Raw genomic sequence first — 114098 nt, 5'->3', positions numbered from 1 at the left:
TCGACACCCGGCTCGCCGCCAGGTGGCCATCTACCCCTTTCAATCCCCGTCCGTCTGCCCTGGCCACCGGGGCGCCGACCGTTTCGGCGGTGCTCGTTGCCGCCAGCCCGCTCACATCTGGATCTCCACCGTGCCGCCGTCCTTGACGATGCCGGAGATGATCTGGCCGTTGGCGGTCTTCACGCGCACCTGCTGGCCCGGCGACGCGTTGTTCATCGCGCTGCCCTCGGACGAGATCGAGAAACCGTCGCCGGCCGCGATGACCCGCACGGTCTGGCCGAACACCACCGCCGACGCGCTCTTGAGCATGTCGCGGCGCAGCGGCATGCCGCCCGCGATCCGCACGAGCGAGACCGAGCCGACCGCCTGCGACGGGTCGGTGACGATCGCCTGCGGCAGGCCGGTCAGGTCGCCTTCGCGCGCGACGAGGTCGGCGGCCGTGAGCACTTCGCCCGGCGCCATCGCGCGGGCGGCGAGGTAGTAGGTCGCATGCAGCGAGATGCGCGCCTGCAGATAGATGGTCCACGGCCGCTCGCCCGCGCAGCGCACGCCGACCGTCAGCCGGCCCCACAGGCGCGCGCCGGTCGGCATGAACGGTTCGAGCGACGTGCACGCGGCGAGGCCGCGCGGAAACGCGGACGCGACAGTGATGTCGGCCTTGCCGGGCAGGCCGACGGCCTGCTGTTGCAGGAACGCGAGCGCGCTCGCGTGAATCGCTTCCGGGTCCTGCTGGCCTGGCAGCGGCGCGGCTTGCGCAGCCGTCGCGGCGGTAGCGGTCTGCGGCGTTCTCTGTGCAATGACGGCCGCCGCTTGGCGCGAGCCAGGCGACGTCGCGGGTGTTCTCGCGATCCCGGGATGCGCCGGCTGCGCCGCAGCGGCCGCGATCGGCTTGCCATTCGCGCCGAACTCGGGCGGCTCGCCGCGCGCGGCGAGACTGTCGAAACCGTCGCCTTGCGGCGCACTGGCCGCGACCACGCGCTGATTCGCGACGCTGGCGGCCGGGCCCGCTTCGACATTGACGCGCGCGACGCCCGACGCCTCAGTGCTGGCCGCCGGCGGAATCGTCACGACGCCGTTGGCGTCCGGTTTGAAGTTGGTGCGGATGATGGCCGGCGCGGCGGCAGCGGGCTCGCCCGCGCCCGGAATGACGATCGCGCCGCTTGCGCTCGCGGCACGCCCGAACGTATCGGTGTCGCGCGACCCGCTCGCGCGGCCGAGCGACTGTGCGGTCGCCGCCGCGAGCGACGCCGCCGACGCGCTGCGCTGCGCCGGCGTCTGAATCCGTTGCGCGAGATCGTTCAGCGCGGCGGGATTTTTCTCGGCGGGCCCGGCAATCACGATCGGGCCGCCCGCATCCTGCGCCTGGGTCGTGGCCGGCAGCAACACGATGCCGCCCGCAACCCATACCGCGGCCCGCGTCAGGCAATGCGCAAGGCAACGCGAGAAAGAGCGCGGCACCGGCTGGGCGAGCGCGCCCTCCGAACCATCGCCCCGTTCATCGACCCGGCCACCCCCCACGCGACGCATCGTCGTGCCGCTCGCCGGCTGCGGCAAGGTGTTGGTGGGCTGGTCCATCGCGGGTCTCCATCGAATGCATCGGTACGCCTTGCATTCTAGTGAGCGCCGCTTTCGCGCAAACGTTGAATAGAAGCCCCCTTTCCCGGTTATTCGTCCGATTGCCGCTTGCGCGCGGCCCATAAGATGCATCACATGCAAAAAGGCCTTCGCGCCCGCCGCGTGTCTCACGATGCGCACACGGGACGGCCTTGGAAACGTTCTCGGGAGATTCCGATGCTGGACAAGCTCGATGCCGAATTCGCATTCGGCCGGCAGGCGATGGATGTGCGCGCATACCGGCAGGAACTGCTGTCGTCGAATATCGCGAACGCCGACACGCCCGGCTACAAGGCGCGCGATATCGACTTCGCGTCGTCGCTCGCCGGCGCACTGAAGAAGACGGGCGGCAGCACCGCGGCCCAAGGCGCATCGAACAGCTCGACGCTCGCGATGACGCAACCCGCGGGCGTGACGAGCGGCATGTCGATGAACACGACCGAGGCCGGCCACATGAGCGGCAAGGCCACGCTGACGGCGACGGGCGGCAGCCCCGACGATTACGGCAACCTGCAATACCGGATTCCGCTGCAGCCGGCGCTCGACGGCAACACGGTCGACGTCGACACCGAGCGCGTGCAGTTCGCCGACAACACGGTGCACTTCGAGTCGGGTATGACGGTCGTGTCGAACCAGATCAAGACGATGCTGTCGGCGATCACGTCGGGCTCGTCGTAAGCCGGGCACGAGCACGGCACCCAGGCAGGGCGCATAGCTGCTGAACACAGGCAGCATGCGCGCACGAACAGAAACGCTACGGGACTTAACGTAAAGCCGGTGCGAACCGGCAGGAGAGGTCAGGAAACATGCCATCCCTGATGAACATTTTTGGTGTCGCGGGTTCCGCGATGTCGGCGCAGTCGGAGCGGCTCAACGTGACGGCGTCGAACCTGGCCAACGCGGACAGCACGACGGGCCCCGACGGTCAGCCGTACAAGGCCAAGCAGGTCGTGTTCGCGGTGAGCCCGCTCGGCGGCGCGCGCACGCGCTCCGGCCAGCAGGTCGGCGGCGTGCAGGTGACGGGCGTGGTCGACGATCCGTCGCCGATGAAGACCGCGTACGAGCCCGGCAATCCGGCCGCCGACGCGAACGGCTACGTGACGCTGCCCAACGTCGACCCGGTGCAGGAGATGGTCAACATGATCTCGGCCTCGCGCTCGTACCAGGCCAACGTCGAAACACTGAACACCGCCAAAACCCTGATGCTGAAAACGCTCACGATCGGAACCTGAGGAGAGAGCCTTGACCACCAACACCACGATCGGCGGCAGCGGCACGACCGTTTCGCAGACGCTGCTCGACACGATGAACGGCACGAGCAGCAGCTCGAGCGCGACCAGCTCGACGAGCAGCACGTCGAGCAGCACGTCGAGCAGCACGTCGGGCACGTCGGCGGCGGACCTGCAGAACACCTTTCTGCAGCTGCTCGTCGCGCAAATGCAGAACCAGGACCCGACCAATCCGATGGACAGCTCGCAGATGACCTCGCAGCTCGCCGAGATCAGCACGGTGCAGGGCATCAGCCAGCTCAATACGTCGCTCTCCTCGCTGTCGACGCAGCTGTCGGCGGGCCAGCAATCGCAGGCCGCGTTGCTGATCGGTTCGACCGTGCTCGCACCGGGCAACTCGATCACCGTGGCGAGCGGCCAGACGAACGAGTTCGGCGTCACGCTCGCGAACTCCGTCAGCGACCTGCAGATCGTCGTGAAGAACTCGGCCGGCACGATCGTCAACACGCTCGATCTCGGCAAGCAGTCGGCCGGCACGATTCCGGTTGGCTGGACGCCGACCGATTCGGCGGGCAACACGCTCGCCGACGGCACCTACACGATCACCGCGACAGGCACGATCAACGGCCAGCAGGCGACGGCTACCACGCTCACCGGCGCGACGGTGGAAAGCGTCGTCCAGCAGAGCAGCGGCACGCCGGGCCTCGTGCTGTCGAACGGCTCGACGGTCGACCTGACCGGCGTCGCAGCGATCCTGTAGTCCGGATCCATTCAGTTACGACTTTACAGATACGGAGTACGTCATGAGTTACCAAACAGGTTTGAGCGGTCTGTCGGCGTCGTCGAGCGATCTCGACGTGATCGGCAACAACATCGCCAACGCCAACACCGTCGGCTTCAAGAGCGGCACCGCGGAATTCGCCGACATGTACGCCAATTCGGTCGCGACCGCGACGAGCCAGCAGATCGGTATCGGTACGCAACTCTCCGAAGTGCAGCAGCAATTCTCGCAAGGCACGCTCACGACGACGAACCAGGCGCTGAACGTCGCGATCAACGGCAACGGCTTCTTCCAGATGTCGAACAACGGCACGCTGACCTATTCGCGCAACGGCGTGTTTCAGCTCGACAAGAACGGCTTCATCACGAACGCGCAGGGCCTCGATCTGATGGGCTATGCGGCCAATAGCGCGGGCATCGTCAACACCGCGCAGACCGTGCCGCTGACGGTGCCGACCGCGAACATCGCGCCGCAGGCGACCACCTCGATCACCGCGGGCCTGAACCTGAACGCGCAGGACAACATCATGCTCGGCGCGCCGACCGCGACGCCGGGCGGCACCAACGCCGGCACGCTGAACACGACCGGCGCGACGATCACCAACGCGGCAGCGGGCACCAACACCGACCAGTACACGATCAACTTCACGAGCCCGACCACCTACACGGTCACGGACAACACGCTCGGCACGACCACGGCGTCGCAGCCCTACACGGCCGGCACCGCGATCACGCTCGGCAACGGCGAGAGCATCACGTTCAGCGGCACGCCGGTGGCCAACGACAGCTACACGATCACGCAGAACCCGACCACGTTCAACCAGAACAGCTCGTCGACCTACAACTACTCGACGAGCACGACCGTCTACGACACGCTCGGCGGCTCGCAGACCGTCAATATGTACTTCGCGAAGACGGGCTCGGGCACGTGGAACGTGTACGCGGGCCCGTCGACCGGCACCGCTTCCCTGATCGGCACGGCGAACTTCAACTCGTCGGGCACGCTGGTCAGCACGACCGACGCGACGACCGGCCTCGCGACCGCGACGCTCGGCGCGTTCACGATGTCGATCCCGACCACCGACGGTTCGGGCACGCCGCAGAACGTCACGCTGAACATGGCCGGCACCACGCAGTACGGCGGCAAGGACGGCGTGAACAGCCTGTCGACCGACGGCTACGCGGCGGGCCAGCTGACGAGCTTCACGGTCGGCTCCGACGGCACGCTGACGGGCAACTACTCGAACGGGCAGACCGCGGCGCTCGGCCAGATCGTGCTCGCGAACTTCTCGAACCAGAACGGCCTCGTCGACCTCGGCAACAACGAGTACGGCCAGACGGCTGCCTCGGGCGTCGCGCAGATCTCGACGCCGGGCTCGACCAATCACGGCGTGCTGCAAGGCGGCGCGGTCGAGAACTCGAACGTCGATCTGACGAGCGAGCTGGTCAACCTGATCACCGCGCAACGCAACTATCAGGCGAACGCGCAGACGATCAAGACCCAGCAGGCCGTCGACCAGACCCTGATCAACCTGTAAGCGAACAGGAGTTCTTCATGGATCGGCTGATCTACACCGCGATGTCGGGCAGCGCGCAGGCGCTCGAACAGCAGGCGATCGTCGCGAACAACCTCGCGAACGCGTCGACCACGGGCTTTCGCGCGCAGCTCGAAACCTACCGCGCCGTGCCGATGTCGTTCGGCGACGGCAGCGCGATCAACGACGACACGACCCGTACCTTCGTGCTGTCGTCGACACCGGGCGCCGACTACACGCCGGGGCCGATCCAGCAGACGGGCAATCCGCTCGACGTCGCGATTCAGGGGCCGGGCTGGCTGTCGGTGCAGACCGCCGACGGCAACGAGGCCTACACGCGCGCGGGCAATCTGCACATCGACGAAAACGGCCAGCTCGTGAACGCGACCAATCAGGTCGTGCTCGGCAACGGCGGGCCGGTATCGGTGCCGCCGGGCGCGCAGATCACGATCGGCAAGGACGGCACGGTGTCGGCATTGACGCCGGGCGATCCGCCCACCGCTGTGGTCACCGTCGATCAGCTGAAGCTGGTCAATCCCGATCCGCAGTCGCTCACGCGCGGCGATGACGGTCTGTTTCGCACCGCCGACGGCAATCCCGCCGACGCCGATCCGACCGTGACGGTCGCGCCGGCGTCGCTCGAAGGCAGCAACGTGAATCCGGTCAGCGCGATGGTCTCGATGATCACCAACGCGCGCCAGTTCCAGATGCAGACGCAGTTGCTGGAAAACGCCGACAAGAACGATCAGTCCGCCAACCAGCTGCTCAGCTTCAGCTAACGGATTGCCGCGGGGCGCCCTTCGAGGCGCGCTCCGAGACCGCTTTGCATGGGGCCGGAGTAAGCGCTAAAGCGCCAACTCCGCCCGACATTGGAGAACCATAAGTGAACCGCTCACTGTATATCGCCGCCACCGGCATGAATGCGCAACAGGCGCAGATGGACGTGATCTCGAACAACCTCGCGAACGTCAGCACCAACGGCTTCAAGGGCTCGCGCGCGGTGTTCGAGGATCTGCTGTACCAGACCATCCGCCAGCCGGGCGCGAACTCGACGCAGCAAACCGAACTGCCGTCCGGCATCCAGCTCGGCACCGGCGTGCAACAGGTCGCGACCGAGCGTCTGTACACGCAGGGCAACCTGCAGCAGACCGGCAACTCGAAGGACGTCGCGATCAACGGCGGAGGCTTCTTTCAGGTGCAGATGCCCGACGGCACGACCGCCTACACGCGCGACGGCTCGTTCCAGACCAACGCGCAGGGTCAGCTCGTCACGTCGAGCGGCTACCAGGTGATTCCGGCGATCACGATCCCGACCAATGCCACCTCGCTGACGATCGGCAGCGACGGCGCGGTGTCGATCACCGTGGCCAACTCGAGCAATACGCAGCAGCTCGGCACGATGCAGCTCGCGACCTTCATCAACCCGGCCGGCCTCGACGCCAAGGGCGAGAACCTGTTCTCGGAGACGGCGTCGTCGGGTGCGCCGAACGTGTCGCAGCCGGGTCTGAACGGCGCGGGCACGCTCAACCAGGGTTACGTGGAAGCGTCGAACGTGAACGTCGTGCAGGAACTGGTGAACATGATCCAGACGCAGCGCGCGTACGAAATCAACAGCAAGGCCGTGACGACCTCCGACCAGATGCTGCAGACCTTGAGCCAGATGCAGGTTTGAGGACTGGAAATTTAAGGCGGTAAACGATGATGTCGCATTCCACTCGCACTCCGGTTCATTCGCGCACGGCCGAAGCGCTCGTGCAGCTCACGCTGCTCGCCGCGCTCGGCGGCTGCGCCCAACTGCCGAGGGAACCGATCACCCAGCAGCCGATGAACGCGGTGCCGCCGCTGCCGCCGCAGGCGCAGGCGCCGGGCTCGATCTACAACCCGGGCTACGCGGGTCGGCCGCTGTTCGAAGACCAGCGGCCACGCAACGTAGGCGACATCATCACGATCGTGATCGCCGAGAACATCAACGCGACGAAGAACTCGGGCGCGAATGCGAGCCGCAACGGCAGCACGAACTTCAGCGTGCCGACCGCGGGCTTTCTCGGCGGCCTGTTCGCCAAGACCAACCTGAACGCGACCGGCGCCAACGGCTTTGCCGGCACCGGCGGCGCGAACGCGTCGAATACGTTCAACGGCACGATCACCGTGACCGTGACCGGCGTGCAGGCGAACGGCAACCTGATCGTGAGCGGTGAGAAACAGATGCTGATCAATCAGGGCAATGAATTCGTGCGCTTTTCCGGTGTCGTGAATCCCAACACGATTTCGAGTCTGAACGCCGTGTACTCAACCCAGGTCGCCGACGCGAAAATCGAATACTCCGCGAAGGGTTACATCAACGAAGCGGAGACCATGGGCTGGCTGCAGCGGTTCTTCCTCAACGTGGCGCCGTGGTGATCATGGGTACCGTCTTCAACACGCTGTCGCGCGCGGGCCGCGCACTGATGTTCGTCGCGCTCGCCTGCGCGGCGCTGCCGGCCGCGACGCCGGCGCACGCGGAGCGCCTGAAGGACCTCGTGCAGATCCAGGGCGTGCGCGACAACCCGCTGATCGGCTACGGCCTCGTGGTCGGCCTCGACGGCACCGGCGACCAGACCACGCAGACGCCGTTCACGACGCAGACGCTCGCGAACATGCTCGCGAACCTCGGCATCTCGATCAACAACCAGGCGGCGGGCTCCAGCAACTCGCAGTCGTCGCTGTCGAACATCCAGCTGAAGAACGTCGCCGCGGTGATGGTGACCGCGGTGCTGCCGCCGTTCGCGCGGCCGGGCGAAGCGATCGACATCACGGTGTCGTCGCTCGGCAATGCGAAAAGCCTGCGCGGCGGCACGCTGCTGCTCACGCCGCTGAAGGGCGCCGACGGCCAGGTGTATGCGCTCGGCCAGGGCAACGTCGCCGTGGGCGGCGCGGGCGCGAGCGCGAACGGCAGCAGGGTGCAGGTCAACCAGCTCGCCGCGGGGCGCATCACCAGCGGCGCGATCGTCGAGCGCTCGGTGCCGACGGCGGTGTCGCAGGCGGGCACCATGCAGCTCGACCTGAACGACATGGACTACGACACCACGCAGCGCGTCGTCGCGGCGATCGACAACGCGTTCGGCAGCGGCACCGCGACCGCGCTCGACGGCCGCACGATCCAGCTGCGCGCGCCGGCCGATCCGCAGCAGCAGGTCTCGTTCATGGCGCAATTGCAGAACCTCGAAGTGCGGCCCGGGCAGGCCGCCGCGAAGGTCATCCTGAACGCCCGCACCGGCTCGATCGTGATGAACCAGATGGTCACGCTGCAGAACTGCGCGGTCGCGCACGGCAATCTGTCGGTCGTGATCAATACGCAGCCGGTGGTGAGTCAGCCGGGCGCGTTCTCGAACGGCCGCACGGTGGTCGCGCAGCAGTCGCAGATCCAGATGAAGCAGGATAACGGCTCGCTGAAACTCGTGAACGCCGGTGCGAACCTCGCCGAAGTGGTGAAGGCGCTCAACGCGCTCGGCGCGACGCCCGCGGATCTGATGTCGATTCTGCAGGCCATGAAAGCAGCCGGCGCATTGCGCGCCGACCTTGAAATCATCTAAGGAGCACGCGAGATGAATTCCGATACGACCAATAGCGTCAACTCCGCCAACGATCTGACCAGCCGGTTCGCGCTCGACGTGCAGGGCTTCGGCGCACTCAGCGCGCAGGCGAAGGCCTCGCCGCAAGCCGGCATGAAGATGGCCGCGCAGCAGTTCGACGCCGTGTTCACGCAGATGATGTTGAAGAGCATGCGCGATGCAACGCCGCAGGACGGTCCGTTCGATTCGCACGACACGGCGACGTTCACGTCGATGATGGATCAGCAGATGGCGCAGCAGCTGTCGAAGAAGGGCATCGGCGTGGCCGACGCGATGCTCAAGCAACTGATGCGCAACCAGGGCATGCAGGTGGGTGGCGCGAACGGCGCGGGCGCGGCGGGTGGTCTCGCCGGCATGGCCAACGCGCTCGGCGGCGGTAGCGGCGGCGACGAAGGCCAGAGCGCGGCGCTCAACGCGCTCGCGCGTGCCTACGGCAACGCCCAGGCCAACGGTCAGCTCGGGCTCGGCCGCGCCTACTCGGCCAATAGCGCGCTGACGCCACCGGTGCGCGGCGACGGCAGCTCGTCGAAGGTCGACGCCTTCGTCGACAAGCTCGCCACGCCGGCGCAGGCCGCGAGCGCGGCGACCGGCATTCCGGCGCGCTTCATCATCGGTCAGGCCGCGCTCGAATCGGGCTGGGGCAAGAGCGAGATCAAGAAGGCCGACGGCTCGACGAGCCACAACGTGTTCGGCATCAAGGCGGGCAACGACTGGACCGGCAAGACCGTGTCGACGGTCACGACCGAGTACGTGAACGGCAAGCCGCAGCGCACGGTCGAGAAATTCCGCGCGTACGACTCGTACCAGGAAGCGATGACCGATTACGCGAGCATGTTGAAGAGCAATCCGCGTTACGCGCAGGTGATCAATTCGTCGCGCGACGTGAACGGTTTTGCGAACGGCATGCAGCGCGCCGGTTATGCAACCGATCCGCATTACGCGAAAAAGCTGCTGTCGATCATGCAGAAAATGGGCTGATTAAAAATAACGCACGCGACGGGCATTAAAGCGGTTTTAAAGGTGTCGGTAAAAGCGGCGATAAAAGCAGCAGAAAAACCGGCATCGGTAAAAAGCTCCGCAGGGTCCGGGGCGAGCAAGGTCGCGGAAAATAGGGCAGATACGCTTTTAACGTTTGCGCGAAATTTTCCGGCGAATATTTAAATTGAGCCCCTAAATTTTGGCTCGATGCTGCCGCTAACGAGTTAGACCCGATACCGGAATAGCGCTGTAAGGTCCGGTCGAACGCGTGTGTTGCGGCTTTGCATGAAGACCCTCAGAGTCCATGGCTAGGCCCTGGCACGTGCCCGCAAGAACATGCTTACCGGCAAGCCCATGGATATGAACCAGTCGAACGGCCTGACTGACACGAACGGTCAGCCGCACGTCCCGCAAAACGAGAGCGCTTCCGATTTCGGCCGCCGCAATCCGCTGGAAATCGGCGTGCAGCTGCGCAATATCGTCAATCGCGGCGATTTCCTCACCGTCGAATATGCGGGCGGGCAGATCGTCACGCGCCTGCTCGACGTCGACGTGCGCGAGCGCACCTTCACCTTCGATTGGGGCGCGCTCGCCGATCAGAACAAGGGGCTGCTCAACGCGCCGCGCTGCCAGTTCCACGCGTCGCCCGACGGCGTGCGCGTCGAGTTCACGACCCCGACGCCACGCGAGACGCGCTTCGAGGGAATGCCGGCGTTCGAGGCCGACTTCCCCGAGGTGCTGTTCTACGTGCAGCGCCGCGAGTACTTCCGCGTCGCCGCGCCGATTCTCGACCCGTTCATGTGTACGGGCCGCCTGCCCGAGGGCGACACTTTCCGCTTCGAGGTGCACGACCTGTCGCTCGGCGGCGTCGGGATGCGCACGACCGACCTGCGCGTCGCCGCGCTGCCGATGGGCGCGCGCCTGATGGACTGCGAGCTCACGCTCGGCGCGCTCGGCCGTCTGTCGCTCGATCTGCAGCTCGTGTCGCATCGCTCGCTCGCGCTGCCGAACGGCACGCAGCGCTATCAGCTCGGCTTCCGTTTCCTGTCGCTGCCGGGCAGCGCGGAAAACACGCTGCAGCGGCTGATCACGCAGCTCGAAATGAAGCGCCGCTCGCTGGCGCGCTGAGCGGCGAGCCAACGCGCGGTGCCGTGCGCGCGACGCCCGGCACCGCGCGAACGCTTTGGCCGAGGAAGCAAACGTTGCACTCGCGTCGGAGGCAACAGCGCGGCAACGTCGCGCAAACATCGACATCGCGGCGAGCGCAAACGAAGTGGAATGGCCCTCAATTTTTCGCACGTCGGGCCGTTAAAGAGGATGTTCCACTAACGCGGTGGCATGTCTGCGATGCCGCCCTTCAGGATGACGCATGTCCAGCAATCTGTTGAATATCGGCCTTAGCGGACTCAACGCGGCCCAATGGGGTTTGACGACGACTGGTGAGAACATCAGCAACGCGTCGACACCCGGCTATACGATGGAAACCCCGGTGTATTCGGAGACGGGCGGCACGTATACCGGCTCCGGCTACCTGCCGATGGGCGTCTCCACCGACACCGTGACGCGCGCGTACAGCCAGTACCTGACGACCCAGCTGAACAACGCGCAGTCGTCGAGCAGCGCGCTCACCGCGTACAACACGATGATCACCCAGCTCAACAACCTCGTCGGCAGTCCGACCGCCGGGATTGCGAGCGCGATCAGCGGTTACTTCACCGGGCTGCAGAACGTCGCCAACAACGCGTCGAGCGTGTCGACGCGGCAGACCGCGGTCAGCGACGCGCAGACGCTCGCGAACCAGATCAACGCGGCGGGCCAGCAGTACGACCAGTTGCGCTCGAGCGTCAACACGCAGCTGAGCAACTCTGTTACGCAGATCAACACCTACACCGCGCAGATCGCGTCGCTGAATACGCAGATCACGCAGGCGAGCAACCAGGGCCAGCCGCCGAACCAGTTGCTCGACGAACGCGACCAGGCGGTGTCGAACCTGTCCCAGCTGATCGGCGTGTCGGTCGTGCAGGACAACGGCAGCTATAGCCTGTTCATGTCGAGCGGACAGCCGCTCGTGCTGGCCGGCAACAGCTTCAATCTCGGCACGGCGACTTCGTCGGGTGATCCGAGCGAGCTGTCGGTCCAGTATCTCGGCCAGGCCGGGGCAAAGCCGACACCGACGCCGCAGACGCTGTCCGACACGAGCGTGTCCGGCGGCACGCTGGGCGGACTGCTGCAATTCCGCTCGCAAACGCTCGATCCGGCCGAGGCGCAACTCGGCGCGATCGCGACCAGCTTCGCCGCGCAGGTCAATGCGCAGAACGAACTCGGCCTGACGCTGAACGGCACCGCGGGCGGCGCGCTGTTCACGGTCGGCTCGCCGACCGTGTACGCGAACTCGCAGAACACCGGCAACGCTACGCTCGGTGTCTCGTTCGCCGACGCGACCCAGCCGACCACGGGCGACTACACGCTGTCGTACGACGGCAGCACCTACACGCTGACCGACAACCAGACCGGCAGCATCGTCGGTTCGGCGGCGAACCTGACCAACCCGATCGGCGGCCTGCAGTTCTCGGTCGCGAGCGGCACGATGAAGGCCGGCGACTCGTTCTCGGTCGAACCGACCCGCGGCGCGCTCGACGGCTTCGCGCTGACCACCACGTCGGCGTCGGCAATCGCGGCCGCGGCGCCGGTGCTCGCGTCGGCGTCGACGTCGAACACCGGCACCGGGACGATTACGCAAGGCACGGTATCTGCCGGCTACAGCGCGCCGACCAGCACCTCGACGATCACTTACACCGCGGGCACCGGCCTGACCGGCTTCCCGGTCGGCACGGTGGTGACAGTCGCCGGCTCGCCGTCCACGCAGTACACGATCAGCTCGGCGACGACCGCGGTGCCATACTCGCCGAGCTCGGGCGCGACGCTGACGATCACCAACCCGAGCAATTCGGCGAGCGCGGGCGTGATGAACAACGTGACGGTCACGATCAGCGGCACGCCCGCCAACGGCGACTCGTTCACGATCGGACCGAACACCGGCGCGACCAACGACGGCCGCAACGCGCAACTGCTGTCGAACCTGACTTCGGCGCAGGCGCTCGACGGCGGCACCTCGACGCTGACGGGCGCGTACGCGAGCTACGTCAACAACATCGGCAACCAGACCACGCAGATCCAGACCTCGGCGACCGCGCAAAGCACGCTCGTCACGCAGATCACGTCGGCGCAGCAGTCGGTGTCGGGCGTCAATATCAATGAGGAAGCGGCCAACCTGCTTCAGTACCAGCAGCTCTATCAGGCCAACAGCAAGGTCATCCAGACGGCGCAGACGCTGTTCCAGACTTTGCTTGGCATCTTCTCGTAAGGCGGAACCATGCGAATTTCGACCCAGCAGTACTTCAGCATGAACGTCGCGAACATGAGCAATCAGCAGGCTCAGTTGTCGCAGATCTATCAGGAAATCTCGAGCGGCGAGAGCCTGACCACGCCCGCCGACAATCCGCTCGGCGCCGCGCAGGCCGTGCAGCTCAGCTCGACGGCGTCCGCGCTGTCGCAGTACACGACGAACCAGAACGCGGCGCTCACGTCGTTGCAGGCCGAGGACTCGACGCTCTCCAGCGTCATCACGACGTTGCAAAGCGCGAACACGTTAGGCCTGCGCGCCGGCGACGGCAGTTTGAACGACGCCGACCGCACGGCGATCGCCGCGCAGCTGACCGCCCTGCGCGACCAGCTCGTCACCTCCGCGAATGCGAGCGACAGCTCGGGCAATGCGCTGTTCGCCGGTTTCCAGAATTCGACCCAGGCCTTCACGACCGATGCGGCCGGCAACGTCACCTATACGGGCGACACGGGCACGCGCACCGTGCAGGTCACCGATAGCAACGCGGTCTCGACCGGTGACAATGGGCTGTCGGTGTTCATGAGCGTCGGCGCGACCAACGCGCAGCCGATCGCCTCGGGCGACCCGGCCAATACCGGCAGCGGCGTGATCGGCGCGGTGTCGGTCAAGGATCCGACCAACGCGGGGAACGCGGACTCGTACCAGATCCAGTTCAGCGGCAGCGGCAGCTCGCTCACCTACACGGTCACTGACACGACGACCAACGTCGCGGGTACGGTGCAGCCGTATACGGCGGGCTCGGACATCACGATCGCGGGCCAGACCGTCGAAATCACAGGCACGCCGGCGGCCAACGACAAATTCACGGTGCAGCCGGCCAACCAGGCGGGCACCAACGTGTTCGCGAACCTGAACGCGATGATCGCCGCGCTCCAGCAGCCGGTGAGCGGCAACCCCGCGGCCTCGGCGAACCTGCAGAACGCGTTGAATACGGGCCTGTCGCAGCTTGGCAACACGCTGAACAACGTCACCGCGGTGCAGGCATCGGTCGGCGGCCGCGAGCAGGAAGTCAAGGCGCTGCAAACGGTGACGGAGACCAACTCACTGCAAACGCAAAGCGATCTCGCGGACCTGACCCAGACCGACATGGTCTCGACGATCAGCAAGTACTCGATGGAGCAGGCGGCCTTGCAGGCTTCGCAGCAAGCGTTCGTGCAGATCCAGAACATGTCGCTGTTCCAGTACATCAACAGCTGATGCCGCTCCCGGCGGCGCAATAAAGAAACCGGCGCGAGCCGGTTTTTTTATGTCCGCGATTTTCGGCGTATGGGGTGTCCATTTGACCGGAGTTAAGCGTAGACTGGGGCAATGGAACGCGCCCACGCCAGCATCCACTACCCTAAGTCCCTTGGGGAGTTTCAGGCCTGGTTCCCGACTGATGCAGACTGCCTGGACTACCTCGAATGGCTGCGATGGCCTTGCGGCTTCGTCTGCCCGTCCTGTGGGCATCACGGAGGATGGCGGCTTGGGGACAACCGGTTCATGTGTACTGGATGCGGTAGCCGCACATCGGTGATGGCTGGCACCATCTTTGACCGGACACGTACTCCGCTCACGGTTTGGTTTTCGGTCTGTTGGCATTTTGCTACCGCTAAAGATGGGATCTCCGCGCTGAGTTTGAAGCGGACCTTGGAGATCGGCTCCTACCAGACGGTGTGGGCTATTCTTCATCGCCTGCGGTCTGTTCTGATTCGCCCCGATCGGGAGCGCCTTTGCGGGAAGGTGGAGGTGGACGAAACCTACATCGGAGGCAAAGAATCCGGACTTTCGGGAGGCCGTGCCAAAGGGAAGAAGATCCTGACGTGTATCGCGATCGAGATCGTGGAGCCGAAGGGATTCGGGCGCTGTCGAATGGCGCCCGTGGCGGATGCCTCCTCGGAATCGCTTCGCTCCTTCGTGTTGGATAACGTCGAGCCCGGGGCGACGGTCATCACCGATGCCTGGCAGGGTTACCGGTGGCTGGAGAAGAATGGTTACATCCATGACCGCCGTAGCCAGCGGGCCGCGTCGGCGCGGGGCGAGGACCCCGAAGAACTTCTGCCAGGTGTGCATCGAATAGCGTCCCTTGCAAAACGTTGGCTCCTGGGCACCCACCAGGGAGCGGTGGATTCTGCACACTTGCCCAGTTACCTGGACGAGTTCGTGTTCCGTTTCAACCGCCGCCGCTCACGTAGCCGAGGGATGCTGTTCTATCGGGTCATGGAGCTTGCTGTCGCCCATGGACCGGTTCGTTACCAAGACCTTGTTATGACCCAGCGCCCAAAGGCTGTTCCTCCAAAGCCGCCGGGGCAACGCGGACATCCGCCCAGCTTGGAGCGACCTTCGCCGAGCCGCCCGTGGAGGCAAAACGCTAACTCCGGTTAAATGGACACCCCATTTCGGCGTTATCCCAGCGCCGCCGCGACCCGTCCCATCTCATCGATGCCGTTATCGAACAAGCGCACGAAGAACGGGATCATGTTCGGCAGCATCAGCTGCACGAGCAGCAGGCCGACCAGCATCGTCAGCGGAAAGCCGATCTGGAACACGCCGATCTGCGGCGCCGCGCGATTGAGAATGCCGAGCGCGAGGTTCGCGATCAGCAGTGCGACGACGACCGGCAACGCGAGCAGCAGCCCCGCCGAGAAGATCGAGCCGCCCCAGTTCGCGAGCGTTTGCCAACCGTGCGGGGCGAGCAGGTTAGCCGACACCGGCACCGACTGGAACGTCGTCACGAGCGCGGCGATCATCTGCAGATGACCGTCGACGGCGAGAAACACCAGCGTCGCGATCGTCGTCATGTAGCGTGAGATCACGACGCCCGAGCCGGTCGCCTGCTGGTCGAAGAAGGTCGCGAAGCCAAGGCCCATGCCGAGGCCGATGAAGTAGCCGGTCGCGTCGATCGCCTGGAACACGACCTGCATCGTCACGCCGAGCGCGATGCCGATCAGGAACTGGTTGACGAGAATCCACACGCCGGCCGCGGAAAACACGGTGACCTGCGGCAGCGCGCCGATCGTCGGGGCGACGATGATCGTCGCGAACGCGGCGAGACCGATTTTCACGCGCGAGGGCAGCGACATGTTGCCGAGCACCGGCGCGGTCGCGATCAGCGCGGCGATGCGCGCGAACGGCCACAGGAACGCGGTCAGCCAGACGTTCAGTTGCGCGTAGGTGACCGTGAACATGGAGTGGGGAGGGCAGGCGTGCCAGCGGCGCTCAGTTGACGAGCGTCGGAATGCTGGTGATCGTGTGGCGCAGATAGTCGAGCATCGTGGTCAGCATCCATGGTCCGGCGATCACCAGCGTGAGCGCGATCGCGAGCAGCTTCGGGATGAACGACAGCGTGCTTTCGTTGATCTGCGTGGCCGCCTGGAACAGGCTCACGACCAGACCGACGACGAGCGCGACGAGCAGCAGCGGGGCGGCCAGCACGAGGCCGACGTACATGGCCTGGTGGGCCAGCGTCATGACTGCTTCGGGTGTCATCGTGAGTGCCTGAGGAACAAGGAGTCGAAAAAATATCAGACGAAGCTCTGCGCGAGCGAGCCGAGCAGCAACTGCCAGCCGTCGACGAGCACGAACAGCATCAGCTTGAACGGCAGCGAAATCGTCGCCGGCGACACCATCATCATGCCCATCGACATCAGCACGCTCGCGACCACCATGTCGATGATCAGGAACGGAATGAAGATCGTGAAGCCGATCGTGAAGCCGGTCTTCAACTCGCTCGTCACGAACGACGGCACCAGCAGCGACAGCGGCACGTCTTCGGGCCCCTGCATCGGCGCCGCGTGCGAGATGCGCGCGAACAGCGCAAGGTCGCTTTCGCGGGTCTGACGCAGCATGAAGGTCTTGAACGGCGCGACGCCGCGCGCCACCGCCTGATCCATCGACATCGTGCCTTCGGAGAACGGCTTGTAACCTTCGTTATAGGCTTTATCGAGCACCGGCGACATCACGAACAGCGTCAGAAACAGCGCGAGACCGACGACCACCTGGTTCGGCGGCGTCGTGGTCGTGCCGAGCGCCTGGCGCAGCAGCGACAACACGATCACGATGCGCGTGAAGCTCGTCATCATCAGCACCATCGCGGGCAGGAACGACAGCATCGTGAGCAGCAGCATCGTCTGCACGCTCAGCGAGTAGGTCGTGCCGCCGTTGGGGCCGGGGCTCGTCGTGAACGCCGGCAGGCCGGCGGTTTGCGCGAAAGACAGCGTCGGCAGCGCGAACAGCAGTGCCGGCAGCGCGAGTTGAAGCGCTGCGGGGAGCGCCCGCCCCGCACGGCGCGTAAGCGCGAAGAACCAGGCTGACTGCCTGAAACTGACCTGCATTACCGATCCCCGCCGCGGTGCGCGTTGAAACGTTTGCCCACTTCGCCTTTCAGGGCGTCGCGAAAGCGTTGACCAAAAGTGCCGGAAAGCGGTGCTGGCGAAGCGGCAACCGTATCGGCCGCGACGGCACCCGCCGGCATCGTATGCAGCAGCCGCACGTTGCCGGGCGCGGCGCCGAGCACGAGCCACGTATCGCCGATCTCGACGACCGCGACGCGTTCCTTGCCACCGAGCGAAGCGCCGCCGACCGTCTTCACAAGACCGCCGCGCTGGCCCGGTTGCAGGCCGAAGCGTCGGGCGAGCCACGCGCAGCCGAACACGAGGCCGATCACAACCGCCAGCCCGACGAAGGTTTGCAGGACCGCGCCGACGCCGAGCGCCGGCACCGCGCTGCCCGCGCCGACACCGGAGGCGATCTTCGCGGCGTTGTTGACCGCGTTCATGTCGGCGGCGTGCGCGACGGTGGACGCGAAAAGCGACGCGAGCAGCACGCCGCGACCTGCCAAACGTTTCATCGATTGAGTTTCCGGATGCGTTCGGACGGCGTGATGATGTCGGTCAGCCGGATACCGAACTTGTCGTTGACGACCACCACCTCGCCTTGCGCGATCAGGCAGCCGTTGACGAGCACGTCCATCGGCTCGCCGGCCATGCCGTCGAGTTCGACGACCGAGCCCTGCGCGAGCTGCAGCAGATTACGGATCGCGATCTTGGTGCGGCCGAGTTCGACCGTCATCTGGACGGGAATGTCCAGGATCATGTCGATGTCGTTGTGCGTCGAGGTCGGCGCGGCCTTCGACAGCGGCTGGAACACGGCGCCCGCGGCCGGGTTGATTTCGTCGTTGCCGTTCTGCTCGGCGAGCGCGCTTGCCCAGTCGGCCATCGCCGCGTCGTCTTCCACGGCGGACAGCTCGCCGGCGGCGAGTTGCTCGGCTGCCGCGAGATCGGTCTCGGGCTTTGCGTTCAGGTCACTCATATCCACCTTCCTTCATCGTGTCGGCTGCGCTGATCATCTTCTGGACCCGCAACGCGTACTGACCATTGAAAATTCCGTAGCCGCATTCCATCACCGGCACGCCGTCCACTTTCGCGGTGATGTGCTCGGGGATGTTGATCGGCAGAACATCGCCTTTGCGCATGTTCAGGATCTGTTCGAACGTGACCGGCACCTGCGCGAGATCGGCGCTCAGCTGCACTTCGGCGGCCTGCACCTGCTGCGACAGCACGCGCACCCAGCGTCGGTCGACGTCCATCGCCTCGCCCTGGATCGGCGACGAGAGAATGTCGCGGATCGGCTCGATCATCGAGTAGGGCATGCAGATGTGCAGCGTGCCGCCCGTCGAGCCGAACTCGATCGAGAACTGCGTGACGATGACGATTTCGTTCGGCGTCGCGACGTTGGCGAACTGCGTGTGCATTTCCGAGCGCACGTATTCGAACTGCAGCGGACGCACGCTCTTCCACGACGCCGCGTAGTGCTCGAACGTCAGATTGAGCAGCTTCGTGATGATGCGCTGCTCGGTCTGCGTGAAATCGCGTCCTTCGACGCGCGTATGGAAACGGCCGTCGCCGCCGAACAGGTTGTCGACCACGAAGAACACGAGGTTCGGATCGAACACGAACAGCGACGTGCCGCGCAGCGGCTTCACGTGGACGAGGTTCAGGTTGGTCGGGATCGGCAGGTTGCGCGTGAACTCGCTGTACTTCTGCACCTTCACCGGGCCGACGGAAATTTCCGCCGAGCGCCGCATGAAGTTGAAAATGCCGACGCGCAGCAGGCGCGCGAAGCGGTCGTTGATGATTTCGAGGCCCGGCATCCGGCCACGGACGATACGTTCCTGCGTGGCGATGTTGTACGGCCGCACGCCCGTGCGGTCGTTTTGCTCGGATTCCGTGTCGGATTCGCCGGTGACGCCCTTCAGAAGGGCATCGACCTCCTCCTGGGACATGAACTCTTCGTGGCCCATTGCTTATTCCTCGTGCGTCCCTTGGCGATTGATGATGGCAGCGCTTGACAACGTCACGTCACTGCACGACGAATTCGGTGAACAGCACGTCCTGCACGCGGATCGGTGCGGCGCCCTTGTCAATCGGCTCGGTGATCAGCGTCTTCAGCTCTTCGGCGAGCGCGCGCTTGCCTTCGAGCGGCGCGAGTTCTTCGGGGTGCTTGTTCGACAGCGCGAGCAGGATGCGGCTGCGCACTTCCGGCATGTGATCGGTGAGCGCCTGCTGGGTGGCGGCATCGCCGAGCTTGAGCGTGAGGCCGATGCGCAGGAAGTGTTGCTGGCCGTCGTCCGATTGCAGGTTGACGGTCATCGATTCGAGCGGGAAGAACAGCGGCACGGCGGATTGCGCCGGCGCGGCTTCGGCCGATACCGCGACGGGTGCGCGCTTCGACATGAAGAACCACACGCCGGCACCGGCAGCGCCCGCGGCGATCAGCGCAATGAGGACGATCAGGATGATGCGCTTCATGGGGCCCGGCGAGGCGGGCGCGGCTTGTTGCGGGGCGGTCGTGGTTGCCATTTGGGTTGCCAGCTTGTTGCTGGCCTAGTAAGGGTTAGGGTGATTGTTGTTGATTTGCCTGCGGCGCTATGGGTCGAAAAGAAGGGCTATTTCTGGCTATTTCTGGCCGTTTCTGGTTTTTGGGGTTTTTTTTGTCGTTGTTCTGGCTTTTTTGGCCTTTCCTTGCTTTGTTATCGGTCTATTAGCGTTGCCCCTGTGCGGGGCGGCACCTACTTTCTTTGCTGCTGCAAAGAAAGTAGGCAAAGAAGACAGCTCAAACCGCCAACTCTTAAGCGGATCCCTCGGTCTGCATGAGGTAGTGGTGCATCTGGAATCCGTGCTCCCGCACATTCCGCTCCAGTGACAAGGCAGTCATTCTTCCGGCGGCGCTACGCGCGCCGAAACCCCGTTCAAAACCCACTGGTGGTTTCGGCGCACCGCCGAGGCGCAGCCGAGGGCCCCCGCTGCGCGGGCAAAACCATTGGTTTCCCTGGCAGACCCGTCCGCGACGCACGTAGTGCGGAGTGGGAGGGATGACGGCTTTGTCACGAACGGGGAATGTGCGGGGGCCCGGATTCCAGATGCACCACTACCCCTTCCAAGCCAGGGGACCCGCTTATGAGCTTGCGGTTTGAGCTGTCTTCTTTGCCTACTTTCTTTGCAGCAGCAAAGAAAGTAGGTGCCGCCCCGCACAGGGGCAACGCTAATAGACCGATAACAAAGCAAGGAAAGGCCAAAAAAGCCAGAACAACGACAAAAAAGCGCCCCGCCTCGCTTCAGGCAAACGTATCGACCAATCCAACCTGCTGCCGCACGGCAACATTCCCGATGGCATCGCTGGAACTGTCGCCTGCAAGGGCGCCCCCACCACCACTACCCCTCTTCCCATTCCCCCCACCCGCGCCAGCGCTCTGCTGCTGTTGCCCGTTCTGCCGCGCAAACCCATCACTCACACTCGCACTGCCAAGCCCAATCCCATTCGACTCCATCGCCTCGCGAAGCTTCGGCAACGCCGCCTCGACCGCCTCCCGCACTGACTGGTGCTGCGAAACGAACAGCGCATGCGCATGGTTATCCGCCACCTGCAACACGACCTGCAACGGCCCCAGATCCTTCGGATTGAGCGTCAGCTCAGCACTCTGCGAATGCGCATTCGACAAAAACACCACCTTCTGGCTCAGCGCGTCTTCCCAGTCGCTCGTGCCGACCTGCGGCGTCAACGCATTCGCGGCGGCGGCCGCGCTCGCATTGCCCGTACTCTGCGCTGCCGCCGTCGTGCTCGCGGCGTTCGCTGCCGCCTGCGTCGCGGCCAGCGCGGCGTTCGCCGCCTCGGACGCGCTGCGCACCGATGCGAGGTTGTCCGCCTGGCCGCTCGTCGCGGCCGCGGCGCTCAACGCGTCGGCGGCCGACTTCGCTGCCGACGGATCGGCCAGCGCGGTCGCGGCAGCCGTCGCCGTCGACGTCGTGTGGGTCGTCGAGGCCCCCTTGCCGTTGCCGAACAGGCCGCTCGCAAGCGTCTTGTCGTCCGACGTGCCGTTCAGGCCGTTTTTCGTGTTGCCCAAGCCGCCCGCCGCGCTCGACACGCTCGTGGCTTTTGCGGCCGCGCCGGCAGCAAGCGCGGCCGCGGGCACCGCGCCCTGGCCGCTCGACAGCGCGGACAGCGCACGCTGCAACGCATCCTGCAGCGACTTCGGATCGACCGCGCCTTTCCTGCTTGCCGCGGTGGCCGCGAGCGCGCTCGTGGCCGTGCCGGCCAGCGCGCTCACCGCATCGGCGGCGGAGCTTGCGGCATCGGTCGTGGTGGTGGCGTTCGAGTCGGCGTTGTTGGCGACGACCTGTGCGTGCGCTTGCGCCTGAGCCTGGGCGGCAGCCGCAGCCGCAGCGGCGGCGAGCGCGCCAGCGTCGGTTTGCGCCTTGGTGTCTTTCTGCCGGGCTTGCGTCGCGGTCGTCTGGCTGTTCGATGCCTGCTGCGTTGGTGTCGTCGACGGCGTGGACGACGACGATGACGCGCTGCTGCTCGCCGCGTTGCTCGCTGTGCCGTTGCCGTTCTGGCTGCCGCTCGCGCTCTGCTGCGAGGAAGCGGGAGCGGACGTGGAAGCGGAAGCGGGCGGCGGCGCACTGGGCGCGCTCGGCGCCGAGGCTTGCGACGCCGTCGCTGAACTGGTGTGCTGTTGATTCGCGCTGTTCTGCTGGTCGATGCTTTGCTGCAAGGTCTGCGCGAACGGGCTCGAGACCGCGGCGTTCGCGGACGCGCTGCTCGACCCATTGCCGCTCGTGTCGAGCAGCGTGCTCAGTTGGGAGCCGATCTGTGAAAGAAGCGACATAAAGAATCCTGTGAATCGGTCGAACGGGTGTGCCGTCAGGCTTTGGCCGCGAGGCAAGGCCTCACGCGCCGTCGGCTCGCATGCGCAGACTCCGCGCCGCAAATTCGTCGGCGTCGCGCTGTTCGCGCCGCGCCGCAACCTTCGCCTCGGCCGCCTCGCCGCGCGCCTGCAGCACTTCGTACGAGCCGAGCTTCTGCTTGTGGCGCTGCCAGTCGGGCTTCGCCGCCTCGAGGCGCGCGCTCGCCGCCGCGAGCAGGCTGCGCTGCTGCTCGATCGCGGCATCGAGCGTATCGATGAACGCCTGGAAGTTGCGCATGTTGCCGGCCGGCATGCCCGACTGCGCGCTCTCCATGAAGCGTGCGTAGTATTCGTCGCGGTACTGCACGAGCGCATCGAGTTGCGCCTGAACGTCGTTGCGCTCGCGCTGCGCGCGGCCGAGCCGCTGCGCGGCGGCATCCACGTCGTCCTGCGCGAGACCGATCAGCGTCTTGATCGGGAAATGTTTCGACATCGTCAGCCTCCTCGGCCCTAAGCAAACAGCGCGCTGAGCATGTCGATGCTCGGCTGGAAGTTCGCGCACTCGCGAAAGCCTTGCTGCAGGAACGCTTCCATCCGCGGATACAGCGCGATCGCGCGATCGAGCACCGCGTCGCGCCCGCTCGAATACGCGCCGACGTTGATCAGATCGCGGTTACGCTGATAGCGCGACAGCATCTGCTTGAACATACGCGTTTTATTCAGATGGTTATCGTCGATCAGCGCGGTCATTGCCCGGCTAATCGACGCTTCGATATCGATCGCAGGGTAGTGGCCGGCTTCGGCGAGCGAGCGCGACAGCACGATGTGGCCGTCGAGAATCGCGCGCGCCGAGTCGGCGATCGGGTCCTGCTGGTCGTCGCCTTCGGTGAGCACCGTGTAGAACGCGGTGATCGAGCCGCCGCCCGCCGGTCCGTTGCCAGTGCGCTCGACGAGCGCCGGCAGCTTCGCGAACACCGACGGCGGATACCCCTTGGTCGCGGGCGGCTCGCCGATCGCGAGCGCGATCTCGCGCTGCGCCATCGCGTAACGGGTCAGCGAATCCATTAGCAGCAGCACGTGCTTGCCCTGGTCGCGGAAGTATTCGGCGAGCGAGGTCGAGTACGCGGCGGCCTGCATCCGTAACAGCGGCGACACGTCGGCCGGCGCGGCGACCACGACCGAGCGCGCCAACCCTTCCTCGCCGAGAATCTGTTCGATGAACTCCTTCACTTCGCGGCCACGTTCGCCGATCAGGCCGATCACGATCACCTCGGCGCTGGTGTAGCGCGCCATCGTGCCGAGCAGCACAGATTTACCGACGCCCGAACCCGCGAACAGCCCCATCCGTTGACCACGACCGACGGTCAACAGCGAGTTGATCGCGCGCACGCCGACGTCGAGCACCTTGTGAATCGGCTCGCGATTGAGCGGATTGATGACCGGCGCGGACAGCGGCGCGTCCCTTTGCGTGCCGAGCGGGCCGAGCCCGTCGAGCGGACGGCCGGATGCGTCGAGCACGCGGCCGAGCAATTCCCAGCCGACCGGCAGACGCTTCGCGCCCGCGAGCGGGTCGGCGATCGGCGCGCTTTCGAGCGGAAAGACCCGCGCGCCGGGCAACAGGCCGATCACTTCGGTGGTCGGCATCAGGAACAGCTTGTCGCCGGAGAAGCCGACCACTTCGGCTTCGGCCATCGGCAGCGAACTGCCGGGCGGCAACTCGATCATCACTTCGGCGCCGACCGACAGACGCAGGCCGACCGCTTCGAGCACGAGACCGGCCGCGCGTGTGAGACGCCCGCACGCGCGCAGCGGCTTCGCGATCGCGTTGCGCGCGCGCAGCGCGTCGAGCTGGCCGCGCCATGCCTGCATGTGGGGATTGATGTCGAGCGCGGGATCGTAGGACGGCGCGTGCGCAGCGTGAGCGGCGCAAGCACTGCGCGCAGCGTGGTCCGTCGCGGCGGACTCGCGGCTCGCCGCCGCGCCTGTCGCTGGATGTGCGCTCGCAGGAGCGTGCCATGCCGCATCCGGGGGCTGCGGAATACCGGCCGACTCGACATCGGCCAGCGCCTCGGCGCCGAACGACGCCAAGGCGAGCTCGCGTTCGAGCGGCGTCAGATCGCTCGCGCGGATCTCGTCGAGCGTCGGCTTCACCACGTGCTCACCTTGCCGAGCGCGGCGGCGACGCGCTGCCAGCGCGTGTCGATGCCCGCGTCGACCTCACCGGTGCCGGCCTGCGCGCGGCAACCGCCACGCTCCACCGATGCATCGGTGCGCACGGTCCAGCCGCGCGTTTGCAATTCATCGAGCAGATACGCCTCGACGACCGGCAGATCGGCGGGACTCACGATCAGCGCCGGTGCGCCGGCAAGCGCGGGCTCGGCCGCGAGTACCTCGCGCGCGGCCGCGATCAGTGCGGTCGGGTCGTGCTGCACGTGCTGGCGCACGACCTGCTGCGCGATGTCGAGCGCGAGTGCGATCAGCGTTTCGGAGATCGCGTGCTGCGCGCCATCGAGCGCGCTCTTGAAGGTTTCGGCGAGCGCGGCGAGCCGCATCGCTTCCTCGCGCGCCTCGGTCTGGCCTTGCGCGAAACCCTGCGCGTGCCCCTGGTCATAGCCCGCCTGATAGCCGAGCGCCTGGCCGGCCACATGACCGGACGCGACGCCCTGTGCATGCGCGGCTTCGCGGCGGTGCTCGAGTTCGGCTTCGAACGCGCGCTCGTCGAACTCGGGTTCGGCCGGCGGCGGCGCCAGCGGAGCCGGGTCGAACGACGCCATCTCCCAGCGCTGGTAGGCCGAGAGGCTTTCCTTTGCCGGGGCGTTCGGATCAGACATAGGCGTCTTCCGCCTTGCCGCCTAGAACGATCTGCCCGCTCTCGGCCAGGTTGCGCACGATCTGCAGGATGCGGCGCTGCTGCGTCTCGACTTCGGACACGCGTACCGGGCCGCGCGCGTCGAGGTCTTCGGCGAGCAACTCGGCCGCGCGCTGCGACATGTTCGACAGGAACTTCTGACGCAGCGCGGGCGCCGCGCCCTTCAGCGAGATGATCAGCGCTTCGGATTCGACTTCCTTCAGCAGCAGCTGGATCGCGCGGTCTTCGAGGTCGAGCAGGTTCTCGAACACGAACATCTGGTCGATGATCTTCTGCGCGAGCTCGGCGTCGTACTGGCGCACGTTTTCGATGACGCCTTCCTCGTGGTTGCTCGACATGAAGTTCAGAATCTCGGCCGCCGTGCGGATACCGCCCATCGGGCTGCGCTTCAGGTTGTCGCTGCCGGACAAGAGGCCGGTCAGCACGTCGTCGAGCTCGCGCAGCGCGGCCGGCTGGATGCCGTCGAGCGTCGCGATCCGCAGCAGCACGTCGTTGCGCAGCCGGTCCGTGAAACAGCCGACGATCTCCGAAGCCTGATCGCGGTCCAGATGCACGAGGATCGTCGCGATGATCTGCGGATGCTCGTTCTTGATCAGTTCCGCGACCGCCGCCGAGTCCATCCACTTCAGGCCTTCGATGCCGCTCGTGTCGCTGCCCTGCAGGATCCGGTCGATGATCGCGCCGGCCTTGTCGTCGCCGAGCGCCTTGGTCAGCACGGAGCGGATGTAATCGCTCGAATCGAGCGACATGCCGGTGTGCTGCTCGGCCTCGCGCACGAACTCCTGCAGCACCTCGTCGACCTGTTCGCGGGTGACGTTCTTCAGCGCGGCCATCGCGACGCCGATTTTCTGAACCTCACGGGGGCCCAGAAACTTGAACACCTGCGCCGCCTCTTCCTCGCCGATCGACATCAGCAGCAGCGCGCTCTTCACTACGCCTTCAGCGCTCATCGGACACCCAGTTCTTGACGACGGTTGCTACGACCTTCGGATCCTGACGCGCGATGCTGCGCGCGAACTCCAGGTTCCGCTCGTATTTGTGCTTCGCGTTTTCGAGCGCGAGATGCTCGCTATCCGCTTCGATTTCGACCACCGCGCCATCGCGCTCCTCGGCCGGGATGCCGTCGAGCAGCACCGGTTCGTCGGGCGCCATCAGCGCGGCAACCGGCTCGGGCGGCGGCGGGAAGGCGCGGCGCAGCGCCGGCTTCACCATCACGAAGTAGAGGAACAGGGCCACCGCGCCGATGCCGAGGTACGTCGCGATCTGCTTGTACAGCGCGAGCATGTCGGGCGTGCGCCACCACGGCAGGTCGGCGTTCGGGTCGAGCTCGGTGGTAAACGCGCTGTTGACCACGTTGACCGAGTCGCCGCGCGACGCGTCGAAGCCCATCGCGTCCTTCACGAGCTGGGTGATCTGCGCGAGCTTGTCGGCGCTGACCGGCTGCATCGTCACGTGACCCTTCGGATCGACGACCCGCAGATAATTGACCACCACCGCGACCGACAGCCGGCGGATGCCGCCCATCGGCTGGTCGACGTGGCGCACGGTCTTGTCGAGTTCGTAGTTGGTGGTCGAATCCTTGCGGTCGCTGACCGGCGTCGTGGTGACCGAGCTCGCGCCGTTGCCCGCCACGATCGGCGCGGAGGCCGGCTGCGGCGGCTGGTTCGACAGCGCGCCCGGCACCCCCGAGGCGCCGCCTTGCGACATTTCGGTGGCGCTGCTCGACTGCTGGCTGCGGATCGCGGCCTGCTGCGGATTGCCGTTCGGGCCGTAGTTCTCGGAGGTCTGCTCGCTGTGCGAGAAGTCGATGTCGGCGCTGACCTGCGAGCGCGCGTTGCCGGCGCCGAACAGCGGCGCGAGGATCGTGTCGATGCGCTGCTGGGTGTTGCGCTCGATCTGCTGGCGGAACTTCAGCTGGGTCGCATCGAGTCCGCTGCCATTGGTTGGCTGCGTGAGCAGGTTGCCGTCCTGGTCGAGGATCGTCACGCCGCGCACCGGCATTTCCGGCACCGCCGACGCCACCATGTGCGTAATCGCGACGACCTGCCCTTCGTCGAGCACGCGGCCCGGGTACAGGTTCACGAGCACCGCCGCCGACGGCGCTTCCTTGTCGCGCACGAACACGCTCGGCTTCGGAATCGCGAGATGCACGCGCGCCGATTTGACGCTCGAGATCGCTTCGATCGTGCGTTCGAGTTCGCCTTCGAGCGCGCGCTGATAGTTGATCTGCTCGTCGAACTGGCTGATGCCGAATTTCTGGTTGTCCATCAGCTCGAAGCCGACCGAGCCACTCTTCGGCAGCCCCTGCGATGCGAGGCGCAGGCGCATCTCGTGGACCTGCTCGGCCGGCACGAGGATCGCGCTGCCGCTTTCGGACAGCTTGTACGGAATATTGGCCTGCTGCAGCGCGGTGATGATCGAGCCGCCGTCGCGGTCGGACAGATTGCTGTAGAGCACCTTGTAGCTGGGCGCGCGCGACCACAGGAACAGGCCGGCGACGACCGCCACCAGCAGCGCGACCGCGAACACGAGCGGCGCGCGCGGGTTGCCGCGCATCTGCGCGAGTCCGGACAGACGCTGGCCGAAATTGCCGCCGATACCTCCCAGGCCGCCGAGGCCACCGAGGTCGGCCATGCCGCCGGCCTGGCCGCTACCGGCCTGACCGGCAGCGGGCTGCGCGCCGGCGAGCCCCATACGGGCGTCGGGGTTGATCAACGAGTTGGCAGACGAATCCATGCGTCGGGTTTCTCCGGGGAATGCCTTGGCGTTCTGTCGTGATGCCGCGCCGGGGCTGGGCGGACGGACAGAGACTTTCACCTTTGAAATTATCCGCAGCGCCGCTGAACCCGATTGCTTGAATAGAGCGGGGTTTTCCCTCTAGTTTCGGGACTTTCCGCGAGGAGCCGCTGCTATGCTTTCGTCCAGATCGGTACACCGTCCGGCGGTCCGATCGCACATCCAACGGAGAAAACATGACCATGCCCGTGAACGCGCTATCGTCGGCGCTGCAACAGATGCAGGCGATGGCGGCGCAGGCGGCCGGCGACGCGACCCCGGCGGCGGAGCAATCCGGCGCGGCGACGCCCACCAACTTCGCGGCGGCGCTGAAGGCTTCGCTCGACAAGATCAGCGGCGACCAGCAGAAGGCGGTCGGCGAGTCGCAGGCGTTCGAGCTCGGTGCGTCGAACGTCTCGCTGAACGACGTGATGGTCGACATGCAGAAGGCCAACATCGGCTTCCAGTTCGGCCTGCAGGTGCGTAACAAGCTGGTCGCCGCGTACAACGACATCGCGCAGATGTCGATCTGAGCGGGATCGCGCGTGTCCGCCTGAAGGGCTGCCTGAAGGACTGCCTGAAGGTCCACACCCGTCCCGTCCGACGATCCGGCACGCCGCTGCCGGCGCTTGCGCCGGCGGCTTCGTGCCGTGTTTCCCGGGCCCGCCCAGCGGCGCTTTCGATCCTCCTTACACCGGACTAAAGCTTTGTCGTCGCGCATCCGATAACCAAATTACAGGTCAGCGACCGGCGCGTCGACGCGCCGCGCGGCCACGCCACGACTTAACCGCAGCCAGTATAAGAGGAGGAGCGCCGATGTTTTCCCAAGGGCACGCTGGAGCCAACGCGTATGCGCGTGTCGGTATCGAGACATCCGTGATGGGCGCAAGTCCGCATCGTCTGATCGTGTTGCTGTACCAGGGCGCACGCCAGGCGATCGCGCAAAGCCGCATGCATTTGCAGCAGGGCAACGTGGCCGAGCGTGGCATGGCGATCAGCAAGGCGATCCGGATCATCGAAAGCGGGCTGCAGCAGTCGCTCAACCTCGAGGTGGGCGGCGAAATCGCCGAACGGCTCAACGCTTTGTACGACTATATGGCGCGTCGACTGTTGCAAGCCAATATCAATCAGAGCGAGGCGATGCTCGTGGAAGTGGACCGTCTGCTCGCGACGCTCGAAGAGGCATGGATCGGGATAGCCCCGGAGATCGCGCGGATGGCAGCACAGCCAGCCGCGGAAAGCCTGAGATGACATCGAACGCAGAATATTTTGCCCGCTACGAGGCGATCGCGGCGCTGTCCTGCCGCATGCTGATGGCGGCCCGTCGTGCACTGTGGAACGACCTGGTGCACTTGCAGGAAGAGTATCGGCAGCTGGTCGAAGCGCTGCGCGAAGCCGACGTGGGCGTCAAGCTCGACGAGGCCGAACGCCTGCGCAAGTACGCGCTGATCCGCCAGATCCTCGCCGACGACGCCGCGATCCGCGACCTCGCGAATCCGCGCATGGCGCATCTGTCGGCGCTGTTCGCCGGCCGGTCGACGCGCGTGCTGAAGGAGTTGTACGGGGCGCGCTGAGCGCGAGCGGGCGCGCGCGTGAGCTGGCGCTACGCCGCACGCGTCTGAAGGATCGGAGCAATCAGAGCATCGCGCGCGTTGCCGCCGATGCGACCAAGGAACCGGCATGAACGGAATCGATTCGGCCCTCGCTTCGGTGCTGTCGAGCCGGATCGACAGCCTGCTCAGCATCGCGCCGGGAACCGCGACCACCTCGCAGACCGGCGCGGCCGGCGTCGATACCGCGGTTCCCGCGGCGCCTGCGAACGTGACGCCTGCGCCCCAGCCGTCCGCGCAAACCGCGCTGTCGGCCGTCGCGCTGACGCTGAATGCGATTGCGCACTCAGGCGGCGAGGCCACACCGGCGGTGCTCGGCCGCGCGCCGATCTGGGCGGCCGCGCCGGCGCTCGACGTCGCCATCGAAAGCTTGCCGCTGACCGATGCGGCGGGCGCCGCGACAGTCAATTTCGCTGCCGGCGATTCCGCCGCTGCTGCCAGCACCAACACCAATCCCAACGCTGCCGCCAGCGCAACCGCGGCCGCCACCGCGAGCGTGGCGGCGACCGAAGTGCCGGTCGCGGCGCTCGCGGCCGCGCTGCAACAGACGGTCGCCGACAGCGGCCTGTTCTACGAGGCGCATCTCGCGGCGTGGCTGGTCGGCCAGCGTTCGCCGGCCCAACTGGCGAACGAGGCGCAGAACCAGCTCGTCGCAGATTCTCAATTGCCTCCCGACTGGAGCGCCGACGCTGGCGACGCGGGCGCGCGGTCCGCTGCGGCGAACGGAGCCCCCGAGGCAACGCCACGCGGCACGCCGAACGTTGCCGAGAACAACCCTGCCATGCACGCGATGCCGTCGATCCTGACCGCGCAGGCCGCGCGACTCGTCGCGGGCGAGCTGCTGGCCAGCTCGGTGTCCGACCTGAATGGCCAGTCCACACACGCGGGGCTGCACAGCGCGGTGTCTCAGGCGGCCGATGCCGGCTCGTCGCAGAGCGCGCAGGCGATGGCGGCGGCGGTGCATCCGGCGACGGTGCCGCTCGTGCGCCAGCAGCTCGATCTGCTTGCGACCGGACAGTTCCGCTGGACCGGCGAGGCGTGGCCCGGCGCGCGTCTGGACTGGACGATCGAGCAGGATGGCGACGAATGGGACCGCAGCGGCGGCGGCCTCGCGAGCGAGGACGGCCAGCCGTGGCGCACGCGCCTGACGCTGTCGCTGCCGACGCTCGGCACCGTCGATGCCGAACTGACGCTGACCGGCACGCGGCTGGCCGCGCGCGTGCAGGCGAGCCCGCGGGGCGCCGCGCGGCTCGCGATGCAGGGGGACGATTTCCGTCAGCGGCTCGCGGCGGCGGGGCTCGAGCTGCAGGGATTGACGATTCGCGAGATCGGCGGCGGTGTGCCTGGTACTACCGCGGCGGGCACCTCGGCGGCGGGTGCGCAGGCCGCGGGCGCGTATGCACGGTCGGCGTCGGCGGCTGTGGCCACGTCGACGGCGTCGGCGTCGGGCGCCGCATCGCGCGACGACCTCGATTGGGATATCTGATGAGCCGCACCCAACGTCGCAGCGCGGCCGCGCTTGTTTATGACGCTCATGGCGGCGAGCCCGCCCCGCGTCTGGTCGCCAAGGGGTATGGGCTGCTCGCTGAGATGATCGTGCAGCGCGCGAAGGAGGCTGGGCTGTATGTGCATGAGGCGCCCGAGATGGTGTCGCTGCTGATGCAAGTCGATCTGGATGCGCGGATTCCACCGCAGCTTTATCAGGCTGTCGCCGAGTTGCTGGCCTGGTTGCATCGGCTCGAGAGTGGGGCTGATGCTGAGACGGGCAATGGCGCTGGCGCGCCGGATGTGGTTGATGTTGTTGCTACTGATGTGCCTGGCGGTGCTAGTACTGTGGATCACTGAAGGTGTGTGTTTGCCCTTTGGCAGGGCGGGCGCTTTTTTGTCGTTGTTCTTTGCAGTGTTGGCCTTTCCTTGTTGTCTTATCGGTCTATTAGCGTTGCCCCTGTGCGGGGCGGCACCTACTTTCTTTGCTGCTGCAAAGAAAGTAGGCAAAGAAGACAGCTCAAACCGCAAGCTTATAAGCGGGTCCCCTGGCTTGGAAGGGGTAGTGGTGCATCTGGAATCCGGGCCCCCGCACATTCCCCGTTCGTGACAAAGCCATCATCCCTCCCACTCCGCACTACGTGCGTCGCGGACGGGTCTGCCAGGGAAACCAATGGTTTGGCCCGCGCAGCGGGGGCCGTCGGCTGCGCCTCGGCGATGCGCCGAAACAACCGGTGGGTTTTGAACGGGGTTTCGGCGCGCGTAGCGCCGCCGGAAGAATGACCGCCTTGTCACTGGCGCGGAATGTGCGGGAGCACGGATTCCAGATGCACCACTACCTCATGCAGACCGAGGGACCCGCTTAAGAGTTGGCGGTTTTAGCTGTCTTCTTTGCCTACTTTCTTTGCAGCAGCAAAGAAAGTAGGTGCCGCCCCGCACAGGGGCAACGCTAATAGATCGATAAGACAACAAGGAAAGGCCAACACCGCAAAGAACAAAGACAAAAAAAGGCCTCACCCCGCCCAGGGGCTAAATCAGAATCTCATCATCAACTTCAACACCGCGTTCACGCGTCTCCCGTACGGTGGCGAAATCAACCCGCGCGCATTCAAGCGCGCCTGCACGAGCACGGGCTTCATCTTGGAAAAAGTAACGAACCCCTCGTACCCGTGGTACGCCCCCATCCCACTCGCCCCGACCCCGCCGAACGGCAAACTCTCACATGCCAGATGCATCAGCGTCTCGTTAACCGCCATGCCGCCGGCGATCGTTTCATGCGTGACACGCTCAACCGTCCGCGCATCGTCGGCATAGAGATAAAGCGCCAGCGGCCGCGGCCGCGCATTGATCCACGCGATCGCGTCGTCGAGCGTGTCGTACGGCACGAGCGGCAACAGCGGCCCAAAAATCTCCTCCTGCATCAGCGCGCATTCGTCCGGCGCGCCAGTCACGGCGATCAGCGGAAAGCGCCGGCTCCCGGCATCGGGCGTCGCGTTGGTCAGCGCATGCAATTGCGCGCCCGCAGCCCGCGCTTCGTCGGCGAGACGTTCGAGCCGCTCGAAGTGCCGCGAAGAAATGATCGACGTGTAATCCGGGTTCTGCGCGAAGTCCGGATACATCCTCGCCATCCGCACGCGCGCCCGTTCGATGAACGCCTGCTCCTTGCCGCGCGGCACCAGCACGTAGTCGGGCGCCACACAGGTCTGCCCCGCGTTCAGCGTCTTGCCGGCGATCAGATTGTCGACCGCGTTGTCGAAACGCGCATGCGCGCCGATCAGCGCCGGCGACTTGCCGCCGAGTTCGAGCGTGACCGGCGTCAGATGCTCGGCCGCCGCGCGCATTACTTCGTGACCGACCTTCGTCGAGCCGGTGAACAGCAGATGATCGAACGGCAGCGCGCTGAACGCGGCCGCGAGCGCCGCATCGCCGTTGACGACCGCGACGTGAGTGCGCGCGAACGTCTGACCGATCAGCAGCTCGAATAGCGCCGAGGTGCGCGGCGTCAGTTCGGACATCTTGATGATCGCGCGATTGCCGGCCGTCAGCGCGCTGATCAACGGGCCGACCGCGAGCAGCACCGGATAATTCCACGGCACGATGATGCCGACCACGCCGAGCGGCTGCGGCACCACCTTCGCGCGCGCCGGCAGCAGCCACTTGTTGGTGCGGCGGCGCTGCGCTTTCATCCAGCGCTTGCCGTGACGCAGCGCGGCGTCGATCTCTTCCTTCACGAGCAGGAATTCGGCGAGCAGCACTTCTTCCTTCGCACGATTGCCGAAGTCCGCGTGCATCGCGTCGGCGAGCGCGTCGCGATTGTCGAGCATCAGCTTGCGCAGCGCGCGCAGATGCGTCGCGCGCGTGTCCCACGACGGATAGGGCGCGCGCAGATACGCATGACGTTGATCGCGCAACAGTGCTTGGAGCGCGGCGACCTCCGGCACATCGTTCTTCATGTGAGTCCACTCCCAGATGGATGACCGTGCGCGTCGAGCGCGCTTATCTTGGTTTGAGGTTGAGTCGGAGTTGCGAGCGGTGCGCTCGGGGTTTGCGCGCCCGCCGCGTTTACGCGGGAAAGGCGCGCTTGACGATCGCCGCGTGATCGAACGTGGCCGGCAGCGTGCCGTACACGCGGCCGCTTTCGCCGCAGCCGTCGGCGAGACGCGTCGCGATGAACGCGTCGGCGACCCCGGCGGGCGCGTGCTGCGCGAGCAGCGTCGCCTGCGCGATCAGCACGATCTGCTGCGCGATACGTCGCGCCGACGCCTCGCGCTGTTCGGCCGGTCCGTTCAGCGTCGCGGCGAGGCGCGCGAGTGCCGCGCCCAACGCCGGATGCGCGCGCGCGACGTCCTGCCAGGCGGCGAACAGCGCTTGCGCGGCCCGCGGCTCGCGCTCCATCGCGCGCAGCACGTCGAGGCACATCACGTTGCCCGAGCCTTCCCAGATCGAGTTGACCGGCGCCTCGCGATAGAAGCGCGCCATCGGCCCGGTTTCGACGTAGCCGTTGCCGCCCCAGACTTCCATCGCCTCGCCGGTGAATTCGAGCGCGCGCTTGCAGACCCAGTACTTCGCGGCAGGCGTAACGATGCGCCGCCAGGCGCGTTCGGCCGATGAAGCCGACGACGCGTCGGCGGATTCCTCGAACGCGCGCGCGAGACGCATGAACAGCACCGTAGCCGCTTCGGATTCGAGCGCGAGATCGGCGAGCACGTTGCGCATCAGCGGCTGCTCGGCAAGGTGCCGGCCGAACGCGCTGCGATGCCGCGCATGATGGACCGCCTGCACGAGCGCGGCACGCATCAGCGCGGCGCTGCCGATCACGCAGTCGAGCCGCGTGTAGCTCGCCATTTCGATGATGGTCGGCACGCCGCGTCCTTCGTCGCCGATCATCACACCGTACGCGTCGAGAAATTCGACTTCGCTGCTTGCGTTGGAGCGATTGCCGAGCTTGTCCTTCAGACGCTGGATCTGCACCGCGTTCTTGCTGCCGTCCGGCGCGAAGCGCGGCACGAAAAAGCACGACAGCCCCTCGTGCGTGTCGGTGCGCGCGAGCACCAGATGGGCGTCGCACTGCGGCGCCGAGAAGAACCATTTATGACCGACGAGCCGGTAAGCGCCGCCGCGTCCGCCGGCACCGTCGAACGCATGGGCGCGCGTCCGGTTGCTGCGCACGTCGGAGCCGCCCTGTTTCTCGGTCATGCCCATGCCGATCATCGCCGAGCGCTTTTGCGTGAGCGGCACGTCGTGCGGATCGTGCTCGCGTGTGTACAACTGGTCGCGCAGCGTATCGAACAACGTGGATTCGCGCCGCAACACCGGAATGCTCGCGAATGTCATCGTCAGTGGGCACAGCGAGCCGGATTCGATCTGCGCATGCATGAAGTAGCCGGCGCAGCGCGCGGCCATCGCGCCGCTTCGCGGCTCGGCGAACGGCAGCGCGTGTAACCCTTCGCGGCGCAGCAGCGCGAGCAGTTCATGCCACGCGGGATGGAACTCGAGTGCGTCGATGCGCTCGCCGCGCGGACTATGCGTGACCAGCTCCGGCGTATGGCGGTTGGCGAGCTCCGCGAGCGCGAGCGTGTCGGGCGTCGTCAGCGTCGCGCCGTGTCGCAGCAGCGCCTCGCGATGCCAGCTCGCGCCGTCGCGATCGACGGCCGCGCTCAAAGCGGCGTCGCTCGCGAACAGGTTGTAGTCCGCGAGCGGCGGTGCCTGATTCGTCACCTCGTGAGTCTGGCCGAAGCCGTGCCGTTCCATCTGCTGTCTCCGTGCTTTCGCTTATTGTGCGCCGCTTTGCCGACGGCATCCGCGATGCGCTTTGTCGCATCTGTTCGAGCGCCGCGCGTGATGCCGCATGCCGGAAGGAGGACGCGCGTCGCGCCATGTTTGGAAGCCGCGCGCGGGCCGTACGCGCCTTTCATCATAGGGGCGCGTTGCCGCCGGCGTTTAGAGGAATCGTTCTGTCAGGGAGCCGCCGCAGCCCCAATACGCTCCCTACAATGCGCAGAAAACACACGTAGACAAGTGTGCACGAGACAGGGTCCGCGAGCAACGCGGCCCATCAGGAGGAGCGCATGCAATACGACTACATCATCCTCGGTGCGGGCTCGGGCGGCTGCACGCTCGCGAGCCGTCTCGCGGATAGCTGTCCCGACGCGACCATCGCGCTGATCGAGGCCGGTCCGCATACCGGGCGCAATCTGTTGGTGAACATGCCGGTCGGCGTCGCGGCCGTGGTGCCGAATAGACTGAAGACCAACTACGGCTACCTGACCACGCCGCAGCCGGGGCTCGCCGGTCGCCAGGGCTATCAGCCGCGCGGACGCGGTTTCGGCGGATCGAGCGCGATCAACGCGATGATCTACACGCGCGGCCATCCGCTCGATTACGACGAGTGGGCGCGGCTCGGCTGCGACGGCTGGTCGTGGGCCGAGGTGCTGCCGTATTTTCGCCGCGCCGAAGACAACGAGCGCGGCGCCGATGCGTGGCATGGCGAGGCCGGTCCGCTGACCGTGTCCGATCTGCGCTTCAGGAATCCGTTTTCCAGGCGCTTCGTGCAGGCCGCGCTCGAAGCGGGCTACAAAGCGAACGACGACTTCAACGGCGCGGACCAGGAAGGCATCGGCTTCTATCAGGTCACGCAACGTGACGGGCGCCGTTGCAGCGTCGCGCGCGCGTACATCTACGACCGGCCGCGCGCGAATCTGCACACGATGGCCGACGCGACCGTGCTGCGCGTCGTGTTCGACCGCAAGCGCGCGAGCGGCGTCGAAATCGTGCGCGCCGGCCGCACCGAAACGCTCGCGGCGCGCGCCGAGGTCGTGCTCGCCGCTGGCGCGTTCAACTCGCCGCAACTGTTGATGTGCTCGGGCATCGGGCCGGCCGCGCATCTGCGCTCGCTCGGCATCGACGTGCTTCACGATGCGCCCGAGGTCGGCCAGAACCTGATCGATCACATCGATTTCACGATCAACAAGCGCGTGAGGTCGATCGAGCCCACCGGTTTCTCGGTGCGCGGCATCGCGCGGATGCTGCCGCAATTCGTGACCTTCATGCGCCACGGGCGCGGCATGCTGTCGAGCAACGTCGCCGAGGCGGGCGGTTTTCTGAAGAGCCGGCCGACGCTCGCGCGGCCCGATCTGCAACTGCATTTCTGCGCGGCGATCGTCGACGATCACAACCGCCATATGCACTGGGGCCACGGCTATTCGCTGCATGTATGCGTGCTGCGTCCGCATAGCCGCGGCACCGTGACGCTCGCAAGCGCCGATGCGCGTGTCGCGCCGCTGATCGATCCGCGCTTTCTGAGCGATGCGCGCGATCTCGATCTGCTCGTCGAGGGCGCGAAGATGGCGCGGCGCATTCTCGGCGCGCCGTCGCTCGCGCTGCACGGCGGCGAGGAGTTGTACACGCGGCCAGGGCAATCGGATGCGCAACTGCGCCAGACGATCGCCGAGCGCGCGGACACGATCTATCACCCGGTCGCGACCTGCCGGATGGGCGGCGACGCGCGCTCGGTCGTCGATCCGCAATTGCGCGTGCGCGGCGTGACGGGGTTGAGGATCGTCGATGCGTCGGTCATGCCGACCCTGATCGGCGGCAACACCAATTCGCCGACGGTGATGATCGGCGAACGGGCGGCGGAGTTGATCGCGACGAGCCGGCGAGACGGAGCGCGGAGGTCGGCGACGGTGACGCCCCCGAACCCAGGTGGCACGCCGGCGCAGGCGGTTTGATCGCCGTTTGCAAGGAGGTCGGCAAACGCGAGCGGCGTAACGCGGCCGGCGGCCGGCCGCCGCCCGTCACTCGCCCGAGGGTGGCAGAGCTCCTTGCGGCGCTGTGATTCCGTTAGAGCCGATCCCCGGTCCGAGTATGAAATCGTCGCTGGCGTGTGTTGGCAGCGTTTCGCGCGCGACGTCGAGCCACGCGCGCGCCGCGTGCGACAGATAGCCGTTGCGGCGCCAGCCGATCGCCATTTCCCACGGGATCTCCGGTTCGACGACCGGGCGGCAGGTGAACTGCGCGGGATCGAGCCGCCGGCAATAGGGCGCGGGCAGCAGCGCGATGCCGACGCCAGCCAGCACCAGCGCCGCCATGAAGTCCCAATGCGCGCTGCGCCCGACGATCGCGGGCGCAAATCCCGCCGCGCGACATGCGTTCAACACGACGTCGTTCAGCGCGAGGCTTTCGCCGTAAAACACGAACGGCTCATCGGCGAGTTGGGCGAGCGGCACCTCGTTCAACGCATCCCAGCGCGAGCCGGCGCGCGCGACGAGCCACAACAGCTCGCGCGACATCGGCAGCACGTCGATGTTGTCGGGGTCGACCGGCTGCAGCACACCGCCCAGTTCCAGTTCACCGTTGATCAGCGCGGCTTCGATCGCGCGCGAGCCCTGCTCGAACAGCTTCAGCTCGATCTTCGGATAGCGCTGGCGGAACGCGGCGATTGCGGGGGTGAAGAGCGCACCGCCCATCGGCGGAATGCCGATTGCCAGTTCACCGCGCCCGAGCGTGTCGAGATCGTTCAGCTCGGCCTGCAGTTGCGCGTGCGCGGCGAGCACGTCCTGGCCGCGCTGATAGACGATCCGGCCCACGTCGGTGAGAACCATCTGGCGGCCGTCGCGCAGCAGCAGCGGCGAGCCGATTTCGTCTTCCAGCGACTTGACCATCTTGCTGATGGTCGGCTGCGTGACGAACATCTGCTCAGCGGCGACGGTGAAGCTTTGCCGACGGACCACTTCGACGAAATAGCGCAGCGCGCGGAGTTCCATGAGCGTGGTCTCCAGAATTCCAGTTCGGAATGGTTTCGATGATTGTAAGTCATTTTATTTATGGCGCGGCGGGCCCCATACTAAATGCCTTCCACGCCAGCCAGGGGATGTCATGTCCGCGCCAGTTTTCACCCGTTCCGCCCGTCCCGCCGGTGGCGGCTCAAGTGGAGACGCGGGTGGCTTCGGCCGTGTCGCACGCATCGCCGTGCAAAGCGCCGCGATCGCGGCGCTCTGGATCGGCGCCGATTTCATCGTGCGGCGGCTCCATCTGCCGGTGCCGGGCGGCGTGGTCGGCCTCGTCGCGCTGCTCGCGCTGCTGTTCTGCGGAGGTATCGCGCCGCGCTGGGTCAAGGCCGGCGCGGACTGGCTGCTGTCCGACATGCTGCTGTTCTTCATTCCGGCGGCGGTCGCCGCCGTGCAATACGGCGGCCTGTTCCGCGCGGACGGCTGGCGCCTCGCGCTAGTGGTGATCGCCGGCACCCTGATGGTGATGGTCGCGGTGGCGTTCGCTGTCGATCAGGCCGCGCGCGTCGAACGGCGTTTCGCGCTGCGCCGCGTGCGGGTTGCGCGTAAGGCAGGCAGTCTGTCGCACGAGCGCCGATGAACCCGCTCCCGTTCGCTTCGCTGTTGGCCGACGACGCCTCGCGCCTGATCGCGGCCGGCTGCCTCGTGCTGACGATCGCGCTGTACTTCGCGTCGAAGGCGCTGTATGCGCGCGTGCGCTCGCCGTGGCTCACGCCGATGCTGACGGTGCCGGCCGCGCTCGTCGCGATCGTCGTACTCGCGCACATTCCGTATTCGCTTTACTTCGAGGACACACGCTGGCTGATGTGGCTGCTCGGCCCCGCGACGGTCGCGTTCGCCGTGCCGATCTACGAGTACCGCGCACTGTTGAAGCGCCACTGGATCTCGCTGTCCGTCGGCGTGACGGTGGGCATTCTGGTCGGCGTCGGCGGCTCGCTGATGCTCGCGAAGCTGCTGCACCTGTCGCCGGACTTGCAGCGCAGCCTGATGACGCGTTCGGTGTCGACGCCATTCGCGCTCGCCGTGTCCGACAGGATTCACGCGCCGAAGGACCTGACCGCGCTGTTCGTGATCGCGACCGGCGTCTGCGGCATGCTGTTCGGCGAAATCGTGCTCGCGATCGTGCCGCTGCGCACGCGGCTCGCGCGCGGCGCGCTGTTCGGCGCGGCCGCGCACGGCGTCGGCACCGCGAAGGCACGCGAGCTCGGCAGCGAGGAGGGCGTGGTGTCCAGCCTGACGATGATGATCGCCGGCGTCGCCATGGTGCTGCTCGCGCCGATGCTGGGGCTGCTGCCGATCTGAACCAGCGCGCTGCCGCACCATCCGGCACGCGCCGAAGTCATCTCGATTTGCTACAATCGCCGTTCGTCTTCGAGGAGCGTTGCGACGGGTACCGCGAATCCGCATTCGCCGGCCGCCCGCCAGGCTCGAAGGCTTCAATTGGCAGCATGGAATGCGCATCGCGCGAATCCGAACGCTGCCTCAAACCGCGCTCACGTCACATTTCTAGTCAATTTCTTAGAAAGGAGGGCGTGATGAACGCCGCAGTCATCGATTCCCAGAAGCTGGATTACGTTGTCGCCGACATGTCGCTCGCCGCTTGGGGCCGCAAGGAACTCACGATCGCCGAGACCGAAATGCCCGGCCTCATGCAGACCCGTGATGAGTACAAGGCGCAGCAGCCGCTGAAGGGCGCGCGCGTCGCCGGCTCGCTGCACATGACGATCCAGACCGGCGTGCTGATCGAGACGCTGACCGCGCTCGGCGCGGACGTACGCTGGGCCTCGTGCAACATCTTCTCGACTCAGGACCATGCCGCCGCCGCGATCGCGCAGGCCGGCACGCCGGTGTTCGCGTTCAAGGGCGAATCGCTCGATGAATACTGGGAGTTCTCGCACCGCATTTTCGAATGGCCGAACGGCGAGTTCGCCAACATGATCCTCGACGACGGCGGCGACGCGACGCTGCTGCTGATCCTTGGCTCGAAGGCCGAGAAAGACCGCTCGGTGATCGCCAGGCCGACCAACGAAGAAGAAGTCGCGCTGTACAAGTCGATCGCCGCGCACCTCGAGATCGACCCGACGTGGTACTCGAAGCGTCTCGCGGCAATCAAGGGCGTCACCGAAGAAACCACCACCGGCGTGCACCGTCTGTACCAGATGGAGAAGGAAGGCCGCCTGCCGTTCCCGGCCATCAACGTCAACGACTCGGTCACGAAGTCGAAGTTCGACAACCTGTATGGCTGCCGCGAGTCGCTCGTCGACGGCATCAAGCGCGCGACCGACGTGATGATCGCGGGCAAGATCGCGGTCGTGGCCGGTTACGGCGACGTGGGCAAGGGCTGCGCGCAATCGCTGCGCGGTCTGGGCGCGACCGTGTGGGTCACCGAAATCGATCCGATCTGCGCGCTGCAAGCGGCGATGGAAGGCTACCGCGTCGTGACGATGGAATACGCGGCCGACAAGGCCGACATCTTCGTGACCGCGACCGGCAACTACCACGTGATCAACCACGATCACATGAAGGCGATGCGTCATAACGCGATCGTCTGCAACATCGGCCACTTCGACTCGGAAATCGACGTCGCGTCGACCCGTCAGTACCAGTGGGAAAACATCAAGCCGCAAGTCGACCACATCATTTTCCCGGACGGCAAGCGCGTGATCCTGCTGGCCGAAGGCCGCCTCGTGAACCTCGGCTGCGCGACGGGCCACCCGTCGTTCGTGATGTCGAACTCGTTCACGAACCAGACGCTCGCGCAGATCGAACTGTTCACGCAGGGCGCGAAGTACGAAAACAAGGTGTACGTGCTGCCGAAGCATCTCGACGAGAAGGTCGCGCGTCTGCATCTGGCGCGCATCGGCGCGAACCTGACCGTGCTGTCCGACGCGCAGGCCGGCTACATCGGCGTCGACAAGAACGGTCCGTTCAAGCCGAACCACTACCGCTATTAAGCACGCGGCCGTCCGCGGCTCGATGCGCGCGTTCGCGCGCCCGGCCACGCGGGCGGCGGTAAAAGCTTGACGGTCCGATCCCGGGGCGGCGCGCAATGCGCCGCTTTGTTCGCCAGCGCGGCTTTTCGTTTGCTGGACATCTTCTCCGCACAGGTGCTTACAAGGAGTTCTACATGACCGTGCTGCTGACCTGGCTCATCAACGCGCTCGCGCTGCTGATCATCACCTACATCGTTCCGTCGATCCATATCCGCAGTTTTGGTACCGCGCTGATCGTCGCGATCGTGCTCGGCCTCATCAATACGCTGCTGCGGCCGCTGCTGATCCTGCTGACGCTGCCCGTCACGATCCTCACGCTCGGACTCTTCATTCTGGTCGTCAATGCGCTGTGCTTCTGGCTGTGCGCGTCGCTGCTGAAGGGCTTCGAGGTGTCGGGCTTCTGGTCGGCGTTCTTCGGCTCGATCCTGTACAGCATCGTGTCGTGGCTACTGTCCGCGCTCATTTTCGGCAACCGCAGTCTCGGTTGACCTTTTTGACTATGAATCCGATCGAACTCTCATTCGAATTCTTCCCGCCGAAAACGCAGGAAGGCATCGACAAACTGCGCGCGACGCGCGCGGAACTCGTGTCGCTCAAACCGAAGTTCGTGTCCGTCACGTTCGGCGCCGGCGGCTCGACCCAGCAAGGCACGCTCGATACCGTCGTCGACATGGCGAAGGAAGGGCTCGAGGCGGCGCCGCATCTGTCGTGCATCGGCTCGTCGAAGGACAGCCTGCGCGCGATCCTCAACGAGTACCGCGCGTACGGCATCCGCCATATCGTCGCGCTGCGCGGCGATCTGCCCTCGGGCATGGGCGCGGTCGGCGAGCTGCGCTATGCGTCGGAGCTCGTCAGCTTCATCCGTGCCGAGTTCGGCGACTGGTTCTGGATCGAGGTGGCGGGCTATCCGGAATACCATCCGCAGTCGCGCTCGCCGCGTCACGATCTCGAAAACTTCGCGCGCAAGGTGAAAGCCGGCGCGAACTCGGCGATCACGCAGTACTTCTTCAACGCGGACGCGTACTTCCGTTTCGTCGACGATGCGCGCCAGCTCGGCGTCGACGTGCCGATCGTGCCCGGCATCATGCCGATCACGAACTTCTCGCAGCTGATGCGCTTCTCCGAAATGTGCGGCGCCGAAGTGCCGCGCTGGATCGCGCGCCGGCTGGAGAGCTTCGGCGACGACCGCGAGTCGATCCGCGCGTTCGGGCTCGACGTGGTGACGGCTCTGTGTCAACGGCTCCTCGACGCGAAAGTGCCGGGTCTGCACTTCTATACGCTGAACGCGGCCGCGTCGACCAAGGCGATCTGCGAACGGCTCGCCGTGTAATTGCGATGCCCGCGCGGCTGCAACGGCCGCGCGGTCCCCGCCAGTCTGGCATGGGTCGCAAATTTGTCCCAAATAGCGTGGTAAGTCCCTGTTGAAGCTCATTTTTGGGCTGTCTATCATCGAAACGCAGCTAACCCGGCTGCTGTGCGGAGGACGATATGACAGTGACAAGAAAGACTGCGACACACCGGCTGTTCGCGCTTCACCAGTTCTGCCTGCCGGCGCTCGCCGCGCTCGCGGTCGCCACGAGCGGCCTCGCGCCCGCCGCGTCGCAGGCGGCCACGCTGCCCGACAAGACGCTGGTGTTCTGCTCCGAAGGCAGCCCGGCGGGTTTCGATACCGCGCAATACACGACCAGCGTCGAATTCAGCGCCGGCTCGTACACGGTCTATAACCGGCTCGTCGAATTTGCGCACGGCAGCACGGACATCGAGCCAGGACTCGCCGAAAAGTGGGACGTGTCGCCCGACGGCCTCACCTATACGTTCCATCTGCGCCACGGCGTCAAATTCCAGACCACGTCGTACTTCAAGCCGACCCGCGAATTCAACGCGGACGACGTCGTGTTCACCTACGAACGCATGCTCGATCCCGAGAACCCGTTCCGCAAGGCGTATCCGGTCAATTTCCCGTATTTCAACGACCTCGGTCTCGCGAAGAACATCGCCAAAATCGAGAAGGTCGATCCGTACACGGTGCGCTTCACGCTGAAGGAAGTCGACGCGCCGTTCCTGCAGCAGATCGCGATGCCGTTCGCGTCGATCCTGTCGGCTGAATACACCGATCAGTTGCTGAAGGCGGGCAAGGCGTCCGACATCAACCAGTACCCGGTTGGCACCGGCCCGTTCATCTTCCGCAGCTATACGAAGGACGACACGATCCGCTTCGACGGCAATCCCGACTACTGGAAGCCGGGCGTCGCGAAGCTCGGCAAGCTGATCTTCGCGATCACGGTCGATCCGGCCGTGCGCCTGCAAAAGTTGAAGCGCGGCGAATGCCAGGTGATGTCGTATCCGCGCCCCGCCGACATCCCGACCGTGAAGGCCGATGCGTCGCTCGCGATGCCAAGCGAAGTGGGCTTCAACCTCGGCTATATCGCGTACAACACGACCAAAAAGCCGCTCGACAACGTGCTCGTGCGCCGCGCGCTCGACATGTCGGTCAACAAGAAGGCGATCATCGAAGCGGTCTACCAGGGCGCGGGCCAGCTCGCGACGAACCCGATGCCGCCGACGCAATGGGGTTACGACAAGAACCTGAAGGACGCGCCCTACGACGTCGACAAAGCGAAAGCGCTGCTGAAGCAGGCGGGCTACCCCGACGGCTTCGAGCTGACGCTGTGGGCGATGCCGGTACAGCGCCCGTATAACCCGAACGCGCGCCTGATGGCCGAAATGCTGCAGGCGGACTGGGCGAAGATCGGCGTCAAGGTGAATATCGTCACGTACGAATGGGGCGAGTACATTCGCCGCGCGCACGCCGGCGAGCATCAGGCGATGCTGATCGGCTGGACGGGTGACTACGGCGACCCTGACAACTGGCTCGGCGTGTTGCTCGGCTGCGACGCGGTCAACGGCAGCAACTTCTCGAAGTGGTGCTACAAGCCTTACGACGATCTGATCAAGCAGGGCCGCAGCACCACCAACATGGCCGATCGCACCAAGGCTTATACGCAGGCGCAGGAGATCTTCAAGGACCAGGTGCCGTTCACGCCGATCGCGCATTCGACCGTCTATCAGCCGATCAGCAAGAACGTGACGGGCTTCAAGATCGATCCGTTCGGGCCGACGCAATTCCTGGGGGTTGGGGTGAAATAAGCGGGCGCGGCGCGTTTTTTTGCGCCGCATTCGTCGCCGGGCGGCCCGAACGGGCGGCCCGGCCCGTGGCAAAACGTTTGCGCAAGTGTTTCCTGTCGTCAACAGAGGGATTTTGCTCCGCTTGGTCGCCGGCCCAAGCTCAAGTAATATCCCGCTACGCCGGCGCAAGCCGGCCCTGAACCTGGAGGAAACATGAAGCAAAACAATCTGTTGCGCGTCGCGCGTAGGTCCACGCTCGTCGCTGCCGCAGCGGCATCCCTGCTTGGCGTCACGAGCGCGCAGGCCGCTGGGATCCCGAACAAAACCCTCGTTTACTGCTCGGAAGGCAGTCCCGCGGGTTTCGATCCGGCCCAATACACGACGGGCGTCGACTTCACGGCCAACACGTTCACCGTCTATAACCGCCTCGTCGAGTTCGAACGCGGCGGCACCAAGGTCGAGCCCGGCCTCGCGGAGAAGTGGGACGTGTCGCCCGATGGCAAGACCTACACGTTCCATCTGCGTCATGGCGTGAAGTTCCAGACCACCTCGTTCTTCAAGCCGACGCGCGAATTCAACGCGGACGACGTGGTCTTCTCGTTCCAGCGCATGCTCGACCCGAACCAGCCGTTCCGCAAGGCGTATCCGGTGCAGTTCCCGTACTTCACCGACATGGGCCTCGACAAGCTGATCACGAGCGTCGAGAAAGTCGACCCGTACACGGTCAAGTTCACGCTGAAGGAAGTCAACGCGCCGTTCATCCAGAATCTGGCGATGGAATACGCGTCGATCCTGTCGGCTGAATATGCGGATCAGCTGCTCAAGGCAGGCAAGGCCGCCGACATCAATCAGTACCCGGTCGGCACCGGTCCGTTCATCTTCCGCAGCTACACGAAGGACGCGACGATCCGCTTCGACGGCAATCCCGACTACTGGAAGCCGGGCGCGGTGAAGATCTCGAAGCTGATCTTCTCGATCACGCCGGATGCCGGCGTGCGCGTGCAGAAGATCAAGCGCGACGAATGCCAGGTGATGAGCTATCCGCGCCCGGCCGACATCGCGCCGCTGAAGGCCGAGCCGAACATCGACATGCCGTCGCAACCGGGCTTCAACCTCGGCTATCTCGCGTACAACGTGACGCACAAGCCGGTCGACAAGCTCGAAGTGCGCCAGGCGCTCGACATGGCGATCAACAAGAAGGCGATCATCGAGTCGGTCTACCAGGGCGCGGGCCAGTTGGCCACGAACCCGATGCCGCCGACGCAATGGTCGTTCGTCAAGAACTTGCCGGCCGCCTCGTACGATCCGGCCAAGGCGAAGGATCTGCTCGCGAAGGCGGGCTACCCGAACGGCTTCGACCTCACGCTGTGGGCGATGCCGGTGCAGCGCGCGTACAACCCGAACGCGCGTCTGATGGCGGAAATGATCCAGGCGGACTGGGCGAAGATCGGCGTGAAGGCGAAGATCGTCACGTACGAATGGGGTGAGTACATCAAGCGCGCGCACGCGGGCGAAGACGACACGATGCTGATCGGCTGGACCGGCGACAACGGCGATCCGGACAACTGGCTCGGCACGCTGCTCGGCTGCGAGGCGATCAACGGCAACAACTTCTCGAAGTGGTGCTACAAGCCGTTCGACGATCTGATCCAGAAGGGCCGCACGACTTCGGACGTGGCGACGCGCACGAAGATCTACGGCGAAGCGCAATATATTTTCGCGCAGCAACTGCCGTTCTCGCCGATCGCGCACTCGACCGTCTATCAGCCGGTCAGCAAGAAGGTGGTCGACATGCGCATCGAACCGCTCGGCTACGCGCGCTTCGACGGCGTCAGCGTCAAGTAATCGTAAAGTTCGCGCAGTAGGCCGCAATACAGTACGCCGCAACACAGTACACTTTTCGCACGGTTAGAAAACTGGTCGAACTGGTCCGGCGACCGGGGTCACGAGCCCTCGTCGCCGGTTGCGTTTTTTCATCACCAGTACCATGGGAGCGAACCATGTTCCGCTTCGTTTTGCGCCGCATCGGCATGGTGATACCGACGTTCATCGGCATCACGATCCTCGCGTTCGCGCTGATTCACCTGATCCCGGGCGACCCCATCGAAGTGATGATGGGCGAGCGCGGCGTCGATCCGGCCATGCATGCGGCCGCGATGCACCGCCTCGGGCTCGACGAGCCCTTGCCAATGCAGTACTTCCACTACATCGTGCGCGCCGTGCACGGCGACCTCGGCACTTCGATCATCACCAACACGAGCGTGATGGGCGAATTCCTCGCGCGCTTTCCCGCCACCGTCGAACTGTCGTTCTGCGCGATGCTGTTCGCGCTGATCGTCGGCCTGCCGGCGGGCGTGTTCGCGGCGCTGAGGCGCGGCACGGTGGTCGATCACGGCGTGATGGGCACCGCCCTGACCGGCTACTCGATGCCGATCTTCTGGTGGGGCTTGATCCTCATCATGGTGTTCTCGGTCAAGCTCGGCTTGACGCCGGTGTCGGGCCGCATCGCGGTCGAATACGACATTCCGCACGTGACCGGCTTCATGCTGATCGACTCGCTGATGTCCACCGACGAAGGCGCGTTCAAATCCGCACTCAGCCACCTGATCCTACCCGCGATCGTGCTCGGCACGATTCCGCTCGCGGTCGTCGCGCGCATGACGCGCTCGTCGATGCTCGAAGTGCTGCGCGAGGACTACATCCGCACCGCGCGCGCGAAGGGGCTGTCGCCGGGACGCGTGATCGTCGTGCATGCGCTGCGCAATGCGCTGATTCCGGTCGTCACCGTGATCGGCCTGCAGGTCGGCACACTGCTTGCGGGCGCGGTGCTGACCGAAACGCTGTTTTCATGGCCGGGCATCGGCAAGTGGCTGATCGACGCGATCGGCCGGCGCGATTATCCGGTCGTGCAGGGCGGTATCCTGTTGATCGCCACGCTGGTGATCGTCGTGAACCTCGTCGTCGATCTGCTGTACGGCGTGCTCAACCCGCGCATTCGCCATACGAGGTAAATCACGATGGCTGACATTCAAAACACCGTCCCCCAAGCGGTTACCCCGCCGAGCGGCCGCGGCATCGCGGCACGCGAATTCTGGGCGAACTTCTCGCGCAACCGCGGTGCGGTCGGAGCGGGCATCATCGTGCTGGTGCTGGTCTTCATCGCGATCTTCGCGCCGCTGATCGCGCCGCACAGCCCGATCGAGCAATACCGCGACTCCGTGAAGATCCCGCCGGCGTGGCTCGACGGCGGCAACTGGAAGTTCATTCTCGGCACCGACGAAGCGGGCCGCGACATCCTTTCGCGTCTGATGTACGGCGCGCGGCTGTCGTTCTGGATCGGCTTCGTCTCGGTGGTCCTCGCGCTGATTCCGGGCGTCGTGCTCGGCCTCGTCGCCGCGTTCTTCGAGAAATGGGCCGACACGCCGATCATGCGCATCATGGACGTGCTGCTCGCGCTGCCGTCGCTGCTGCTCGCGGTCGCGGTGGTCGCGATCATCGGTCCGGGTCTCGTCAACACGATGCTAGCGATCGCGATCGTCGCGCTGCCGGGCTATGTGCGTCTGACGCGCGCGTCCGCCCAGGGCGAGTTGCAGAAGGAGTATGTGACCGCTTCACGCGTCGCGGGTGCGAGCACGTTGCGGCTGATGTTCTCGCAGGTGCTGCCGAACTGCACCGCGCCGCTGATCGTGCAGGCAACCCTTGGCTTTTCGTCGGCGATTCTCGATGCCGCCGCGCTCGGCTTCCTCGGCCTCGGCGTGCAGCCGCCGTCGGCAGAGTGGGGCGCGATGCTCGCGTCGGCGCGCGATTACATCGACAGCGCATGGTGGATCGTCACGATGCCCGGCCTGTCCATCCTGATCTCGGTGCTTGCGATCAACCTGCTCGGCGACGGGTTGCGTGACGCGCTCGACCCCAAACTGAAACGGATGGCCTGATCATGAGCAATCTACTGACCATCCGCAATCTCGCGGTCAACTTCGGTGGCCTGCCCGCGGTCGACCGCATCAATCTCGACGTCGCGCCGGGCGAAGTGGTCGGCGTGGTCGGCGAATCGGGCTCGGGCAAGAGCGTGACGATGATGGCGCTGATGGGCCTGATCGACGCGCCCGGCAAGGTCTCCGCCGACGAAATCACGTTCGACGGCAAGAACCTGTTGAAGGCTTCCGCGAGGGAACGCCGCAAGATCATCGGCAAGGACATCGCGATGGTGTTCCAGGATGCGCTGACGAGCCTGAACCCGAGCTACACGGTCGGCTATCAGATCAAGGAAGTGCTGAAGCTGCACGAGGGCCTGCGCGGCAGCGCGCTAGACAAACGCGCGCTCGAACTCCTCGATCAGGTCGGCATTCCGGACGCGAAGAACCGTATCGGCTCGTTTCCGCATCAGATGTCGGGCGGCATGAACCAGCGCGTGATGATCGCGATGGCGATCGCCTGCAACCCGAAGCTGCTGATCGCCGATGAGCCGACCACCGCGCTCGACGTGACGATCCAGGCGCAGATCATGGAATTGCTGATGCGCCTGCAGAAGGAACGCGGCATGGCGCTCGTGCTGATTTCGCACGATCTGGCCGTGGTGTCCGAGGTCGCGCAGCGCGTCGCCGTGATGTATGCGGGCGAGGTGATCGAGACGAACAAGGTGCCGGACATCTTCGCCGCGCCTCATCATCCGTACACGGAAGCGCTGTTGGCCGCGATTCCCGAGCACAACGTGGGCGCCGTGCGGCTCGCGGCGCTGCCGGGCATGGTGCCGGGCCGCGACGACCGGCCCAAGGGGTGCCTGTTCGCGCCGCGCTGCAAATACGTGGTCGACGACTGCATGAAGGCCCGCCCCGCGCTCGCGCCGCTGCCCGCGCACGCCGAGCTCACGCGCGTGCGTTGCATCAAGCCGCTGAACCTCGAGAAGGACGCCAACGTTCACACGCAAGGAGGCGCCCGATGAGCGCAGTACCCGAAACCCGTCGCCAGTCGGATCGTACTGGCGATCACGTGCTCGTCGCCGACCAGCTCGCGCGCTACTACACGGTCAAGCGCGGCATGTTCGCGCACGGCACGGTGAAGGCGCTGAACGGCGTGTCGTTCGCGCTCGACCGCGGCAAAACGCTGGCGGTAGTCGGCGAGTCCGGCTGCGGCAAGTCGACGCTCGCGCGTCAGCTGACGATGATCGAAACGCCGAGCGCGGGCCGCCTGCTGATCGACGGCGAGGACGTGGCCGGCGCGAATCACGAGAAGATCGCGGCGCTCAGGCGCCGCGTGCAGATGGTGTTCCAGAACCCGTTTGCGTCGCTCAATCCGCGCAAGACCGTCGAGCAGACGCTCGGCGAACCGCTCGCGATCAACACGCAGATGAGCGCGACCGAGCGCGCCGAGCGCATCGCGCAGATGATGCGCACGGTCGGCCTGCGGCCCGAGCACGCGAAGCGCTATCCGCACATGTTCTCCGGCGGCCAGCGCCAGCGTGTGGCGATCGCGCGCGCGATGATCCTCGATCCGCAGATCGTGGTCGCCGACGAACCGGTCTCGGCGCTCGACGTCTCAATCCAGGCGCAGATCCTGAACCTGTTCATGGACCTGCAGGACGAGTTCAAGACGAGCTACGTGTTCATCTCGCACAACCTGTCGGTGGTCGAGCATATCGCCGACGACGTGATGGTCATGTACTTCGGCGGCGTCGCTGAACTCGGCGACAAGCAGCGCATCTTCTCGAAGCCGCGTCATCCGTACACGCGCGCGCTGATGTCGGCGACCCCGTCGATCTTCGAGGCCGACCGCACGATCAAGATCAAGCTGCAAGGCGAAATGCCGTCGCCGCTGAATCCGCCGTCGGGCTGTACCTTCCATCAGCGCTGCCCGTACGTGATCGACCGCTGCCGCAGCGAGGAGCCGAAGCTGCGAGAAGTGGATGGCCGCCTGGTCTCCTGTCACCGCGCTGAAGAGGTGGGGGACGTGGATGCCTGATGTGGTGGCGGCGCGTCGTCTTGCGCGCCGCTTGTGTGAGGGCGGCTGGATAGCCGCCTTCGCGCGGCGCCGCGGGGCGCGTGCGCTGGGAGGCGCCGCGCCCTGCGGCGCATTTGCTGGAAGGTTCGCCGGCAGGTTTTTTCGCACGTTTCTCTGCGCGTTTGTTCATGCGCTCGCGCGCGCCTTTTTCTCCGTATTTCTTCCCGCGTCGCTGTCCGCTTTATTTCGCGTAGGCTGCGCGCTGTCGGTCGGCGCGGCCGTACCCTGCATCGCTCACGCGGCCGGCGCGGCGGCCAAGGCGCCAGCCCAGGCGGCCCGTCCTGCCGTCACGGCGCCAAGCCCGCCACCGCCGTCAATTGCGCCGCCCCCGGTCCCCGGCACCACGGCGAGCGGCCCGGTGCGCCAGCAACCGGCGCGCATGCCGTTCTATGTCGCGACGCGCGGCAGTACGACGATCTACGTGCTCGGCACGCTGCACGTCGGCGATCCCGCCGACTATCCGGCGGGGCAGCCGTTCCGCGCGCCGATCCTCGCGGCGCTCGCCGCGTCGCCGACGCTCGCGCTCGAACTGTCGCCCGACGAGCTGCTGGTGTCGCAGGACGACGTGTCGAAGTACGGCGTATGCAAGCACGACTGCCTGCCGGGTCTGCTGCCCGAGCCGCTGTGGCACAAGCTCGCATTGCGGCTGCGCGGCAACCCGGCCGCGCTCGATGCGATCAAAAAGATGCGGCCGTGGCTCGCGTCGCTGGTGGTCGAGACCTACGACTCGCTGTCTGCGGGTCTGCAAACGGAATACGGCACCGAAGCGCAATTGCAGAACGTCTATCTGAAGACGCGCGGCAAGATCGTCGGACTCGAAACGCTCGCGCAACAGATGCGCGCGTTCACCGGACTGTCGGCCGCGCAGCAGCGGGAGATGCTCGCGCAGGATCTGGTGCAGACGCCCGCGCAGAACGTCGAGGACGTGCGCACGCTGCACCGGCTGTGGCGGGTCGGCGATGCCGATGCGATCGCCGCGTGGCAGGCTGCCAAATCGGAGAAGCTCGCGCGCGACCCGCGCGTCTCCAATTCGATCGACAACCGGATCGTCTACGAGCGCAATCGCCGCTTCGTCGCGAGAATGTTGCAGCTCGCCGCGCCGAACAAGCCGCTGTTCGTCGCGATCGGCGCATTGCATCTGGGCGGATCGAAGGGCGTGCTGCAGCTATTGCGGCAGCACGGCTTCGTGGTCGAGGCGAGTTGATCGGCGCAAGACCGTTTGCGTCTGCTCACATCCCGGTTGTCAAAACGACGCGCTTATCAGCAGCCCTACAAAAACATCAAGAAATTCAACAGAAAGATATTGATCACCAGCAGCATCAACGCCGTCGGAATCTGCACCTTGATCACCGCATTCTTGTCGGGTAATTCGAGCAGCGCAGCCGGCACCATGTTGAAGTTCGCGGCCATCGGCGTCATCAGCGTGCCGCAGTAGCCGGAGAACATGCCGATCGCGGCCATCACGGCCGGGTTGCCGTGGAACACGCCGACGAGGATCGGCACGCCGACGCCGCCCGTCATCACCGGAAACGCGGCGAAGCCGTTGCCCATCACCATCGTGAACAGCGCCATGCCGATGCAGTACACGGCCACCGCGACGAAGCGGTACTCGAGGCTGATATACGACGTGGTCACGTGCGCGACCGCCTTGCCGACGCCCGCGTCCGAGAACACCAGACCGAGCATGCCGAGCATCTGCGGCAGCACCGCGGCCCACGAGAGCGCATCGACGAGGCGGCGCGCTTCCTTCATCGACTGGCCGACCGTGTCGCGCGTGATCACACAGGCGATCGCGAGCGCGATCACGCAGCCCAGACCGAAGCCGATCAGCGTGACGTTGGCCTTCTCGATCAACGGCACACCGCCGAACACGAGATGGCTTGCCGCGAGCGTGATGATCACGGTGACGACCGGAATCGTCAGCGCGGGCACGAACAGTTTGTTGCGCAGTCGCGCGGCGCTCGCCTGACGTGCTTCGAGCGACAGCGTCTTCGGCTTGCCCGCGGTGACGCCGCCGAAGCCCGCGATCAGCGCCATCGCGATCACCGCGACGCCGACCACGGCCGGCGGCAGCCGGTCGCCGATCAGGAAGATCAGCGCGTAAAGAATCCAGAAGCCGCCCGCGGTGAGGCGGCGCGGATGCTCGCGGTCCGTGACGATCATGCCGCCGACGATCAGCAGCACGATGCCGAGCAACCAGAACAGATAGGTGATCGTGAAGGTCATGCTTCGTCTCCGGTAGCACGCGTGGCCGACGGCGGCGTCGATGCGGCGGTCGCGCTCGAACTGCCGCCCGGCGCCTTGCCGCGCAATTCACGCTCGAGCCGGCGGTCGAGCAGCCAGAGCCGGAAGCCATGCACGATGAACGCGCTGATCGCGGTCGGAATGCCCCACACGGCGACGTGAATCGGCTCGACGACGATGCCCGCTTCCTTCAGGAAAGTCGTCATCAGCACGATCGCGCCGAACGCGACGAAGATGTCCTCGCCGAAAAAGAGGCCGACGTTGTCGGTTGCGGCCGAGAATGCGCGCAGCCGGAAGCGCACCGCGTCGCCGATCTTGCCGAAGCGGTTCTCGGTCGCGCCCTCGGCCATCGGCGCGATCAGCGGACGCACCATCTGCGGATGGCCGCCGAGCCCGGTCAGGCCGACCGCGGCGGTCAGCTCGCGCACGAGCAGATAGACGATCAACAGACGTCCGGCGGTCGCCGCCTTGATGCTGCTGATCCACGCCTGCGCGCGCTCGCGCAGGCCGTGTCGTTCGAGCAGGCCGATCACCGCGAGCGGCAGCAGGATGATCAGCGGGATGTTGCGCGTCTTGATGAAGCCGGTGCCGATCAGCGCGAGGATTTTTTCCGGCGGGAAGTGCGCCGCGAAACCGGTGACGATCGCGGCGACGGCCACGATCAGCATCGGATTGAAGCGCAACAGAAAGCCAACGATGATGACGGCCACACCGATGAGCGGCCATAGACTGACAGTTGTCTGCATCAGGATCTCCAAAGAGGCTATTCAACTTCGCCGCGGGTGGCGGCTGACGTGAACCGGCGCATGCGGCCTCATGCGCCGGCGTGCTGCCGCGGCTCTGCGGCCGCGTCGAACTCTCTTTACCTGCCCCGTGAATGCGCGTCGGCATCCGTGGGTTTGCAGCGGGCATCGCGATTGATGCCGCGGCTGGCAGTCGCCCCGCATGGGTGCGGGGCGCTGGATCGGTCACGCGCGCCGGATCGGAGCGACGCGCGCAGTGGCTAGGACGGTGATGCGAACGCTCAGACGCGCGCGGCGGCCGCCGCATGCACTTCGATGCCGGCGTCGGCGAGCGCGCCGCGAATGCGTCGCGCGAACGCCAGCGCATGCGGGCCGTCGCCGTGCAGGCAGATGGTCTGCGCGTTCAACGGCACCCACTGTCCGTCGACGGCCTTCACGCGTTGCTCGCGGATCATCACGAGCGTGCGCGCGAGCACTTCGTCCTCGTCGTCGAGCAGCGCGCCCGGCTCCTTGCGTGGCACGAGCGAGCCGTCGGCGCGATAGCCGCGGTCGGCGAACACTTCCTCGATCGCGGTCAGGCCCGCGTTGCGCGCGGCGCTCACGAGCCCGCTGTTGGCGAGCGCGAACACCGCCACGGACGGATCGAAATCGTGCACCGCGGAGACGATCGCGTCAGCGATCTTCGCGTCGCGCGCGGCCTGGTTGTACAGCGCGCCGTGCGGCTTTACGTGCGCGATGCGCCCGCCCTCGGCCTGCGCGATCGCCGACAGCGCGCCGAGCTGATACAGCACGCCCGCATAGATCTCGCGCGCCGGCAGATCCATTTCCTTGCGGCCGAAATTCTCGGGATCGTTGAAGCTCGGATGCGCGCCGATCGACACGCCTTTCTGCACGGCCCAGCGCACGCAGTCGCGCATCGCGTTGGGGCTGCCCGCATGCCAGCCGCATGCGATGTTGGCCGAACTCACGAGGTCGAGCAGCGCCTCGTCGGAGCCGCAGCCTTCGCCGAGATCGGCGTTCAGATCGATTTCCATGGGGATTCCTTTACTTAGTGTCACAGCGCCGCGAGCGCCACCCGGCGCGCGCAACGCTCTTCATGCATCGCGATCGCGGCATCGATCTGCCGCAGATACGTGCGTTCTTCCAGCAAAGCCTGGCGCGCTTCGTAGGGCGTCGTCGGGATGAAACGGACAGCACCGTTCAGGCGCACCTGCGCGAGCTTCCACAGATCGGCCTGAATCACCGCGCCGATCTTCGGATAGCCGCCGGTGGTCTGCGCGTCGCTCATCAGCACGATCGGCTGACCGTTCGGGGGCACCTGGATCGTGCCGGGCAGTACCGCGTGCGACAGCAGGTCAGTCTTGTGCGTGCGCTTCAGCTCGGTGCCGGCAAGGCGATAGCCCATGCGGTTGCTGTTCGGCGTCACGAGCCACTCGTCGGACCAGAACGACTGCTGTGCATCCGCGGTGAAGCTGTCGTATTCGGGGCCGCGCAGCACGCGGATCGGTATGGCCCACGGCACGCCCGACGGATGACGACCGCGCCGCAGCGGCTCGTTGACCAGCACGAACTTGCACCAGGCGGGCGCCTTCACGCCGAACTCGGGCGCCTCGGGCGTGAAGCCGAGGTGGCCGCGCTGCTGCGGCGCGCCGACCGGCAGACGGTCGCCGTCGTTGAGCGCGCGGCCGCCGAGTCCGCCGAAATGGCCGGCAAGGTCGGTGCTGCGCGAGCCGAGCATCGGCAGCACGTCGATGCCGCCCGCCACGCAGACATAGCCGCGCATGCCGCGCTTCGCCGCGTGCAGCACGAGCTCCTGGCCGGCCTGCACGGGCAGACTCCAAAACGAATAGACGGGTTTGCCGTCGAGCGTCGCGCCGAACTCGGTGCCGGTGATCGCGACGCGCGTCGCGCGCAAAAAGCGCAGCGCGGTCGGGCCGAAGGTGATTTCGAGGCCGGCCGCGTCGGGGCGGTTGCCGACCAGCCGGTTGCCGACTTCGAGCGACAGCCGGTCGAGCGCCCCCCCCATCGCGACGCCGAGATGCCGATAGCCGTGGCGGCCGAGGTCCTGGATCGTGGTCTGGAGACCCGCGCGGATCACGTCGATCATGCGTGCATCCCCGCGATCGTGAAGCGCACCCGGTCGCCGGGCTGCAGCAGCGTGGGCGGACGGCGCGCCGGATCGAACAGCGGCACCTCGGTGCGGCCGATCAGTTGCCAGCCGCCCGGCGACACCGCCGGATAGATGCCAGTCTGCTCGCCGCCGATGCCGACCGATCCCGCCGGCACCTCGAGCCGCGGCGACGCGCGGCGCGGCGTGTGCAGCGCGGTGTCGAGCCCACCCATATAGGCGAAGCCGGGCTGGAAGCCGAGAAAGAACACCACGTAGACGCCGCCCGCATGACGTTCGACGACCTCGCGCGCGCTCAAGCCCGTATGTTCGGCGACCGCCTGCAGATCGGGGCCGAATGCGCCGCCGTACTGCACTGCAATCTCGACGTCGCGCCCGGGCGCGACGGCTTTGGCCGCTGCGTTCCAGGCCGTCAGCAACTGCTCGCCGAGCGCGTCGGCGTCGGTCGAGAGCGGGTCGAACACGAGCGTCAGATTGTTCATGCCGGGCACGACCTCGAGCACCTGCGGCCAGTCGCGCGCGGCTTCGGCCGCAGCCCACACGCGCTGCTGGCACTCCAGCGTGGCGGGCGGCGGCGCTTCGCAGACGAGCGCGGCATCGCCGAGGGGAAAAATTCGTGGTTGGCTCATGACTGGGCGGCCCGGATCGAGTCGGAGGATGAGGCGGACAGCGCGGTGCGTTAGCGCATGCCCGGCACGGAGTCGGCGACGTTTGGAGCGTACATTATCAATAAAATATTGACGATTTACCAATAAGCGTTTTTGCCAGGCTCGTCGGTGGCGAGCATCGTCGTACACTTGCGACACTTTTCCAGCCCATTTTCGTCACGGGAACCTCGTATGACGCGTCATCCCACCAAGATCGTTTCGTCGGAACATCTCGTCTCCGAGAGCAGCGCGGAACTCTCGGAACTCGAATACGCGCTGATCATGGCAGGCAATGCGTTCAACCGCTGGATGGTGCGCTGCATGTCGGCGGCCGGCGACAAGGACATGACCGCGATCGAAGTGTCGCTGCTGCACCACGTGAGCCATCGCGAACGCCGCAAGAAGCTCGCGGACATCTGCTTCGTGCTGAACATCGAGGACACGCACGTCGCGACGTACGCGTTGAAAAAGCTCGTAGCTAGAGGGTACGTAAAAAGCGAAAAGACCGGCAAGGAAGTGTTCTTTTCCGCAACCGACGCGGGCCGCGAACTATGCCTGAAGTATCGCGAGGTGCGCGAAAACTGCCTGATCTCGACGCTCAAGGAAAGCGGCCTGACCAACCAGCAGATCGGCGAGGCCGCGCAGTTGATGCGCAATGCGTCGGGCCTGTACGACACGGCGGCGCGCGCGGCGGCTTCACTGTAACGACGAAACACCGCGCAAGCGCCGGCGCGTCACACGCCGCGCATCGCGCGTTCAGCCCGGCAGCGCCGGATGAAACCCCGCCTCCGTGACGATCAGATCGAGCGCAATGTCATGCGCCTCGCGTTCCAGCGTGTCGGTGCGGCACGCTTCGTAGGCGATGCCGACCGTGATCGGCTTGTGCGCCGCCGGCCAGCCGGCCAGCGTGCGGTCGTAATAGCCGCCGCCGTAGCCGAGGCGGTAGCCGTCCGAGTCGAAACCCACGCAGGGCACGAACAGCAGCTCGGGCAGCACCACGCGCCCCGAGGTGGGCTCGGCAATCTTGTGATGGCCGATTTTCATCGGCGTCGCGGGCGTCCAGGCATGGAATTCGAGCGCCATGCCACGTTCTTTAATGATTGGCAGACTGGCTTCGTGGTGCGAGTCCGCGGCAAGCCAGAGCGCAATCGCGCCGCGCGCGTCGAACTCGCCGGCAAGCGGCCAGTAGAATCCCGCGCTGCGTACCGCGTAGTGCTTCAGCGCGTCGAGCATCCGACGCCCGAGCGCGGCATTCTTCGCCGGCTCGGAAGCCGCTTGCAGACGGCTTTCCAGCAACCTCCGGCGCAGCGCCTTTTTCGTTGCCGGGACAGGGTTGCATGCTATGCTTGGGTCCAATTCGCGCTCCAGAAACAACGATGTCAAAACGCCTTTTTCGAGTATATCGCGCGGCCAGTATCGCGCTTGCCGCAGCGGCACTCGTGGCCTGCAGCACTGCCTCGGCCGTCAAGCCCCTTCCGATCTCGCAACTCACGAACGACGACCAGATTTTCGTCCAGCTTCGCGAAGCCTCGCGTACTAACGACGCGGCGCGCGCAGCCCAGCTCGCGAGCATGATCCCGAATTATCCGGCGCCCTCGTATCTGGAGTACTTCCAGATCAAGCCGCAGCTGTTCGATTCGACCGGCCATGCGCGCATCGACGCGCCGGACGCGCCCGTGCTCGCGTTCCTGCAGAAGTACGACGGCCAGGCGATCGCCGATCGCATGCGCAACGACTACCTGACGGTGCTCGGCACGCGTCACGACTGGCGCAACTTCGACCAGCAGTACGCGAAATTCGTGCTCGACGACGACACTCAGGTCAAGTGCTACGCGCTCGAATCGCGCGCGTCGCGCGGCGAGAACGTCGCGGACGCGGCGCGCGCGCTGCTCGTCGAGCCGAAGTGGTACGGCGACGGCTGCGTCGATCTGATCACGGTGCTCGGCGTGAACCACCAGTTCAGCGCCGACGACATCTGGGCGCAAATTCGTCTCGCGTACGAGCAGAACTACACGAGCACCGGCAGCAAGCTCGTCGACGCGCTCGGCGACCAGCCGCCCGACCCGGTGCTGTTCAGCCAGGCGACCAATGCGCCGCCGCTATTGCTCGCGCGCGGCGTCGGACCGGATGCGCAATCGCATCAACTGGCGCTGCTCGCCATCACGCGCATGGCGCGCAACGATCCGGCCATGGCCGCGGCCACGTTCGCGTCGGTCGCGCCGTCGCTGAATTCGCCGGAGCGCGCGATCGGCTGGGGCACGATCGGCTATCAGGGCGCGCTCAAGCAGATGCCTGGCGCGGTCGACTGGTTCCGGCTGTCGGCCAACGCGCCGCTGTCGAATCCCGCGTATGAATGGCGCACACGCAGCGCGCTGCTCGCGGGCGACTGGAACATGGTGCGCTGGTCGATCGAGCAGATGCCCGAGTCGCTGCGCAAGCAATCGTCGTGGGTGTACTGGCACGCGCGCGCGCTGAAGCAGGCCGGCGACACGGCCACGGCCAGTCAGGAATTCCAGTCGATCGCGTCGAACTTCAACTTCTACGGCCAGCTCGCGCTCGAAGAGCTCGGCCAGAAGATCACCGTGCCGCCGAAAACCACCGTGACCGACGCCGAAGTGCAGCAAGCCGGCACCACGCCGGGCTTCGGTCTCGCGCAGCGCTTCTATGGGCTGAATCTGCGGCTCGAAGGCAATCGCGAGTGGAACTGGCCGTTGCGCAACATGTCCGACCGGCAACTGCTCGCCGCCGCCGAGTACGCGCGCCGCATCGAGCTGTACGACCGCACCGTCAACACCGCGGACCGCACGAAAAGCGAGCACGATTTTTCGCTGCGCTATCTATCGCCGTTCCGCAACATCGTCGAGCAGGACGCGCAGTCGAGCGGGCTCGACGTCGAGTGGGCGTACGGGCTGATTCGCCAGGAGTCGCGCTTCATCATCAACGCGCGCTCTGGCGTCGGCGCGGGCGGACTGATGCAGCTGATGCCCGCCACCGCGCAACTGGTCGCGAAGAAGATCGGTCTGGGACCGGTGTCGCGCGAGCAGATGAACGACATCGACACCAACATCCTGCTCGGCACGAACTACCTGGCGATGATCTACAATCAGTTCGACGGGTCCGCCGTGCTGGCCACCGCTGGCTACAACGCAGGTCCGGGCCGTCCGCGCAACTGGCGGCAGTCGCTGCAGCGGCCGGTCGAAGGCGCGGTCTTCGCCGAGGCGATTCCGTTTCAGGAAACTCGCGACTACGTGAAAAATGTGTTGTCCAACACGGTCTACTACGCGGCATTGTTCGAAGGCCGTCCGCAATCGCTGAAGGCGCGCCTGGGTTACATCGCACCGTAAGCGCCTTGGCGCCGCAATCTCGCTTCGAGGTTGCGGCGCGCTTCGCCAGCCGTTGCCGCGGCTTCCATCAGGGAGTCGAAAAATGCGACATCAAGCCATCGCGGTCATCGGCGGTTCAGGGTTTATCGGCAGCTACCTCGTCAACGCGCTCGTCGAGACGGGCAAGGACGTGCGCGTCGCCACACGGCGACGCTACAACGCGCGACATCTGACCATGCTGCCGATCGACGTGCTCGAAACCGACGTGTTCGATCCGGTGCAACTCGCGCGCTTCGTCGAGGGCGCCGATTGCGTAATCAATCTGGTCGGTATCCTGAACGGCAAACGCGGCAAGCCCTATGGGCGGGAGTTCGCGCATGCGCACGTCGAGCTGCCGACGCGCATCGTCGCCGCCTGCGAAGGCAAGGGCGTGCATCGGCTGATTCATCTGAGCGCGCTAGGCGCCAATCCGAACGGCCCGAGCATGTATTCGCGCTCGAAGGCCGACGGCGAGAAAGCCGTGCATGCGGCCAACGTCGCGTGGACGATCTTCCGGCCGTCGGTCGTGTTCGGACCCGAGGACGCGTTTCTGAACAAGTTCGCGTTCCTGCAGCGCGTGTTTCCGGCCATTCCGCTCGCGATGCCGGACGCGCAGTTCCAACCGGTCTATGTCGGCGACGTCGCGAAGGCGATCGTCAACGTGCTCGATCTCGATGGCGCGAGCGGCCGCACCTACGAGCTCGGCGGTCCGACCGTCTACACGCTCGAAGACCTGGTTTCGTACTGCGGCGACGTGATCGGCAAGCATGCGCGCATCATCCGTCTGCCCGAGCCGCTCGCGCGCCTGCAGGCGTTGAGCTTCGAAATGGCGCCGGGCGAACCGGTGATTTCGCGCGACAATCTCGATTCGATGAAGGTTGCCAACATTCTGAGCGGGCCGCTCGCGCCCGAGCTCGGACTCGAACCGGTCAGCATCGAAGCGATCGTGCCGACGTACCTGACCGGTGCTGCCTCGGGTTCGCGACTCGACACGTTCCGCGCCAACGCCGGGCGCTGAAGCCTTTCCCTCTACCTGATAACAAGTATGAAACTGCTGATTGGTGACAAGAACTATTCGTCGTGGTCGATGCGTCCGTGGCTGCTGCTCACGCACTTCGGCATTCCGTTCGACGAGGAACTGATCCTGCTGTACGAAGCGGACACGAATGCGAAGATCCGCGCTCAGGCGCCGCGCGGACCGGGCAAGGTGCCGTGCCTGATCGACGACGCCGGGCAGGCCGTGTGGGATTCGCTGGCGATCGCCGAAACGCTCGCCGAGCGCTTCCCGCAACACGCGCTGTGGCCGCGAGACGCGGCGGCGCGCGCGCATGCGCGCAGCGTCAGCGCCGAGATGCATTCGGGGTTCGGCGAGTTGCGCTCGAAGATGTGGATGAACATCCGTGCGTCGTTCCCGGGCAAGAACGCGACGCCGGGCGCGCTCGCCGATATCGCGCGGATCGAGACGATCTGGCGCGACTGCCTCGAGACCTACGGCGGTCCGTTCCTGTTCGGCGAATTCGGCATTGCCGACGCGATGTTCGCGCCGGTCGCGATGCGCTTCAACACGTGGAAGCCGGCGTTGTCGGAGACCGCAGCCGCCTATGTCGAGCGGCTCACCGAGCTGCCCGCGGTCGATGCATGGATCGACGCCTCGCGCCGCGAAACGCACGCGATCGCCTATCAAGACGAATGCCCATGAATATCTATGCAGTAGGTGGCGCGGTCCGCGACGAGCTGCTCGGCGTGCCGGTGCAGGACCGCGACTACGTGGTGGTGGGAGCAACACCCGAGCAGATGGTCGCGCAGGGCTATCGGCCGGTGGGCAAGGACTTTCCGGTATTCCTGCATCCGCAGACGCAGGAGGAGTACGCGCTCGCGCGCACCGAGCGCAAGACGGCGGCCGGCTATCACGGCTTCCAGTTTTTCTATGCGCCCGACGTGACGCTCGAAGAAGACCTCGCGCGCCGCGATCTGACGATCAACGCGATGGCGCGCGAGGTGCGCCCGGACGGCGAACTGACCGGCCCCGTCATCGATCCGTTCAACGGCCAGGCTGACTTGCAGGCGCGGCTTTTTCGCCATGTCAGCGCCGCCTTCCTCGAAGATCCGGTGCGGATTCTGCGCATCGCGCGTTTCGCGGCGCGTTTCCTCGATTTCACGGTCGCACCGGAAACGCTGGCGCTGATGCGCGAGATGGTCACCGACGGCGAAGCCGATGCGCTGGTGGCCGAGCGCGTGTGGCAGGAGGTGTCGCGCGGGTTGATGGAGAAGAAGCCGTCGCGGATGTTCGGCGTGCTGCGCGACTGCGGCGCGCTCGCGCGGATTCTGCCGGAGATCGACGCGCTGTTCGGCGTGCCGCAGCGCGCCGACTATCACCCCGAGGTCGATACCGGTGTCCACGTGATGATGGTGCTGGACCATGCCGCGCAGCAGGGCTACGCGCTGCCGGTGCGCTTCGCGGCGCTGACGCACGACCTCGGCAAGGCGACCACGCCGGAGGACCTGCTGCCGCGGCACATCGGCCACGAGGGCCGCAGCGTCGATCTGCTGAAGCCGCTGTGCGAGCGGCTGCGCGTGCCGAACGAGTGCCGCGATCTGGCGGTGCTGGTCGCGCGCGAGCACGGCAATATTCATCGCGTGATGGAGATGGGGGCGGCGGCTCTGGTGCGCCTGCTCGAGCGCAGCGACGCGATCAGGAAGCCGGCGCGCTTCGCCGAGGCGCTGCAGGCCTGCGAGTCGGATGCACGCGGGCGGCTCGGCCTCGAGATGAGCGAGTACCCGCAGGCCGAGCGGCTGAGGCTTGCACTGGTGGCCGCGCGAGGCGTGGATGCAGGGGCAGTGGCGCAGCGGCTCGCCGATGCGCCGGCCGGCATCAAGGACGCCGTGCATGAGGAGCGCGTGCGTGCGGTAGAGGCTGCGCTGGCTTGAAGTCGCGCGGGCGTAAAGTAGCGCGCGACGGCGCCTACAACACCCGCGCCAACAGCGACAACAGCATCGACAGCACCAGCGTCGACATGAACGGAAACGGATACTCGCGGCCGAACAGCCGCAAGGTCACATCGCCGGGCATCCGGCCGATGCCGAGCTTCCTCAGCCACGGCCAGCACGACGACAGCACCGCGACGGCAACGAAGGTAGTCAAAAGCCAGCGAATCATCGCGAGTCCTCGAGCCAGAGCGGATTCACGATCACAGCGTATGCGAACGATCGCCGCTCGAAAAGGCGCGCAGCGTATCGTCGAGTCCGCGCGAAAACGCGATCACCTTGAAGAGCTCGCCCATCTCCGCCTCGGACAGCAGCTTCTGTACCGCGTTGGCGGCGGGAAGAAAGCGCGCGGCGTCGGCGGGATCGATTTCGCCGAGCACCTCGGTGACGCCCGCGTTCAGCAGGAAGCGCGCTTGCGATGTGAAGCCGAGCAGGTCCGCGCCGGTCTCGACGCCCGCCTCGGCGATGCCGGTGAATTCGACGTGCGCAGTGATGTCCTGCAGACCGGGGTACAGGAACGGGTCGCCGTGCGCGCGGTGCCGGTAGTGGCACATCAGCGTGCCCTGCGCGCGCTGGTCGTGGTAGTACTCGTGGCGCGGAAAACCGTAGTCGATCAGCAAGATCGCGCCGCGCGCGAGCATCGTGCAGATGGTGCGCGTGAAGGCGCGCGCGGCTTCGTGCGTTTCCGTCACGTAGTCGTCGCCGGCCGGTTCGCGGGTCGCATCGATTTCGGTCAGCAGCGCGAGGTCCGCGGCGGCCGCGACGGGCCGGTCGTCGAACGCGAAGGCGCCGTCGCGCCACACCACGCCGCGCTCGCGCCAGACACCGCCGTTTTGCGCGAAGAGCCGCACCGGCATCGCATCGAGCACCTCGTTGCCGATCACCACGCCTTCGAAGCGCTGCGGCAACGCGTCGAGCCAGCGCACTTTCGCGAGCAGCGCGGGCGCGGTCGCCGCGATCGTTTCGCGCTGCCGCTCGCGCAGCTCACCCGATAGATCGATGATCGAATAGCTGTCGAACCCGGCGCCGAGCGTGTCGAGCGCATTGAGCAAGCCCGCGGCGAGCTTGCCGGTGCCGGCGCCGAACTCCATCACATCGCGCGTGCCACTCGCCTCCAACGCTTCGGCGAGCGGGCGCGCGAGCGTCGCGGCGAACAGCGGCGACAATTCCGGCGCGGTGACGAAGTCGCTGCCGTCGTCGGCGCGCAGGCCGAATTTTCGCGCACCGCCGCTGTAGTAGCCGAGACCCGGCGCGTACAACGCGCGCTCCATGTAGCGGTCGAACGGCAGCCAGCCGCCGGCCGCGTCGAGCTGCGCGCGGATCTCGGCGACGAGCGCGTCGGACTGCGCGAGCGCGCTCGGGCCGGGAGCAGGTAAACTATCGGGTTGGTGAGCTTTGGGATTCATCCCCGCATTGTAAATGACCGTTTCTCCGGACATCGCTGCCCGCGCGGCTGAACTGCCGCCCGAAACGCCCCGCGTTGTGCTGATTACGGGCGCCGCGCGCCGCATCGGGCGCGCGCTCGCCCTCGGCTTCGCCGCGCGCGGCTGGGACGTGGCCGTGCACTACGGTGCCTCGCGTGAGGACGCCGACGAAGTGGTCGCGCAGATCGTCGCGCTGGGCCGCCGCGCGGTCGCGCTGCACGCCGAGCTCGGCGACGAGGCGCAGGTCGCCCGGCTGCTGCCGGACTGCGCCGCTGCGCTCGGGCGGCCGTCGTGCATCGTCAATAACGCGTCGCGCTTCGAGGAAGACACGGCGCGCGACGTCGGCTACGAGCTGCTGCTGAAGCTGACCGCGATGAACGTCGGCGCGCCGCTCGTGCTCGCGCGCATGCTTTACGACGCGACGCCCGATGCGGCGTTGCGCGACGAAAGCCAGCGCGGCGTCGTCATCAATGTGCTGGATCAGAAGCTGTACAACATGAACCCGGACTATCTGTCGTACACGCTGTCGAAGGCGGCGCTGCAGACCGCGACGGTCGCGCTCGCTCAGGCGCTCGCGCCGAAGCTCCGGGTGGTCGGGCTCGCGCCCGGGCTGACCATGCAATCGGGCGACCAGACCCAGCACGGGTTCGAGGCCGCTCACCGTATGACGCCTCTTGGCCGTGCGTCGCGGCCCGAGGATATCGTCGCCGCCGCGCTGTATCTCGCGGATGCAGCCGGCGTTACCGGAACGACGCTGGTGGTCGACGGCGGGCAGCATCTCGTGCCGCTGCCGCGCGACGTGATGTTTTTGACGGGCGCCTGACACGCGCGCGTGGCCGGCCTTCGAGGCGGCCGTCGCGTGTGGCGAAGCGCCCCTTTGCGTGCCCCGCACGCTTTTTTGGACTGGAACGAACATGTTTGCCGCTCTTTCGCACCCCCGGCTCGCCGATTGCCGCCGGCTTTTTCTGCGCAATTACGAAGTGCACATCAATATCGGCGTGCACGACTTCGAAAAGCGCGGCGAGCAGCGCGTCGTGATCAACGTCGAACTGTTCGTGCCGCTCGCGATGTCCACGCCGGTGCACGACAAGCTCACCGAAGTCGTCGACTACGACTTCATGCGCTCGACGATCGCGAGGCGCGTCTCGCAAGGCCATATTCATCTGCAGGAAACGCTGTGCGACGACCTCGTGCGCGCGATGCTCGAACATCCGCAGGTGCGCGGCGCGCGCGTGTCGACCGAAAAGCCGGACGTGTATCCGGACTGCGATGCGGTCGGCGTCGAAGTCTTCCGCATCAAGGAGGACTGAGCGATGAACGCACCGGAAATGCTGACCGCAGACAACGAAGCCGCTGACGCCACCGCGGCACCGTGCGCCGCCCGCGCCCCGAAATCGCCGCTCACGCGCCGCGAGCAGAAGGAAGCGTACGAGAACAACAAGCTCTTCAAGCGTCTCGCGCGCCAGGTCGGCCAGGCGATCGGCGACTACAACATGATCGAGGACGGCGACAAGGTGATGGTGTGCCTGTCGGGCGGCAAGGACAGTTACGCGATGCTCGAGATCCTGATGCGGCTGCGCGAGCGCGCGCCGATCAATTTCGACATCGTCGCGGTAAACCTCGACCAGAAGCAGCCGGGCTTTCCCGAGCACGTGCTGCCCGAGTATCTGACCCAGCTCGACATCCCGTTTCACATCGAGAATCAGGACACCTACAGCATCGTCAAGCGGCTCGTGCCGGAGGGCAAGACCACCTGTTCGCTGTGCTCGCGGCTGCGGCGCGGCATCCTGTATCGCGTCGCCGGCGAGCTCGGCGCGACCAAGATCGCGCTCGGCCATCATCGCGACGACATCCTGCAAACGCTGCTGCTGAACCTGTTCTATGGCGGCAAGTTGAAGGGCATGCCGCCCAAGCTGCAATCGGACGACGGCAAGAACATCGTGATCCGGCCGCTCGCCTACGTGAAGGAAACCGATCTGGAGAAGTACGCCGAGTTGCGTGAATTCCCGATCATTCCGTGCAATCTGTGCGGTAGCCAACCAAACCTTAAGCGCGCGGAAATGAAGGCGCTGGTCCGCGACTGGGAAAAGCGTTTCCCGGGCCGCATCGAGAACATGTTCAATGCGTTGTCGAACGTGGTGCCGTCGCATCTGATGGATCACCAGCTGTTTGCGTTCGCGGGGCTGCGCGCGAGCGGCGAAGCCGACCCGCAAGGTGACATCGCATTCGACGAAGAACCATGCTCGAGCGGCGACGAAGACGCGCCGCTCACCAGTGCGAAGACCATTTCGCTGGTCCAGTTCGACGACCTGTAACGAGCGAAAAGTGCCTGTTCCGACGGCATTCCGGCGCTTTTCCGCCGGCTTGCAAGCCCTGCCAAGGCCGCGTCTGCGGCCTTTTTTTGCAGGTGCAGCATGATAGAATCGTCCGCTCCAAACTCGTCTATTTGCCGACGCCATGAACATCGTCATTTTGGCGGCAGGTACCGGCAAGCGCATGCGGTCCGCGCTTCCCAAGGTGCTCCATCCTCTGGCCGGCCGGCCGCTCCTCGCTCATGTCATCGACACCGCCCGCGCGCTGAAGCCCGCCCGCCTGATCGTCGTGATCGGCCACGGCGCCGAAGCCGTGCGCGAAGCCGTCGCGGCGCCCGATATCCAGTTCGCGGTGCAGGAGCAACAGCTCGGCACCGGCCACGCGGTGCAGCAGGCGCTGCCGCTGCTCGATCCATCGTTGCCCACGCTGGTGCTTTATGGCGACGTGCCGCTCACGCGTGCGCAAACGCTGCGTGCACTGACCGGGCGTGCCGGCCAGGACGGCTACGGCGTGCTCACCGTCACGCTCGACGACCCGACCGGTTACGGTCGCATCGTGCGCGATCAGCACGGCAACGTGCAACGCATCGTCGAGCAGAAGGACGCGAGTCCCGAGCAGCTGAAGATCGCCGAAATCAACACCGGCATCATCGTCGCGCCGACCGCGCGCCTTGCCGGCTGGCTCGCGGCGCTCAAAAACGACAACGCGCAAGGCGAGTTCTATCTGACCGACGCGGTCGAAATGGCGATCGAAGCCGGCCTCGAAGTCGTCACCACGCAGCCCGACGACGAGTGGGAAACGCTCGGTGTCAACAGCAAGCAGCAGCTCGCCGAGCTCGAGCGGATTCATCAGCGCAATGTCGCCGACGCACTACTCGTCGCGGGCGTGACGCTCGCCGACCCGGCGCGCGTCGACGTGCGCGGCACGCTCGAATGCGGCCGCGACGTGTCGATCGACGTCAACTGCGTGTTCGAAGGCCGTGTGACGCTGGCCGACAACGTCAGCATCGGGCCGAACTGCGTGATTCGCAACGCGAGTATCGGCGCCGGTACGCGCGTCGATGCGTTCACGCACATCGAAGGCGCGGAAGTCGGCGCGAAGGCCGTTGTCGGTCCATATGCGCGCTTGCGCACAGGCGCGGCGCTGCAGGACGAGTCTCATGTAGGGAACTTCGTCGAGATCAAGAACGCGGTGCTCGGTCATGGCTCGAAGGCCAACCACCTCACCTACATCGGCGATGCGGATGTCGGCGCGCGCGTGAATATCGGCGCGGGCACGATCACCTGCAACTACGACGGCGCCAACAAATTCCGCACCGTGATCGAGGACGACGTGTTCGTCGGCTCGGACACGCAGCTGGTCGCACCGGTGCGCGTGCAGCGCGGCGCGACGATCGCGGCCGGCACCACGGTGTGGAAGGACGTCGCCGCCGACGCGCTGGTGTTGAACGATAAAACCCAGACGAGCAAGACGGGCTACGTGCGCCCTGTCAAAAAGAAAAGCTGATCGATACGGCGTGCCCACGAGGCGCGCTCACTGAATCCGGCACTGAAAAGGAATACACCATGTGCGGCATTGTCGGCGCGGTTGCGCAACGTAATATCGTTCCCGTCCTGATCGAAGGACTGCGACGCCTCGAATATCGCGGCTACGATTCGTGCGGCGTCGCCGTGCTCAGCGCTCGCGGGCCGAGCCGCGCGCGCAGCGTCGCGCGCGTGGCCGACCTCGAAGGCCAGGTGCGCGACGGTCACCTCGAAGGCGTGACGGGCATCGCGCATACACGCTGGGCCACGCATGGCGCACCGGTCACCGACAACGCGCACCCGATCTTCTCGCGGGATGCGCTGGCGTTGGTACACAACGGTATCATCGAAAACTACGAGACCTTGCGCGAAATGCTGCGCGGCAAGGGTTACGAGTTCGTCTCGCAGACCGACACCGAGGTTATCGCGCACCTGGTCCATAGCCTGTATCGCGGCGACCTGTTCGCCGCGGTGCGCGAGGCGATCGCGCAACTGCACGGCGCGTATGCGATCGCGGTGCTGCACGAGGATCAGCCGCATACGGTGGTCGGCGCGCGTCAGGGCTCGCCGCTCGTGGTCGGGCTCGGGGACGGCGAAAACTTCCTCGCATCGGACGCGCTCGCGCTCGCAGGCAGCACCGAGCGCTTCATCTTCCTCGAGGAAGGCGACGTCTGCGAACTGTCGCTCGATGGCGTGCGCATCGCCGATCGCCAGGGCGAGGCCGCGCAACGCGAGGTGCGCCAGGTGGCCGCCTATGGCGGCGCGGTCGAACTCGGCCCGTATCGCCACTTCATGCAGAAGGAAATCTTCGAGCAGCCGCGCGCGATCACCGACACGATTCCGCAGGCCGACGCGTTCGATGCGTCGATCTTCGGCGAAGGCGCGCGCCAGGTGTTCGCGGACATCGACAGCCTGCTGATTCTCGCGTGCGGCACCAGCTACTACTCGGGGCTCACCGCCAAGTACTGGCTCGAATCGCTCGCGAAGATTCCGACTCAGGTCGAGATCGCGAGCGAGTATCGCTATCGCGAGTCGGTGCCGAATCCGAAGTCGCTGGTGGTGGTGATTTCGCAGTCGGGCGAAACCGCCGACACGCTCGCGGCGCTCAAGCACGCGCAGGGGCTCGGCCACAAGCACACGCTCGCGATCTGCAACGTCGGCACGAGCGCGATGGTGCGGCAGACCGAGTTGTCGTTCCTCACGCACGCGGGCCGCGAGATCGGCGTCGCGTCGACCAAGGCATTCACGACGCAGCTGGTTGCCCTGTTCACGCTGGCGGCAACGCTCGCGAAGCTGCGCGGACGTTTGAACGACGAGCAGGAAGCGAGTTATCTGAAGCAGTTGCGCCACCTGCCGGCGGCGCTCAACAGCGTGCTCGCGCTGGAGCCGCAGATCATCGCGTGGTCGGAGGAGTTTTCGCGAAAGGAACATGCGTTGTTCCTCGGACGCGGCATGCACTATCCGATCGCGCTCGAAGGCGCGCTGAAGCTCAAGGAGATTTCGTATATCCACGCCGAGGCGTATCCGGCTGGCGAGCTGAAGCACGGGCCGCTGGCGCTCGTGACCGAAGCGATGCCGGTGGTGACGGTCGCGCCGAACGACGCGCTGCTCGAAAAGCTGAAGTCGAACATCCAGGAAGTGCGCGCGCGCGGCGGCGAGCTTTATGTGTTCGCCGATGCCGATACGAAGATCGTCAACGGCGAAGGGCTGCATGTGATCCGGATGCCAGAGCACTATGGCTTGCTGTCGCCGATCCTGCACGTCGTGCCGCTGCAGTTGCTCGCGTATCACACCGCTTGTGCGCGTGGCACGGATGTGGATAAGCCGCGGAACCTGGCGAAGTCGGTGACGGTGGAGTGACGAAGACGTAGCGGCAAACCGGGCCGCAAGCTCATGCAATCAGCCGCGCCGCCATGCGGTCCGGCGGACGAAACACGATCGGCATCTGTCTTGCCACGATGCCTCGACGTGACGACGCCACATCGACTACCCTCTGTCGACATCCCATGTGGCCTCGTCATCATGAAGACCTCACCTCCCAACACGCTAACCGAAAAGCTGAAGTCACGCGTCGTGCTAATCGCGCTGTTCGTCGCTTCGATGTGGGCGGTGTTCTTTCTGTCGGTTGCGTTGCCGTTCCTGCATCTGAACGAACACGGCGTCGTGCCGCGTTCGCTCGACGGCTTGCAGGGCATCCTGTTCGCGCCGTGGCTGCATGCGAGCGTCGGACACATCGCCGCCAACACGAGCGGGCTCGTCGTACTCGGCTGGCTGTGTACGTGGCCGAACATCGCCGGCTTCTGGCGCGCGACCATCGGCGCGATGCTCGGCGCCGGTCTTTGCGCGTGGCTATTCGGCGCGCCGTATTCGGTGCATATCGGCGCGAGCGGGCTGGTGTTCGGCTATGCGGGCTACCTGGTCGCCCGCGGCTACTACACGCGCAATCTCGTGTCGATCCTCGTGGCCCTGGTCGTCGTCAGCAGCTACGGTCTGAGCCTGCTGTTCGGCGTACTGCCGATCTATCCGGATGTGTCGTGGCAGAGCCATGTCGGCGGCGTGCTCGGAGGTGTGCTCGCCGCGCGTGCGGGGGCCGGCGCGGCAAACCGGGTACGCGTGCGCTAACCCACCCGCATTTTTTCGCCTATCGGCTTATCGCCGGGTGATCGACGAATCCTACAACTCCGGCCGCGCCAGATCGCTCGCGACGATGTGTTCGCCATACACCTGCGCGGCCGCGAGCGCTTCGAGTCGGCTCGCGTGTGGGCCCAGTTCGGGCGCGCCATCGAATGGAAACAGCACGCGGCCGTCGGTCGTGCGCAGCACCTTCAATACGCCGAAAAAGCGCCGGTAGCCGGCCATTTTCGCGCTCGCCGAAATCTCGAAGTCGTCCTCCGACGTGCCGGGGACGCTGGGAATAAACGCGGTCTTGCTCATAGCTGAAAACATCGGTTGTTCGTTGAGGCGGCGCGCAACGATGGATGCGCGCGGCCGACGCGCATTGTCTCAAATCGGCGCGAAGCGTGAATCGAGTCGGCAACCCGCTGGTTCGCCAATGGTTTTATCGGTGAACGAACGTCAACTTTCACGTCAATGTCATAGGCGCTCCATAAAGTCTGCCCGCAAATAAAACCGCATTCCCGACAGGGCAACAAAGAGACAGCAACAGAGGGCAACGAACATGTCACACCGCATTGGGCTACGCGCACTCATCATGGCCGCTTGCGCGGCTTTAATCGCTTTGATCGTGGCCGCCTGCGGCTCGTCTTCTTCGTCCGGCGGGCTGCAACTGACCGGACAGCAGCAGATTCGCCACGTCTTCGTGATCACGCTCGAAAACGAAAACTACGCGACCACGTTCGGCGCCAACACCAAAGCGCCGTATCTCGCGCAAACACTGGCATCGCAAGGCGCGCTCGTGCAGCAGTACTACGGCACGGGCCACGTGAGTCTCGACAACTACATCTCGATGATCAGCGGCCAGTCGCCGACCAACGAGACCGACAACGACTGCATGACCTATCAGGACTTCAAGCTGACCGGCATGACGTCCGATGGCCAGGCGATCGGCTCGGGCTGCGTGTATCCGGCGAGCGTGAAGACGTTGCCGGACCAGCTGAAGGCAGCGGGCTATACGTGGAAGGGCTATGAAGGCGACATGGGCAACGATCCGTCGCGCGAAGCGGCCACCTGCGGCCATCCGACGCTGAACACGACGGACCTCACGCAGTCGGCCGAAGCGCCGAGCGCGGCCGTGCCGCTCGGCGACCAGTATGCGACGCGCCACAATCCGTTCATGTACTTCCACTCGATCATCGATTCGCCGGACTGCGGACAGCACGTCGTCAATCTGAATAACCTGCAGAACGATCTGCAATCGGTCTCGACCACGGCGAACTTCAACCTGATCACGCCGAACCTGTGCGACGACGGCCACGACGCACCTTGCGTGAACGGCCAGCCGGGCGGCCTGACGAGCGCGAACACGTTCCTGCAGAAGTGGGTGCCGATCATCACCGCATCGCCGGCGTTCCAGAAGGATGGCCTGCTGATCATCAACTTCGACGAAAGCAGCTACGCGACGGTCACGCAGTCCGCGTCGGGCGAGGATCTGGTATTTGCGGGCACGACCTGCTGTAGCCAGCAACCCGGCCCGAACCTGCCGTCGTTCCCGGAGACTTCGTCGCTCGCCTATAACGGCATCACGATCAACCTGACCAAGTCGAGCTACGGCGGCGACCAGACCGGCGCTGTGATGATCTCGAAGTTCATCAAGCCCGGGTACGGTGTCCACGGTGCCGTACAACCACTATTCGATGCTGAAGAGCATCGAGGACATCTTCCAGCTCGACCACCTTGGTTATGCGGCACAGGCCGGTCTGGTGGGGTTCGGCAGCGACATCTTCACGAACCTGTAAAAGACTCGATGCTGTCTTCTGTCATGCGATTCACGGCGCGCGCGAGCGCGCGTCGGATAGCGCTCGCCGCCCTGATGGGCGGCGCGTTACTGGGGGGCGCCGGTGCGGCGCCCGCTGTTGCGTCGAATGCGACACCGGCATCCGCCGATGCGAAGCCCGTCTATAGCGACGCCGCCGCGCTCGGCAAACTGATGTTCTTCGATCCGGCGCTGTCGGCCTCGGGCAAGATGTCGTGCGCGAGCTGTCACAGTCCCGAGCACGCGTACGGGCCGCCCAACGGTCTCGCCGCGCAACTGGGCGGCGCGGACTTGCATCAGCAGGGCACGCGCGCGGTGCCGAGCCTGCGCTACGTGCTGAACCGTACGCCGATCTGGACGCATGCGCAGGCGGCGAGCCTGTCCGAGCGGCTCAGCGAAACGGACAACGCGCCGGTCGGCGGCTTCGGCTGGGACGGACGCTTCAACTATCTGCACGATCAGGCGAACTTCCCGCTGTTCAATCCGAACGAGATGGCCAACAAGGATCCGGCCGCATTGCTCGCGAAGATGCAGCGCGCGCCCTACGCTGCGCGCTTCAAGGAAGTATTCGGCCAGAACATTTTTGCCGATCCGACCAAGGCGTTCACCCAGGCGATGTACGCGATCGAGCGCTTCGAGCTCGAAGACCCGAGTTTTCATCCGTACACGAGCAAGTTCGACTACTACCTGGACGGGAAAGTGCAACTAACTGCACAAGAGTTGCGCGGCAAAAAACTGTTCGACGACCCCGCCGGCGGCAATTGCGCATCCTGTCATATCGACCAGTCGGGCGTGAACGGCGCTCATCCGCTTTTCACCGACTACAACTTTCAGGCGCTTGGCGTGCCGCGCAACGCTGAACTGAAGGTCAACGCCGATCCGAAGTATTTCGACATGGGCCTGTGCGGACCATTGCGTACGGATCAGAGCGACAAGCTGAACTGCGGACTGTTCAAGTCGGTATCGCTGCGCAATACCGCGACGCGTCAAGTGTTTTTTCACAACGGTCGCTTCCACACGCTGAAAGAGGCGTTGCGTTTCTACGTGCAACGCGACACGAACCCGGACAAGTGGTATCCAAGGGATGCGCACGGCAAAGTCGACAAATTCAACGATCTGCCGGTCGCACTGCGCGTGAACGTCGATACGACCGACGAGCCGCTGACGCACAAAACGGGCGAGCGTCCGGTCTGGTCCGAGCGTGATATCGACGACGTCGCCGCGTTCCTCGCGACGCTGAGCGACGGCTATGACCTGAAGTTAAAAGCGGTCAAATGAACGCATCGGAAAGCGGGGCGAGTTCCGGTCACCCTTGATTTAAAAGACAAAAATTGCCGAGGAAAGGCGCCGCCCGACGCCGCGGCGCTATAATGCGCGGATCTTTGCTTCCTCCGACGTCCACTATGAGCCGGTTACTTTGCCTGATCGTGCTTTCGCTCGGCCTCGCGCAAACCGCGGCGGCCGACGAGAACACCGACCGAATATCGGCGTACCTGACGCAGAAGTTCGGTGTGGGCAAAGAAAAGGCTCAAAAGATCTCCGACGCGGTGCAATCCGCCGCCAACAAATACTCCCTTCCTCCGGCGCTGCTGCTCGCCATCATCTCGATCGAATCCCGCTTCAAGGAAAAAGCCCGCGGCGCCAATGGCGCGACGGGGCTGATGCAGGTCGTGCCGCAGGCGCACCGCGGCCTGCTGCGCAACGTGAAGGATCTGACCGAGCCGGGTGCGAACATCGAAGCGGGCTCGGCGATTCTGTACGGCTACATGCGCTCGGCGAACGGCGATCTGAATACCGCGCTCAAGAGCTATGGCGGCTCGAAGGCCTATGCGCAGAAGGTGAATCTGCGCGTGGAGGATTTCGCGGCGGTTGCGACACCCGCTGACGGCGCTTCCGGGGCCGTTGGGGGGGCCGCGTCGTGCGAGGCGGATCGTTGCGCCAGCGCGAATCCGTGGGCCGACGCGTTCAGCGTGCCGGCGGTGCTCATTGCATCCGCGGCACCCGCCGCGAGCGGGGCAGCCGGGGCATCGTCGGCCGCGACCTCTGGGTCGACTTCGGCCGCGACGATTGGCTCGACGCGCACGACGTCGAACTAGGCACGCACGCGCGATTTCTTTCGCATTTTCGCCCGCATGCACTGCGAGAGCGCGGCAGCGTGCTTCAAGTTGACGTGGTGTTACCCGCTGCAATAGGGTCCGGGCTGTACCTTGCACGCTTTTTACGCACGTGACGCTGCCCGCTCTACAATGCATTTCCATTCGCGCTCACGAAGCGCTTCTCGCAACTGATCATGCAGAACCCCTTTTCCCGCACCACCGCCGCGGCCCTGTTCGGGCTGGTCGCGCTCACGGCATGCAGCAGCACGCCGCAACCCAAATTCACTGAGGAACTATTCGAAACCGGCGCAAGCCCGTACGCGCGCAATTTTAATTCGAGTACGGGCGATAGCTGCGAAGCCGCGCGCCGCGCATTGCTGAGCCAAGGCTATCTGACGACGATGTCGCGTCCCGATACCGTCGACGGCACGAAGAATTTTCAGCCGACCGGCGATTCGCACGTGGTCGTCGAATTTCACGTCGTGTGCACGCCCGGCGAAGAGGCGGCCGATACCAGCATCGTGTATGTGAACGCGGTGCAGAACGGCTTCGCGTTGAAGAAGAGCGATACGTCGGCGAGCGTCGGGCTCAGCGTGCTCGGTTCGCTGTCGCTGCCGATTCGCTCCAATAGCGACGCGATGGTGAAGATCTCGAGCGAGACGATTCCGTCGGGCAAGTTCTATGACCGCTTTTTCGGTCTCGTCGATCATTACTTGCAGACGGTCGTGCGCACGCAGCCGGTGACGAGCAGCCCGATCGAGACGCGGACGCTGCCGATGCCGGTAGCAGCGCCGCTTCAACTGACGATCCCTGAACCGGTGCCCGAGCCGGTAGCGGCGACCACCTCCGCTGCAGTTCGAGCGACGCCGACCGTGCCGGTTCAGACGACGTCACCAGCGCTCGCCCAACCGACGACCGACAAGCCTGTCGCCGTGACGCCACCAGCTGTGGCTCAGGCGGTCCAGTCAGCGCCCACGCCAGTGCAGTTAACCGCGCCCGCACCGGTTCCGTTGACGACACCGTCGACATCCTCGCCGGTCCAGCCCGCCGACCCGATTGGCCAGGCTGCAGCGATCGAACCCGCGAGCGGCACGGCGCCTCTGGTGCCGTGACAGCGGCGCAGCGGCTTTCGGATCGAGGCTGATCAAGGTCCGATCAGCCTCTGATTCAGGCGCGCAGCGACATTCACCTTATGGTGTTTACTTGATACGTATACATACGTAGTAGTAGTTAACAAGGGTTAACCGATTCTGTGGATAAGTCGCAAATGTCGCGCCGCTTCAACATCATGCGAAACCTATAACCTTGCGGAACACGTCGGTAGAAAAACTACATAACTGGGATAAGTTCGAACACCGTTAGCCGACCCTGATCTTTATCAAGATTTCGCGCACAGGCTGTTCGCCGCGCTATCCCGAAGTTATTCAGAGGTCGCTGTGGATAACAAGTCTCCGACCGACACTTCCCGTTGCTCCTGCATCGACGCTTCGCGCGAAGCGAAGCGCTCGCCAACGCACAGATTTCCGCCCACCGAACGCGCACATTGATAACGCGGCACGAAGATTGCGCGCCTTCTTATTGCAAGCGCGACTGTTGCTATTTAGTCAAAATCATTTGCCCAACGAACAATCCGGCATAGAGTTAAAGTGCTTTGTGAGGTTTCTGGTGCAGTGCGGGGGATGTATGAGACGCAGATCAGCACGACAGCTAGTCCGTCTTCTGTCGGACCTTCGACATGCGGCCCATTGCAGCTCGTTGCGTGCGGTCGCGACGAGTCGGATGATGGCGCTGGCAGCCGCCGAGAACGGCGACGCCGCTCGCGACGACAGTCCCGAGTCCGCGCGCGATGCGCAGCGCGACAGGCTGTTCCGGAGCAGATCATGAGAGCCGCGAGCGAACAGTCGTTGCGGTTTCTGGTCGAGAAGTGGCTTTCGCCATCGCCGGCCGAGCCGGTTCACGTGACGGAGTTCAGCCGCACGCGCGCGGGCGGGCGGCGCTATGTGAGGGTGGAGACGTCGTCGGAACAGGGCGGGCGGGGTCTGTTCTTCTTTCGCCACGACGACGGCTGCTGGTGCGTGTTTCCGCCAACCGCCGATACGCCGAGCCTATTCGCTCATCCGCGCGCGGCATAGTTGGGCGAAGGGGCAAGACGCCTGTCGGCGCGCATCGCGCACCGAGCGTTGGCGTCGAATCGTTTTATAACGCTGTAAATCACATCACCTGCGGCGCACGCTGCCGGGCGCGTTTCCAGCCCGGCAGTATCTGACACACGATCAATCCCGCGAGCATCAGCGCAGAGCCGAACAACGCGCGAGTCGTCAGCGTTTCGCCGAGGACGAGCCAGCCCGCAAACGCCGCGAACACGCCTTCCATGCTGAAAATCACCGCCGCATGCGAGGGCGCCGCGTAGCGCTGCGCGACCACCTGGATCGTATACGCGACGCCCACCGATAACGCACCGCCGTACGCGATCGTCGGCGCGGCTCGCGCAATTACCGCGGCGCTAACGGGTTCAATGGCAAGGCCGATCGACAGACACACGAGCCCACAGGTCACGAACTGCGCGAGTGCGAGCATCAGCGTGTCGTGGCGCGCCGCGAAGCGGCCGACCAGCATCATCTGCGCGGAAATCACCAGCGCCCCGGCGAGCTGATACCAGTCGCCGTACAGCATCGAAAAGTGCTCGTCGACGCTCAGGAAGTACATGCCAACGGCCGCCAGTAGCGCGCCAAGCCACGTACGGAGGCCAGTCCGGTGGCGCAACAGCACGCCGAGCAGCGGCACGATCACCACATACAGGCCGATCTGCTGCAGCGAGATCGACACGGCCAGCACGACGCCGAGCAGCCCGCCCGCGCCAAGCAGTTCGCGGGCTCCGCCGGGCGCGCGCTTCGTCAGCTCGGCGAGCGCCGCGCGGCGCACGCAGACGATCATCGTCAGCACGACGAGCGCGCCGAGCAGAAAGCGCAAGCCGGTAAACAGGAACGGGCCGATCGTATCGAGGCTCAGTCGCTGTGCGACGAACGCGGAGCCCCAGATCATCGCCGCGATCAGCATCAGCACGTTCGCGCGCAGGTGTTGGCGGGTATCGGGATTCAAGATTTCTTCTGATTTGTCTTGGGATCGCGCTGGGAAGCCGCGCAGGCGCGCCACGCGGTGCTCAGCCGGTAAGGAATCGCTCACATGATACGCGGGCGTCGCGCGCCGGGCAGGCAAAGCCCGCAAGTCGCGCGATAATCGCGCAACGGCCGTGCGGTCGCCGGCCTGCGGATCGCGGTGATCAAGCGACTTGCGGACCGGACCGCGATCCCCCGCTCCTTCCACGAGCAAACGACATGGACGACAAGGACTGGATCGCGGGCGCCGCGAAGGCGCTCGCGATCATCGAAGCATTCGACGAAGAGCACGCGCGCATGACGCCAACGATGGTCGCCGCGCGCGCCGGCCTGTCGCGCACGGCTGCGCGCCGCTATTTGCTGACGCTGCGCGAGCTCGGCTACGTCGACACAGACGGCAAGCTGTTCTGGCTCGCGCCGCGCGTGCTGCGGCTCGGCCAGTCTTACCTCGATTCGGCGCGGCTGCCGCGCACGGTGCAACCGTTCCTGCAGCGGATCACCGCGACCGTGCAGGAAACCGCGCTGGTCGCGATCCTCGACGAACACGACGTCGTCTACGTCGCGCGCAACGGCGTGAATCGGGCGATGGCGGTCGGCTTCGTGACCGGCTCGCGCGCGCCGGCGCCGTTATCGTCGGCGGGGCTCGTGCTGCTCGCGTTCCAGCCGCCCGACAGCATCGACCCGTGGCTCGCGTCGTATCCGATCAAGGTTTTCACGCCGTACACCTATTCGACCGTCGAACGGCTCAGAGAAGTGCTTGGCGAAATCCGCCGCAACGGCTACGTGGTCACCGACCAGCAGCTCGAGATTGGTGTGCGCGGCGTCGCGGTCCCGCTGCGCGACCGGCACGGTACGGTGGTCGCGGCGATCAGCGTCAGCATGCCGATCGGCGAGGAGTCGGCGAACGCCGCGCTGCACCGCGTTTTGCCGGCGCTGCAGGAGACCGCGAGCCTGCTGCGAAACCTGGTTTGAGCGCCGCGAAGCGGTCGGCGAGGCGCGCGGGCGGCGGCTTCACGGGGACCTGGTAGGGTCTCCGCTGCGGCTTGCAGGTAGATGAAAGCAGGCTGAAAGCAGGCTGTCTCCCGGAAAATACATATCGAGTTTTGCGCATGACAAACCGCCTACGCCTGGGTAATACTCTCCCGCGGGGAGCACAAGGCACCTCGAAGTCCAGCCGCTCTACCGTGCAGCTGTATTCATTCACATTGACTCAGTCGTCTGGTTTGGGGATCAACACATGAAAAAAGTTATCGTCTCGCTCGCAGCCGCTTCGATCGCACTCGTTTCCGTTCAGGCTTTCGCGCAGGCATCGGATGCCGCTGCTATGGAAGCAGCAAGCGCACCGAAGAAGCACCACGTCAAGCAGTTGAAGACCCACGGCAAGAAGGCACACGTTTCCGCCGCAGCTTCGGCAGCAGGCACGAACGACAAGGGCGTGCAGAACTAAGCCAACGCGCGCTCGTCGGGCGCGACATAGCGCTGCGCCGCACCGTTTGCCGGTCGGTGCAGCCGGTGGCGGCAGATGCGTTGCCAGCAAAAAGGCCAGAGCTCGCGCTCTGGCCTTTTTGCTTTTGCGGCGCATTTTGCGCGCGGGAAGATCAGCCCGCGAGTCCGCGCCGGATCACTTCATCCAGCAGCCCGTTCAGGCCGTCCGGATGACTGGCGGCGCGCGTTTTCAGCTCCTCCACCAGCTCGCCGTTGAGCTTGCACGCAAACGGGACGAGGCCTTGCGCCTGATCGAGCTTGCGCTGCTCGCGCCGGTCGATCTTCGGCTCGGTCGCCGCGTTCTTGCCGCCGCGGTTAGCGGTTGCCTGTTTCATCGCGTTGCCCAGTTTCAGCGCCTTGTTCTTTTCAAGGTCGGTTTTTTTCATCATCGGAAAGGCCTCTGCCAAATAGATCAACCCGCATTGTACGCAAGCGCGGGGCGTCAGCCGACACGGTCCGGTGCGCCGGCGGAGACGCTGTCCATCAACGCGCGCATCCTCTGCCAATGCGTGCCTTCCCAGAACACGCGTCGGCATACATCGCAGGTCACGAAGCGGCTGTGCCGCTGCAGCACGCCGCGCGGCACGCGCAGGCCGGCTTCCTCGCGTGCGATGCGTCGCAGCGGCGCGTTGCATACGAGGCATAGCCGAAACGGTTGCGCGCTGCGCGCGAGGTCGAGCCGCTCGAACACTTCGCGCAACTGCTCGCGCGGCCGCAGCGCGCGCACGTAGCAGCCATGCGTGATGTTGCGGCGTTTGAGCAGCTCGCGGTCGCGCGTCAGCACGATGCGCTGCTGCGCGGCGGCGAGCGCCTCGATATCGGCGTCGGGAAAGTGGTTGTCGTACAGCGTATCGAAGCCCGCAAGCCGCAGAAGCGGCGCCAGGCCGCCGAGATGCGCATCGGCGATGAAGCGCATCACGCGCAACGGCCGCTCGCGCACGCGCAGCAGCGGCTGGATGTCGAGCGCCTCGAATTTCGGATAGACCGCGACGCGGTCGCCGTCGGCGAGCGGATGATCGAAACCGACCGAGTCGCCGTTTACCAGTATCAGCTCGACCTCGGTATGCGGCACACCGAGCACTTCGATCATGTGCTTGGTCGTTGCGCCGCGCGCGCAGACGCAGGTGAACGCGCGCCGGCGCAGCGGCCGGGCGATGAAGTCGTTCAGCTCCTCGTAGAAGCGGAATGTCGCGGTGACCATGCCTGCAGTATCGCACCGCTCGGGTTGCGCGTTGTCCTGCGCTTGTCGCATGAGTGTGCTCTACTTCGGGTTCTTTAGAAGACGGAGCGATAGATGGACATCGGTTTTATCGGTCTCGGCGAGATGGGCGCCGCGATGGTTGCAAACATTCTGAAAGCCGGGCACCAGGTGCGCGTGTGGAACCGCTCACCGGAAAAGGCCCAGCCGCTGGCCGGGCTGGGCGCGCAAGTCGTCGCGACGCCGGCTGAAGCGTTTGCGGGCGACGCCGTGTTCTCGATGCTCGCCGACGATGCCGCGCTGCGCGAAGTCATCACCGCGTCGTTGCTCGAACATGCGCCGCGCGGGCTGATCCACGCGAACATGGCGACGATTTCCGTGGCTCTCGCCGAGGAACTGGCGACCGCGCACGCGTCGCGCGGCGTGCATTACGTCGCCGCACCGGTGCTCGGGCGGCCCGACGTCGCGGCCGCGGGCAAGCTGACGATCGTCGCGGGCGGGCCGGCCGAATCGATCGACCGGATCCAGCCGATTTTCGACGCACTCGGCCAGAAGACCTGGCGCATCGGCTCGCTGCCGCAGCAGGCGAACGTGATGAAGCTGGCCGCGAACTTCATGCTCGGCGCGGCGATCGAGACGCTCGGCGAAGCGGCCGCGCTCGTGACGGGCCACGGCCTCGCGATGCAGGACTTCCTCGACGTGATCACGAGCGGCCTGTTTCCGGGACCGGTGTACTCGGGCTACGGCAAGCTGATCGCCGAGCAGCGCTTCGAGCCGGCGCTGTTCAAGGCGCGTCTGGGACTGAAGGACGTGCGCCTCGCGCTCGCCGCCGCCGATGCGGTGACAACGCCGATGCCGGTCGCGAGCGTGGTTCGCGACAGCCTGATCGAGGCGATCGCGCACGGCGACGGCGAGAAGGATTTCGCGGTGCTGGGTCAGGTCGCGACGCGCCGGGCCGGCCGCTGACGGCGCTGTCGATCGCCGGACGCGAGCGATCGACGCAGCGTGGCCGCATGAGTCGCGCTGGGCGGCAAGGCATAATAGCCGCCCGATCCCCCTACACCCGATTTCGATGACTCTGCATACCTGGTGGCTGTTCGCCGCCACTGTTTTCGTGGTTTCCGCGATTCCCGGTCCCAACATGCTGCTCGTGATGACGCACGGCGCCCAGCACGGCCTGCGTCGCGCGAGCGCGACGATGGCCGGTTGTCTGTCGGCGCTGGTGCTGATGCTGGCGGTATCGGCGGCGGGGCTCGGCGTGTTTCTGGCGGCATGGCCGACCATGTTCAACGCACTGCGCATGATCGGCGCGGCCTACCTCGTATATCTGGGCATCAAGGCATGGCGCGCGCCGGCCGACGAAACCGCCGCGCACAACGTCGACGACCTGACAGCCCGGCCCGCGCGCTCGCGCTTCGCGCTATTTCGCAACGGCTTTCTGGTCGCGAGCAGCAATCCGAAGGCGATCCTGTTCGCGGCCGCGCTACTGCCGCAATTCATCGATGCAACCCAGCCGAAGTTGCCGCAGTTCGGCGTGCTGCTCGCGACGTTCGCGTCGATCGAGGTCAGCTGGTATCTGGTGTATGCGGGTTTTGGCACGCGCATCGGCGCCAGGTTGAAGAGCCGCAGCGTCGCGCGGATGTTCAACCGGCTGACGGGCGGTGTGTTCGTCGGTTTCGGCGCGATGATGGCGCTGGTGAGGCACTAAGCACCGCACGTGTCGGCAGACAAGGGCAAACTGAGCCGTACCCATGTGACCGTTGTATGTCTGCAACATTGAGGGTCAACCCTAATTTGCATGTTGCAACGCACCAAGCGGTCTGCTATAGTTCGTCTTGTCTCCTCCATGTCTCCTCTGATATGGATTCAGCCCGCCAACTTAGGTGGGCTTTTTTTTGCCCGGAATTCGCCGCGCGCCCAAAGCGGCGCCGCGATCGCGGAAAATCAAATTCAGAACTTATACGACACGGCCAGGAAGGAAATGATCGGGTTTGCGCGCAGATCCGCCTTCGACACGCCAAGCTCCGTCCCATCGGCCGCCTTGATGATGACCGACGACGTCGTCTTCAGCGGGATATACGTGACCGACGCAACGAGCCCCCAGTGCTCGGTGATGTTGTACGCAAGGCCCGCGTTGAACACCGGCGCCCACGACGACGACGCCTTCGCCCACGAAAATCCGCGCCGGCCGGCTCGCATCGAGGCTCGCGCCGTTCAGACGGAACGCGCACTGGTTCAGCTTGTTGGTCGGTAGCCGCTTTTCCGGGGGCAGGGAGCCGCCCGCGACCTGGCCCGCGCGCGTCGGGGCGACGGTGCCGGTGGTGGCGGGAATCGGGACTGGATGTAGCTGATCTGCCACGTCATCTTCGTCGTATCGAGCTGCAGTTTGACGAGTTCACCGTCTCCGCCGCCACCGGTGAAGACCGTGCCGTAGTCGAGCGACGCAGGGCACAGCCGCGTTTCGGTCATCGGTCCGTCGCCGTTACTGCTGCTGCCGCCGCCGCACGCGCCCAGCAACGGTGCGCACAGAGCGAGCACCGAAATGATTTTCGAATTCATACCGCCCTATGGCCCATAGCACATTCACGCGTCGTCTGGCCAGAGCAATGATGATCTGATGATGTCGCTTCCCCTCTTTGCGTTTGCGTGCGTAGAACGCGGCGCTCTCGGGACAGCGCATCGATGCGAACGCGGACTGATAGAAGATCCGCTTGAGACGCTTGTCGCCCTTTTGAGGTCGTTTGAGCCAGCTGGATTTGCCCGATTGCTTCAGGACCGGAGCCAGGCCAGCGGCCGAAGCCAATGCATGAGGCGATCTGAAGCGGACCGTTGGGCCTGCCACGGCGATGAATTCTGCCGTCAACATCGCGTCGAAGGTTTCGACGGCGTTCGTAGCGACGGTTTCGTAGTTCGCGGTCGGCGACAGGTGGTACAGCAGCGTTGTAGGTGCCGGCAAGCTTCGTGATGTCGGTCGTCGTGCTCGCGAAGCCGAGGAACGGATAGAAGTCGAAGTGCCGCTTGTTGACCGCGCCGATGGCGGGAACGCCGGGCAGCAGCGTGATGCCTGCATACTGGATCGCCGCGCCCGGAATCCCGCCGCCCGCGACGCCCTTGCCGATCAGGATCATCGGCGGGTTCGGGTTGTCGACGAAGTCGGGCGTCGCGTAGGTCGTGCCGTCCGACGCGGTGCCGGTGCCCGCGCCGAGGATGAACGCGCAGCGTGTCTGCTCGGCGGTCGGCAGCATGCCAGTGGGCGGGTGAATCACCGCGCCCGTGATCTGCGTGCCCCTGCGTGTGACGGAGACGCTCGCGCTGGTGAGCGGAATCGGCGACTCGAGCCACTTCAGCGTGTAGGTCATCGCGGTCGCGTCGATATTCAACTGAACGATTTCGCCGCTGCCGGCGCCGCCGAGGTAAGTGCTTTTGACGAGGTCCGCGGTGTCGGGGCACAGCGTCGCGGTGCCAGCGCTGGGCGTCGGCGCACCTTGCGTACCGCAACTCGCGCCCGCGCATTGCGCCGGTGTGACGGGGCCCGGATTGTCGGCTTTGCCGCCGCCGCAAGCGATAAGAAAAGGTGCTGTGGCAATAGCCATGGCCAGACCGCGAGTTATGCCGTGCGACATGCTGCTGGCGGAAAACAATGCAGTGCAATGCAATGAGCGGGCTTTAAAACAAAAAAAGCCGGTCTGAAAAGACCGGCTTTTTTCGTAGCACCGCGGATGCGGGTCGACTCGCCTAGCGTTTCAAACCGGTGCCTTCGGCCGCGCCGATCGCGAGATTCATGCACTGGATCGCCGCACCCGACGCGCCCTTACCGAGATTGTCCAGCCGCGCGACGGTCACGAAGCGCTCTTCGTTGCCGAACACGAACAGGTCGACGCGGTTGGTGTCGTTGTTCGCCTGCACGTCGAAGAAGCCGTTGTCGAGACTCGCGTCGGCGTTGAACGGCGCGACGTGCACGAACGCTTCGCCCGCGTAGTATTCGGCGAACTGAGCCTGCACGTCCTGCGGCGTCGTCTTCTTCGCGAGCTGGCCCGGCGAGAAGTACGTGGTGACCGCGAGGCCCTTGTAGAAGTCGCCGACGATCGGCGTGAAAATCGGCGCCGACTTCAGGCCCGTATGCGTGGCCATTTCCGGCAGGTGCTTGTGCGTGAGGCCGAGCGCGTACGGGCGCGGGCTCTTGAGTCTGTCGTTGCCGCCGGCTTCGTAGTCGGCAATCATCTTCTTGCCGCCGCCGCTGTAGCCAGTGATCGAATAGGCGTGCGCGGCGAACTCGGGCGCGACGACGCCGCCTTCGACGAGCGGGCGCATCGCGAGCACGAACGCCGAGGCGTGGCAGCCCGGCACGGCGATGCGTTTGGCGGTGCGCAGGCGCTCGCGCTGCGAGCGAGCCAGCTCGGGCAGGCCGTAGGCCCAGTCGGGCGAGGTGCGGAACGCGGTGCTCGCGTCGATCAGCACCGTGCGGTCGTTCTCGACGAGCGAGGCCGACTCGCGCGAGGCGACGTCGGGCAGACACAGGAACGTGACGTCCGACGCGTTGATGAGACGACGGCGCTCGTCCAGGTCCTTGCGCTTCGCTTCTTCGATACGCAGGATTTCGACGTCGGCGCGCTGCGACAGGTATTCAAAAATTTTCAGGCCGGTCGTGCCTTCCTGTCCGTCGACAAAAACTTTCGTGCTCATCTCGATCTCACTCGCTGGAAACGGGGCGCGACGCCGCGCCGGAACGTTATTTTAAGACGTCATCGCCGCGACCGTGCGGTGCAGCGCGAAAAAACGACGATGCGCGCACAACGTGACGTTGGCGTGACCCGTTGCGCGGCAAATGCGGGCTGATGACCGAAGATGAACCGCCGATGAGCCGCGACGTCGTTTCGGCGCCGTTCAGCCATTAGCCGCGCGCCGCTACCCGCGCGCCGCTACCCGCGCGGCGCGATCCAGCGCGCGGTGACGCCCGCAATGCGTGCGCCGAACAGGCGCGCGGTTTCCAGATCGCCCGGCGGCGGCGCTTCGTCGGGCGACGCATCGGCCGCCGATTGCGTAAGCAGTCCGGTAAAGCCGCCGACGAAGTTCAGATCGTTGCGCGTCGCGGCCTTCGTGTTCGACGGCATCATGCCGGTGCCGGCCCAGATCATGCTGTGCTGCATCGCCAGTGTGACGAAGTACTGAATGGTCGAGAACTTGTCGCCGTTCATCGTCGCCGAGTTCGTGAAGCCGGCTGCGATCTTGTCTTTCCACGCTTGCGCGAACCACGGTTTCGAACTGGCGTCGGCGAACTTCTTGAAGTCGGCCGACGGGCCGCCCATGTAGGTCGGCGCGCCGAAGATCAGCGCGTCGGCGGCGGCGAGTTCGTCCCACGAGGCGTCGTCGAGGTCGCCGACCGGCATCATCTTCGCCTGCGCACCGGCTTCCAGCGCGCCCGCGAGCACGGCTTCGGCGACCTTCTTCGTGTGGCCGTAGCCGCTGTGATAAACGATGACGATCTTCGACATGAAGTGCTCCAGCAAAGCGATCGGGAAGGCGAACGGTGCAAGCCAGGCGATGCGGCGCGGCGGCGCCCCATCACGACCGCGACGGCCGCCACTAGCGCCCGTAATTGACCTCGAGCCGCGCGCTGCCGATCGCGGCCGTGCCGATCTCGTGATCGAACATCAACGCGGGACGTCCTTGCGCGAGACGCAGATCGGCCGAGTTCAGCGCGTACACGGTGATGATATAGCGATGCGGTTTGCCGGGCGGCGGGCACGGGCCGCCATAGCCGTCGGTATCGAAGTCGTTGCGCGCTTCGACCGCGCCGAGCTTGCGCAGGAAACCGGACGAGCTCGCATTCTCGGGCAGGCTGTCGACCGTGGCGGGGATGCCCGCGACCGCCCAGTGCCACCAGCCGCGCCCCGGCGCGTCCTCGTCGAACATCGTGATCGCGAAGCCGCGCGTACCGGCCGGCGCGTCGCGCCATGAGAGCTGCGGTGAACGGTTGCCGCCCTTGCAGTCGTTCCGGTCGAACACCTGCGCATTCTGCACGGTGCCGCCCGCGCGCACGCTCGCGCTCGTCAGCGTGAACGGCTCGTCGGCCCGCGCACCGGCACTATGCGCTGCGAATAGCGCAAGCATCGCGCCGACGGCGAGCGATCGATGCCGCCAAGATGAAGCCAGCGAAACAACCAGGCAACGCATGCGCATATGCCGGTTCTCCTGTAAGGGCGCGAGGCGCGGGTCCTCGCGACTGTCGTTGTGCTGAATTGTGCCCCAAGGTCGAATCAAGTCTAACATCAGCGCTGATTAGCTCTGCGACGCAATATGTTCGCGTGCCGCGGAATTCGCAGACAGGAAATCAGCTATAGTAAGGGGGTTGTCGCGCGACCCTTACTGCATTTGACTCGTTTAAATAGCGAGCGTCAAAAGCAGTGTTAGAAGTTGTGGAGACCGGTTTATCCGTCCAGAGGAGGACGATGCAAGTTTCACTCAGGGTCGTGGTGGCAGACGATCATCCGGTTATTCTGTTTGGCGCTGAAAATGCGCTGCTCAAATTTCCCGGTATGCAAGTCGTTGGGCGCGCAAGGCAGTCGACTGAACTTATCAAAATGTTGCAATCCACCGAATGCGACGTGCTCGTCACCGACCTGGCCATGCCGGGCGGTCAGTACGGCGACGGCTTGCAACTCATCGACTATTTGCGCCGCAATTTCCCGAATCTGCCGATCGTCGTGCTCACCATGCTCGAGAACGCCGCATTGCTCAAACGGCTCAAGGAACTTGGCGTGACGTCGGTCGTGAACAAATCGGACGATCTCAGCCATATTGCGCTTGCGGTACAACACGTGGGCCGTCGCATGACCTATATGAGTCCGTCGGTGAAGGCGGTGCTCGATGGGTTGCGGGTCAATTCAGCCGGCAAGCGCGACGACTCGAAGCTGTCGCGGCGCGAACTCGAAGTCGTGCGCCTGTTCGTATCGGGTATGACGATCAAGGAAATATCGGAGCGTTTGAATCGCAGCATCAAGACGATCAGCACACAAAAAAACGCGGCCATGCGCAAGCTCGGAATCGATCGCGACTCCCAACTATTCCAGTATGCGCAGAGCAATGGTTTGCTGAATCTTTCGTCGAACTCGAGTAAGGACATCGCGAACCAGTCCTGATATCGGGCCTCGTTTCGTCCGCCGGGTAATCAGCGATAAACAATCGGCGATAAAAAAGCCGCCTGTTGCGAAACAGGCGGCTTTTTCATTCAATCCGCATAAAGCGGCTACGTTTTTATTGTCACTGCCTTAGCGCGATGGCTTTATTGCGGCGTAGACGTCGCACCGCCATGTGCAGCGGACCACTCGGCCGGCGCGTGCAGGAATTTTTCCACTTCGTCGATCGTCTTCGTGTCGAAGTAGTTGTTCTGCTTCGCGACGCGCAGCACGTCCCACCATGTGGCGAGCGCGTGCAGATCGACGTCGATGTCTTTCAGCACCGACACGCTTTCCTTGAAGATGTTGTAGTGGAACAGCACGAAGCAGTGGTTCACCGTCGCGCCGGCGGTGCGCAGCGCGTTGATGAAGTTGATCTTGCTGCGGCTGTCGGTCGTCAGGTCTTCGACGAGCAACACGCGCTGGCCTTCGGTCAGCAGACCTTCGATCTGCGCGTTGCGGCCGAAACCCTTCGGCTTCTTGCGCACGTACTGCATCGGCACCATCAGGCGGTCGGACAGCCATGCTGCGAACGGGATGCCCGCGGTTTCGCCGCCGGCGACCGCGTCGATCTGCTCATAGCCGACGTCGCGCAGGATCGTCGCTTCGGCCATTTCCATCAGGCCGCGGCGCACACGCGGATACGAGATCAGCTTGCGGCAGTCGATATACACCGGGCTCGCCCAGCCGGACGTGAAAATATACGGTTTCTCCGCGTTGAAATGCACTGCTTGTACTTCGAGCAGCATTTTGGCGGTGGTGTCGGAGATCGTCTGGCGATCGAAGCCTGTCATGGGCGGATCCTTCGGAGTGAGCGGGGGAGAAGCGGGCGCTGGGCCCGGTGGCGCAGCAAGCGGGGTATGCCGCGCCATGCTGGGCGGGATACGCGGCCGGGGGAAGAGCACAGACCGGCTTTTGCTGCGCGCGTGGGCCGCTATTTTACCTGAAATGGGTCGCACCGAGGAGGCCGTCGTGCGCGGCGGCGCAGCCGGCGGGCGCTTTGGCGCGCGCATCGTCTTGTGACCGGGTGAGGCCGCCTTTACACTCACGCGACTTTCCCGGGACGCTTCCCACGCAGCCGCCTTCAGACCTACGGAATGCTTTCAATGAACGCCGCTCCACCCGCCTCCGCCTCCACCACCGAAACCCGCTCCGCCGTCCAACCGGGCTATGCGGGCCGCGCGCTGCTTGCGTCGGTGCTGGGCTATGCGATGGACGGCTTCGATCTGCTGATTCTCGGCTTCATGCTGCCGGTGATCGCCGCCGACCTGCATCTGAGTTCCTCGCAGGCCGGTGCGCTGGTCACATGGACGCTCATCGGTGCGGTGGCGGGCGGCGTGCTCTTCGGCGTGCTCAGCGATTATTTCGGCCGCGTGCGCATGCTGACGTGGACGATCCTGATCTTCGCGGCGTTCACCGGCCTGTGCGCGCTCGCGCAAGGCTACACGGACCTGCTGATCTATCGGACCGTCGCCGGGATCGGGCTGGGCGGCGAATTCGGCATCGGTATGACGCTGGTCGCCGAAGCGTGGCCGGCGTCGCAGCGGGCGCGGGTGTCGTCGTATGTCGGGCTCGGCTGGCAGCTTGGCGTGCTGGCGGCCGCGTTGCTGACGCCGCTGCTGCTGCCAGTGATCGGCTGGCGCGGCATGTTCGCGCTCGGGCTGCTGCCGGCGGTCGTGTCGTTCTTCGTGCGGCGCCGCGTCGAGGAGCCGGCGCTTTTCGACCAACGCGTCGCGCGCGGCATGCGCAAGCTGCCGCTGAAACTGCTGTTCGTCGATGGACGCACGACGCGCGCGAGCCTCGGCGTCACGATCCTGTGCTCGGTACAGAACTTCGGCTATTACGGGCTGATGATCTGGCTACCTAGCTATCTGTCGAAGACCTTCGGCTATTCGCTGACCAAATCGGGGCTGTGGACCGCCGCGACGATTCTCGGCATGGCGGCCGGCATCTGGCTATTCGGCATCGCCGCCGACCGCTTCGGCCGCAAGCCGACGTTCCTGTTCTACCAGGCGGGCGCCGTCGTCATGGTGTTCGTCTATGCGCAACTGACGACGCCGATGGCGTTGCTGATCGGCGGCGCGGCGATGGGGGTGTTCGTCAACGGCATGATCGGCGGCTACGGCGCGCTGATTTCGGAGCTCTATCCAACCGATGCGCGCGCCACCGCGCAAAACGTGCTGTTCAACGCGGGTCGCGCGGTGGGCGGCTTTGGGCCGGTCGTCGTGGGCGCGCTGGCGGCGCGCTACTCGTTCGGCGTGGCGCTCGCGCTACTGGCGTCGATTTACCTGCTCGACATCCTCGCGACCCTGTTTCTGATTCCTGAGCGACGCGGCGCCGAACTCGACTGACCGCGTCGACGAAGCGCGTCCTTCAATCGCTTCGAATACTGCGAATGCGTGGACCATGCGGCCCGCATGGCGCCCCCCGCCGCCTGGCGGAAAAGCACGGCCGGGTCGTGGCGACGCAGCGTCCTGAGCGCCTGTTTCGCTAATGGCGAGTCCTGTTAACCACTCAGTGCATCGACACGTCCGGGGTGTACACTAATCGACCCGCGAAGCACTCCACATCGTCCCGTCTTCGTCGAGGTAAGCCGTCGCGCCTGACCGGGCGCGTGCGAAAACCGCCTCGGTCGGCTATCGGTCCGACAGATGAAAGCGCTGCAACGATGTGTGTCGCCGGGCCCAATCACTTACGTCTCGCAGGCCTAGAAATGGACGAACAACTCAAGCAAAGCGCTCTCGCATATCACCAGAATCCGAAACCTGGCAAGATTTCGGTGACGCCTACCAAGGCGCTGTCGAACCAGCTGGATTTGTCGCTCGCGTATTCGCCGGGTGTGGCGGCAGCCTGTATGGCAATTTACGAGGAACCGCTCGACGCGCAGAAGTACACGTCGCGCGGCAACCTCGTCGGCGTGATCACGAACGGCACCGCGGTGCTCGGCCTCGGCAACATCGGCCCGCTTGCCGCGAAGCCGGTGATGGAAGGCAAGGGGTGTCTGTTCAAGAAGTTCGCGGACATCGACGTGTTCGACATCGAGCTGAGCGAATCCGATCCGGACAAGCTCGTCGAGGCGATCGCGATGCTCGAGCCCACGCTGGGCGGCATCAACCTCGAGGACATCAAGGCACCCGAGTGCTTCTACATCGAGAAGAAGCTGCGCGAACGTATGAAGATTCCGGTCTTCCACGACGATCAGCACGGCACCGCGATCATCGCATCGGCGGCGATCCTGAACGGCCTCAAGGTGGTCGGCAAGAGGCTCGACGAAGTGAAGCTGGTCTGTTCGGGCGCGGGCGCGGCGGCCATTGCGTGTCTGGATCTGCTCGTCAATCTCGGTCTGTCGAAGCAGAACATTCTCGTCGCCGACTCGAAGGGCGTGATCTACGAAGGGCGCGGCAACCTCGATCCGTCGAAGGAGCGCTATGCGGCGCACACCGAAGCGCGCTCGCTCGCCGATGCGATCCGCGGCGCCGACGTGTTCCTCGGCTGCTCGAGCGCCGGCGTGCTGAAGCCGGAGATGGTCGCCGAAATGGGCTCGCGGCCGCTGATTCTCGCGCTCGCGAACCCCGAGCCGGAAATCCGTCCGGAAGAAGCGCGCAAGGTGCGCCCGGACTGCATCATCGCGACCGGCCGGTCGGACTATCCGAACCAGGTCAACAACGTGCTGTGTTTCCCGTTCATCTTCCGCGGCGCGCTCGACGTCGGCGCGACGACGATCACCGAAGAAATGAAGCTCGCGTGCGTGCGCGCGATTGCCGAACTGGCCGAGGAAACCGACCAGGGCGATGAAGTCGCGAAGGCCTACGAAGGCCACTCGCTCGAATTCGGTCCCGAATACCTGATTCCGAAGCCGTTCGATCCGCGCCTGATCATCAAGATCGCGCCGGCCGTCGCGCAGGCCGCAATGGATTCGGGCGTCGCGACCCGCCCGATCCAGGACATGGATGCGTACCGCGAACAGCTCGGCGCGACCGTCTATCGCTCGGGCATGGTGATGCGGCCGGTGTTCGCGGCGGCGAAGTCGGCACCGGCGCGCATCGTGTTCGCGGAAGGCGAAGACGAGCGCGTGCTGCGCGCCGCGCAGTTCGTGCTGCTCGAAAAGATCGCCAAGCCGATCCTGGTCGGCCGTCCGTCGGTGATCGAGATGCGTCTGAAGAAGATGGGCTCGAAGCTCAAGTGCGGTGAAGACGTCGAGATCGTCGATCCGGAAGACGATCCGCGCTATCACAAGTGCTGGCAGGCGTATCACGAACTCGGCGCGCGCGAAGGCGTGACGCCGGACGTCGCGAAGGCCGCGATGCGCAAGTTCAACACGCTGATCGGCGCGATCCTCGTGCGCCTTGGCGAAGCGGACGGAATGATCTGCGGCATGATCGGCCAGTTCCACACGCATCTGAACTTCATCGAGCAGGTGCTCGGCAAGGCCGACGACGTCGAGAACTTCGCCGCGATGAATCTGCTGATGCTGCCGGGCCGCAACATGTTCATCTGCGACACGTACGTCAACGAAGTGCCGACCGCCGAGCAGCTTGCCGACATGACGATGCTCGCCACGCGCGAAATCGAGAAGTTCGGCATCACGCCGAAGGTCGCGCTGCTGTCGAACTCGAACTTCGGCAGCGCGCCGTCGTCGTCGTCGCAGCGCATGGCCGCGGCGCGCAAGCTGATCACGCAACGCGCGCCGTCGCTCGAAATCGACGGTGAAATGCACGGCGACGCGGCGCTGTCGGAGACGGTCCGCAAGGCCGCGTTCCCGGGCACGACGCTCGCCGGCGAAGCGAATCTGCTGATCATGCCGAACGTCGAAGCGGCGAACATCGCGTACAACCTGCTGAAGGTCGTGGGCGGCGAGGGTGTGACGGTCGGGCCGTTCCTGCTGGGTGCGGAAAAGCCGGTGCATATCCTGACGCCGGCCGCGACCGTGCGCCGTATCATCAACATGACGGCGGTCGCTTCGGCGAACGCGCGCAAGTCGGTGAACGCGAAGTAACGTGCATCACGTGAGGTTGGCGCGGGCGCGGCAGTAACGCGCGCGCGGCGGCCTGGGCAGAAGCGCTACGGAACCCCGGTTCCGTAGCGTTTTTTTGCGCCTGAAAAAAAGCGGCGGTCCGTGCAGACCGCCGCTTTTCGGTTCAGCTGGGAGAGTCGATCAAGCCGCGTGCTGCGTCTTGCCCGCATCCGGCGAACGCCAACGCGCGAACAGCTCGTTCCACTTGATGCGCACGCCTTTCAGGTTGTTTTCCTTCACATGCCCATAGCCGCGGATGCCGTCGGGCAGATTCGCGAGCTCGACCGCGAGATCGCGTTTCTGAGAAGTCAGCCCGCCGATCAGCTCACGCACCAATGCCTCGTATTCGCCGATCAGCGCGCGCTCGGTGCGACGCTCCCCGGTGTTGCCGAACACGTCGAACGCGGTGCCGCGCAGGAACTTGAGCTTCGCGAGCACGTGCATCGCGCGGAACATCCACGGGCCGTACTTCTTCTTCACCAGATGGCCGTGCGCGTCCTTCTTCGATAGCGTCGGCGGCGCGAGATGCAGGTGCAGCTTCCAGTCGCCTTCGAACGTCGCGTTCAGTTTTTCGATGAACGCCGGGTCGCTGTACAGACGCGCGACTTCGTATTCGTCCTTGTACGCCATCAGCTTGTGCAGGTTCTTCGCGACCGCCTCGGTCAGCGGCATTTGGCCGTCGCCGGAATCGAGCGCTTCTTCCGCGGCTCGCACCTGCGACACCAGCGCGCGATAGCGCTCCGCGTACGCACGGTTCTGCCAGGCGGTCAGATAGTCGGCGCGCTTGTCGATCAGCGTGTCGAGCGCCTTCGGCGTATGCAGCGCGATGATCTTGCCGCCCGCGCTGTCGGCCGGTTCGCCGCGTCCCTGCGTTTGCGCGAGCTTGCGTACCGCAGCCAGATCGTGCGCGGCACGCCGGCCCCATTCGAACGCCGCGCGGTTCTTGTCCACCTGCACGTTGTTCAGCTCGATCGCGCGAATCAGCGACTCGTGCGTGAGCGGCACCCAGCCGCGCTGCCACGCATAGCCGAGCACGAACGGGTTCGTGTAGATCGCGTCGCCGAGCAGCGCGACGGCGAAGTGATTCGCGTCGACGGTCGAGACATTGTCATCGCCGGCCGCGGCGCGCACGTCGGCTTCGGTGCTGCTGCCGGGGAAGCGCCAGTTCGGGTTCTTGATCAGCTCGGCCGTCGGCGTGTGCGCGCTGTTCAGCACGACGCGCGTGCGATCCGCGTGCATCCGCGACACGCATTCGTCGCTGGCGGTGACGATCGCGTCGCAGCCGATCACGAGGCTCGCTTCGCCCATTGCGATGCGGGTCGCGTGGATGTCGGCGGGCTGCTTCGCGATCTGCACGTGGCTCATCACGGCGCCGCCTTTCTGCGCGAGGCCGGTGACGTCGAGCACCGTGACGCCCTTGTTCTCGAGATGCGCGGCCATGCCGAGCAGCGCGCCGATCGTGACGACGCCCGTGCCGCCGACGCCCGTCACCAGAACGCCGTACGGACGGTCGATGGACGGCAACTCGGGATCCGGCACCGGCGGCATTTCGGCGCCCGACGCCGCCTTCGGCTTGCGCAACTGGCCGCCTTCAACGGAGACGAAGCTCGGGCAGAAGCCGTTCACGCACGAGAAGTCCTTGTTGCAGGTTGACTGGTTGATCTGGCGCTTCGTGCCGTACTCAGTATCGAGCGGTTCGACCGACAGGCAGTTCGACTTCACCGAGCAGTCGCCGCAGCCCTCGCACACCGCTTCGTTGATCACGACGCGCCGTGCCGGATCGGGATACGCGCCACGTTTCCTGCGACGGCGCTTTTCGGTCGCGCAGGTCTGGTCGTAGATCAGGATCGTGGTGCCCGGAACCTCGCGCAACTGACGCTGCACGTCGTCGAGCTGGTCGCGGTGGTGAATGTCGACGCCGGGCGCGAGGCCGACGTTTGCCGCGTACTTCTCCGGCTCATCGGTGACGATGACGATCTTCGCCGCGCCTTCGGCGGCGAGCTGATGCGTGATCTGCGGCACGCTCAGCACGCCGTCGACCGGCTGGCCGCCCGTCATCGCGACCGCGTCGTTGTACAGCAGCTTGTAGGTGATGTTCGCCTTCGACGCGATCGCCGCGCGAATCGCGAGCAGCCCCGAGTGGAAGTAGGTGCCGTCGCCGAGATTGGCGAACACGTGCTTGTCGTTCGTGAACGGCGCCTGGCCGATCCACGCGACACCTTCGCCGCCCATCTGGCTGAACGTGCTGGTGCTGCGATCCATCCAGACCGTCATGTAATGACAGCCGATGCCGGCCATCGCGCGCGAGCCTTCCGGCACGTTGGTCGACGTGTTGTGCGGGCAGCCCGAGCAGAACCACGGCTTGCGCTCGACTTCGACGCGCGGCCGCGCGAGCGCCTTTTCCTTCGCCTCGATCACCGCGATGCGCGCGGCGATGCGGGCGCGCACATCCGATGGCAGATCGAACTTGTCGAGCCGCGTGGCGATCGCCTTCGCGATGATCGCGGGCGACAGCTCGTAGTGCGCCGGCAGCAGCCAGTTGCCCATCGGCACCGACCATTCGCCGCCCGCGCCGTCCTTCTCGTCGAACTTGCCGAATACGCGCGGGCGCTGCGCGTCGGGCCAGTTGTACAGCTCTTCCTTGATCGCGTATTCGAGGATCTGGCGCTTTTCCTCGACCACCAGAATTTCGTCGAGACCGCGTGCGAAGGCCTGCGCACCTTGCGCTTCGAGCGGCCACACGCAGCCGACCTTGTACAGCCGGATGCCGATGCGCGAGCAGGTTTCGTCGTCGAGACCGAGGTCGGTCAGCGCCTGGCGCACGTCGAGATAAGCTTTGCCGCCGGTCATGATGCCGAAGCGCGCATGCGGCGAATCGATTTCGACGCGGTCGAGTTTGTTCGCTCGCACGTAGGCGAGACCCGCGTACCACTTGTAGTCGAGCAGACGCGCTTCCTGCACGAGCGGCGGATCGGGCCAGCGGATGTTCAGCCCACCGTCGGGCATCACGAAGTCTTCCGGCAGGATGATGTTGGTGCGGTGCGGATCGATATCGACCGATGCGGACGATTCGACCACGTCGGTCACGCACTTCATCGCGACCCAGAGGCCCGAGTAGCGGCTCATCGCCCAGCCGTGCAGGCCGAAGTCCAGATATTCCTGCACGTTCGACGGAAACAGCACCGGCAGCCCGCACGCCTTGAAGATGTGTTCGGACTGGTGCGCGAGTGTCGAGGATTTGGCCGCGTGATCGTCGCCGGCGAGCACGAGAACGCCGCCGTGCCGCGACGAGCCGGCCGAGTTGCCGTGCTTGAAGACGTCACCGGACCGGTCGACGCCGGGGCCCTTGCCGTACCACATCGAAAACACGCCGTCGTATTTGGCGCTCGGGTACAGATTGACTTGCTGCGAACCCCATACGGCGGTGGCCGCGAGGTCTTCGTTGACGCCGGGCTGGAACACCACCTGATGCGCGGCCAGATGCTTTTTCGCTTTCCACAGCGACTGGTCGAGCCCGCCGAGCGGCGATCCGCGGTAGCCGGAGATGAAGCCGGCCGTGTTGAGGCCGGCGGCGCGGTCGCGTTCCTGCTGCAGCATCGGCAGACGCACCAGCGCCTGGATGCCGCTCATGTACGCGCGGCCGCGATCGAGGGTGTATTTGTCGTCGAGCGTGACGGAAGACAACGCGGCTTCGAGCGAGGCTCGCTGACCTGCGTCTAGCGGGGCATTCATTATGTGTACTCCTCCACTTCAGCTTGGGATCACCAAAACTTTTCTGGCCCCGGCATCTCGTGAATGCTGGGGCCGGGGTCGTCATATTGACGGGTTTTAAGCGATGGTAGCACTGGTGGAAACCCGCCGCAGCGGATCAAAAATCGCCCGCGCACGGTCTGATTTCGGCCGGTTTCGCGACAAGTTGCCGACGTGTTGTCAGCAGTTGTCGCGGATTTCCGCCGGAATGGAGTTGTATTGCGCCTGCGCGTGTAACAAGCTGTAAAACCTACAAATTTGCGGAACCGCAGTGAAAACGACTGTCTAACCCCGACCTGCGAGCGATGCCGAACGCCGCGCATTCTGTGCAGCTTCTGGACAGCAGGGCAGTTAGAAAAGGAGTACGCATGAACACAAGAAACATCCAGACCTTCCTGATGGTTTCCGCCGCTTTCTTCGCGATGAGCGCGCCGGTGCGCTCGAATCCGGGCAGCACGGGGGCACTGTCGAACGCGATCATCCGCACGGCGCAGGTGGCGCCGGCGCGGGTCGACGGTGCGATCGGCAGCGATCGGTACAGGCAGAATTCGTGACGCACCGCATCGCGCGCGTCTAATGACGACCGGCCGCCGTTCCGAAGAGAGCGGCGGCGTTGCAACGTAAAAGGGCGAGGATCCTGCGATCCTCGCCCTTTTTTCTTGTGCGCGCCGATCAGGCGCGAGTCTGCGTGGTCAGGTCTTGTCCTGCACGACGCCGCGGCGAATCTGATCGAGCTCGATCGATTCGAACAGCGCCTTGAAGTTGCCTTCGCCAAAGCCCTGGTTGCCCTTGCGCTGAATGATCTCGAAGAAGATCGGGCCGATCTGGTTTTCGGTGAAGATCTGCAGCAGCAGATCGTCCGGTGCGCCGTCGATCAGGATCTTGCGCTTGCGCAGTTCCTCGAGCGGCTCGCCATGATTCGGCACGCGTCGGTCGACGAGTTCGTAGTACGTGTCGATCGTGTCGAGCAGTGAAATGTCCGATGCGCGCAGGCCGTCGACGGTGCGGTAGATGTCGCTGGTGCCGAGCGCGATGTGCTGGATGCCTTCGCCGTGGTACGCGTCCAGGTATTCCTGGATCTGACCGGCGGTGTCCGAGCCTTCCTCGTTGATCGGAATGCGAATCTTGCCGCACGGCGAGGTCATCGCTTTCGACTTGACGCCCGTCACCTTGCCCTCGATGTCGAAGTAGCGCACCTCGCGGAAGTTGAACAGGCGCTCGTAGAACTCCGCCCATTCCTGCATGCGGCCGCGATGCACGTTGTGCGTCAGGTGATCGATATAGGTCAGGCCGTGACCGACCGGGTTCGGGTTCGCGCCCGGAATCGGCTCGAAGTCGACGTCGTAAATGTCGATGTCACCGATGCTGTTCGGCGTCGCGCCGTTCTTGCCGCGCCAGCGGTCGACGAAATAGATCAGCGAATCGCCAATGCCCTTGATCGCCGGGATGTTCAGCTCCATCGGGCCGGTCTTGTTGTCGAAACCCCATGCGCCTTTTTCGAGCGCTTGGGCGTAGGCCTTCGCGGCGTCCTGTACGCGAAACGCAATCGCGCAGATCGACGGGCCATGCAAGCGCGCGAAGCGCTGCGCAAACGAATGCTTCTCCGCGTTGACGATGAAGTTGATGTCGCCCTGACGATACAGCATCACGTCCTTATGACGATGCCGCGCGACGGCCGTGAAGCCCATCTGTTCGAACAGCTTGCCGAGCGCCTTCGGGTCCGGCGCCGTGTATTCGATGAATTCGAAGCCGTCAGTGCCGACAGGATTTTCCCAAGTTGAAACCTGCATCGTCTGTCTCCAATCCCATGCAAGAGGGTTGCCGAGGCGCGCTGGCGGTGAGCGCGCGGGACGGTCGGCTGAGCGCGACCGGATGGGGCAAGTGTAGAACCGCGACGAAGACAAAAACTTGCGAACTTAATCACGCGTCGCTACGCTTGAGCCAGTTTATGGCTCTATTCGAACGACACGTGGCAGAACATGGCTATTGGCGAGATAGACGCGATCGATCGACGCATTCTGGCGATCCTTCAGGAGAATGGCCGGCTGTCGAATCAGGAGATAGCGGACCGGATCAATCTGTCGCCGAGTCCGTGCCTGCGGCGGATTCGCCGGCTCGAGGAAAGCGGCGTGATTCGCGGCTATGTCGCGCTGCTCGACGCCCAACGTCTCGGGCTTGACCTGCTCGCGTATGTCAGCGTGCGGCTGGAGAAGGGTGGCGGTCGCGCGTTCAGTCCGTATGGCGAGGCCACGCACGCCGATCTGTTCGGCGCGGCCGTGCAAACGTGGCCCGAAGTTGTCGCATGTCACGCGATGACGGGTGAGATGGATTACCTGCTGCGCGTCCAGGTGGAGGACATGGCGCACTTTTCGCGCTTCGTGCAGGATCAATTGCTGCGGCATCCATCGGTGATCGATGTGAAATCGAGCTTTTCGCTAGAAAAGATCAAGGAAACGACAGCGCTGCCCATTTTGTAGGCTTCCGCGCACGGTCCTACGCGTGGCGTTGATTGGGTACAGATAGAAAAAGGGCGACCTTTCGGCCGCCCCAATCTCATTTCCCCGTAGCGATTATTCAGGCAGCGACAGCCACCGGCATGAACGACTCGAACAGTCGCGATGCCTGGCGTGCGTGGCGCTTGAGCGCGTAATCGAACACGGCGGCTTGCTCCTGCAGCATTTCCGCGAGGATGCTCGACTGATCGGCCGGCGACAGCGTCAGATAGGCGTCGGCCTCGCCGTACGCGTACTCGATCTTCATGCCGGCCTTCCTGGCGATGTGCATCATGGTCGAATTGCGCGCCAGGCAGTGGATGTACAGCGTCGTCACATGCGTGTTGCGGCTGCGGATCGCGGCACGCTCGAATAGCCTCGAGCCGATACCGATGCCGCGTGCGCTTTCGAGCACGGAGACGCCGAATTCGGCGGTGCGCTTGTTGCCTTCGGCCGGCAGGTAGGCCAGATGGCCGACGCCGCTCAGTTCCAGCTTGCTGTTGAACACGCCGAACACGGTGTCGCGCGTGAAGTCGATCGCGCGCACGTAGTTTTCGATCACATGGTTCGGCACGACCTGGCCGAAGCGCAGCAGACGGTCTTCTTCGTCGAGCGCGAGGAAGTGAGCAAGCAGGCGTTCGCGATCGGCGGCGGTGAGTTCACGGACCAGAACGTGCGCGCGTTCAGCAGGCAGCGACGCGCGATCGTTCGGCGCGATCGGCTCGGTGTTGCGATGGGTCAGCATGTTCATGGTCGGGTTCTCCTTTTAATCAGGCGGCGTTGTGCACCGCAAAACCGATTTTAACGGAAACCTAAGCCATTCACTAGGGAAAACCCGTATCCAAAGTCGAGGTGAATACCTGGAGCGCTGGAACCCTAAATTTAATTATTTGATTTTAAACAGAAGTTAAAAGTGATCGCACGTTCGTGACACGATGCCGCATGGATTCCCTGCGCTGATTTATTTGGTCTGCATGTTGTTGCTTTGCAACATCCAGTGCGCGGGTTGCGATCTGTTCAGACCATCGTCTACCTGGCCGGCGCGCTGGCGAGACCATGCTCGACCATGCCGACCACCTGCTCGGCGAACTCGCGATAGCCCATCCGGCCGTCCGGCTTGAGCCACGTGAAGGTCCAGTTGATCATGCCGAACACCATCATCGTCAGCGCGGTCTGGTTGTCGCGTGTCGCGCGTTCGGGATAGGCGCGCACGAGCTGCCGCGCGAAGGCGGCGACTACGTCGCGCTGACGGTTCAGGATGATCTCGCGCTGCGAATCGACCAGATACTTGACATCGTTCAGCAGCGCGACGTGCCGGCTGTGCGACGTCTCATACTCGGACAGGAACGCGCGGATCAGCTCCGCGAAGGTTTCTCGCTCGCTCAGTTCGCGCCGCTGGCTCGATCCTTCCACCTCGGCGATGATCAGCATCAGGCGCTTCGTGTAGCGATCGAGCAGATCGAACAGGATTGCTTCCTTGCTCTCGTAATAGTGATAGAGGCGCGCTTTCGAGGTGCCGCTCGCCGCGGCAAGATCGGCCATCGACGTGCTTGGATAGCTGGTCTGCGCGAACTTCGCGGCGGCCAGTTCGAGAATCTGCTCGCGTTGGGTCTCGTGGTCGGGGGCTCGGGTGCGGGCCATATTCGTCTGTTCTTATCTTATTGGGGTGAGCAGGGGGCGGATGCCGCGCGCAGTTCGAGCGAGCGCCATTCGTTCGCGTCGCCGCGCAGGCGGATGCGCCGCAGCGCCGCGAGTTCGCGCATGCGCCACAGCACGATGCTGTCGCTGACGAGGAACCCCAACCCGGCGGTCATCACGTAGGCGGCGACGCGCGCGGCGGGCTGCCAGTCGTCGGGTGCGCGGTCGAGGATCAGCGCGTCGATTTCGGCAACGCTGCCGCTCGTGAAGGTGTTGTCACGCCAGCGCCGCGTCTCGCCGTTCGCCTGTTTGACCTCCTGCCATTCGAGCGCGAGCCGGCTGATGCGCAGCACGGAAATCGGCGCGGCGTCCGGCAGGTGTGTCTGCAATACGTCCGGCGCAAACATGCCGACCGATGTCGCGCAATCCTTGCGGGTATGCGCCCACGCTTGCGGATCGGCGAGGTCGGCGATCGACAGACGCACTTCGTTCAAACGCTGCGGGCTGTTGCGCACCAGGTAGCAGACGCGGCGCAGCATCAGTTGATCGGACGCGCTTTCGGCGTGCCACACCACGAGATTCGCGGTGCTGCTGGCGAGGCCGTCGAGCACCGCGGCCTGTTCGCGGAACTCGCGCACGAAGTCGCGTTGCGTGTCGGCGCTGACGCGTTCCCAGAAGTCGGCGCGCACGTGCGGAGCGTCGTCGACGCCGCGTAACGGGCCGACCGCCAGATCGTCCCGCAGCGGCTGCACGCGATCGTCGCGGCCCGCCTGGTCCAGCGCGGTACGCAGCGACTCGGCGGCGACATCGCCGTTGGTGAGGTGAATCGTGCTCATGGGCAAGGGCTTGCAGTGACGCCAGCAGCTGTAACAAAAAGAGGCCGCTCGCCGACTGGAACCCGATGTCCCGATCGATGAGCGGCCTCTAGTTTAAGCGGATCGCGAAACGGCCGAAAGCGGTGGCGGACGTCACGGGCGGGCAGTCCGTACATAGGCCATGAAAGCACTCGACTCAACGTTCGTCGTAACTGACGACGACCTTGTCGCTAACCGGATGACACTGACACGTCAGCACGAACCCGTCGCGGACCTCGTGTTCTTCGAGCGTGTAGTTCTTTTCCATCTTCACTTCGCCCTCGAGCACCTTCGCGCGACAGGTGCAGCACACGCCGCCCTTGCACGCATACGGCAGCGCGAGACCGGCGCGCAGCCCGACGTCGAGCACGCTCGTGCCCTGATACGGCAGGCGCAGCTTGCGGCGCTTGCCGTCGAGCACGATTTCGAGCTCGGCCGCGGGGGTGTCCGCGGTGATCTCGACGGGCGGCACGCCCGCCTGCGGCAGCGGCGTGCCGAAGCGCTCGACGTGCACCTTCGCGGGCGGCACGCCGGCTGCCTTGAGCGCGGCCTCGGCCGCATCCATCATCGGCGCGGGGCCGCAGATGAACGCTTCGTCGATCGCGTCGGCCGGCAGTAGCTGCTCGATGAACGCCGCGCATTTTTCCTGGTCGAGCACGCCGTTAAACAGCTCGACGTCCTGCAGGTCGTCCGACAGCACGTGATACAGCACGAAGCGGTTCATGAAGCGGTTCTTCAGATCCTCGAGCTCCTCGGCGAACATGATCTGGTCGACGCTGCGGTTGCCGTAGACGAGCGTGAAGGTGCTGCGCGGCTCGACTTCGAGCGTCGTCTTGATGATCGCGAGCACCGGCGTGATGCCCGAGCCGCCCGAGAACGCGAGGTACTGCTGCCCCTGTTCCGCGTTCAGGTGCGTGAAGAAACGGCCGTCCGGCGTCATCACGTCGATCGTGTGGCCCGGCTGCAGCGTGTCGAACGCGAAGTTCGAGAAACGCCCGCCGCGCACGCGCTTGATGCCGATGCGCAACTCGCCGTCGCGATCGTAGTCGGTGACGCCCACGCAGATCGAATACGAACGGCGCGTTTCCTCACCGTCGATATGCGTCTTCAGCGTGACGAACTGCCCCTGCGTGAAGCGATAGTGGTCGCGCAGTTCGGGCGGGACTTCGAAGGCGACCGAGACCGCATCGGCGGTTTCGGGGCGCACTTCGCGGATACGCAGCGGATGGAATTGCGGGGTGGCCATATCAGTACGGTTTGAAGTAGTCGAAGGGTTCGCGGCAGTCGAGGCAGCGATACAGGGCCTTGCAGGCGGTCGAGCCGAATTGCGCGAGCCGCTCGGTGTGCGCCGAGCCGCAGCGTGGGCAGCCTGGGGCCGGCAGCGCGCGCGGCACGAAGCGCAGCACTTTCTCCTGCGGCGCTGACGTCGCGGCTGAACCGCAGTTGCCCGTCGGCGGCGCGATGCCGTAGACGCGCAGTTTTTCGCGGGCTTCAGCCGTGATCCAGTCGGTGGTCCACGCCGGCGCGAGCACGGTGGCGACGCGGTATGGCGTGAGCTGCGCGGCCTCGAGCGCACGGCCGACGTCTTCGGCAATCTGCGACATCGCCGGGCAGCCCGAGTAGGTCGGCGTGATCACGACTTCGAGCGCGCCGTCCGCGGCGCGTCGCACGTCGCGCAGGATGCCGAGCTCGCGGATCGACACCACCGGGATCTCCGGGTCGGGTACCGCTTCGAGCACGGTCCATGCGCGGGTGAGCGCGGCGTCGGTCGTGGCAGCGGCGGCGTTCGCGGGCTGCGGGGCGGTCGAGGTCGTCATCGCGTACTCACCAGCTGGCGCCCGGATGCTGGCGCGCGAGGCTCTGCATTTGGGCGAGCACGAAACCCATGTGCTCCGAATGCTCGCCGTGCTTGCCCGTGCTCACGTGCCGCAGCGCCGCGGGCAGCGTCAGCGTGGCCTGGTCGAGCGTGGCGCGCACGTCGTCGAGCCACGCGGCTTCCAGCGTCGAGGTGCGCGGGCCGATGCCGGCCGCGGCGACCGCGTCTTCCACCGCGTCCGCGCTGAAGAACTCGTACGTGTACGGCATCAGATAGTCGAGCGCGGCCTGCGCGCGACGGTGCGATTCGTCGGTGCCGTCGCCGAAACGGATCAGCCACTCGCTCGCGTGATGCACGTGGTACTGCGTTTCCTTGATCGACTTCGCGGCGATCGCGGCGAGCTGCCCGTCGGTGGAGCCCGTCAGCGCACCCCACAGATGCATCATCAGCGTCGCGTACAGGAAGTTGCGCACGATCGTGACCGCGTAATCCTTCCCGGCCTGCGCGGTGCCGGCGAGCGGCCCGTAATGCGGCAGCTCGGCGAGCGTGTAGTTCGCGAATTCGCGCTCGGCGCGGAAGTACGCGTAGTCGTCTTCGCTGCGCTGACGGCCGGTGAGCGGCGCTTCGAGCGCGGCCGCGTGCGTGTACAGCAGGCGCGCCTGGCCGATCAGGTCGAGGCTCATGTTCGACAGCGCGATGTCCTCTTCGAGGATCGGGCCGTGGCCGCACCACTCGGTGTTGCGCTGACCGAGGATCAGCGCGGTATCCGCGAGGCGCAGCACGTACTGGAGATGTTCGGGCGTAATGGGCGTAGTGGACGTAGTGGTCATGGCCGCGCTTACATGTGGTTGACTTCGTCGGGGAGCGTGTAGAACGTCGGGTGGCGATAGATCTTGTCGCCCGCCGGTTCGAACAGCTCGGCCTTCTCGTGCGGCGCCGAGGCCGTGATCGCCGAGGACGGCACCACCCAGATGCTCACGCCTTCCTGGCGGCGCGTGTAGACGTCGCGCGCCATGCGCAGCGCCATCGGCGCGTCGGCGGCATGCAGACTGCCGCAGTGTTTATGGTCGAGTCCCTGCTTGCTGCGCACGAACACTTCCCAAATCGGCCATTCCTTGTTCATTGCTGATCTCCTGATTCCTTTGATGTGCGGTGCCACTCAGGCGGCGTGCTGTTGCGCGCGCTGGCGCTGCTTTTCCGCGTGGGCGAGCGCGGCTTCGCGTACCCAGGCGCCGTCTTCATGGGCCTTCACGCGGGTCGCGAGGCGCTCGCGGTTGCACGGGCCGTCGCCATTGACGACGCGCCAGAACTCTTCCCAGTCGATGTCGCCGTAGTCGTAGTGACCGCGCGCCTCGTTCCATTTGAGGTCCACGTCGGGCAGCGTGACGCCGAGCACCTTCGCCTGCTCGACGGTCGCATTGACGAATTTCTGGCGCAGGTCGTCGTTGGTGATGCGCTTGATGCCCCATCTGGCCGACTGGTTGCTGTGGACCGAGTCCTTGTCGCTCGGGCCGAACATCATCAGCACCGGCCACCACCAGCGGTTCACCGCCTGCTGGACCAGCTCGCGCTGCGCCTCGGTGCCGGCCATCATCGCGAGCAGCGCGTCGAAGCCCTGGCGCTGATGGAACGACTCTTCCTTGCAGATGCGGATCATCGCGCGGGCGTACGGGCCGTACGTGCAGCGGCACAGCGGGATCTGGTTCATGATCGCCGCGCCGTCGACGAGCCAGCCGATCACGCCGACGTCGGCCCAGGTGGGTGTCGGGTAGTTGAAGATGCTCGAATACTTGGCCTTGCCCGCGTGCAGCGCGTCGATCAGCTGCTCGCGCGAGACACCGAGCGTTTCGGCGGCGCTATACAGATAGAGGCCGTGGCCGGCTTCGTCCTGCACCTTGGCGATCAGGATCGCCTTGCGCTTGAGGCTCGGCGCGCGCGTGATCCAGTTGCCCTCGGGCAGCATGCCGACGATCTCCGAGTGCGCATGCTGCGAGATCTGCCGCACCAGCGTTTTGCGGTACGCGTCGGGCATCCAGTCCTGCGGCTCGATCTTGCCGTCGGCGCTCATGACCGCGTCGAAGCGAGCCTGTTGTTCGGGCGAATTCGCGTCCGCGTCCAGCGGGGCAACGTTGCCGGGGATATCGAGGGATTGGGTGTACATGAGGGACGCTCTCTCTGGAGGAGTGGTCTGTGTCGGCGTAGTATAAACCAACCGACCGGTCGGTTTATAAATTTTTTGTGCAGAGACGTTGGGGCTGATAGCTGATTGAGGGCGTCGAAGCATGCATGCTGGTTTGCCCGGTTTCGACGGGCCGGCGCTTCATGACCGGCCGTCACCCCGCGCCGACACTTACCGGTAAAATTGCGAATTGGCCGCGATTTGCGGCCCACTTGCATCTCCGGTACTCATGTTACGTCTAAGCGAAATCAAACTCCCGCTCGATCATCCCGAAAGCGCCCTCGAAGCCGCCATCCGTGCGCGCCTCACGGAACTCGGCGTGGCGCGGGACGGGCTCATCCGATACACCGTGTTTCGCCGCGCGCACGACGCGCGCAAGCGCGCCGACATCAAGCTCACCTACATCGTCGATGTCGAGGTCAAGGATGAAGGGGCCGCGCTGAAACGGCTCGCCGACGTGCCGCATTGCGGCGTGACGCCCGACATGAGCTACAAGTTCGTCGCCGAAGCGCCCGCCCAACTGAGCACGCCGCGTCCGGTCGTCATCGGCATGGGGCCGTGCGGACTGTTCGCGGGCCTGATCCTCGCGCAGATGGGCTTCCGGCCGATCATCCTCGAGCGCGGCAAGGCCGTACGTGAGCGCACCAAGGACACGTTTGGCCTGTGGCGCAAATCGGTGCTGAATCCCGAGTCGAATGTGCAGTTCGGCGAAGGTGGCGCGGGCACCTTTTCGGACGGCAAGCTCTACAGCCAGATCAAGGACCCGAAACACTACGGCCGCAAGGTGCTCGACGAATTCGTGCGGGCCGGTGCGCCGGAGGACATCCTGTACCTGAGCCGGCCGCATATCGGCACGTTTCGTCTCGTCAGCATGGTCGAGAAGATGCGCGCGAGCATCCACGAGTTGGGCGGCGAAGTGCGCTTCGAAACGCGTGTCGAGGACATCGACATCGACAACGGCCAGGTGCGCGGGCTGAAGCTGTCGACCGGCGAGACGCTGCGCTGCGACCACGTTGTGCTGGCGGTCGGCCATAGCGCACGCGATACCTTCCAGATGCTGTACGACCGCGGCGTTCACGTCGAGGCGAAGCCGTTTTCGCTCGGTTTTCGGATCGAGCATCCGCAAGGGATCATCGATCGGAGCCGTTTCGGGAAATTTGCCGGTCACAAACAGCTCGGCGCAGCCGACTACAAGGTGGTGCACCACTGCAGCAACGGGCGAGCGGTTTATAGCTTCTGCATGTGTCCCGGCGGCACCGTGGTGGCGGCCACGTCCGAGCTGGGGCGCGTCGTCACGAACGGCATGAGCCAGTACTCGCGCGCGGAGCGCAACGCGAACGCGGGCATCGTGGTCGGCATTACGCCAGATGACTACCCGGGCGGGCCGCTCGCCGGCATCGCGTTCCAGCGCAAGTGGGAGGAGCGGGCGTTCGAGCTCGGTGGCGGTAACTATATGGCTCCAGGGCAGTTGGTCGGCGACTTCATCGCGGGGCGGCCGTCCACTTCACTCGGCTCGGTCGTTCCGTCATACAAGCCGGGCGTGCGGCCAACCGATCTCAGCACCGCGCTGCCCGACTACGCGATCGAAGCGATTCGCGAAGCGCTGCCACAGATGGAGAAGAAAATCGCAGGTTTCGCGATGCATGATGCGGTGCTGACCGGCGTTGAAACGCGAACTTCGTCGCCGGTACGCGTGCGTCGCGGCGACGACTACCAGAGTGTCAACGTCAACGGGCTGTATCCGGCGGGGGAGGGTGCGGGGTATGCGGGCGGGATCTACTCGGCGGCAATCGACGGAATCGAGGTCGCCGAAGCGGTCGCGCTGAAGATCATGAGTCAGCAAACGGCGTGAGTCCGAGCCGGCACAGCCGCCGGGCGCCGGGGTAAGCGGACCTGCCTGCGATTGCCGGCGCTTGCCGCGTCGTTCGGGCACAATGCGCGTTTCGCCTCGAACCGATCTTCCGAATGACCATTCGCACCCTGGCTGCCGCATGCGGCGCGGCGCTGCTTGCCCAATTTGCCCCGTTTGTCGTTTCCTCGAGTGCGTTCGCTGCCGAAGCGTCCGAGCATTGGGTCGCCGTTTGGGCGACCGCGCTGCAACCGATTCCACAGCGGGCCGAGTTGCCACCGCTGTATCGCGCGCCGGAAGTCGCCGGGCGCACCGTTCGGCAAATCATGTATCCGACGTTGTCGGGGAGGGTGGCGCGAATTCATCTGAGTAATGCGTACGGCAAGACGCCTCTCGTCATCGACGAACTGCGCATCGCGCGCTCCGCCGGTGGCGCGGCAGCAGTCGAGGGCGCCGGCAGTCGGGTGACGTTTGGCGGTAAGGGCGCGGTCAGCGTTCCGCCTGGCGGCGAGGTGGACAGCGATGCGGTCGCGATCGATGTCGTCGAGGGCGCGCCATATGCGATCAGTGCGTTCGTGGGACCGGAGCAGCGGATCGTCGCATGGCACCGAGTGTCGAATCAGGTAAATTATGTGTCGGGGCCCGGCAATCACGCCACCGACGCGTCCGCCACGGCGTTTCCCGGCCGCTTCACGCAATATGTGTGGGTCACAGGTTTGTCGGTGGAGGCGGCGGCACCGTCGCTTGCCGTGGCCGCGATCGGCGACTCGATCACCGACGGCATGCGCTCCACCCTCAACCAGAACCGTCGCTGGCCGGATGCGCTGGCTCGGCGGCTGGCGGCGAGCGGCGCGCAGTCGACCGCGATCGTGAATCTCGGCATCAGCGGCAACCGGCTCCTGAGCGACTCGCCTTGTTATGGCGACGCGCTTGCGAGCCGCTTCGAGCGCGACGTTTTGCGACGTCCAGGCGTCAAAGCGGCGATCCTGCTGATTGGCATCAACGACATCAACTTTGCGGCAATGCCGCCTCATGGCGGGCTCGACTGCGATTTTCCTCATACGTCGGTCACGGCTGCCGATCTGATCGCCGGTTACCAGCGAGTGATCGCGGCCGCGCGGCGCAACGGTGTCAAGATGTTCGGCGCGACGCTGACGCCGGCGTCGCTGCCACCGGAGCAGGAAAACATCCGACTCGCGGTTAATCAGTGGATCCGAACTAGTCGTGCTTTCGATGGTGTCGTCGACTTCGACGCGGCGTTGCGCGATCGGGCGCGGCCGGAGCGTCTGCAGCGCGCTTTCGATAGCGGCGATCACATCCATCCAAGCGACGCGGGCTACGCGGCTATGGCCGCTGCAGTTCCTGTCGAGGTCGTGGTGGATGCGACCCGGAAGTGAGCGGCAACTTTTTTAAGCGAAAGCAAAAACGGGTATTGACGAGACGCGAAAGAGTCCCCATAATCTCGCTTCTCTGCTGCAGACGCAGCGACGCAAACGAGGCAGTGCCGGGTAGTGGTGGTTCAGGCGCGGCGGGTTTGGCGGACCGATCTTTAAAAACTAACAGTCGATAAGTGTGGGCGCTTGATGCGGGATGCGGCGGCGGATTCTCCGGAATCTGCTGTCAGGCAGAAGTATCAGAAGCCTCACACAGTATTAGAGGAAGGTTTGTCTGTCGAAAGACGGATCAATCATCGTCAGTACGTTGAGTGAGCGACCGGGTTCGAGAGAGCCCGAACACAGTAACAGGTTTGAACTGAAGAGTTTGATCCTGGCTCAGATTGAACGCTGGCGGCATGCCTTATACATGCAAGTCGAACGGCAGCACGGACTCCGGTCTGGTGGCGAGTGGCGAACGGGTGAGTAATACATCGGAACGTGTCCTGGAGTGGGGGATAGCCCGGCGAAAGCCGGATTAATACCGCATACGCTCGGGAGAGGAAAGCGGGGGATCTTTCGGGACCTCGCGCTCAAGGGGCGGCCGATGGCAGATTAGGTAGTTGGTGGGGTAAAGGCCTACCAAGCCGACGATCTGTAGCTGGTCTGAGAGGACGACCAGCCACACTGGGACTGAGACACGGCCCAGACTCCTACGGGAGGCAGCAGTGGGGAATTTTGGACAATGGGCGCAAGCCTGATCCAGCAATGCCGCGTGTGTGAAGAAGGCCTTCGGGTTGTAAAGCACTTTTGTCCGGAAAGAAAACCTCGTGGCTAATATCCGTGAGGGATGACGGTACCGGAAGAATAAGCACCGGCTAACTACGTGCCAGCAGCCGCGGTAATACGTAGGGTGCGAGCGTTAATCGGAATTACTGGGCGTAAAGCGTGCGCAGGCGGTGCTGTAAGACCGATGTGAAATCCCCGGGCTTAACCTGGGAACTGCATTGGTGACTGCAGCGCTGGAGTATGGCAGAGGGGGGTGGAATTCCACGTGTAGCAGTGAAATGCGTAGAGATGTGGAGGAACACCGATGGCGAAGGCAGCCCCCTGGGCCAATACTGACGCTCATGCACGAAAGCGTGGGGAGCAAACAGGATTAGATACCCTGGTAGTCCACGCCCTAAACGATGTCAACTGGTTGTCGGGCCTTCATTGGCTTGGTAACGTAGCTAACGCGTGAAGTTGACCGCCTGGGGAGTACGGTCGCAAGATTAAAACTCAAAGGAATTGACGGGGACCCGCACAAGCGGTGGATGATGTGGATTAATTCGATGCAACGCGAAAAACCTTACCTACCCTTGACATGTATGGAATCCTGCCGAGAGGCGGGAGTGCCCGAAAGGGAGCCATAACACAGGTGCTGCATGGCTGTCGTCAGCTCGTGTCGTGAGATGTTGGGTTAAGTCCCGCAACGAGCGCAACCCTTGTCCCTAGTTGCTACGCAAGAGCACTCCAGGGAGACTGCCGGTGACAAACCGGAGGAAGGTGGGGATGACGTCAAGTCCTCATGGCCCTTATGGGTAGGGCTTCACACGTCATACAATGGTCGGAACAGAGGGTTGCCAAGCCGCGAGGTGGAGCCAATCCCAGAAAACCGATCGTAGTCCGGATCGCACTCTGCAACTCGGGTGCGTGAAGCTGGAATCGCTAGTAATCGCGGATCAGCATGCCGCGGTGAATACGTTCCCGGGTCTTGTACACACCGCCCGTCACACCATGGGAGTGGGTTTTACCAGAAGTGGCTAGTCTAACCGCAAGGAGGACGGTCACCACGGTAGGATTCATGACTGGGGTGAAGTCGTAACAAGGTAGCCGTATCGGAAGGTGCGGCTGGATCACCTCCTTTCCAGAGCTGTGCATTCCCTGCACTCAAGTGCTCACGCTTATCGGCTGTGGTTAGAAGCAACGCAGACAGGCTCAGGGTCTGTAGCTCAGCCGGTTAGAGCACCGTCTTGATAAGGCGGGGGTCGATGGTTCGAATCCATCCAGACCCACCACGGTCTTGTCTGGTGAGCTGAAGGGCTGGGGCCGCTGGACTATCTGTGGGACTGGGGGATTAGCTCAGCTGGGAGAGCACCTGCTTTGCAAGCAGGGGGTCGTCGGTTCGATCCCGTCATCCTCCACCAATCCTCAATGCGCAGGGTTCTGCATGAAGGCAGAGCGTTGCGCATTGGCGATTGAGCCAGTCAGAGCGGTATGAGGCACAGGCTTCATACCGGCTGCCGTTCTTTAACAATCAGGAAGAAGTAGTAAAGAGATTCACGAAAGCATACCTGGAGATGGGTGTGTGAGTAGGTGAATCAGGGTTGTGATTGTATCGATGTATTTTAAAGGTGATCGAAAGATTGCTTTGGAATACGGCGCAACACGAATACTCAACCTGTAGCGAGTGCGTCTATCCCCTCCGGGGATGGGACCCACGTAAGCGCTAAAGCGCTAACGTGGGTCGACACAGAGACACACCCGTTATAGGGTCAAGCGAACAAGTGCATGTGGTGGATGCCTTGGCGATCACAGGCGATGAAGGACGCGGTAGCCTGCGAAAAGCTCCGGGGAGCTGGCAAACGAGCATTGATCCGGAGATGTCCGAATGGGGAAACCCACTCCTAATGGAGTATCCGTAGCTGAATCCATAGGCTGCGTGAGGCGAACGCGGTGAACTGAAACATCTAAGTAACCGCAGGAAAAGAAATCAACCGAGATTCCCAGAGTAGTGGCGAGCGAAATGGGATCAGCCGGTACACGTTATCTGTATTGTTAGTCGAACGCTCTGGAAAGTGCGGCCATAGCAGGTGATAGCCCTGTAGACGAAAACAGCATGGAAGAACTGGGTGTACGAGAAGTAGGGCGGGACACGTGAAATCCTGTCTGAAGATGGGGGGACCATCCTCCAAGGCTAAATACTCGTGATCGACCGATAGTGAACCAGTACCGTGAGGGAAAGGCGAAAAGAACCCCGGGAGGGGAGTGAAACAGATCCTGAAACCGCATGCATACAAACAGTCGGAGCCTCTGCGAAGGGGTGACGGCGTACCTTTTGTATAATGGGTCAGCGACTTACATTCAGTGGCGAGCTTAACCGATTAGGGCAGGCGTAGCGAAAGCGAGTCCGAACAGGGCGTCCAGTCGCTGGGTGTAGACCCGAAACCAGGTGATCTATCCATGGCCAGGTTGAAGGCACGGTAACACGTGCTGGAGGACCGAACCCACTAACGTTGAAAAGTTAGGGGATGAGCTGTGGATAGGGGTGAAAGGCTAAACAAACCTGGAAATAGCTGGTTCTCTCCGAAAACTATTTAGGTAGTGCCTCGTGTCTCACCTTCGGGGGTAGAGCACTGTCATGGTTGTGGGGTCCATTGCGGATTACTACGCCATAGCAAACTCCGAATACCGAAGAGTGCAATCACGGGAGACAGACATCGGGTGCTAACGTCCGGTGTCAAGAGGGAAACAACCCAGACCGCCAGCTAAGGTCCCCAAATATGGCTAAGTGGGAAACGAAGTGGGAAGGCTAAAACAGTCAGGAGGTTGGCTTAGAAGCAGCCACCCTTTAAAGAAAGCGTAATAGCTCACTGATCGAGTCGTCCTGCGCGGAAGATGTAACGGGGCTAAGCCATATACCGAAGCTGCGGATGCACAGTAATGTGCATGGTAGGAGAGCGTTCCGTAAGCCTGCGAAGGTGCACTGGAAAGTGTGCTGGAGGTATCGGAAGTGCGAATGCTGACATGAGTAGCGATAAAGGGGGTGAAAGGCCCCCTCGCCGTAAGCCCAAGGTTTCCTACGCAACGTTCATCGGCGTAGGGTGAGTCGGCCCCTAAGGCGAGGCAGAAATGCGTAGCTGATGGGAAGCAGATTAATATTTCTGCACCATTGTGAAATGCGATGGGGGGACGGATCGCGGAAGGTTGTCCGGGTGTTGGAAGTCCCGGTCCTTGCATTGGAGAAGGCGCTTTGGCAAATCCGGGCGCAGAATTCAAGGGTGCGAGGCGAGCCACTTCGGTGGCGAAGCAACTGGAAGGGGTTCCAGGAAAAGCCTCTAAGCTTCAGTTTCACAGTGACCGTACCGCAAACCGACACAGGTGGGCGAGATGAGTATTCTAAGGCGCTTGAGAGAACTCGGGAGAAGGAACTCGGCAAATTGGTACCGTAACTTCGGGATAAGGTACGCCCTCATAGCCTGACTGGCCTGCGCCAGAAGGGTGAAAGGGTTGCAATAAACTGGTGGCTGCGACTGTTTAATAAAAACACAGCACTCTGCAAACACGAAAGTGGACGTATAGGGTGTGACGCCTGCCCGGTGCCGGAAGATTAAATGATGGGGTGCAAGCTCCTGATTGAAGTCCCGGTAAACGGCGGCCGTAACTATAACGGTCCTAAGGTAGCGAAATTCCTTGTCGGGTAAGTTCCGACCTGCACGAATGGCGTAACGATGGCCACACTGTCTCCTCCCGAGACTCAGCGAAGTTGAAGTGTTTGTGATGATGCAATCTCCCCGCGGCTAGACGGAAAGACCCCATGAACCTTTACTGCAGCTTTGCATTGGACTTTGAACCGGTCTGTGTAGGATAGGTGGGAGGCTATGAAGTTGGGACGCCAGTCTCAATGGAGCCGTCCTTGAAATACCACCCTGATCTGTTTGAGGTTCTAACCTTGGCCCGTGATCCGGGTCGGGGACAGTGCATGGTAGGCAGTTTGACTGGGGCGGTCTCCTCCCAAAGTGTAACGGAGGAGTACGAAGGTACGCTAGGTACGGTCGGAAATCGTGCTGATAGTGCAATGGCATAAGCGTGCTTGACTGTGAGACTGACAAGTCGAACAGGTGCGAAAGCAGGTCATAGTGATCCGGTGGTTCTGTATGGAAGGGCCATCGCTCAACGGATAAAAGGTACTCTGGGGATAACAGGCTGATACCGCCCAAGAGTTCATATCGACGGCGGTGTTTGGCACCTCGATGTCGGCTCATCTCATCCTGGGGCTGTAGCCGGTCCCAAGGGTATGGCTGTTCGCCATTTAAAGAGGTACGTGAGCTGGGTTTAAAACGTCGTGAGACAGTTTGGTCCCTATCTGCCGTGGGCGCTGGATATTTGAAGGGGGCTGCTCCTAGTACGAGAGGACCGGAGTGGACGAACCTCTGGTGTACCGGTTGTCACGCCAGTGGCATCGCCGGGTAGCTATGTTCGGAAGAGATAACCGCTGAAAGCATCTAAGCGGGAAACTCGCCTTAAGATGAGATATCCCCGGGGCTTCGAGCCCCTTGAAGGGTCGTTCAAGACCAGGACGTTGATAGGTCAGGTGTGCACGTACAGTAATGTACTGAGCTAACTGATACTAATTGCCCGTAAGGCTTGATCCTATAACAGGTGTGTCTCGACCCGCGGTAGTGCTTCAGCACTTACGCGGGTCCGATCCCCGAAGGGGATTGGTGTGAACTCCCGCGGGAGCTCACAGAAACGCACGGTTGGGATTCAGTGTTGTGCCAGAAACAACACAACCCTCCCCACTCGAATCCTTTACGCTTCTTCCCGATTGGCTGTGGCGCAACCGGTTGACTCCAACCCTGCGACGCAGCAACCCGTCATGCCTGATGACCATAGCGAGTCGGCCCCACCCCTTCCCATCCCGAACAGGACCGTGAAACGACTCCACGCCGATGATAGTGCGGATTGCCCGTGTGAAAGTAGGTAATCGTCAGGCTCCCCCCAGTCAGAAACCCCACCCGCCGCGGTGGGGTTTTTGCGTTTACG

The 114098-nt window shown here is 64.7% G+C and carries 100 protein-coding genes, 2 tRNA genes, 3 rRNA genes, 5 pseudogenes and 1 riboswitch; of the genes and pseudogenes, 64 read left to right on the top strand and 46 right to left on the bottom strand.

The annotated features are described in order from the left end of the window. Positions 1-111 precede the first annotated feature (111 nt). Positions 112-1575, bottom strand: a complete 1464-nt coding sequence (gene flgA / locus OKW37_RS03595; protein WP_429408022.1) for a flagellar basal body P-ring formation chaperone FlgA — start codon at positions 1573-1575, stop codon at positions 112-114. Between the two features lie 216 nt (positions 1576-1791). On the opposite strand from flgA, the gene flgB reads away from it, so the two are divergent. The 13 genes and pseudogenes from flgB to OKW37_RS03530 form a co-directional block, all read left to right on the top strand. Then, entirely contained in the window at positions 1792-2292 is a 501-nt protein-coding gene (gene flgB / locus OKW37_RS03590; protein WP_429408024.1) for a flagellar basal body rod protein FlgB, read from the top strand. A gap of 128 nt (positions 2293-2420) precedes the next feature. Next, positions 2421-2846, top strand: coding sequence for a flagellar basal body rod protein FlgC (gene flgC / locus OKW37_RS03585; RefSeq protein ID WP_026225509.1), 426 nt, complete (start codon positions 2421-2423; stop codon positions 2844-2846). Between the two features lie 10 nt (positions 2847-2856). After that, complete coding sequence (locus OKW37_RS03580) at positions 2857-3603, top strand: flagellar hook assembly protein FlgD (protein WP_429408026.1); 747 nt, start codon at positions 2857-2859, stop codon at positions 3601-3603. Between the two features lie 43 nt (positions 3604-3646). After that, on the top strand, positions 3647-5161 hold the full coding sequence (locus OKW37_RS03575) for a flagellar hook protein FlgE (RefSeq protein ID WP_429408028.1): 1515 nt from the start codon (positions 3647-3649) through the stop codon (positions 5159-5161). Between the two features lie 17 nt (positions 5162-5178). Continuing rightward, entirely contained in the window at positions 5179-5937 is a 759-nt protein-coding gene (flgF, locus tag OKW37_RS03570) for a flagellar basal-body rod protein FlgF (protein ID WP_184065937.1), read from the top strand. A 104-nt stretch (positions 5938-6041) separates the two neighbouring features. Continuing rightward, positions 6042-6830: a flagellar basal-body rod protein FlgG gene (flgG, locus tag OKW37_RS03565; protein ID WP_187612742.1), complete on the top strand. Its 789-nt coding sequence runs from the start codon at positions 6042-6044 to the stop codon at positions 6828-6830. A 29-nt stretch (positions 6831-6859) separates the two neighbouring features. Continuing rightward, positions 6860-7558 carry a flagellar basal body L-ring protein FlgH gene (flgH, locus tag OKW37_RS03560; protein WP_184066049.1) on the top strand — a complete coding sequence of 233 codons (699 nt, stop codon included), beginning with the start codon at positions 6860-6862 and terminating at the stop codon, positions 7556-7558. 2 nt (positions 7559-7560) lie between these two features. Further along, positions 7561-8730: a flagellar basal body P-ring protein FlgI gene (locus OKW37_RS03555; RefSeq protein ID WP_026225507.1), complete on the top strand. Its 1170-nt coding sequence runs from the start codon at positions 7561-7563 to the stop codon at positions 8728-8730. A gap of 12 nt (positions 8731-8742) precedes the next feature. Continuing rightward, positions 8743-9747 carry a flagellar assembly peptidoglycan hydrolase FlgJ gene (flgJ, locus tag OKW37_RS03550; protein WP_184065931.1) on the top strand — a complete coding sequence of 335 codons (1005 nt, stop codon included), beginning with the start codon at positions 8743-8745 and terminating at the stop codon, positions 9745-9747. A 354-nt stretch (positions 9748-10101) separates the two neighbouring features. Further along, the gene (locus OKW37_RS03545; protein WP_184065917.1) at positions 10102-10875 is read left to right on the top strand and encodes a flagellar brake protein; all 774 of its coding nucleotides are present in this window, start codon (positions 10102-10104) and stop codon (positions 10873-10875) included. Between the two features lie 241 nt (positions 10876-11116). Further along, positions 11117-13111: a flagellar hook-associated protein FlgK gene (flgK, locus tag OKW37_RS03540; RefSeq protein ID WP_429356302.1), complete on the top strand. Its 1995-nt coding sequence runs from the start codon at positions 11117-11119 to the stop codon at positions 13109-13111. A 9-nt stretch (positions 13112-13120) separates the two neighbouring features. Then, positions 13121-14347 (top strand): flagellar hook-associated protein FlgL, encoded by a 1227-nt coding sequence (flgL, locus tag OKW37_RS03535; protein ID WP_184065899.1) that lies wholly within the window; start codon positions 13121-13123, stop codon positions 14345-14347. Between the two features lie 111 nt (positions 14348-14458). Next, positions 14459-15397, top strand: a pseudogene (locus OKW37_RS03530) (IS1595 family transposase); the annotation flags it as partial. A 137-nt stretch (positions 15398-15534) separates the two neighbouring features. Here the strand turns inward: OKW37_RS03530 and fliR are convergent. Genes fliR through fliL form a run of 7 tightly spaced genes read right to left on the bottom strand, consistent with a single transcriptional unit; the run spans position 15535 to position 19989 of the window. Continuing rightward, on the bottom strand, positions 15535-16317 hold the full coding sequence (gene fliR / locus OKW37_RS03525; protein WP_090802523.1) for a flagellar biosynthetic protein FliR: 783 nt from the start codon (positions 16315-16317) through the stop codon (positions 15535-15537). 31 nt (positions 16318-16348) lie between these two features. Beyond that, positions 16349-16618: a flagellar biosynthesis protein FliQ gene (gene fliQ, locus OKW37_RS03520; protein ID WP_090802525.1), complete on the bottom strand. Its 270-nt coding sequence runs from the start codon at positions 16616-16618 to the stop codon at positions 16349-16351. A gap of 35 nt (positions 16619-16653) precedes the next feature. Next, a complete protein-coding gene (gene fliP, locus OKW37_RS03515; protein ID WP_184065895.1) occupies positions 16654-17463 on the bottom strand; it encodes a flagellar type III secretion system pore protein FliP in 810 nt (269 codons plus the stop codon). Beyond that, on the bottom strand, positions 17463-17978 hold the full coding sequence (fliO, locus tag OKW37_RS03510; protein ID WP_429408033.1) for a flagellar biosynthetic protein FliO: 516 nt from the start codon (positions 17976-17978) through the stop codon (positions 17463-17465). Before fliO ends, fliP begins: the two co-directional genes overlap by 1 nt. Further along, the gene (gene fliN, locus OKW37_RS03505; RefSeq protein ID WP_090802529.1) at positions 17975-18439 is read right to left on the bottom strand and encodes a flagellar motor switch protein FliN; all 465 of its coding nucleotides are present in this window, start codon (positions 18437-18439) and stop codon (positions 17975-17977) included. The genes fliO and fliN overlap by 4 nt, the downstream gene beginning before the upstream one ends. Further along, positions 18432-19430, bottom strand: coding sequence for a flagellar motor switch protein FliM (gene fliM, locus OKW37_RS03500; RefSeq protein WP_184065889.1), 999 nt, complete (start codon positions 19428-19430; stop codon positions 18432-18434). The genes fliN and fliM overlap by 8 nt, the downstream gene beginning before the upstream one ends. Positions 19431-19488: 58 nt before the next feature. Then, on the bottom strand, positions 19489-19989 hold the full coding sequence (gene fliL / locus OKW37_RS03495) for a flagellar basal body-associated protein FliL (RefSeq protein WP_090802533.1): 501 nt from the start codon (positions 19987-19989) through the stop codon (positions 19489-19491). A gap of 43 nt (positions 19990-20032) precedes the next feature. On the opposite strand from fliL, the gene OKW37_RS03490 reads away from it, so the two are divergent. Then, complete coding sequence (locus tag OKW37_RS03490) at positions 20033-20332, top strand: hypothetical protein (RefSeq protein ID WP_429408035.1); 300 nt, start codon at positions 20033-20035, stop codon at positions 20330-20332. A gap of 412 nt (positions 20333-20744) precedes the next feature. Here the strand turns inward: OKW37_RS03490 and OKW37_RS03485 are convergent, their stop codons facing one another. From OKW37_RS03485 to fliF, 6 genes are all read right to left on the bottom strand, one after another. Further along, the gene (locus tag OKW37_RS03485; RefSeq protein WP_429408037.1) at positions 20745-22292 is read right to left on the bottom strand and encodes a flagellar hook-length control protein FliK; all 1548 of its coding nucleotides are present in this window, start codon (positions 22290-22292) and stop codon (positions 20745-20747) included. A gap of 61 nt (positions 22293-22353) precedes the next feature. Next, entirely contained in the window at positions 22354-22803 is a 450-nt protein-coding gene (gene fliJ, locus OKW37_RS03480; protein ID WP_090802535.1) for a flagellar export protein FliJ, read from the bottom strand. A 17-nt stretch (positions 22804-22820) separates the two neighbouring features. Then, positions 22821-24464 (bottom strand): flagellar protein export ATPase FliI, encoded by a 1644-nt coding sequence (fliI, locus tag OKW37_RS03475; protein ID WP_429408039.1) that lies wholly within the window; start codon positions 24462-24464, stop codon positions 22821-22823. Then, positions 24458-25141: a flagellar assembly protein FliH gene (gene fliH, locus OKW37_RS03470; RefSeq protein ID WP_429408041.1), complete on the bottom strand. Its 684-nt coding sequence runs from the start codon at positions 25139-25141 to the stop codon at positions 24458-24460. The genes fliI and fliH overlap by 7 nt, the downstream gene beginning before the upstream one ends. Next, on the bottom strand, positions 25134-26129 hold the full coding sequence (gene fliG, locus OKW37_RS03465; protein WP_018418745.1) for a flagellar motor switch protein FliG: 996 nt from the start codon (positions 26127-26129) through the stop codon (positions 25134-25136). The genes fliH and fliG overlap by 8 nt, the downstream gene beginning before the upstream one ends. Beyond that, positions 26119-27915 carry a flagellar basal-body MS-ring/collar protein FliF gene (fliF, locus tag OKW37_RS03460; protein ID WP_184065876.1) on the bottom strand — a complete coding sequence of 599 codons (1797 nt, stop codon included), beginning with the start codon at positions 27913-27915 and terminating at the stop codon, positions 26119-26121. Before fliF ends, fliG begins: the two co-directional genes overlap by 11 nt. A 236-nt stretch (positions 27916-28151) precedes the next feature. On the opposite strand from fliF, the gene fliE reads away from it, so the two are divergent. The 5 genes from fliE (at position 28152) to OKW37_RS03435 (ending at position 31409) form a co-directional block, all read left to right on the top strand. After that, a complete protein-coding gene (gene fliE / locus OKW37_RS03455) occupies positions 28152-28487 on the top strand; it encodes a flagellar hook-basal body complex protein FliE (protein ID WP_090802541.1) in 336 nt (111 codons plus the stop codon). A 283-nt stretch (positions 28488-28770) separates the two neighbouring features. Next, on the top strand, positions 28771-29205 hold the full coding sequence (fliS, locus tag OKW37_RS03450; protein WP_090802543.1) for a flagellar export chaperone FliS: 435 nt from the start codon (positions 28771-28773) through the stop codon (positions 29203-29205). After that, entirely contained in the window at positions 29202-29528 is a 327-nt protein-coding gene (locus OKW37_RS03445) for a flagellar protein FliT (protein WP_090802544.1), read from the top strand. Before fliS ends, OKW37_RS03445 begins: the two co-directional genes overlap by 4 nt. A 106-nt stretch (positions 29529-29634) precedes the next feature. Beyond that, positions 29635-31050 carry a flagellar hook-length control protein FliK gene (locus OKW37_RS03440; protein WP_429408043.1) on the top strand — a complete coding sequence of 472 codons (1416 nt, stop codon included), beginning with the start codon at positions 29635-29637 and terminating at the stop codon, positions 31048-31050. Next, positions 31050-31409 (top strand): EscU/YscU/HrcU family type III secretion system export apparatus switch protein, encoded by a 360-nt coding sequence (locus tag OKW37_RS03435; protein ID WP_429408045.1) that lies wholly within the window; start codon positions 31050-31052, stop codon positions 31407-31409. Before OKW37_RS03440 ends, OKW37_RS03435 begins: the two co-directional genes overlap by 1 nt. A gap of 674 nt (positions 31410-32083) precedes the next feature. Here the strand turns inward: OKW37_RS03435 and OKW37_RS03430 are convergent. After that, positions 32084-33502: a coniferyl aldehyde dehydrogenase gene (locus OKW37_RS03430; protein ID WP_090802550.1), complete on the bottom strand. Its 1419-nt coding sequence runs from the start codon at positions 33500-33502 to the stop codon at positions 32084-32086. A 109-nt stretch (positions 33503-33611) separates the two neighbouring features. Next, positions 33612-35300 (bottom strand): isovaleryl-CoA dehydrogenase, encoded by a 1689-nt coding sequence (locus tag OKW37_RS03425; protein WP_429408047.1) that lies wholly within the window; start codon positions 35298-35300, stop codon positions 33612-33614. 317 nt (positions 35301-35617) lie between these two features. Between OKW37_RS03425 and OKW37_RS03420 the strand changes: the two genes are divergently transcribed. Beyond that, positions 35618-37279, top strand: a complete 1662-nt coding sequence (locus OKW37_RS03420; protein WP_429408049.1) for a GMC family oxidoreductase — start codon at positions 35618-35620, stop codon at positions 37277-37279. A 66-nt stretch (positions 37280-37345) separates the two neighbouring features. Here OKW37_RS03420 and OKW37_RS03415 read toward each other — a convergent pair whose 3' ends face one another. Then, entirely contained in the window at positions 37346-38314 is a 969-nt protein-coding gene (locus OKW37_RS03415; RefSeq protein WP_184065858.1) for a LysR family transcriptional regulator, read from the bottom strand. 112 nt (positions 38315-38426) lie between these two features. On the opposite strand from OKW37_RS03415, the gene OKW37_RS03410 reads away from it, so the two are divergent. The 12 genes from OKW37_RS03410 to OKW37_RS03355 all read left to right on the top strand — a co-directional run bounded on the left by OKW37_RS03410 (position 38427) and on the right by OKW37_RS03355 (position 51658). Next, the gene (locus tag OKW37_RS03410) at positions 38427-38918 is read left to right on the top strand and encodes a CidA/LrgA family protein (protein WP_429356288.1); all 492 of its coding nucleotides are present in this window, start codon (positions 38427-38429) and stop codon (positions 38916-38918) included. Next, complete coding sequence (locus OKW37_RS03405) at positions 38915-39640, top strand: LrgB family protein (protein ID WP_184065852.1); 726 nt, start codon at positions 38915-38917, stop codon at positions 39638-39640. The genes OKW37_RS03410 and OKW37_RS03405 overlap by 4 nt, the downstream gene beginning before the upstream one ends. Before the next feature lie 65 nt (positions 39641-39705). Then, a riboswitch (S-adenosyl-L-homocysteine riboswitch) is annotated at positions 39706-39840 on the top strand. A 33-nt stretch (positions 39841-39873) separates the two neighbouring features. After that, positions 39874-41292 (top strand): adenosylhomocysteinase, encoded by a 1419-nt coding sequence (ahcY, locus tag OKW37_RS03400; RefSeq protein WP_184065849.1) that lies wholly within the window; start codon positions 39874-39876, stop codon positions 41290-41292. Positions 41293-41465: 173 nt separating this feature from the next. Beyond that, on the top strand, positions 41466-41819 hold the full coding sequence (locus tag OKW37_RS03395; RefSeq protein WP_090805530.1) for a phage holin family protein: 354 nt from the start codon (positions 41466-41468) through the stop codon (positions 41817-41819). An 11-nt stretch (positions 41820-41830) separates the two neighbouring features. Next, positions 41831-42661, top strand: a complete 831-nt coding sequence (gene metF, locus OKW37_RS03390) for a methylenetetrahydrofolate reductase [NAD(P)H] (RefSeq protein WP_184035098.1) — start codon at positions 41831-41833, stop codon at positions 42659-42661. Positions 42662-42819: 158 nt separating this feature from the next. After that, positions 42820-44478, top strand: a complete 1659-nt coding sequence (locus OKW37_RS03385) for an ABC transporter substrate-binding protein (RefSeq protein ID WP_260321399.1) — start codon at positions 42820-42822, stop codon at positions 44476-44478. Between the two features lie 192 nt (positions 44479-44670). Further along, on the top strand, positions 44671-46302 hold the full coding sequence (locus tag OKW37_RS03380; RefSeq protein WP_429356285.1) for an ABC transporter substrate-binding protein: 1632 nt from the start codon (positions 44671-44673) through the stop codon (positions 46300-46302). 155 nt (positions 46303-46457) lie between these two features. Next, the gene (locus OKW37_RS03375; protein ID WP_090802564.1) at positions 46458-47468 is read left to right on the top strand and encodes an ABC transporter permease subunit; all 1011 of its coding nucleotides are present in this window, start codon (positions 46458-46460) and stop codon (positions 47466-47468) included. A 6-nt stretch (positions 47469-47474) separates the two neighbouring features. Then, positions 47475-48392 (top strand): ABC transporter permease subunit, encoded by a 918-nt coding sequence (locus OKW37_RS03370; RefSeq protein WP_090802566.1) that lies wholly within the window; start codon positions 47475-47477, stop codon positions 48390-48392. Between the two features lie 2 nt (positions 48393-48394). Beyond that, positions 48395-49399 carry an ABC transporter ATP-binding protein gene (locus OKW37_RS03365; protein WP_184034804.1) on the top strand — a complete coding sequence of 335 codons (1005 nt, stop codon included), beginning with the start codon at positions 48395-48397 and terminating at the stop codon, positions 49397-49399. Next, positions 49396-50415 carry a peptide ABC transporter ATP-binding protein gene (locus OKW37_RS03360; protein ID WP_090802569.1) on the top strand — a complete coding sequence of 340 codons (1020 nt, stop codon included), beginning with the start codon at positions 49396-49398 and terminating at the stop codon, positions 50413-50415. Before OKW37_RS03365 ends, OKW37_RS03360 begins: the two co-directional genes overlap by 4 nt. Then, entirely contained in the window at positions 50408-51658 is a 1251-nt protein-coding gene (locus OKW37_RS03355) for a TraB/GumN family protein (RefSeq protein WP_429408498.1), read from the top strand. Before OKW37_RS03360 ends, OKW37_RS03355 begins: the two co-directional genes overlap by 8 nt. 65 nt (positions 51659-51723) lie before the next feature. On the opposite strand, the gene OKW37_RS03350 is transcribed toward OKW37_RS03355, so the two are convergent. The 5 genes from OKW37_RS03350 to pxpB all read right to left on the bottom strand — a co-directional run bounded on the left by OKW37_RS03350 (position 51724) and on the right by pxpB (position 56198). After that, a complete protein-coding gene (locus OKW37_RS03350; RefSeq protein ID WP_429408054.1) occupies positions 51724-52680 on the bottom strand; it encodes a DUF979 domain-containing protein in 957 nt (318 codons plus the stop codon). After that, positions 52677-53444 (bottom strand): DUF969 domain-containing protein, encoded by a 768-nt coding sequence (locus OKW37_RS03345; protein ID WP_184065840.1) that lies wholly within the window; start codon positions 53442-53444, stop codon positions 52677-52679. Before OKW37_RS03345 ends, OKW37_RS03350 begins: the two co-directional genes overlap by 4 nt. Before the next feature lie 278 nt (positions 53445-53722). Further along, positions 53723-54475 carry a 5-oxoprolinase subunit PxpA gene (gene pxpA, locus OKW37_RS03340; protein WP_429408056.1) on the bottom strand — a complete coding sequence of 251 codons (753 nt, stop codon included), beginning with the start codon at positions 54473-54475 and terminating at the stop codon, positions 53723-53725. Between the two features lie 20 nt (positions 54476-54495). Continuing rightward, positions 54496-55548 (bottom strand): biotin-dependent carboxyltransferase family protein, encoded by a 1053-nt coding sequence (locus OKW37_RS03335; RefSeq protein WP_090802578.1) that lies wholly within the window; start codon positions 55546-55548, stop codon positions 54496-54498. Then, entirely contained in the window at positions 55545-56198 is a 654-nt protein-coding gene (gene pxpB / locus OKW37_RS03330; RefSeq protein WP_184065831.1) for a 5-oxoprolinase subunit PxpB, read from the bottom strand. The genes OKW37_RS03335 and pxpB overlap by 4 nt, the downstream gene beginning before the upstream one ends. Positions 56199-56408: 210 nt before the next feature. On the opposite strand from pxpB, the gene OKW37_RS03325 reads away from it, so the two are divergent. After that, complete coding sequence (locus OKW37_RS03325) at positions 56409-56921, top strand: winged helix DNA-binding protein (protein WP_018418717.1); 513 nt, start codon at positions 56409-56411, stop codon at positions 56919-56921. Between the two features lie 51 nt (positions 56922-56972). Here OKW37_RS03325 and OKW37_RS03320 read toward each other — a convergent pair whose 3' ends face one another. Next, the gene (locus tag OKW37_RS03320; protein ID WP_429356281.1) at positions 56973-57572 is read right to left on the bottom strand and encodes a 5-formyltetrahydrofolate cyclo-ligase; all 600 of its coding nucleotides are present in this window, start codon (positions 57570-57572) and stop codon (positions 56973-56975) included. A 20-nt stretch (positions 57573-57592) separates the two neighbouring features. Here OKW37_RS03320 and OKW37_RS03315 point away from each other — a divergent pair, with 20 nt between their 5' ends. The 4 genes from OKW37_RS03315 to OKW37_RS03300 all read left to right on the top strand — a co-directional run bounded on the left by OKW37_RS03315 (position 57593) and on the right by OKW37_RS03300 (position 62506). Next, a complete protein-coding gene (locus OKW37_RS03315; protein ID WP_429509767.1) occupies positions 57593-59560 on the top strand; it encodes a transglycosylase SLT domain-containing protein in 1968 nt (655 codons plus the stop codon). An 82-nt stretch (positions 59561-59642) separates the two neighbouring features. Then, positions 59643-60596 (top strand): complex I NDUFA9 subunit family protein, encoded by a 954-nt coding sequence (locus OKW37_RS03310; protein WP_090802583.1) that lies wholly within the window; start codon positions 59643-59645, stop codon positions 60594-60596. A gap of 27 nt (positions 60597-60623) precedes the next feature. Then, a complete protein-coding gene (locus tag OKW37_RS03305; protein ID WP_429408059.1) occupies positions 60624-61277 on the top strand; it encodes a glutathione S-transferase family protein in 654 nt (217 codons plus the stop codon). Then, a complete protein-coding gene (locus OKW37_RS03300) occupies positions 61274-62506 on the top strand; it encodes a multifunctional CCA addition/repair protein (RefSeq protein WP_429408061.1) in 1233 nt (410 codons plus the stop codon). The genes OKW37_RS03305 and OKW37_RS03300 overlap by 4 nt, the downstream gene beginning before the upstream one ends. 34 nt (positions 62507-62540) lie before the next feature. On the opposite strand, the gene OKW37_RS03295 is transcribed toward OKW37_RS03300, so the two are convergent. After that, the gene (locus OKW37_RS03295; RefSeq protein ID WP_018418711.1) at positions 62541-62735 is read right to left on the bottom strand and encodes a DUF2905 domain-containing protein; all 195 of its coding nucleotides are present in this window, start codon (positions 62733-62735) and stop codon (positions 62541-62543) included. Between the two features lie 31 nt (positions 62736-62766). Then, positions 62767-63969, bottom strand: a complete 1203-nt coding sequence (locus OKW37_RS03290) for a class I SAM-dependent methyltransferase (RefSeq protein ID WP_429408063.1) — start codon at positions 63967-63969, stop codon at positions 62767-62769. A 13-nt stretch (positions 63970-63982) separates the two neighbouring features. Here OKW37_RS03290 and OKW37_RS03285 point away from each other — a divergent pair, with 13 nt between their 5' ends. The 6 genes from OKW37_RS03285 (at position 63983) to OKW37_RS03260 (ending at position 70445) form a co-directional block, all read left to right on the top strand. Beyond that, positions 63983-64810 carry an SDR family oxidoreductase gene (locus OKW37_RS03285; protein WP_184065800.1) on the top strand — a complete coding sequence of 276 codons (828 nt, stop codon included), beginning with the start codon at positions 63983-63985 and terminating at the stop codon, positions 64808-64810. A gap of 91 nt (positions 64811-64901) precedes the next feature. Continuing rightward, entirely contained in the window at positions 64902-65297 is a 396-nt protein-coding gene (locus OKW37_RS03280) for a dihydroneopterin aldolase (RefSeq protein ID WP_090802589.1), read from the top strand. A gap of 3 nt (positions 65298-65300) precedes the next feature. Further along, a complete protein-coding gene (gene ttcA, locus OKW37_RS03275) occupies positions 65301-66302 on the top strand; it encodes a tRNA 2-thiocytidine(32) synthetase TtcA (protein ID WP_429408065.1) in 1002 nt (333 codons plus the stop codon). A gap of 142 nt (positions 66303-66444) precedes the next feature. Then, a complete protein-coding gene (gene glmU, locus OKW37_RS03270) occupies positions 66445-67806 on the top strand; it encodes a bifunctional UDP-N-acetylglucosamine diphosphorylase/glucosamine-1-phosphate N-acetyltransferase GlmU (protein ID WP_429294082.1) in 1362 nt (453 codons plus the stop codon). A 59-nt stretch (positions 67807-67865) separates the two neighbouring features. Beyond that, positions 67866-69683 carry a glutamine--fructose-6-phosphate transaminase (isomerizing) gene (gene glmS / locus OKW37_RS03265; RefSeq protein WP_429408067.1) on the top strand — a complete coding sequence of 606 codons (1818 nt, stop codon included), beginning with the start codon at positions 67866-67868 and terminating at the stop codon, positions 69681-69683. Positions 69684-69845: 162 nt separating this feature from the next. Beyond that, entirely contained in the window at positions 69846-70445 is a 600-nt protein-coding gene (locus OKW37_RS03260; RefSeq protein ID WP_429408069.1) for a rhomboid family intramembrane serine protease, read from the top strand. Between the two features lie 51 nt (positions 70446-70496). On the opposite strand, the gene OKW37_RS03255 is transcribed toward OKW37_RS03260, so the two are convergent. Next, positions 70497-70757, bottom strand: a complete 261-nt coding sequence (locus OKW37_RS03255) for a DUF6723 family protein (RefSeq protein ID WP_184035068.1) — start codon at positions 70755-70757, stop codon at positions 70497-70499. A gap of 277 nt (positions 70758-71034) precedes the next feature. Between OKW37_RS03255 and OKW37_RS03250 the strand changes: the two are divergent. The 5 genes and pseudogenes from OKW37_RS03250 (at position 71035) to OKW37_RS03230 (ending at position 76483) form a co-directional block, all read left to right on the top strand. After that, positions 71035-72238, top strand: a pseudogene (locus OKW37_RS03250) (alkaline phosphatase family protein). A gap of 23 nt (positions 72239-72261) precedes the next feature. Continuing rightward, entirely contained in the window at positions 72262-73533 is a 1272-nt protein-coding gene (locus OKW37_RS03245) for a cytochrome-c peroxidase (protein ID WP_429509915.1), read from the top strand. 125 nt (positions 73534-73658) lie between these two features. Beyond that, the gene (locus OKW37_RS03240; protein WP_429408075.1) at positions 73659-74351 is read left to right on the top strand and encodes a lytic transglycosylase domain-containing protein; all 693 of its coding nucleotides are present in this window, start codon (positions 73659-73661) and stop codon (positions 74349-74351) included. 194 nt (positions 74352-74545) lie between these two features. Further along, positions 74546-75463, top strand: a complete 918-nt coding sequence (locus tag OKW37_RS03235) for a DUF2242 domain-containing protein (RefSeq protein WP_429408077.1) — start codon at positions 74546-74548, stop codon at positions 75461-75463. Positions 75464-76231: 768 nt separating this feature from the next. Then, positions 76232-76483: a hypothetical protein gene (locus OKW37_RS03230; protein WP_184056386.1), complete on the top strand. Its 252-nt coding sequence runs from the start codon at positions 76232-76234 to the stop codon at positions 76481-76483. Positions 76484-76562: 79 nt separating this feature from the next. On the opposite strand, the gene OKW37_RS03225 is transcribed toward OKW37_RS03230, so the two are convergent. After that, positions 76563-77450 carry a DMT family transporter gene (locus OKW37_RS03225; RefSeq protein WP_429408079.1) on the bottom strand — a complete coding sequence of 296 codons (888 nt, stop codon included), beginning with the start codon at positions 77448-77450 and terminating at the stop codon, positions 76563-76565. A 236-nt stretch (positions 77451-77686) separates the two neighbouring features. On the opposite strand from OKW37_RS03225, the gene OKW37_RS03220 reads away from it, so the two are divergent. Beyond that, a complete protein-coding gene (locus tag OKW37_RS03220; protein WP_018418696.1) occupies positions 77687-78439 on the top strand; it encodes an IclR family transcriptional regulator domain-containing protein in 753 nt (250 codons plus the stop codon). A 265-nt stretch (positions 78440-78704) separates the two neighbouring features. Continuing rightward, the gene (locus tag OKW37_RS03215) at positions 78705-78914 is read left to right on the top strand and encodes a hypothetical protein (RefSeq protein WP_184056380.1); all 210 of its coding nucleotides are present in this window, start codon (positions 78705-78707) and stop codon (positions 78912-78914) included. A gap of 151 nt (positions 78915-79065) precedes the next feature. Here the strand turns inward: OKW37_RS03215 and OKW37_RS03210 are convergent, their stop codons facing one another. Continuing rightward, entirely contained in the window at positions 79066-79341 is a 276-nt protein-coding gene (locus OKW37_RS03210) for a hypothetical protein (RefSeq protein ID WP_018418694.1), read from the bottom strand. A 53-nt stretch (positions 79342-79394) separates the two neighbouring features. Continuing rightward, complete coding sequence (locus OKW37_RS03205; protein ID WP_187612748.1) at positions 79395-80153, bottom strand: Mut7-C RNAse domain-containing protein; 759 nt, start codon at positions 80151-80153, stop codon at positions 79395-79397. Between the two features lie 93 nt (positions 80154-80246). Here OKW37_RS03205 and OKW37_RS03200 point away from each other — a divergent pair, with 93 nt between their 5' ends. Together OKW37_RS03200 and OKW37_RS03195 are read left to right on the top strand one after the other, a co-directional pair. After that, a complete protein-coding gene (locus tag OKW37_RS03200; protein ID WP_184034705.1) occupies positions 80247-81116 on the top strand; it encodes an NAD(P)-dependent oxidoreductase in 870 nt (289 codons plus the stop codon). A gap of 106 nt (positions 81117-81222) precedes the next feature. Then, a complete protein-coding gene (locus tag OKW37_RS03195) occupies positions 81223-81858 on the top strand; it encodes a LysE family translocator (RefSeq protein ID WP_184034702.1) in 636 nt (211 codons plus the stop codon). 242 nt (positions 81859-82100) lie between these two features. Here OKW37_RS03195 and OKW37_RS03190 read toward each other — a convergent pair. The 6 genes and pseudogenes from OKW37_RS03190 to OKW37_RS03165 all read right to left on the bottom strand — a co-directional run. Then, positions 82101-82319, bottom strand: a pseudogene (locus tag OKW37_RS03190) (OmpW family outer membrane protein); the annotation flags it as partial. Further along, positions 82279-82709, bottom strand: a pseudogene (locus OKW37_RS03185) (DUF2957 domain-containing protein); the annotation flags it as partial. The pseudogenes OKW37_RS03190 and OKW37_RS03185, both read right to left, overlap by 41 nt. Continuing rightward, positions 82633-83773: pseudogene (locus OKW37_RS03180) on the bottom strand (DUF2957 domain-containing protein). The pseudogenes OKW37_RS03185 and OKW37_RS03180, both read right to left, overlap by 77 nt. Positions 83774-83885: 112 nt before the next feature. Then, positions 83886-84833 (bottom strand): N-acetyl-gamma-glutamyl-phosphate reductase, encoded by a 948-nt coding sequence (gene argC / locus OKW37_RS03175; protein ID WP_184056376.1) that lies wholly within the window; start codon positions 84831-84833, stop codon positions 83886-83888. A 236-nt stretch (positions 84834-85069) separates the two neighbouring features. Continuing rightward, entirely contained in the window at positions 85070-85642 is a 573-nt protein-coding gene (locus OKW37_RS03170; protein ID WP_026225500.1) for a flavodoxin family protein, read from the bottom strand. 91 nt (positions 85643-85733) lie between these two features. Beyond that, positions 85734-86330, bottom strand: a complete 597-nt coding sequence (locus tag OKW37_RS03165; RefSeq protein WP_090802611.1) for a YbhB/YbcL family Raf kinase inhibitor-like protein — start codon at positions 86328-86330, stop codon at positions 85734-85736. A 269-nt stretch (positions 86331-86599) separates the two neighbouring features. Here OKW37_RS03165 and OKW37_RS03160 point away from each other — a divergent pair, with 269 nt between their 5' ends. Further along, positions 86600-87289 carry a response regulator gene (locus OKW37_RS03160; protein WP_184056372.1) on the top strand — a complete coding sequence of 230 codons (690 nt, stop codon included), beginning with the start codon at positions 86600-86602 and terminating at the stop codon, positions 87287-87289. A 143-nt stretch (positions 87290-87432) separates the two neighbouring features. On the opposite strand, the gene OKW37_RS03155 is transcribed toward OKW37_RS03160, so the two are convergent. Continuing rightward, on the bottom strand, positions 87433-88119 hold the full coding sequence (locus OKW37_RS03155) for an orotate phosphoribosyltransferase (RefSeq protein WP_018418686.1): 687 nt from the start codon (positions 88117-88119) through the stop codon (positions 87433-87435). Between the two features lie 312 nt (positions 88120-88431). Between OKW37_RS03155 and OKW37_RS03150 the strand changes: the two genes are divergently transcribed. Both OKW37_RS03150 and OKW37_RS03145 read left to right on the top strand, forming a co-directional pair. Further along, positions 88432-89676, top strand: coding sequence for an MFS transporter (locus OKW37_RS03150; protein ID WP_429408083.1), 1245 nt, complete (start codon positions 88432-88434; stop codon positions 89674-89676). A gap of 362 nt (positions 89677-90038) precedes the next feature. Then, entirely contained in the window at positions 90039-92321 is a 2283-nt protein-coding gene (locus OKW37_RS03145; RefSeq protein WP_184065748.1) for an NADP-dependent malic enzyme, read from the top strand. 159 nt (positions 92322-92480) lie between these two features. On the opposite strand, the gene OKW37_RS03140 is transcribed toward OKW37_RS03145, so the two are convergent. Then, on the bottom strand, positions 92481-96071 hold the full coding sequence (locus tag OKW37_RS03140) for an indolepyruvate ferredoxin oxidoreductase family protein (RefSeq protein ID WP_429408085.1): 3591 nt from the start codon (positions 96069-96071) through the stop codon (positions 92481-92483). A 386-nt stretch (positions 96072-96457) separates the two neighbouring features. Here OKW37_RS03140 and OKW37_RS03135 point away from each other — a divergent pair, with 386 nt between their 5' ends. Further along, positions 96458-96643 carry a hypothetical protein gene (locus OKW37_RS03135; RefSeq protein ID WP_090802620.1) on the top strand — a complete coding sequence of 62 codons (186 nt, stop codon included), beginning with the start codon at positions 96458-96460 and terminating at the stop codon, positions 96641-96643. A gap of 138 nt (positions 96644-96781) precedes the next feature. Here the strand turns inward: OKW37_RS03135 and hppD are convergent, their stop codons facing one another. Continuing rightward, a complete protein-coding gene (hppD, locus tag OKW37_RS03130; protein WP_184034684.1) occupies positions 96782-97879 on the bottom strand; it encodes a 4-hydroxyphenylpyruvate dioxygenase in 1098 nt (365 codons plus the stop codon). Positions 97880-98068: 189 nt separating this feature from the next. Between hppD and OKW37_RS03125 the strand changes: the two genes are divergently transcribed. Further along, positions 98069-98566, top strand: coding sequence for an Lrp/AsnC family transcriptional regulator (locus OKW37_RS03125; RefSeq protein WP_184065739.1), 498 nt, complete (start codon positions 98069-98071; stop codon positions 98564-98566). 97 nt (positions 98567-98663) lie between these two features. Here OKW37_RS03125 and OKW37_RS03120 read toward each other — a convergent pair whose 3' ends face one another. From OKW37_RS03120 to paaA, 8 genes are all read right to left on the bottom strand, one after another. Further along, positions 98664-99332, bottom strand: coding sequence for a GNAT family N-acetyltransferase (locus tag OKW37_RS03120; RefSeq protein WP_090802188.1), 669 nt, complete (start codon positions 99330-99332; stop codon positions 98664-98666). 278 nt (positions 99333-99610) lie between these two features. Beyond that, positions 99611-100222, bottom strand: a complete 612-nt coding sequence (locus tag OKW37_RS03115) for a TetR/AcrR family transcriptional regulator (protein ID WP_429356267.1) — start codon at positions 100220-100222, stop codon at positions 99611-99613. 17 nt (positions 100223-100239) lie between these two features. Continuing rightward, a complete protein-coding gene (locus OKW37_RS03110) occupies positions 100240-101055 on the bottom strand; it encodes a DUF1835 domain-containing protein (RefSeq protein WP_184065736.1) in 816 nt (271 codons plus the stop codon). Between the two features lie 175 nt (positions 101056-101230). After that, positions 101231-102319 carry a 1,2-phenylacetyl-CoA epoxidase subunit PaaE gene (paaE, locus tag OKW37_RS03105; protein ID WP_184034674.1) on the bottom strand — a complete coding sequence of 363 codons (1089 nt, stop codon included), beginning with the start codon at positions 102317-102319 and terminating at the stop codon, positions 101231-101233. Position 102320: 1 nt separating this feature from the next. Further along, positions 102321-102890: a 1,2-phenylacetyl-CoA epoxidase subunit PaaD gene (gene paaD / locus OKW37_RS03100; RefSeq protein ID WP_429408089.1), complete on the bottom strand. Its 570-nt coding sequence runs from the start codon at positions 102888-102890 to the stop codon at positions 102321-102323. A 7-nt stretch (positions 102891-102897) separates the two neighbouring features. Further along, positions 102898-103719, bottom strand: coding sequence for a 1,2-phenylacetyl-CoA epoxidase subunit PaaC (paaC, locus tag OKW37_RS03095; protein ID WP_429408091.1), 822 nt, complete (start codon positions 103717-103719; stop codon positions 102898-102900). 8 nt (positions 103720-103727) lie between these two features. Continuing rightward, positions 103728-104012 (bottom strand): 1,2-phenylacetyl-CoA epoxidase subunit PaaB, encoded by a 285-nt coding sequence (gene paaB / locus OKW37_RS03090; RefSeq protein ID WP_018418671.1) that lies wholly within the window; start codon positions 104010-104012, stop codon positions 103728-103730. Between the two features lie 36 nt (positions 104013-104048). Next, positions 104049-105050 (bottom strand): 1,2-phenylacetyl-CoA epoxidase subunit PaaA, encoded by a 1002-nt coding sequence (gene paaA / locus OKW37_RS03085; protein WP_429408093.1) that lies wholly within the window; start codon positions 105048-105050, stop codon positions 104049-104051. 247 nt (positions 105051-105297) lie between these two features. Between paaA and OKW37_RS03080 the strand changes: the two genes are divergently transcribed. From OKW37_RS03080 to rrf, 7 genes are all read left to right on the top strand, one after another. Next, positions 105298-106920 carry an NAD(P)/FAD-dependent oxidoreductase gene (locus tag OKW37_RS03080; RefSeq protein ID WP_184065730.1) on the top strand — a complete coding sequence of 541 codons (1623 nt, stop codon included), beginning with the start codon at positions 105298-105300 and terminating at the stop codon, positions 106918-106920. 113 nt (positions 106921-107033) lie between these two features. Next, on the top strand, positions 107034-108314 hold the full coding sequence (locus OKW37_RS03075) for an SGNH/GDSL hydrolase family protein (protein WP_429408096.1): 1281 nt from the start codon (positions 107034-107036) through the stop codon (positions 108312-108314). A 352-nt stretch (positions 108315-108666) separates the two neighbouring features. Then, positions 108667-110199 (top strand): 16S ribosomal RNA (locus tag OKW37_RS03070). 74 nt (positions 110200-110273) lie between these two features. Next, a tRNA-Ile gene (locus OKW37_RS03065) sits at positions 110274-110350 on the top strand. A 53-nt stretch (positions 110351-110403) separates the two neighbouring features. After that, positions 110404-110479, top strand: a tRNA-Ala gene (locus OKW37_RS03060). 346 nt (positions 110480-110825) lie between these two features. Then, positions 110826-113707: ribosomal RNA gene (locus tag OKW37_RS03055) — 23S ribosomal RNA — on the top strand. Between the two features lie 227 nt (positions 113708-113934). Further along, a 5S ribosomal RNA gene (gene rrf / locus OKW37_RS03050) occupies positions 113935-114048 on the top strand. Together the 16S, 23S and 5S rRNA genes with 2 tRNA genes alongside form the textbook arrangement of a ribosomal RNA operon. Positions 114049-114098 lie beyond the last annotated feature (50 nt).

Origin of the sequence: Paraburkholderia sp. MM5482-R2 (assembly GCF_050436125.1) — a bacterium.
Lineage (GTDB): Bacteria > Pseudomonadota > Gammaproteobacteria > Burkholderiales > Burkholderiaceae > Paraburkholderia > Paraburkholderia tuberum.
Note: the sequence above shows the minus strand (reverse complement) of the source record. Positions and strands in the feature narration are given on the sequence as shown.

Coding starts and splice junctions, on each gene's coding strand:
- flgA (WP_429408022.1), bottom strand. CDS start 1,575: ATGGACCAGCCCACCAACACCTTGCCGCAGCCGGCGAGCGGCACGACG.
- flgB (WP_429408024.1), top strand. CDS start 1,792: ATGCTGGACAAGCTCGATGCCGAATTCGCATTCGGCCGGCAGGCGATG.
- flgC (WP_026225509.1), top strand. CDS start 2,421: ATGCCATCCCTGATGAACATTTTTGGTGTCGCGGGTTCCGCGATGTCG.
- OKW37_RS03575 (WP_429408028.1), top strand. CDS start 3,647: ATGAGTTACCAAACAGGTTTGAGCGGTCTGTCGGCGTCGTCGAGCGAT.
- flgF (WP_184065937.1), top strand. CDS start 5,179: ATGGATCGGCTGATCTACACCGCGATGTCGGGCAGCGCGCAGGCGCTC.
- flgH (WP_184066049.1), top strand. CDS start 6,860: ATGTCGCATTCCACTCGCACTCCGGTTCATTCGCGCACGGCCGAAGCG.
- OKW37_RS03555 (WP_026225507.1), top strand. CDS start 7,561: ATGGGTACCGTCTTCAACACGCTGTCGCGCGCGGGCCGCGCACTGATG.
- flgJ (WP_184065931.1), top strand. CDS start 8,743: ATGAATTCCGATACGACCAATAGCGTCAACTCCGCCAACGATCTGACC.
- OKW37_RS03545 (WP_184065917.1), top strand. CDS start 10,102: ATGGATATGAACCAGTCGAACGGCCTGACTGACACGAACGGTCAGCCG.
- flgK (WP_429356302.1), top strand. CDS start 11,117: ATGTCCAGCAATCTGTTGAATATCGGCCTTAGCGGACTCAACGCGGCC.
- flgL (WP_184065899.1), top strand. CDS start 13,121: ATGCGAATTTCGACCCAGCAGTACTTCAGCATGAACGTCGCGAACATG.
- fliR (WP_090802523.1), bottom strand. CDS start 16,317: ATGTTCACGGTCACCTACGCGCAACTGAACGTCTGGCTGACCGCGTTC.
- fliQ (WP_090802525.1), bottom strand. CDS start 16,618: ATGACACCCGAAGCAGTCATGACGCTGGCCCACCAGGCCATGTACGTC.
- fliP (WP_184065895.1), bottom strand. CDS start 17,463: ATGCAGGTCAGTTTCAGGCAGTCAGCCTGGTTCTTCGCGCTTACGCGC.
- fliO (WP_429408033.1), bottom strand. CDS start 17,978: ATGAAACGTTTGGCAGGTCGCGGCGTGCTGCTCGCGTCGCTTTTCGCG.
- fliN (WP_090802529.1), bottom strand. CDS start 18,439: ATGAGTGACCTGAACGCAAAGCCCGAGACCGATCTCGCGGCAGCCGAG.
- fliM (WP_184065889.1), bottom strand. CDS start 19,430: ATGGGCCACGAAGAGTTCATGTCCCAGGAGGAGGTCGATGCCCTTCTG.
- fliL (WP_090802533.1), bottom strand. CDS start 19,989: ATGGCAACCACGACCGCCCCGCAACAAGCCGCGCCCGCCTCGCCGGGC.
- OKW37_RS03485 (WP_429408037.1), bottom strand. CDS start 22,292: ATGTCGCTTCTTTCACAGATCGGCTCCCAACTGAGCACGCTGCTCGAC.
- fliJ (WP_090802535.1), bottom strand. CDS start 22,803: ATGTCGAAACATTTCCCGATCAAGACGCTGATCGGTCTCGCGCAGGAC.
- fliH (WP_429408041.1), bottom strand. CDS start 25,141: ATGTCTGATCCGAACGCCCCGGCAAAGGAAAGCCTCTCGGCCTACCAG.
- fliG (WP_018418745.1), bottom strand. CDS start 26,129: ATGAGCGCTGAAGGCGTAGTGAAGAGCGCGCTGCTGCTGATGTCGATC.
- fliF (WP_184065876.1), bottom strand. CDS start 27,915: ATGGATTCGTCTGCCAACTCGTTGATCAACCCCGACGCCCGTATGGGG.
- fliE (WP_090802541.1), top strand. CDS start 28,152: ATGACCATGCCCGTGAACGCGCTATCGTCGGCGCTGCAACAGATGCAG.
- fliS (WP_090802543.1), top strand. CDS start 28,771: ATGTTTTCCCAAGGGCACGCTGGAGCCAACGCGTATGCGCGTGTCGGT.
- OKW37_RS03445 (WP_090802544.1), top strand. CDS start 29,202: ATGACATCGAACGCAGAATATTTTGCCCGCTACGAGGCGATCGCGGCG.
- OKW37_RS03440 (WP_429408043.1), top strand. CDS start 29,635: ATGAACGGAATCGATTCGGCCCTCGCTTCGGTGCTGTCGAGCCGGATC.
- OKW37_RS03435 (WP_429408045.1), top strand. CDS start 31,050: ATGAGCCGCACCCAACGTCGCAGCGCGGCCGCGCTTGTTTATGACGCT.
- OKW37_RS03430 (WP_090802550.1), bottom strand. CDS start 33,502: ATGAAGAACGATGTGCCGGAGGTCGCCGCGCTCCAAGCACTGTTGCGC.
- OKW37_RS03425 (WP_429408047.1), bottom strand. CDS start 35,300: ATGGAACGGCACGGCTTCGGCCAGACTCACGAGGTGACGAATCAGGCA.
- OKW37_RS03420 (WP_429408049.1), top strand. CDS start 35,618: ATGCAATACGACTACATCATCCTCGGTGCGGGCTCGGGCGGCTGCACG.
- OKW37_RS03415 (WP_184065858.1), bottom strand. CDS start 38,314: ATGGAACTCCGCGCGCTGCGCTATTTCGTCGAAGTGGTCCGTCGGCAA.
- OKW37_RS03410 (WP_429356288.1), top strand. CDS start 38,427: ATGTCCGCGCCAGTTTTCACCCGTTCCGCCCGTCCCGCCGGTGGCGGC.
- OKW37_RS03405 (WP_184065852.1), top strand. CDS start 38,915: ATGAACCCGCTCCCGTTCGCTTCGCTGTTGGCCGACGACGCCTCGCGC.
- ahcY (WP_184065849.1), top strand. CDS start 39,874: ATGAACGCCGCAGTCATCGATTCCCAGAAGCTGGATTACGTTGTCGCC.
- OKW37_RS03395 (WP_090805530.1), top strand. CDS start 41,466: ATGACCGTGCTGCTGACCTGGCTCATCAACGCGCTCGCGCTGCTGATC.
- metF (WP_184035098.1), top strand. CDS start 41,831: ATGAATCCGATCGAACTCTCATTCGAATTCTTCCCGCCGAAAACGCAG.
- OKW37_RS03385 (WP_260321399.1), top strand. CDS start 42,820: ATGACAGTGACAAGAAAGACTGCGACACACCGGCTGTTCGCGCTTCAC.
- OKW37_RS03380 (WP_429356285.1), top strand. CDS start 44,671: ATGAAGCAAAACAATCTGTTGCGCGTCGCGCGTAGGTCCACGCTCGTC.
- OKW37_RS03375 (WP_090802564.1), top strand. CDS start 46,458: ATGTTCCGCTTCGTTTTGCGCCGCATCGGCATGGTGATACCGACGTTC.
- OKW37_RS03370 (WP_090802566.1), top strand. CDS start 47,475: ATGGCTGACATTCAAAACACCGTCCCCCAAGCGGTTACCCCGCCGAGC.
- OKW37_RS03365 (WP_184034804.1), top strand. CDS start 48,395: ATGAGCAATCTACTGACCATCCGCAATCTCGCGGTCAACTTCGGTGGC.
- OKW37_RS03360 (WP_090802569.1), top strand. CDS start 49,396: ATGAGCGCAGTACCCGAAACCCGTCGCCAGTCGGATCGTACTGGCGAT.
- OKW37_RS03355 (WP_429408498.1), top strand. CDS start 50,408: ATGCCTGATGTGGTGGCGGCGCGTCGTCTTGCGCGCCGCTTGTGTGAG.
- OKW37_RS03350 (WP_429408054.1), bottom strand. CDS start 52,680: ATGACCTTCACGATCACCTATCTGTTCTGGTTGCTCGGCATCGTGCTG.
- OKW37_RS03345 (WP_184065840.1), bottom strand. CDS start 53,444: ATGCAGACAACTGTCAGTCTATGGCCGCTCATCGGTGTGGCCGTCATC.
- pxpA (WP_429408056.1), bottom strand. CDS start 54,475: ATGGAAATCGATCTGAACGCCGATCTCGGCGAAGGCTGCGGCTCCGAC.
- OKW37_RS03335 (WP_090802578.1), bottom strand. CDS start 55,548: ATGATCGACGTGATCCGCGCGGGTCTCCAGACCACGATCCAGGACCTC.
- pxpB (WP_184065831.1), bottom strand. CDS start 56,198: ATGAGCCAACCACGAATTTTTCCCCTCGGCGATGCCGCGCTCGTCTGC.
- OKW37_RS03325 (WP_018418717.1), top strand. CDS start 56,409: ATGACGCGTCATCCCACCAAGATCGTTTCGTCGGAACATCTCGTCTCC.
- OKW37_RS03315 (WP_429509767.1), top strand. CDS start 57,593: ATGTCAAAACGCCTTTTTCGAGTATATCGCGCGGCCAGTATCGCGCTT.
- OKW37_RS03310 (WP_090802583.1), top strand. CDS start 59,643: ATGCGACATCAAGCCATCGCGGTCATCGGCGGTTCAGGGTTTATCGGC.
- OKW37_RS03305 (WP_429408059.1), top strand. CDS start 60,624: ATGAAACTGCTGATTGGTGACAAGAACTATTCGTCGTGGTCGATGCGT.
- OKW37_RS03300 (WP_429408061.1), top strand. CDS start 61,274: ATGAATATCTATGCAGTAGGTGGCGCGGTCCGCGACGAGCTGCTCGGC.
- OKW37_RS03295 (WP_018418711.1), bottom strand. CDS start 62,735: ATGATTCGCTGGCTTTTGACTACCTTCGTTGCCGTCGCGGTGCTGTCG.
- OKW37_RS03290 (WP_429408063.1), bottom strand. CDS start 63,969: ATGAATCCCAAAGCTCACCAACCCGATAGTTTACCTGCTCCCGGCCCG.
- OKW37_RS03285 (WP_184065800.1), top strand. CDS start 63,983: ATGACCGTTTCTCCGGACATCGCTGCCCGCGCGGCTGAACTGCCGCCC.
- OKW37_RS03280 (WP_090802589.1), top strand. CDS start 64,902: ATGTTTGCCGCTCTTTCGCACCCCCGGCTCGCCGATTGCCGCCGGCTT.
- ttcA (WP_429408065.1), top strand. CDS start 65,301: ATGAACGCACCGGAAATGCTGACCGCAGACAACGAAGCCGCTGACGCC.
- glmU (WP_429294082.1), top strand. CDS start 66,445: ATGAACATCGTCATTTTGGCGGCAGGTACCGGCAAGCGCATGCGGTCC.
- glmS (WP_429408067.1), top strand. CDS start 67,866: ATGTGCGGCATTGTCGGCGCGGTTGCGCAACGTAATATCGTTCCCGTC.
- OKW37_RS03260 (WP_429408069.1), top strand. CDS start 69,846: ATGAAGACCTCACCTCCCAACACGCTAACCGAAAAGCTGAAGTCACGC.
- OKW37_RS03255 (WP_184035068.1), bottom strand. CDS start 70,757: ATGAGCAAGACCGCGTTTATTCCCAGCGTCCCCGGCACGTCGGAGGAC.
- OKW37_RS03245 (WP_429509915.1), top strand. CDS start 72,262: ATGCGATTCACGGCGCGCGCGAGCGCGCGTCGGATAGCGCTCGCCGCC.
- OKW37_RS03240 (WP_429408075.1), top strand. CDS start 73,659: ATGAGCCGGTTACTTTGCCTGATCGTGCTTTCGCTCGGCCTCGCGCAA.
- OKW37_RS03235 (WP_429408077.1), top strand. CDS start 74,546: ATGCAGAACCCCTTTTCCCGCACCACCGCCGCGGCCCTGTTCGGGCTG.
- OKW37_RS03230 (WP_184056386.1), top strand. CDS start 76,232: ATGAGAGCCGCGAGCGAACAGTCGTTGCGGTTTCTGGTCGAGAAGTGG.
- OKW37_RS03220 (WP_018418696.1), top strand. CDS start 77,687: ATGGACGACAAGGACTGGATCGCGGGCGCCGCGAAGGCGCTCGCGATC.
- OKW37_RS03215 (WP_184056380.1), top strand. CDS start 78,705: ATGAAAAAAGTTATCGTCTCGCTCGCAGCCGCTTCGATCGCACTCGTT.
- OKW37_RS03210 (WP_018418694.1), bottom strand. CDS start 79,341: ATGATGAAAAAAACCGACCTTGAAAAGAACAAGGCGCTGAAACTGGGC.
- OKW37_RS03205 (WP_187612748.1), bottom strand. CDS start 80,153: ATGGTCACCGCGACATTCCGCTTCTACGAGGAGCTGAACGACTTCATC.
- OKW37_RS03200 (WP_184034705.1), top strand. CDS start 80,247: ATGGACATCGGTTTTATCGGTCTCGGCGAGATGGGCGCCGCGATGGTT.
- OKW37_RS03195 (WP_184034702.1), top strand. CDS start 81,223: ATGACTCTGCATACCTGGTGGCTGTTCGCCGCCACTGTTTTCGTGGTT.
- argC (WP_184056376.1), bottom strand. CDS start 84,833: ATGAGCACGAAAGTTTTTGTCGACGGACAGGAAGGCACGACCGGCCTG.
- OKW37_RS03170 (WP_026225500.1), bottom strand. CDS start 85,642: ATGTCGAAGATCGTCATCGTTTATCACAGCGGCTACGGCCACACGAAG.
- OKW37_RS03165 (WP_090802611.1), bottom strand. CDS start 86,330: ATGCGCATGCGTTGCCTGGTTGTTTCGCTGGCTTCATCTTGGCGGCAT.
- OKW37_RS03160 (WP_184056372.1), top strand. CDS start 86,600: ATGCAAGTTTCACTCAGGGTCGTGGTGGCAGACGATCATCCGGTTATT.
- OKW37_RS03155 (WP_018418686.1), bottom strand. CDS start 88,119: ATGACAGGCTTCGATCGCCAGACGATCTCCGACACCACCGCCAAAATG.
- OKW37_RS03150 (WP_429408083.1), top strand. CDS start 88,432: ATGAACGCCGCTCCACCCGCCTCCGCCTCCACCACCGAAACCCGCTCC.
- OKW37_RS03145 (WP_184065748.1), top strand. CDS start 90,039: ATGGACGAACAACTCAAGCAAAGCGCTCTCGCATATCACCAGAATCCG.
- OKW37_RS03140 (WP_429408085.1), bottom strand. CDS start 96,071: ATGAATGCCCCGCTAGACGCAGGTCAGCGAGCCTCGCTCGAAGCCGCG.
- OKW37_RS03135 (WP_090802620.1), top strand. CDS start 96,458: ATGAACACAAGAAACATCCAGACCTTCCTGATGGTTTCCGCCGCTTTC.
- hppD (WP_184034684.1), bottom strand. CDS start 97,879: ATGCAGGTTTCAACTTGGGAAAATCCTGTCGGCACTGACGGCTTCGAA.
- OKW37_RS03125 (WP_184065739.1), top strand. CDS start 98,069: ATGGCTATTGGCGAGATAGACGCGATCGATCGACGCATTCTGGCGATC.
- OKW37_RS03120 (WP_090802188.1), bottom strand. CDS start 99,332: ATGAACATGCTGACCCATCGCAACACCGAGCCGATCGCGCCGAACGAT.
- OKW37_RS03115 (WP_429356267.1), bottom strand. CDS start 100,222: ATGGCCCGCACCCGAGCCCCCGACCACGAGACCCAACGCGAGCAGATT.
- OKW37_RS03110 (WP_184065736.1), bottom strand. CDS start 101,055: ATGAGCACGATTCACCTCACCAACGGCGATGTCGCCGCCGAGTCGCTG.
- paaE (WP_184034674.1), bottom strand. CDS start 102,319: ATGGCCACCCCGCAATTCCATCCGCTGCGTATCCGCGAAGTGCGCCCC.
- paaD (WP_429408089.1), bottom strand. CDS start 102,890: ATGACGACCTCGACCGCCCCGCAGCCCGCGAACGCCGCCGCTGCCACG.
- paaC (WP_429408091.1), bottom strand. CDS start 103,719: ATGACCACTACGTCCACTACGCCCATTACGCCCGAACATCTCCAGTAC.
- paaB (WP_018418671.1), bottom strand. CDS start 104,012: ATGAACAAGGAATGGCCGATTTGGGAAGTGTTCGTGCGCAGCAAGCAG.
- paaA (WP_429408093.1), bottom strand. CDS start 105,050: ATGTACACCCAATCCCTCGATATCCCCGGCAACGTTGCCCCGCTGGAC.
- OKW37_RS03080 (WP_184065730.1), top strand. CDS start 105,298: ATGTTACGTCTAAGCGAAATCAAACTCCCGCTCGATCATCCCGAAAGC.
- OKW37_RS03075 (WP_429408096.1), top strand. CDS start 107,034: ATGACCATTCGCACCCTGGCTGCCGCATGCGGCGCGGCGCTGCTTGCC.